The sequence below is a fragment of the Corynebacterium segmentosum genome, from assembly GCF_900637825.1.
GTDB classification, from domain to species: Bacteria; Actinomycetota; Actinomycetes; order Mycobacteriales; family Mycobacteriaceae; genus Corynebacterium; species Corynebacterium accolens.
This window is the reverse complement of record NZ_LR134408.1, coordinates 1,843,818-1,959,160: the sequence shown is the minus strand read 5'-3', so window position 1 is coordinate 1,959,160 and position 115,343 is coordinate 1,843,818. Positions and strand designations below refer to the sequence as shown.

At 59.8% G+C, this 115,343-nt stretch carries 102 protein-coding genes, 12 tRNA genes, 3 rRNA genes and 2 pseudogenes (2 of these 119 cut by a window edge); 81 read left to right on the top strand and 38 right to left on the bottom strand.

From position 1 onward, the window contains the following. Positions 1-526, bottom strand: partial view of a DUF2993 domain-containing protein gene (locus EL217_RS09360; RefSeq protein WP_023017912.1) — the 5' portion only. Its footprint begins 299 nt before the window's first position; only the first 526 of its 825 coding nucleotides appear in the window; the start codon lies at positions 524-526; its stop codon lies beyond the left edge, outside the window. A gap of 33 nt (positions 527-559) precedes the next feature. Here EL217_RS09360 and mshD point away from each other — a divergent pair, with 33 nt between their 5' ends. From mshD to pstB, 5 genes are all read left to right on the top strand, one after another. Next, positions 560-1,462, top strand: coding sequence for a mycothiol synthase (gene mshD, locus EL217_RS09355; protein ID WP_172596726.1), 903 nt, complete (start codon positions 560-562; stop codon positions 1,460-1,462). A 224-nt stretch (positions 1,463-1,686) separates the two neighbouring features. After that, a complete protein-coding gene (gene pstS / locus EL217_RS09350) occupies positions 1,687-2,799 on the top strand; it encodes a phosphate ABC transporter substrate-binding protein PstS (protein ID WP_126319734.1) in 1,113 nt (370 codons plus the stop codon). 133 nt (positions 2,800-2,932) lie between these two features. Beyond that, complete coding sequence (pstC, locus tag EL217_RS09345; RefSeq protein ID WP_023029516.1) at positions 2,933-3,985, top strand: phosphate ABC transporter permease subunit PstC; 1,053 nt, start codon at positions 2,933-2,935, stop codon at positions 3,983-3,985. A gap of 12 nt (positions 3,986-3,997) precedes the next feature. Beyond that, positions 3,998-4,912: a phosphate ABC transporter permease PstA gene (gene pstA, locus EL217_RS09340; RefSeq protein WP_005279624.1), complete on the top strand. Its 915-nt coding sequence runs from the start codon at positions 3,998-4,000 to the stop codon at positions 4,910-4,912. Positions 4,913-4,963: 51 nt separating this feature from the next. Beyond that, positions 4,964-5,737, top strand: a complete 774-nt coding sequence (pstB, locus tag EL217_RS09335) for a phosphate ABC transporter ATP-binding protein PstB (protein WP_005279626.1) — start codon at positions 4,964-4,966, stop codon at positions 5,735-5,737. 83 nt (positions 5,738-5,820) lie between these two features. Here pstB and phoU read toward each other — a convergent pair whose 3' ends face one another. Further along, positions 5,821-6,549 (bottom strand): phosphate signaling complex protein PhoU, encoded by a 729-nt coding sequence (gene phoU, locus EL217_RS09330; RefSeq protein WP_005279628.1) that lies wholly within the window; start codon positions 6,547-6,549, stop codon positions 5,821-5,823. 58 nt (positions 6,550-6,607) lie between these two features. Beyond that, positions 6,608-7,753, bottom strand: a complete 1,146-nt coding sequence (gene dusB, locus EL217_RS09325; RefSeq protein ID WP_126319732.1) for a tRNA dihydrouridine synthase DusB — start codon at positions 7,751-7,753, stop codon at positions 6,608-6,610. 192 nt (positions 7,754-7,945) lie between these two features. Here dusB and EL217_RS09320 point away from each other — a divergent pair, with 192 nt between their 5' ends. Continuing rightward, positions 7,946-9,448 carry an acetyl-CoA hydrolase/transferase family protein gene (locus tag EL217_RS09320; protein WP_005284616.1) on the top strand — a complete coding sequence of 501 codons (1,503 nt, stop codon included), beginning with the start codon at positions 7,946-7,948 and terminating at the stop codon, positions 9,446-9,448. Positions 9,449-9,574: 126 nt separating this feature from the next. Beyond that, positions 9,575-9,647, top strand: a tRNA-Lys gene (locus EL217_RS09315). 31 nt (positions 9,648-9,678) lie between these two features. Here the strand turns inward: EL217_RS09315 and EL217_RS09310 are convergent. Continuing rightward, entirely contained in the window at positions 9,679-10,011 is a 333-nt protein-coding gene (locus tag EL217_RS09310) for a metal-sensitive transcriptional regulator (protein ID WP_005279633.1), read from the bottom strand. Between the two features lie 82 nt (positions 10,012-10,093). Between EL217_RS09310 and EL217_RS09305 the strand changes: the two genes are divergently transcribed. The 5 genes from EL217_RS09305 to EL217_RS09285 all read left to right on the top strand — a co-directional run bounded on the left by EL217_RS09305 (position 10,094) and on the right by EL217_RS09285 (position 10,972). Then, positions 10,094-10,169: transfer RNA gene (locus EL217_RS09305), tRNA-Glu, on the top strand. A 35-nt stretch (positions 10,170-10,204) separates the two neighbouring features. Continuing rightward, a tRNA-Asp gene (locus EL217_RS09300) sits at positions 10,205-10,278 on the top strand. Between the two features lie 190 nt (positions 10,279-10,468). Then, positions 10,469-10,542, top strand: a tRNA-Asp gene (locus EL217_RS09295). Positions 10,543-10,561: 19 nt separating this feature from the next. Next, positions 10,562-10,634 (top strand) — tRNA-Phe (locus EL217_RS09290). Between the two features lie 56 nt (positions 10,635-10,690). Further along, the gene (locus tag EL217_RS09285; RefSeq protein WP_167530828.1) at positions 10,691-10,972 is read left to right on the top strand and encodes a GNAT family N-acetyltransferase; all 282 of its coding nucleotides are present in this window, start codon (positions 10,691-10,693) and stop codon (positions 10,970-10,972) included. Between the two features lie 49 nt (positions 10,973-11,021). On the opposite strand, the gene epsC is transcribed toward EL217_RS09285, so the two are convergent. Both epsC and cysK read right to left on the bottom strand, forming a co-directional pair. Next, complete coding sequence (gene epsC / locus EL217_RS09280) at positions 11,022-11,585, bottom strand: serine O-acetyltransferase EpsC (RefSeq protein ID WP_005279637.1); 564 nt, start codon at positions 11,583-11,585, stop codon at positions 11,022-11,024. Positions 11,586-11,667: 82 nt separating this feature from the next. Then, positions 11,668-12,603 (bottom strand): cysteine synthase A, encoded by a 936-nt coding sequence (cysK, locus tag EL217_RS09275; protein WP_005279639.1) that lies wholly within the window; start codon positions 12,601-12,603, stop codon positions 11,668-11,670. 265 nt (positions 12,604-12,868) lie between these two features. Here cysK and ramA point away from each other — a divergent pair, with 265 nt between their 5' ends. From ramA to EL217_RS09230, 8 genes are all read left to right on the top strand, one after another. Further along, positions 12,869-13,708: an acetate metabolism transcriptional regulator RamA gene (ramA, locus tag EL217_RS09270; RefSeq protein ID WP_126319730.1), complete on the top strand. Its 840-nt coding sequence runs from the start codon at positions 12,869-12,871 to the stop codon at positions 13,706-13,708. A 21-nt stretch (positions 13,709-13,729) separates the two neighbouring features. Next, positions 13,730-14,998 (top strand): UDP-N-acetylglucosamine 1-carboxyvinyltransferase, encoded by a 1,269-nt coding sequence (gene murA, locus EL217_RS09265; RefSeq protein ID WP_005284607.1) that lies wholly within the window; start codon positions 13,730-13,732, stop codon positions 14,996-14,998. Between the two features lie 609 nt (positions 14,999-15,607). Next, positions 15,608-17,125 (top strand): 16S ribosomal RNA (locus EL217_RS09260). Positions 17,126-17,635: 510 nt separating this feature from the next. Further along, positions 17,636-20,715 (top strand): 23S ribosomal RNA (locus tag EL217_RS09255). A 155-nt stretch (positions 20,716-20,870) separates the two neighbouring features. Further along, positions 20,871-20,988, top strand: a 5S ribosomal RNA gene (gene rrf, locus EL217_RS09250). Together the 16S, 23S and 5S rRNA genes form the textbook arrangement of a ribosomal RNA operon. A 272-nt stretch (positions 20,989-21,260) precedes the next feature. Next, entirely contained in the window at positions 21,261-22,601 is a 1,341-nt protein-coding gene (locus EL217_RS09245; RefSeq protein WP_126319728.1) for an HNH endonuclease signature motif containing protein, read from the top strand. Positions 22,602-22,726: 125 nt separating this feature from the next. After that, entirely contained in the window at positions 22,727-23,455 is a 729-nt protein-coding gene (locus EL217_RS09235; RefSeq protein WP_005277682.1) for an ABC transporter ATP-binding protein, read from the top strand. Beyond that, a complete protein-coding gene (locus EL217_RS09230; protein ID WP_126319726.1) occupies positions 23,456-25,999 on the top strand; it encodes an ABC transporter permease in 2,544 nt (847 codons plus the stop codon). A 178-nt stretch (positions 26,000-26,177) separates the two neighbouring features. On the opposite strand, the gene EL217_RS09225 is transcribed toward EL217_RS09230, so the two are convergent. Next, positions 26,178-26,537: a fluoride efflux transporter FluC gene (locus tag EL217_RS09225; protein WP_023016958.1), complete on the bottom strand. Its 360-nt coding sequence runs from the start codon at positions 26,535-26,537 to the stop codon at positions 26,178-26,180. Next, positions 26,534-26,836, bottom strand: coding sequence for a fluoride efflux transporter family protein (locus tag EL217_RS09220; RefSeq protein WP_023029190.1), 303 nt, complete (start codon positions 26,834-26,836; stop codon positions 26,534-26,536). Before EL217_RS09220 ends, EL217_RS09225 begins: the two co-directional genes overlap by 4 nt. A gap of 85 nt (positions 26,837-26,921) precedes the next feature. Between EL217_RS09220 and EL217_RS09215 the strand changes: the two genes are divergently transcribed. The 3 genes from EL217_RS09215 to EL217_RS09205 all read left to right on the top strand — a co-directional run bounded on the left by EL217_RS09215 (position 26,922) and on the right by EL217_RS09205 (position 28,296). Next, positions 26,922-27,368: a MauE/DoxX family redox-associated membrane protein gene (locus EL217_RS09215; protein ID WP_126319724.1), complete on the top strand. Its 447-nt coding sequence runs from the start codon at positions 26,922-26,924 to the stop codon at positions 27,366-27,368. A 53-nt stretch (positions 27,369-27,421) separates the two neighbouring features. After that, positions 27,422-28,147: a DsbA family protein gene (locus EL217_RS09210; protein WP_126319722.1), complete on the top strand. Its 726-nt coding sequence runs from the start codon at positions 27,422-27,424 to the stop codon at positions 28,145-28,147. A 76-nt stretch (positions 28,148-28,223) separates the two neighbouring features. Further along, positions 28,224-28,296 (top strand) — tRNA-Ala (locus tag EL217_RS09205). Between the two features lie 48 nt (positions 28,297-28,344). Here the strand turns inward: EL217_RS09205 and EL217_RS09200 are convergent. Continuing rightward, entirely contained in the window at positions 28,345-29,142 is a 798-nt protein-coding gene (locus EL217_RS09200; RefSeq protein WP_232018258.1) for a GDSL-type esterase/lipase family protein, read from the bottom strand. Between the two features lie 114 nt (positions 29,143-29,256). Between EL217_RS09200 and EL217_RS09195 the strand changes: the two genes are divergently transcribed. Further along, the gene (locus EL217_RS09195; protein WP_126319718.1) at positions 29,257-29,994 is read left to right on the top strand and encodes a fructosamine kinase family protein; all 738 of its coding nucleotides are present in this window, start codon (positions 29,257-29,259) and stop codon (positions 29,992-29,994) included. Here the strand turns inward: EL217_RS09195 and nadE are convergent. After that, positions 29,991-30,812 carry an ammonia-dependent NAD(+) synthetase gene (gene nadE / locus EL217_RS09190; protein WP_126319717.1) on the bottom strand — a complete coding sequence of 274 codons (822 nt, stop codon included), beginning with the start codon at positions 30,810-30,812 and terminating at the stop codon, positions 29,991-29,993. The two genes, EL217_RS09195 and nadE, sit on opposite strands and share 4 nt — an antisense overlap. A 27-nt stretch (positions 30,813-30,839) precedes the next feature. Here nadE and EL217_RS09185 point away from each other — a divergent pair, with 27 nt between their 5' ends. The 5 genes from EL217_RS09185 to nrdE all read left to right on the top strand — a co-directional run bounded on the left by EL217_RS09185 (position 30,840) and on the right by nrdE (position 35,722). Next, entirely contained in the window at positions 30,840-32,189 is a 1,350-nt protein-coding gene (locus EL217_RS09185; protein ID WP_126319715.1) for a sugar porter family MFS transporter, read from the top strand. 127 nt (positions 32,190-32,316) lie between these two features. Next, positions 32,317-32,439, top strand: a complete 123-nt coding sequence (ykgO, locus tag EL217_RS09180) for a type B 50S ribosomal protein L36 (RefSeq protein ID WP_003847162.1) — start codon at positions 32,317-32,319, stop codon at positions 32,437-32,439. A gap of 370 nt (positions 32,440-32,809) precedes the next feature. Next, positions 32,810-33,049 (top strand): glutaredoxin-like protein NrdH, encoded by a 240-nt coding sequence (gene nrdH, locus EL217_RS09175; protein ID WP_005284554.1) that lies wholly within the window; start codon positions 32,810-32,812, stop codon positions 33,047-33,049. A 24-nt stretch (positions 33,050-33,073) separates the two neighbouring features. Beyond that, entirely contained in the window at positions 33,074-33,505 is a 432-nt protein-coding gene (gene nrdI / locus EL217_RS09170) for a class Ib ribonucleoside-diphosphate reductase assembly flavoprotein NrdI (protein WP_005277734.1), read from the top strand. Between the two features lie 54 nt (positions 33,506-33,559). Then, a complete protein-coding gene (gene nrdE, locus EL217_RS09165) occupies positions 33,560-35,722 on the top strand; it encodes a class 1b ribonucleoside-diphosphate reductase subunit alpha (RefSeq protein ID WP_126319713.1) in 2,163 nt (720 codons plus the stop codon). Here the strand turns inward: nrdE and EL217_RS09160 are convergent. Continuing rightward, a complete protein-coding gene (locus tag EL217_RS09160; protein WP_023016967.1) occupies positions 35,719-36,405 on the bottom strand; it encodes a FadR/GntR family transcriptional regulator in 687 nt (228 codons plus the stop codon). The genes nrdE and EL217_RS09160 overlap by 4 nt on opposite strands. Before the next feature lie 130 nt (positions 36,406-36,535). Here EL217_RS09160 and nrdF point away from each other — a divergent pair, with 130 nt between their 5' ends. The 4 genes from nrdF (at position 36,536) to EL217_RS09140 (ending at position 41,445) form a co-directional block, all read left to right on the top strand. After that, a complete protein-coding gene (gene nrdF / locus EL217_RS09155; RefSeq protein ID WP_023016968.1) occupies positions 36,536-37,525 on the top strand; it encodes a class 1b ribonucleoside-diphosphate reductase subunit beta in 990 nt (329 codons plus the stop codon). A gap of 322 nt (positions 37,526-37,847) precedes the next feature. After that, positions 37,848-39,542 (top strand): cytochrome c oxidase subunit I, encoded by a 1,695-nt coding sequence (gene ctaD / locus EL217_RS09150; RefSeq protein ID WP_005277744.1) that lies wholly within the window; start codon positions 37,848-37,850, stop codon positions 39,540-39,542. Between the two features lie 81 nt (positions 39,543-39,623). Next, entirely contained in the window at positions 39,624-40,730 is a 1,107-nt protein-coding gene (serB, locus tag EL217_RS09145; protein ID WP_126319711.1) for a phosphoserine phosphatase SerB, read from the top strand. Then, positions 40,723-41,445, top strand: coding sequence for a peptidyl-tRNA hydrolase (locus EL217_RS09140; protein ID WP_126319710.1), 723 nt, complete (start codon positions 40,723-40,725; stop codon positions 41,443-41,445). The genes serB and EL217_RS09140 overlap by 8 nt, the downstream gene beginning before the upstream one ends. Here the strand turns inward: EL217_RS09140 and EL217_RS09135 are convergent. Both EL217_RS09135 and EL217_RS09130 read right to left on the bottom strand, forming a co-directional pair. Continuing rightward, positions 41,411-43,375, bottom strand: coding sequence for an ATP-dependent DNA helicase (locus EL217_RS09135; protein ID WP_126319708.1), 1,965 nt, complete (start codon positions 43,373-43,375; stop codon positions 41,411-41,413). The two genes, EL217_RS09140 and EL217_RS09135, sit on opposite strands and share 35 nt — an antisense overlap. Positions 43,376-43,393: 18 nt before the next feature. Beyond that, on the bottom strand, positions 43,394-44,722 hold the full coding sequence (locus EL217_RS09130) for a nicotinate phosphoribosyltransferase (protein ID WP_126319705.1): 1,329 nt from the start codon (positions 44,720-44,722) through the stop codon (positions 43,394-43,396). Positions 44,723-44,839: 117 nt separating this feature from the next. Here EL217_RS09130 and clpS point away from each other — a divergent pair, with 117 nt between their 5' ends. The 8 genes from clpS to rdgB are packed head-to-tail and all read left to right on the top strand — an operon-like array spanning position 44,840 to position 50,208. After that, positions 44,840-45,166, top strand: a complete 327-nt coding sequence (gene clpS, locus EL217_RS09125) for an ATP-dependent Clp protease adapter ClpS (protein WP_005277757.1) — start codon at positions 44,840-44,842, stop codon at positions 45,164-45,166. A 4-nt stretch (positions 45,167-45,170) separates the two neighbouring features. Then, on the top strand, positions 45,171-45,707 hold the full coding sequence (locus EL217_RS09120; protein WP_126319703.1) for a DUF2017 domain-containing protein: 537 nt from the start codon (positions 45,171-45,173) through the stop codon (positions 45,705-45,707). Next, complete coding sequence (locus EL217_RS09115) at positions 45,707-46,621, top strand: P1 family peptidase (protein WP_126319701.1); 915 nt, start codon at positions 45,707-45,709, stop codon at positions 46,619-46,621. Before EL217_RS09120 ends, EL217_RS09115 begins: the two co-directional genes overlap by 1 nt. A 13-nt stretch (positions 46,622-46,634) precedes the next feature. Then, positions 46,635-47,267 carry a rhomboid family intramembrane serine protease gene (locus EL217_RS09110; RefSeq protein ID WP_126319699.1) on the top strand — a complete coding sequence of 211 codons (633 nt, stop codon included), beginning with the start codon at positions 46,635-46,637 and terminating at the stop codon, positions 47,265-47,267. Continuing rightward, on the top strand, positions 47,267-48,046 hold the full coding sequence (gene murI / locus EL217_RS09105; RefSeq protein WP_005284527.1) for a glutamate racemase: 780 nt from the start codon (positions 47,267-47,269) through the stop codon (positions 48,044-48,046). Before EL217_RS09110 ends, murI begins: the two co-directional genes overlap by 1 nt. 60 nt (positions 48,047-48,106) lie before the next feature. After that, a complete protein-coding gene (locus tag EL217_RS09100) occupies positions 48,107-48,868 on the top strand; it encodes an MBL fold metallo-hydrolase (RefSeq protein WP_126319697.1) in 762 nt (253 codons plus the stop codon). Positions 48,869-48,883: 15 nt separating this feature from the next. Continuing rightward, the gene (gene rph, locus EL217_RS09095) at positions 48,884-49,612 is read left to right on the top strand and encodes a ribonuclease PH (RefSeq protein WP_126319695.1); all 729 of its coding nucleotides are present in this window, start codon (positions 48,884-48,886) and stop codon (positions 49,610-49,612) included. Next, positions 49,606-50,208: an RdgB/HAM1 family non-canonical purine NTP pyrophosphatase gene (rdgB, locus tag EL217_RS09090; protein ID WP_126319693.1), complete on the top strand. Its 603-nt coding sequence runs from the start codon at positions 49,606-49,608 to the stop codon at positions 50,206-50,208. Before rph ends, rdgB begins: the two co-directional genes overlap by 7 nt. Here the strand turns inward: rdgB and EL217_RS09085 are convergent, their stop codons facing one another. Continuing rightward, a complete protein-coding gene (locus EL217_RS09085; RefSeq protein ID WP_005277777.1) occupies positions 50,209-50,559 on the bottom strand; it encodes a DUF3817 domain-containing protein in 351 nt (116 codons plus the stop codon). Positions 50,560-50,562: 3 nt separating this feature from the next. Further along, a complete protein-coding gene (locus tag EL217_RS09080; RefSeq protein ID WP_126319691.1) occupies positions 50,563-51,081 on the bottom strand; it encodes a hypothetical protein in 519 nt (172 codons plus the stop codon). A 96-nt stretch (positions 51,082-51,177) separates the two neighbouring features. Between EL217_RS09080 and EL217_RS09075 the strand changes: the two genes are divergently transcribed. Continuing rightward, positions 51,178-51,259, top strand: a tRNA-Leu gene (locus EL217_RS09075). A 52-nt stretch (positions 51,260-51,311) separates the two neighbouring features. Here the strand turns inward: EL217_RS09075 and EL217_RS09070 are convergent. Further along, positions 51,312-53,219, bottom strand: coding sequence for a solute carrier family 23 protein (locus tag EL217_RS09070; protein ID WP_126319689.1), 1,908 nt, complete (start codon positions 53,217-53,219; stop codon positions 51,312-51,314). Between the two features lie 311 nt (positions 53,220-53,530). On the opposite strand from EL217_RS09070, the gene pflB reads away from it, so the two are divergent. From pflB to EL217_RS09045, 5 genes are read left to right on the top strand one after another with little or no spacing between them, the layout of a single operon-like run. Beyond that, complete coding sequence (gene pflB / locus EL217_RS09065; RefSeq protein WP_005277782.1) at positions 53,531-55,618, top strand: formate C-acetyltransferase; 2,088 nt, start codon at positions 53,531-53,533, stop codon at positions 55,616-55,618. Between the two features lie 23 nt (positions 55,619-55,641). Beyond that, positions 55,642-55,893: an autonomous glycyl radical cofactor GrcA2 gene (grcA2, locus tag EL217_RS11400; RefSeq protein ID WP_005284503.1), complete on the top strand. Its 252-nt coding sequence runs from the start codon at positions 55,642-55,644 to the stop codon at positions 55,891-55,893. 2 nt (positions 55,894-55,895) lie between these two features. Further along, on the top strand, positions 55,896-56,765 hold the full coding sequence (gene pflA, locus EL217_RS09055; protein ID WP_005277788.1) for a pyruvate formate-lyase-activating protein: 870 nt from the start codon (positions 55,896-55,898) through the stop codon (positions 56,763-56,765). A gap of 11 nt (positions 56,766-56,776) precedes the next feature. Next, complete coding sequence (locus EL217_RS09050; protein ID WP_126319687.1) at positions 56,777-58,015, top strand: alpha/beta fold hydrolase; 1,239 nt, start codon at positions 56,777-56,779, stop codon at positions 58,013-58,015. A 56-nt stretch (positions 58,016-58,071) separates the two neighbouring features. After that, entirely contained in the window at positions 58,072-58,977 is a 906-nt protein-coding gene (locus EL217_RS09045) for an SPFH domain-containing protein (protein ID WP_005277794.1), read from the top strand. 4 nt (positions 58,978-58,981) lie between these two features. Here the strand turns inward: EL217_RS09045 and EL217_RS09040 are convergent. Further along, positions 58,982-60,366: pseudogene (locus EL217_RS09040) on the bottom strand (peptide MFS transporter). Between the two features lie 41 nt (positions 60,367-60,407). Between EL217_RS09040 and EL217_RS09035 the strand changes: the two are divergent. Then, entirely contained in the window at positions 60,408-61,682 is a 1,275-nt protein-coding gene (locus EL217_RS09035; protein ID WP_126320055.1) for an adenosylmethionine--8-amino-7-oxononanoate transaminase, read from the top strand. Continuing rightward, positions 61,679-62,353, top strand: a complete 675-nt coding sequence (gene bioD, locus EL217_RS09030; RefSeq protein WP_126319686.1) for a dethiobiotin synthase — start codon at positions 61,679-61,681, stop codon at positions 62,351-62,353. Before EL217_RS09035 ends, bioD begins: the two co-directional genes overlap by 4 nt. A 21-nt stretch (positions 62,354-62,374) precedes the next feature. On the opposite strand, the gene EL217_RS09025 is transcribed toward bioD, so the two are convergent. From EL217_RS09025 to bcp, 3 genes are all read right to left on the bottom strand, one after another. Beyond that, positions 62,375-63,361, bottom strand: coding sequence for an HNH endonuclease signature motif containing protein (locus EL217_RS09025; RefSeq protein WP_126319684.1), 987 nt, complete (start codon positions 63,359-63,361; stop codon positions 62,375-62,377). A gap of 84 nt (positions 63,362-63,445) precedes the next feature. Then, on the bottom strand, positions 63,446-64,063 hold the full coding sequence (locus EL217_RS09020) for a TetR/AcrR family transcriptional regulator (protein WP_126319682.1): 618 nt from the start codon (positions 64,061-64,063) through the stop codon (positions 63,446-63,448). Between the two features lie 4 nt (positions 64,064-64,067). Continuing rightward, positions 64,068-64,535 (bottom strand): thioredoxin-dependent thiol peroxidase, encoded by a 468-nt coding sequence (gene bcp / locus EL217_RS09015; RefSeq protein WP_126319680.1) that lies wholly within the window; start codon positions 64,533-64,535, stop codon positions 64,068-64,070. A gap of 97 nt (positions 64,536-64,632) precedes the next feature. Here bcp and EL217_RS09010 point away from each other — a divergent pair, with 97 nt between their 5' ends. The 5 genes from EL217_RS09010 (at position 64,633) to EL217_RS08990 (ending at position 69,319) form a co-directional block, all read left to right on the top strand. After that, a complete protein-coding gene (locus EL217_RS09010) occupies positions 64,633-64,911 on the top strand; it encodes a DUF3618 domain-containing protein (RefSeq protein WP_005277817.1) in 279 nt (92 codons plus the stop codon). Between the two features lie 58 nt (positions 64,912-64,969). Further along, positions 64,970-66,247 (top strand): glutaminase, encoded by a 1,278-nt coding sequence (locus EL217_RS09005; protein WP_005284487.1) that lies wholly within the window; start codon positions 64,970-64,972, stop codon positions 66,245-66,247. A gap of 83 nt (positions 66,248-66,330) precedes the next feature. Beyond that, positions 66,331-67,506 carry an ABC transporter substrate-binding protein gene (locus tag EL217_RS09000; protein ID WP_126319678.1) on the top strand — a complete coding sequence of 392 codons (1,176 nt, stop codon included), beginning with the start codon at positions 66,331-66,333 and terminating at the stop codon, positions 67,504-67,506. After that, positions 67,506-68,561 (top strand): FecCD family ABC transporter permease, encoded by a 1,056-nt coding sequence (locus EL217_RS08995; RefSeq protein WP_126319676.1) that lies wholly within the window; start codon positions 67,506-67,508, stop codon positions 68,559-68,561. Before EL217_RS09000 ends, EL217_RS08995 begins: the two co-directional genes overlap by 1 nt. Further along, positions 68,552-69,319 carry an ABC transporter ATP-binding protein gene (locus tag EL217_RS08990; protein WP_005284479.1) on the top strand — a complete coding sequence of 256 codons (768 nt, stop codon included), beginning with the start codon at positions 68,552-68,554 and terminating at the stop codon, positions 69,317-69,319. The genes EL217_RS08995 and EL217_RS08990 overlap by 10 nt, the downstream gene beginning before the upstream one ends. A 91-nt stretch (positions 69,320-69,410) precedes the next feature. On the opposite strand, the gene EL217_RS08985 is transcribed toward EL217_RS08990, so the two are convergent. Beyond that, positions 69,411-69,483: transfer RNA gene (locus tag EL217_RS08985), tRNA-Lys, on the bottom strand. 209 nt (positions 69,484-69,692) lie between these two features. Between EL217_RS08985 and EL217_RS08980 the strand changes: the two genes are divergently transcribed. After that, positions 69,693-70,898, top strand: a complete 1,206-nt coding sequence (locus EL217_RS08980) for a L,D-transpeptidase (protein WP_126319674.1) — start codon at positions 69,693-69,695, stop codon at positions 70,896-70,898. A gap of 20 nt (positions 70,899-70,918) precedes the next feature. Beyond that, positions 70,919-71,863, top strand: coding sequence for an MsnO8 family LLM class oxidoreductase (locus EL217_RS08975; protein ID WP_126319672.1), 945 nt, complete (start codon positions 70,919-70,921; stop codon positions 71,861-71,863). A 28-nt stretch (positions 71,864-71,891) separates the two neighbouring features. On the opposite strand, the gene EL217_RS08970 is transcribed toward EL217_RS08975, so the two are convergent. Then, a tRNA-His gene (locus EL217_RS08970) sits at positions 71,892-71,967 on the bottom strand. Between the two features lie 49 nt (positions 71,968-72,016). Continuing rightward, positions 72,017-72,658 carry an oligoribonuclease gene (orn, locus tag EL217_RS08965; protein WP_126319670.1) on the bottom strand — a complete coding sequence of 214 codons (642 nt, stop codon included), beginning with the start codon at positions 72,656-72,658 and terminating at the stop codon, positions 72,017-72,019. A 161-nt stretch (positions 72,659-72,819) separates the two neighbouring features. On the opposite strand from orn, the gene EL217_RS08960 reads away from it, so the two are divergent. Beyond that, positions 72,820-74,364 carry an alanine/glycine:cation symporter family protein gene (locus tag EL217_RS08960; RefSeq protein WP_126319668.1) on the top strand — a complete coding sequence of 515 codons (1,545 nt, stop codon included), beginning with the start codon at positions 72,820-72,822 and terminating at the stop codon, positions 74,362-74,364. On the opposite strand, the gene cmrA is transcribed toward EL217_RS08960, so the two are convergent. The 4 genes and pseudogenes from cmrA to EL217_RS08935 form a co-directional block, all read right to left on the bottom strand. After that, a complete protein-coding gene (gene cmrA / locus EL217_RS08955) occupies positions 74,361-75,161 on the bottom strand; it encodes a mycolate reductase (RefSeq protein ID WP_126319666.1) in 801 nt (266 codons plus the stop codon). The genes EL217_RS08960 and cmrA overlap by 4 nt on opposite strands. Positions 75,162-75,566: 405 nt before the next feature. Then, a pseudogene (locus EL217_RS08945) lies at positions 75,567-76,760 on the bottom strand (IS3 family transposase). 403 nt (positions 76,761-77,163) lie between these two features. Then, positions 77,164-77,237: transfer RNA gene (locus EL217_RS08940), tRNA-Arg, on the bottom strand. Between the two features lie 40 nt (positions 77,238-77,277). After that, the gene (locus EL217_RS08935; RefSeq protein ID WP_232018254.1) at positions 77,278-78,201 is read right to left on the bottom strand and encodes a LysR family transcriptional regulator; all 924 of its coding nucleotides are present in this window, start codon (positions 78,199-78,201) and stop codon (positions 77,278-77,280) included. 66 nt (positions 78,202-78,267) lie between these two features. Between EL217_RS08935 and EL217_RS08930 the strand changes: the two genes are divergently transcribed. The 6 genes from EL217_RS08930 to ald all read left to right on the top strand — a co-directional run bounded on the left by EL217_RS08930 (position 78,268) and on the right by ald (position 85,345). Further along, positions 78,268-80,319, top strand: coding sequence for a cytochrome c oxidase assembly protein (locus tag EL217_RS08930; protein ID WP_420026251.1), 2,052 nt, complete (start codon positions 78,268-78,270; stop codon positions 80,317-80,319). Positions 80,320-80,511: 192 nt separating this feature from the next. Continuing rightward, positions 80,512-81,108, top strand: coding sequence for a single-stranded DNA-binding protein (locus EL217_RS08925; RefSeq protein WP_023016998.1), 597 nt, complete (start codon positions 80,512-80,514; stop codon positions 81,106-81,108). Between the two features lie 110 nt (positions 81,109-81,218). Beyond that, a complete protein-coding gene (gene ettA, locus EL217_RS08920; protein ID WP_005277855.1) occupies positions 81,219-82,889 on the top strand; it encodes an energy-dependent translational throttle protein EttA in 1,671 nt (556 codons plus the stop codon). Positions 82,890-82,901: 12 nt separating this feature from the next. Next, positions 82,902-83,315, top strand: coding sequence for an acyl-CoA thioesterase (locus EL217_RS08915; protein WP_005277857.1), 414 nt, complete (start codon positions 82,902-82,904; stop codon positions 83,313-83,315). 42 nt (positions 83,316-83,357) lie between these two features. Beyond that, complete coding sequence (locus EL217_RS08910) at positions 83,358-83,996, top strand: hypothetical protein (RefSeq protein WP_126319658.1); 639 nt, start codon at positions 83,358-83,360, stop codon at positions 83,994-83,996. A gap of 257 nt (positions 83,997-84,253) precedes the next feature. Next, on the top strand, positions 84,254-85,345 hold the full coding sequence (gene ald / locus EL217_RS08905) for an alanine dehydrogenase (protein WP_023030326.1): 1,092 nt from the start codon (positions 84,254-84,256) through the stop codon (positions 85,343-85,345). Positions 85,346-85,477: 132 nt separating this feature from the next. On the opposite strand, the gene EL217_RS08900 is transcribed toward ald, so the two are convergent. Both EL217_RS08900 and EL217_RS08895 read right to left on the bottom strand, forming a co-directional pair. After that, positions 85,478-85,861, bottom strand: coding sequence for a globin (locus EL217_RS08900; protein WP_005277863.1), 384 nt, complete (start codon positions 85,859-85,861; stop codon positions 85,478-85,480). After that, positions 85,862-86,866, bottom strand: a complete 1,005-nt coding sequence (locus tag EL217_RS08895) for a mechanosensitive ion channel family protein (protein WP_126319656.1) — start codon at positions 86,864-86,866, stop codon at positions 85,862-85,864. It abuts the gene before it with no gap. 156 nt (positions 86,867-87,022) lie between these two features. On the opposite strand from EL217_RS08895, the gene EL217_RS08890 reads away from it, so the two are divergent. Next, positions 87,023-88,204: a cystathionine gamma-synthase gene (locus EL217_RS08890; protein ID WP_126319654.1), complete on the top strand. Its 1,182-nt coding sequence runs from the start codon at positions 87,023-87,025 to the stop codon at positions 88,202-88,204. On the opposite strand, the gene EL217_RS08885 is transcribed toward EL217_RS08890, so the two are convergent. After that, complete coding sequence (locus EL217_RS08885) at positions 88,201-90,072, bottom strand: FAD/NAD(P)-binding protein (RefSeq protein WP_126319652.1); 1,872 nt, start codon at positions 90,070-90,072, stop codon at positions 88,201-88,203. The two genes, EL217_RS08890 and EL217_RS08885, sit on opposite strands and share 4 nt — an antisense overlap. Positions 90,073-90,151: 79 nt before the next feature. On the opposite strand from EL217_RS08885, the gene EL217_RS08880 reads away from it, so the two are divergent. Beyond that, positions 90,152-90,841 carry an SDR family oxidoreductase gene (locus EL217_RS08880; RefSeq protein WP_126319650.1) on the top strand — a complete coding sequence of 230 codons (690 nt, stop codon included), beginning with the start codon at positions 90,152-90,154 and terminating at the stop codon, positions 90,839-90,841. 4 nt (positions 90,842-90,845) lie between these two features. Here EL217_RS08880 and pepN read toward each other — a convergent pair whose 3' ends face one another. Beyond that, complete coding sequence (pepN, locus tag EL217_RS08875; RefSeq protein ID WP_126319648.1) at positions 90,846-93,362, bottom strand: aminopeptidase N; 2,517 nt, start codon at positions 93,360-93,362, stop codon at positions 90,846-90,848. Between the two features lie 98 nt (positions 93,363-93,460). Here pepN and EL217_RS08870 point away from each other — a divergent pair, with 98 nt between their 5' ends. Beyond that, positions 93,461-94,084 carry a disulfide bond formation protein DsbA gene (locus EL217_RS08870; protein ID WP_126319646.1) on the top strand — a complete coding sequence of 208 codons (624 nt, stop codon included), beginning with the start codon at positions 93,461-93,463 and terminating at the stop codon, positions 94,082-94,084. On the opposite strand, the gene EL217_RS08865 is transcribed toward EL217_RS08870, so the two are convergent. Beyond that, entirely contained in the window at positions 94,085-94,486 is a 402-nt protein-coding gene (locus EL217_RS08865; RefSeq protein ID WP_126319644.1) for a hypothetical protein, read from the bottom strand. A 119-nt stretch (positions 94,487-94,605) separates the two neighbouring features. Here EL217_RS08865 and EL217_RS08860 point away from each other — a divergent pair, with 119 nt between their 5' ends. Beyond that, on the top strand, positions 94,606-95,085 hold the full coding sequence (locus tag EL217_RS08860) for a ribose-5-phosphate isomerase (RefSeq protein WP_023029160.1): 480 nt from the start codon (positions 94,606-94,608) through the stop codon (positions 95,083-95,085). Positions 95,086-95,172: 87 nt separating this feature from the next. On the opposite strand, the gene EL217_RS08855 is transcribed toward EL217_RS08860, so the two are convergent. Both EL217_RS08855 and EL217_RS08850 read right to left on the bottom strand, forming a co-directional pair. Continuing rightward, positions 95,173-96,006: an aldo/keto reductase gene (locus tag EL217_RS08855; protein WP_023017069.1), complete on the bottom strand. Its 834-nt coding sequence runs from the start codon at positions 96,004-96,006 to the stop codon at positions 95,173-95,175. A 134-nt stretch (positions 96,007-96,140) separates the two neighbouring features. Further along, positions 96,141-96,212: transfer RNA gene (locus EL217_RS08850), tRNA-Gly, on the bottom strand. Positions 96,213-96,333: 121 nt separating this feature from the next. Between EL217_RS08850 and EL217_RS08845 the strand changes: the two genes are divergently transcribed. From EL217_RS08845 to EL217_RS08805, 9 genes are all read left to right on the top strand, one after another. Further along, entirely contained in the window at positions 96,334-97,191 is an 858-nt protein-coding gene (locus EL217_RS08845) for a DUF1542 domain-containing protein (RefSeq protein WP_126319642.1), read from the top strand. Between the two features lie 134 nt (positions 97,192-97,325). Next, positions 97,326-97,399, top strand: a tRNA-Pro gene (locus EL217_RS08840). 94 nt (positions 97,400-97,493) lie between these two features. After that, positions 97,494-98,849 carry a trigger factor gene (gene tig, locus EL217_RS08835; RefSeq protein ID WP_126319640.1) on the top strand — a complete coding sequence of 452 codons (1,356 nt, stop codon included), beginning with the start codon at positions 97,494-97,496 and terminating at the stop codon, positions 98,847-98,849. A 191-nt stretch (positions 98,850-99,040) separates the two neighbouring features. After that, positions 99,041-99,652, top strand: a complete 612-nt coding sequence (locus EL217_RS08830; protein ID WP_005277891.1) for an ATP-dependent Clp protease proteolytic subunit — start codon at positions 99,041-99,043, stop codon at positions 99,650-99,652. A gap of 19 nt (positions 99,653-99,671) precedes the next feature. After that, positions 99,672-100,295 (top strand): ATP-dependent Clp protease proteolytic subunit, encoded by a 624-nt coding sequence (locus tag EL217_RS08825; RefSeq protein ID WP_005277894.1) that lies wholly within the window; start codon positions 99,672-99,674, stop codon positions 100,293-100,295. Between the two features lie 271 nt (positions 100,296-100,566). Next, positions 100,567-102,069 (top strand): peptide MFS transporter, encoded by a 1,503-nt coding sequence (locus tag EL217_RS08820; RefSeq protein WP_126319637.1) that lies wholly within the window; start codon positions 100,567-100,569, stop codon positions 102,067-102,069. Positions 102,070-102,392: 323 nt separating this feature from the next. Continuing rightward, entirely contained in the window at positions 102,393-103,697 is a 1,305-nt protein-coding gene (locus tag EL217_RS08815) for an inorganic phosphate transporter (protein WP_005277901.1), read from the top strand. Positions 103,698-103,700: 3 nt separating this feature from the next. Beyond that, positions 103,701-103,991 (top strand): hypothetical protein, encoded by a 291-nt coding sequence (locus EL217_RS08810; RefSeq protein WP_005277904.1) that lies wholly within the window; start codon positions 103,701-103,703, stop codon positions 103,989-103,991. A 164-nt stretch (positions 103,992-104,155) separates the two neighbouring features. Further along, positions 104,156-104,410 (top strand): hypothetical protein, encoded by a 255-nt coding sequence (locus tag EL217_RS08805; protein ID WP_005277906.1) that lies wholly within the window; start codon positions 104,156-104,158, stop codon positions 104,408-104,410. A gap of 83 nt (positions 104,411-104,493) precedes the next feature. On the opposite strand, the gene fabG is transcribed toward EL217_RS08805, so the two are convergent. Further along, positions 104,494-105,258, bottom strand: coding sequence for a 3-oxoacyl-ACP reductase FabG (fabG, locus tag EL217_RS08800; protein WP_126319635.1), 765 nt, complete (start codon positions 105,256-105,258; stop codon positions 104,494-104,496). A gap of 230 nt (positions 105,259-105,488) precedes the next feature. Here fabG and clpX point away from each other — a divergent pair, with 230 nt between their 5' ends. Next, positions 105,489-106,784 carry an ATP-dependent Clp protease ATP-binding subunit ClpX gene (clpX, locus tag EL217_RS08795; protein ID WP_023029150.1) on the top strand — a complete coding sequence of 432 codons (1,296 nt, stop codon included), beginning with the start codon at positions 105,489-105,491 and terminating at the stop codon, positions 106,782-106,784. Between the two features lie 39 nt (positions 106,785-106,823). On the opposite strand, the gene EL217_RS08790 is transcribed toward clpX, so the two are convergent. Beyond that, the gene (locus EL217_RS08790; protein ID WP_023029149.1) at positions 106,824-107,582 is read right to left on the bottom strand and encodes a TetR/AcrR family transcriptional regulator; all 759 of its coding nucleotides are present in this window, start codon (positions 107,580-107,582) and stop codon (positions 106,824-106,826) included. A 408-nt stretch (positions 107,583-107,990) separates the two neighbouring features. On the opposite strand from EL217_RS08790, the gene EL217_RS08785 reads away from it, so the two are divergent. Further along, positions 107,991-108,953 (top strand): malate dehydrogenase, encoded by a 963-nt coding sequence (locus EL217_RS08785; protein ID WP_005277917.1) that lies wholly within the window; start codon positions 107,991-107,993, stop codon positions 108,951-108,953. Here the strand turns inward: EL217_RS08785 and panC are convergent. Beyond that, the gene (gene panC / locus EL217_RS08780) at positions 108,950-109,771 is read right to left on the bottom strand and encodes a pantoate--beta-alanine ligase (RefSeq protein WP_005284412.1); all 822 of its coding nucleotides are present in this window, start codon (positions 109,769-109,771) and stop codon (positions 108,950-108,952) included. The genes EL217_RS08785 and panC overlap by 4 nt on opposite strands. An 11-nt stretch (positions 109,772-109,782) precedes the next feature. Next, a complete protein-coding gene (gene panB / locus EL217_RS08775) occupies positions 109,783-110,604 on the bottom strand; it encodes a 3-methyl-2-oxobutanoate hydroxymethyltransferase (protein WP_023017075.1) in 822 nt (273 codons plus the stop codon). A 57-nt stretch (positions 110,605-110,661) separates the two neighbouring features. On the opposite strand from panB, the gene EL217_RS08770 reads away from it, so the two are divergent. The 3 genes in view from EL217_RS08770 to EL217_RS08760 are tightly spaced (each overlapping or abutting the next) and all read left to right on the top strand, a layout consistent with a single transcriptional unit that may run on beyond the window. Continuing rightward, positions 110,662-113,394: a valine--tRNA ligase gene (locus tag EL217_RS08770; protein WP_126319633.1), complete on the top strand. Its 2,733-nt coding sequence runs from the start codon at positions 110,662-110,664 to the stop codon at positions 113,392-113,394. Beyond that, complete coding sequence (gene folC, locus EL217_RS08765; RefSeq protein ID WP_126319631.1) at positions 113,394-114,965, top strand: bifunctional tetrahydrofolate synthase/dihydrofolate synthase; 1,572 nt, start codon at positions 113,394-113,396, stop codon at positions 114,963-114,965. The genes EL217_RS08770 and folC overlap by 1 nt, the downstream gene beginning before the upstream one ends. Further along, positions 114,962-115,343: the 5' portion of a DUF4233 domain-containing protein gene (locus EL217_RS08760; RefSeq protein WP_126319629.1), read on the top strand. The gene runs 104 nt beyond the window's last position; 382 of the gene's 486 nt are visible here — the first part of the coding sequence; its start codon is at positions 114,962-114,964; the stop codon falls past the right edge of the window. Before folC ends, EL217_RS08760 begins: the two co-directional genes overlap by 4 nt.

Sequence of the window (115,343 nt, the reverse complement as noted above, 5' to 3'; positions counted from 1 at the left end):
GGCGCAGTGTGACCATAGCGGTGGATTTTTCCTTATCGCCGGGCAGGGTGCCGGTAAGCTCCGCCTCGGCAGAAACGCCGCCGGAGGGAGAAATATCATCCGGGTTAGCAATGGAGAGATCGGTAATGCCCAAAAGGCGGCCTAACGCCACGCCGTCGAGGGAAATTCCGCGCGAATACGTGGATACGGGTGCGCCTTCAATATCGCCGCTTACTACCTGCTCAGGGGTGACGGTAATATCGCGCAGCACGGTCGAGGCATTGACCATGCCCAGCTTGGGAACCTCCACATCGAGCGCCTTGACCTGCAGATAAGGAATTTCCTTGGAGCCTGCCGCCAACAGGTACGGGGTGCCGCCGATATACACCTGGGGCGAATTTTCCAGCCTGGAGTTCTCCTTAACCTCCTGGGCAATCTTGTGCTCAGAATGCATGGCCACGCAGGCATCGGCCACCCATGCGGCAATGACCACGCCCACCACGATGAGGACGTGCACAATGCGCCGGTCGACTTTGACTACACTCACGCTTTCAAATTTAGCCTACGTATTATGGGCACCATGAATATCACCGAAGAAAACCTCCCCGCCTCCCCAGAGCTTGCGGGCACCCTGGAAGAACTAGCAGCGCACGCTGAAAAGACCGACGGCATCGCCCCGCTGTCGGAGCAATTCCTCAATGGCCTGCGCGATGAGCGCCTGCATCACAAGCACTTGGTGGCTTGGCTGGATGGCGAGCCCATTGGCGTATCCAGCCGCGAGGATTCCACCGCGGAGCTTTTTATCGCCCCCGATTATCGCGGCAAGGGCTATGGCACCGCGCTTTACGATGCCACCGCTAACGCCACCACCAACCTCGAGACCTGGGCGCATGGCAACGGCAAGCCCGCTCAGGCCTTGGCTAATTCCCGCGACCTGAAGGTCACCCGCACCCTCGTGGTCATGGGCATCGAGGGCAGTGATCTGGATAGCGCAGCCCACGTAGGCGAGCTTCCGCTACAAGCCGCCAATTACAGCGAGGCGGTGGACAAGTGGGGCAAGGACACCGTGGAAAACGAGTGGCTGCGCGTTAATAACGAGGCCTTTAATTGGCACCCAGAACAAGGCGGCTGGGATTTAGAGCGCCTGCACCGCGGCATGGAAGCCGAATGGTTCGATCCTAAGGACGTCTTGTTCTTCTGGGATGAGAAGGAGCAGGGGCACCCGACCCTGGCTGGTTTCCACTGGACCAAGTGGCACGAGGAAGAAGATTCCGGCTTTGGTGAGGTCTACGTGGTGGGCCTTGCAGAGGCGTATCGCGGCCAAAAATTGGGCGGTCCATTGCTACAGATTGGCCTGCGCCGCATGGTAGAAAAGGGAGCTCAGCGGGTTATTTTGTACGTGGAAGCGGATAATGAACCGGCGCTGAAGGCCTACAAGCGGCTGGGCTTTTCCGTTGATGAAGAGCACGTTGTCTGGGGCTAGTGCGATTAAGGTCATGTCAACTTCTTGGCATGTTCATTAAGTGTTTACCTCACGTCACCCTGCTGGTTAATTCCGCCGGTTAGCTTTACTGATTGTGAGAAAGCCGCGCCTGCGCACCTGCACCCCGCTGCCGAAAAGCGGACGTGGGATGTGGGTTCCCCTTTGATGGGGATGCGGTTTCCTCGGACAATCAATCTCTGATCTGCACCGGAAAGGGTTTTCCCGTGATTCGCAACTTCAAGCGCTCTGCCGCTATCTTCGGTCTCGTGGCCGCTACCTCTACCGCTCTCGTAGCGTGCTCTGAGGACACCTCCTCTTCCTCTGATTCCTCGGGATCCTCCGAGGGCAGCGGCATCGCTGGCGAGCTTGTTGGTGAGGGCGCATCCTCCCAGCAGAACGCAATGTCCTACTTCGGCACCGTCTTCGCAGAGGACAACCCAGACGCAAACCTGTCCTACACCGCTTCCGGCTCCGGTAAGGGTGTTGAGGCATTCCTGAACGGCCAGGCAGACTTCGCTGGTTCTGACTCCCCGCTGAAGGAAGACGACGGCCAGATTGAGGCTGCCAAGGAGCGTTGCGACGGCAACGACGCATGGCACCTGCCTTCCACCATCGGCCCAGTTGCCATCGCTTATAACTTGGGCGACCAGGAGATCAACCTCTCCACCGATACCATTGCCAAGATATTCAAGGGCGAGATCAAGAAGTGGAATGACGAGGCCATTGCCGCTGATAACGAGGGCGCAGACCTGCCGGACACCGACATCCACGTCATCTTCCGTTCTGACGAGTCCGGTACCTCCGATAACTTCCAGAAGTTCCTGACCGCTTCCACCGGTAACTGGGACGGCGAAGGCAAGCAGTTCCCTGACTCCGTTGGTGAGGGCGCAAACGGCTCCTCCGGCGTTGCTGACCAGGTTGCAAACATCGAGGGTGCCATCACCTACGTTGAGGCCGGCTTCGCTGACCAGAAGGAAGCTGACGGCGTCAAGAAGGCCAAGATTGACTTTGGCAACGGCCCGGTTGAGCTGAATGACGATACCGTCAACAAGGCGCTGGAGAACCTGGAGTTCAAGGACACCGCTTCCGAGAACGACATGGTCGTTGACTCCAAGGCCCTCTTCGCTTCCGATGCAGAGGGTGCATACCCGCTCATCCTGACCACCTACAACATCGTCTGCTCCGCTGGCTACGATGACGAGACCGCTGAACTGGTCAAGACCTTCTTCAACGACGTTCTGGACCACCAGGATGACCAGTTGGCAGAGCAGGGCTTCATCCCAGTTAAGGGTGACCACCTTGACCGCCTGAAGAGCGCCGTTGACGCACTGCAGTAAGGCGTAAACTGCGCTTTACCTCGCGAAATAACGCTCCGCCCGCCCCCACTGCCGCCCTCGAGACGCGCTTTGGGGGCGCAGGCATGTAACGCATGACCCTTTGTTCCACTTTAAATAAGGATTAGTACGTCTCATGGCAGACAATAATCTCACCAAGGCATCGACCTCGGAGACCCTTCCCGTCTCTGGCGTTGAACAGCCTCATACCCGTGGCGATAACGAGAATGACTTGGCTACCTCCAGCTCCGGTAGCTCCGTCAAGCGCCCCGGTGACCGCATTTTCGAATTCCTCTCCACGGCCTCTGCCACGCTGATTACCGTGATGATCGCGGCGATTGCTGCCTTCCTCATCTGGCGCGCCGTGCCGGCGCTCAGCGTGAACGAGAATGGCCTGCTGGGCTTTTTCACCCACGGTGAGCGGTGGGAGACCACCGATACCTCCGCGATGAAGTTCGGTATCCCGACCATGTTCGGCACCACCGTCCTCATCTCGGTCTTCGCCCTGATCTTGGCCATGCCAGTGGCGCTTGCGATTGCCATCTTCTTGTCCAACTACGCCCCGGCACGCCTGGTTAAGCCGCTGGGTTTCTTGGTGGACATGCTGGCCGCCGTGCCGTCCATCGTCTACGGCCTGTGGGGTTGGCAGGTCCTCGGCCCGGCCCTGTCCAGCTTCTATACCTGGCTGGAATCCTGGGCCGGCGGGTTCTTCCTGTTTACCCATTACGATAATTCGCCCGCTTTTGCTACCGGCCGCAACCTCTTTACCGGTGGCATCGTGCTCGCTGTGATGATTTTGCCCATTATCGCCGCCACCGCCCGCGAGGTCTTCGTGCAAACCCCTCCCGGCCAGATCGAGTCCGCTCTGGCGCTGGGCGCAACGCGCTGGGAAGTCATCCGCATGACCGTCCTGCCCTTCGGCATGTCCGGCTACGTTGCCGGCTCCATGCTGGGCTTGGGCCGCGCTTTGGGTGAGACTATGGCGCTGTACATGGTGGTCTCGCCGCTGGTGGACTTCCGCTTCTCGCTTTTCGATGGCGGCACTACCTTCGCCACGGCCATCGCCCTCGCCGCTGCCGAGTTCGGTAACGAGACGCGCGCCGGTGCGTATATCGCTGCCGGTTTGATGCTGTTCTTGCTGACGTTCGTGGTCAACGCCATTGCCCGCGCCATCGTGAAGAGCAAGTAAGGAAGGACAACAATGACTACTACGACAAATAACAAGCCGGCCTCCGCTGGTGGGGCAACCTTCCTGGAAATCTCCGGTTCCCGCAAGGCGGCCAATAGCATTGCCACCGTCGTTGTATGGGCCGCTATGGCCTTGGCGATGGTCCCTTTGATCTGGGTCCTCTGGGAGCTAATCTCGCGCGGTAGCGGCGTGATTTTCTCCGCTGACTGGTGGACGCTGTCCCAGCGCGGCGTGATGAATAGCGCCGAAGGCGGCGGTGCCGCCCACGCCATCGTCGGTACCTTCGTGCAAACCGCACTGGCCTCCATCCTGTCCATCCCGATCGGCATCTTTACCGCCATCTACCTGGTGGAATACTCCAAGGGTGGCTGGCTCGGCCGCACCACCACCTTCATGGTGGACATCCTGTCGGGCGTGCCCTCCATCGTGGCGGCGCTGTTCATCTTCGCCATGTGGATTACGCTCTTTGGCTTTGGCCGCTCCGGCTTTGCCGTCGCCCTGTCCTTGGTCCTGTTGATGATTCCCATCGTGGTGCGCAATACCGAAGAGATGCTGCGCGTGGTTCCCATGGACCTGCGCGAGGCTTCCTATGCGCTCGGCGTGCCCAAGTGGAAAACCATCGCACGCATCGTGCTGCCAACCGCCCTGTCCGGCATTGTGACCGGCATCATGCTGGCCATTGCCCGCGTGATGGGTGAATCCTCCCCAGTGCTGGTCTTGGTTGGTTCCTCCTCGGTCATCAACTGGGACGCGTTTAAGGGCTCGCAGTCTTCGCTGCCGCTGATGATGCTTGATATGTACAAGGCCGGCGCGCAGCCTGCCGTGCTGGATAAGCTGTGGGGCGCAGCGCTGACGCTGGTTATCCTCATCGCCATCCTCAATATTGCGGCGCGCGTAATTTCCGCGAAGTTCTCGGTCAAGAAATAGCCGCACTCGATTCCGCCACTTATACACCCCTTAAGAGGAGAAACCTCCACAATGTCTAAGCTCGAGCTCAATGACGTCGATATTTTCTACGGCGATTTTCACGCCGTACAGAACGTAAATATGCAGATCCCGGCGCAGGCCGTGACCGCCTTCATCGGCCCCTCCGGCTGCGGTAAGTCCACCGTGTTGCGCACCTTGAACCGCATGCACGAGGTCATCCCTGGCGCATCCGTCAAGGGCGAGATCCTGCTCGATGGCACCAATATCTACGGCCCCAAGGTGGACCCCGTATCCGTGCGCAATACCATCGGCATGGTCTTCCAGAAGGCCAACCCATTTCCCACCATGTCCATCGAGGACAACGTGGTTGCCGGCCTGAAGCTATCCGGTGAAAAGAATAAGAAGAAGCTCAAGGAAGTCGCCGAACAGTCCCTGCGCGGCGCTAACCTTTGGGACGAGGTCAAGGACCGCCTGGATAAGCCAGGCGGCGGCCTTTCTGGTGGTCAGCAGCAGCGCCTGTGTATCGCCCGCGCGATTGCCGTGGAGCCAGAAGTCCTGCTGATGGACGAGCCCTGCTCCGCACTGGACCCAATTTCTACCTTGGCTGTGGAGGATCTTATCCACGAGCTGAAGGAAAACTTCACCATCGTCATCGTGACCCACAACATGCAGCAGGCCGCCCGCGTGTCCGATAAGACCGGCTTCTTCTCCTTGGAAGCTACCGGTAAGCCGGGCCACCTGGTGGAATTCGATGAAACCACCCGCATCTTTGAGAACCCTTCCCAGAAGGAGACCGAAGACTACATTTCCGGCCGCTTCGGCTAATACGTAGCCCCTGATTGTCCGACAAGGGCGGTACCTCCAGCGCAGGGAGGTACCGCCCTTGTGGCAGTTTTAGGTCTATGGTCCTAGCGGCGGAATTGGCGTTCCAGTTCGCTCATGCGGGCCTCGAACTCGGCGTCCTTTTGATCCTCTTGGAGTTTTCTTTCAAACTCTTCCGGCAATAGGCCGGTGGCGAAGTAAATGATGCGCCCAGCCACGGAAACGCAGTGATCGGCGTAGCGCTCGTAGTAGCGGGTAATCTGTGCTGTCTCTACGGCCTGGCGCACCGTTCCTTCCCATTCGCGCTGGGTGAGGATTCGCAGCAGGTGGTGGTTAATATCGTCCACCGCATCATCATCGGAACGCAGGTTGACGGAGAGCTCGGCATCAGGGGTGACCAAAATATCGTGCACCACCGAACCCATTTCCTGGGTCAGGCGGAACATTTCTTCCATGAACCCGAGGTATTCAGCGGGCACGACGGCCTCAGGGTGGCGGCGGCGCGCGGCATCGGCAATGTGCTGGGCCAGCTGGCCCATGCGGAAAAGATCCTCGACGATGTAGATGGAAGAGACTACCTGGCGCAGATCCTGGGCCATGGGATTTTCCAACGCCAGGAGCTTTACCGCGCGTTCGGAGCAGCGCGAGCGGATCTCATCGAGTTCTTCGGTGAGGCTAAGCGCTTCCTCCGCGGGTTCCAGGGCGCGATCGAGCAGCGCCTGGGAGGCCTTATCCATGATGGTGCGGACGGTATCGCACATGACGATGAGGTCGTGCGAGAAGTTGTCCAGATGCTCACGGTAGGCAGTACGCATGCAGGAAATGATAGCTCACAAACCGCGCAAATGCTTGCTGAGTCACACCGGTGTGGGTTTATCCGCCCGAGTTATAAATATCGGCGCCAACCGGAACGAATTCGTCCTCGGGGTCATCAAGCCAGCCATCGGGAAGCGCGACCTTGGAGGGCGAGCCTTGGCGCCCCCGCGCACCATCGGCATCGGCGGCCAAGGCATCAGAATCCGCCCAGGGCGCCAGCAATTCGCGCAGGCTCTCTAAGGAATCCACCTTGGCTAGGCCGGCGCGCACCTGTCCGCCGACGGGGAAGCCGCGCAGGTACCAGCCAATGTGCTTGCGGATGTCCCGGGACGCGTGATCCTCGCCCTCGTGCTGAGCGAGTAGCTCTGCGTGGCGGAGAATGACCTGGGTGACCTCGCCCAAGGTTGGCTCGGCGGGGATGGACTCGCCGCGCAGGGCAGCGCCCAGCTCCGCGAAGAGCCACGGCCGGCCCAGGCAACCGCGGCCGACCTGCACGCCATCGCAGCCCGTGGCCTCCATCATGCGGCGGGCATCATCGGCGCGGAAAATATCGCCGTTGCCCAGCACCGGAACGCCGGTATCCGCCAGGTGCTCTTTGAGCCGGGCGATCTCATCCCACCGGGCATCGCCGGAGTAGCGCTGCGCGGCCGTGCGCCCGTGCAAGGTCACGGCGGCGGCGCCGGAATCCACGGCGATGCGTCCGGCATCGAGGTGCGTGTGGTGCTCGTCGTCGATGCCCACGCGCATCTTCACCGTGACGGGGATATTCGTGCCCTCGGTGGCCTTGACGGCAGCAGAGACGATATTGCCAAACAGGCGGCGCTTATAGGGCAGGGCAGAGCCGCCGCCACGCCTGGTCACCTTGGGGACGGGGCAGCCGAAATTCATGTCGATGTGATCGGCCAAGTTCTCATCCACGATGATCTTGGCGGCCTTATAGGTGTATTCGGGGTCCACCGTATAAATCTGCAGGGAACGCGGATCCTCATCCGCGGCAAAGGTGGTCATGTGCATGGTTTTCTCGTTGCGCTCCACCAGGGCGCGGGCGGTGACCATCTCGCAGACATACAAGCCCGATACCGTCCCGGTGCGGGCCAGCTCCTGCTCCCGGCACAACGTGCGGAAGGCAACGTTGGTTACCCCCGCCATGGGGGCGAGGATGACGGGGGAGGAGAGGTCATAGTTTCCAATGCGCAAATTCACGCCCTAATTGTGCTCGTTAACGGCGGAATTTAGCAACTAACAGCAAGGTGGTGGTTACCGAGGATTCCCATGATTGGGGTGAATATCACACAATGATGGTGGCAAAAACGTTAATTTTCGCTACTGTGGTCTGTGTAACTAAATTGGGTTGGCCGTAACCCCGGTCTACTCGCAGATAAAGGAGGATGACAGTTGTCCGATAGAATCGCATACGCCCCGTTTGAGAAGCTCGTAGTTTCTGCAGAGGAGGCTGCGAAGCACGTCAACAATGGTGACCGCGTAGGCATCTCCGGCTTCACCGGCGCCGGTTACCCTAAGGGTCTGCCTACCGCCATTGCAGATAAGGCGAAGGCGCTGCATGACAAGGGCGAAGAGTTCAAGATTGACCTCTTCTCCGGTGCTTCTACCGCCCCGGACTGCGACGGTGTTTTGGCAGAGGCGGAAGCCATTAACTTCCGCTCCCCGTACAACTCTGACCCACTGCTGCGTAAGCAGTTCAACGATGGCACCGCGCTCTACCAGGACATTCACCTGTCCCACCTGGGCCAGCAGGTAGAAGAGGGCTTCTACGGTGACTTCCAGGTAGCCATCATCGAGGCCGTACGCATTACCGAGGAAGGCCATATCGTGCCCTCCTCCGCAGTGGGCAATAACCTCGAGTTCGTCGAGGCTGCAGACAAGATCATCATCGAGATCAACGAGTGGCAGTCCGAGAACCTCGAGGGCATGCACGACATCTACCGCATCGACAAGCTGCCTAACCGCCAGCCCATCCCGATTAACAAGCCGGGCGACCGCATCGGTACCACCTACATGGAGATCCCAGAGGAGAAGGTCGTTGCAGTTGTTAAGACCAACTCCCCAGACCGCAACGCTCCATTCCGCGAGCCGGACGAGACCTCTGAGAAGATCGCCGCTAACTTCATCGAGTTCCTGGAGGGCGAGGTAGCCGCAGGCCGCCTTGAGTACGACAAGTTCATCATGCAGTCCGGCGTGGGTAACGTGCCGAACGCCGTGATGGCAGGCCTTTTGGACTCCAAGTTCGAAAACATTCAGGCATACACCGAGGTCATCCAGGACGGCATGCTGGACCTTATCGATGCCGGCAAGATGACCGTGGCTTCTGCAACCTCCTTCGCATTGTCGCCGGAGTACGCAGAAAAGATGAACGCGGAGGCAGACCGCTACCGCAACCACATCATCCTGCGCCCGCAGCAGATTTCCAACCACCCTGAGGTCATCCGCCGCGTCGGCCTGATTTCTTCCAACGGCATGATCGAGGGAGACATCTACGGCAACATCAACTCCACCAACGTGTCCGGTTCCCGCATCATGAACGGCACCGGTGGCTCTGGTGACTTCACCCGTAACGCGTACATCTCCACCTTCGTGTCCCCGTCCATCGCGAAGGATGGCGCCATCTCCGCCCTGGTTCCGTTTGTATCCCACACGGACCACACCGAGCACGACACCATGGTCATCATCACCGAATACGGTGTGGCTGACCTGCGTGGCCTGGCTCCAAAGCAGCGCGTAGAGAAGATTATCGCCGTGGCTCACCCGGACTACCGTCCGCTGTTGGAGGAGTACTACGAGCGTGCGAAGGAAAACAAGTTCCAGCACACCCCGCACGACTTGAAGTCCGCCTTCGACTTCCAGGTTAACTTCATGGAAAAGGGTGACATGCGCGGTTAATCTCCACCGCCATGGCAAAGGAGGGCCTCCCGGCTGGGAAGCCCTCCTTTTGCTGTGTGTGGATGCTTTCAGGCGAGGGGTGAATTAGGAGATCTAAAAGTCAACACGCTAATATAGAACGACGTTGGGCCTTTAGCTCAGTTGGTAGAGCTACGGACTTTTAATCCGCAGGTCGTGGGTTCGATCCCCACAGGGCCCACATCAGGAGCCGCCTTCGGGCGGCTCCTTTTCTAGTTTTTTACGAGCTTCTTAATGGCGTGCATAGCCTCTGCTAGCTTCTCCTTAGCCACCTCGCCGTCCTCGGCCGCCGCACCGGCCACGCAGTGCTCTATATGGTCCTCTAAGAGCGCCAGAGAGACGTTCTCTAGTGCGGAGGTCACCGCGGAGATTTGGGTGATGATATCGATGCAGTACTGGTCCTCATCGACCATGCGGTGAATCCCGCGCGCCTGGCCTTCGATGCGCTTTAGGCGCGCCAGATAACGCGCTTTGCTCTTACTATCGGCGTTGTATCCGTGTACATCCGGCTCGTGGCAGGAACAGGTTTTCTGCTGCTCAGACATGGTAAAAACTCCTTCTGGGGGAGCGATTTTGTTTCTTGGTGATGTCTCCAGTATATTTCTAGAAGTCGCCAAGAAGCGACTGGCCCCCATCGTCTAGCGGCCTAGGACACTGCCCTTTCACGGCAGCGGCACGGGTTCGAATCCCGTTGGGGGTACCAACACTTTCGTGTTGGTTCTAAATAATTTCTCATTTGGCCTTGTGGCGCAGTTGGTTAGCGCGCCGCCCTGTCACGGCGGAGGTCGCGGGTTCAAGTCCCGTCAAGGTCGCATTCTGCACAGTACACGCTTCGGCGGGTGCTGTTCTTTTTTGGTTTTAGGCCGCTGTGTGGTGGTGCCACCTTGATGCAGGGGCATCGGCAAGCGCGGGAAAACCGCCTTTGTAGTGCTGATTTGTGTTGTTTCTAGACTGCTGTGTAAAGTAACTACCCGTGCCCAAGAGGCATACAAAACTGAAAATGGCCTTGTGGCGCAGTTGGTTAGCGCGCCGCCCTGTCACGGCGGAGGTCGCGGGTTCAAGTCCCGTCAAGGTCGCGGAAACCTTCGGGTTTCTGGCCAGATAGCTCAGTCGGTAGAGCACACGCCTGAAAAGTGTGGGGTCGCCAGTTCGATCCTGGCTCTGGCCACAACTATGGTCCCTTCTTATTATCAAGGAGGGGCCATTTTTGGTTTAATGGGGGACATGGAAAAAGCAATTTCTCATCAGTCCGATTTGTCCCGTTTCGTGCTCACCGTTGATGGTGTGGAGGCAGGAATCTGCGAGTACGTAGATTCCGGTGATACCCGCGAATTTAATCACACGGTCATCGGGGATGACTTCCGCGGCCAGGGCTTATCCTCCCCGCTGATTAAGGCGGCCCTCGATGAAACCCGGGAGGCCGGCATGAAGGTCATCGCCACCTGTTCCGCAGTGGCGCACTTTATGGACAAGAACTCCGAATACCAGGATCTGCTGCGCGGTTAAGCACAGCAAAAAGCGGCCCACATAAGCCTGTGGGCCGCTTTTAGTCTATTTAGATGTAGTAGTCCGGATCCACGAGTTTGACCCGCTCATGCCTATTTGAAGGCCGGTTTTGGGCGGGGATACCCACGGCGATGTGATCGGCCGGGACGTCCTTCGTCACCACGGCATTGGCGCCGATGGCGGAACCAGCCCCGATGGTGATGGGGCCTAAGACCTTGGCGCCTGCGCCGATGGTGACGTTATCTTCCACCGTGGGGTGGCGCTTGGTCTGGGTGAGCACCTGACCGCCGAGCGTCACGCCGTGGTAGAGCATGACGCCATCGCCAATTTCCGCGGTTTCGCCGATGACAATGCCCATCCCGTGGTCGATAAAGAAGCGGCGACCGATGGTTGCACCAGGGTGGATCTCGATGCCGGTAAAGAAGCGGTTAATTTGGGCCAGGATGCGCGCAGGGCCCCGCAGGCCGCGCTTCCATAGCCAGTGGGAGACGCGGTGAGACCAGATGGCGTGCAGGCCGGAATAGACGATCGCGTTCTCAACGTCGCCGCGGGCAGCTGGGTCATGGTCGCGGGCATTGGCTAAATCTTCGCGGATATATTTAATAATGCTCATGCGGACTATAGTACTGGTCACAAAAAGGCACCCGCCAAGCTTGACGGGTGCCTTTTATTCATGGACTAGGTTGCGGGGCTAATTATGCCTCGCGAATGTCCTCAAAAAGAACGGTGGAAACGTAGCGCTCACCAAAGTCTGGCAGGACAACGACGATGGTCTTGCCCTCGAACTCGGGGCGCTCAGCCAGCTTCAGTGCGGCGGAGAGGTTTGCGCCGGCGGAAATACCAACCAGCAAGCCCTCTTCGGTAGCTAGGGCGCGGGAGAGCTTGATGGACTCCTCGAGGGAGGCGGTCAGTACCTCATCCAGCTGCTCGCGGTTGAGCACGTCCGGCACGAAGTTGGCACCCAGGCCCTGGATCTTGTGCGGGCCTGCCTGGCCTTCAGACAGGACAGGGGAGTCAGCCGGTTCAACGGCGGCGAGGTAGACGTCTGGGTTCTTGGACTTCAGGTAGCGGCCTGCACCGGTGATGGTGCCGCCGGTGCCGACGCCAGCGACGAAGGCATCGACATTGCCCTCGGCGTCTTCCCAGATCTCCGGGCCGGTGGTGGACTCGTGGATCTTGGGGTTGGCCTCGTTAGCGAACTGGGAAGCCAGGATGGCGTTGCCGCGCTCGGCGACGATCTCGTTGGCCTTGTCAACCGCACCCTGCATGCCGGCAGCGCCCGGGGTCAGGATGATTTCTGCACCGTATGCGCGCAGCAGCACCTTGCGCTCGTTGGACATGGTCTCTGGCATGGTGAGGACCACGTCATAGCCCAAGGTCGCACCAGCCAGTGCCAGGGCAATGCCGGTGTTACCGGAGGTAGCTTCAACGATGGTGCCGCCCGGCTTCAGGTCGCCGGACTCTTCTGCGGCCTTGATGATGGCCAGACCGATGCGGTCCTTGACGGAGTTGCCAGGGTTAAAGGACTCTACCTTGGCCAGCACGGTGGCGCCCTTGCCCTCTGCTAGCCGGTTGATGCGGATGAGCGGGGTACCGCCGATGGTCTCCAGGACATTGTTATAAATAGCCATTTATTAAGACTCCTTTGGGAATCAGATTCGCGGTCAAATCAGGTACAAGCGTAAGGATACACTACTTAAGTAGACAGAGTGGTATATTTATTGCAGACAGCCTATTCGGACATGGAATGTGGGATTCACCGCTGGGGAAACAAAGAGGCGATTTCGAATTACCCCCACTTGCTGTCTATAATTCCACGTAGTTACCCGCTGGTCCCCAAGTTTTCGGGGATATCGGGTGCACCTGCTTGGTTACCCCCGACGAGGAAAGAGTCTCATGGAGTCGCATCGCCTCAAAGATGATGAAGAATCCGTACGCGCGGCACTGTCGTCCCTCAAAACCGCCACCGGAATCCCAGTGACGATGTACGCGACATTATTGGCGGATAACCGCCTGCAAATTACCCAGTGGGTGGGCCTGCGTACGCCGGCGCTGCAGAATCTGCTTATCGATGCCGGCGTGGGCGTCGGCGGGCGCGTGATTACCACCCGCCGCGCGGTGGGCGTATCGGACTACACGCGGGCTACCACCATTTCCCACGAGAACGACAGCGTCATTCAAGACGAAGGCCTGCACTCGATCGTGGCCGTGCCCGTTACTGTGCAGCGTGAAATCCGCGGAGTGCTCTACGTTGGCGTGCACTCCCCGGTGCGCTTGGGCGATAAGGTCATCGAGGAAGTAACGATGACGGCCCGGACCCTGGAGCAAGACCTTGCGGTCAATTCCGCGATGCGCCGCGCCGATGGCGGAAAGGGAGGCGCTTCCCGCGGTCACGCCATGAACGGTGCGGAATGGGAACAGGTTCGTTCCACCCACTCCAAGCTGTGCATGCTAGCCAACCGCGTCGAGGACGAGGATTTGCGCAAGGAACTTGAGGCACTGTGCGATCAGATGGTTTCTCCCGTGCGCGTGAAGCAATCGACCAAGCTGTCCGCCCGCGAGCTCGATGTCCTTTCCTGCGTGGCGCTCGGCCACACCAACGTCGAAGCGGCAGAAGAAATGGGAATTGGCGCCGAAACCGTGAAATCCTACTTGCGCTCCGTGATGCGCAAGTTGGGGGCGCATACTCGCTACGAAGCCGTCAATGCTGCCCGCCGGATCGGCGCGTTGCCCTGATAACCGGTAGCGTAGAAACCTGTGAAAGATCAGTTTATTGTTTCCGGCGGTGCCCGCCTTGCAGGCACCGTCAAAGTAGATGGCGCGAAAAACAGCGTCCTTAAGCTCATGGCCGCCGCATTGCTGGCGGAGGGGACGACGACGCTGACCAATTGCCCAGAGATTCTGGACGTACCTTTGATGAAGAAGGTGCTCGAAGGCTTGGGCTGCGAGGTGACAATCGATGGCAGCACCGTCCGCATCACCACCCCCGCCAAGCCGCAATCCAACGCGGACTTTGATGCGGTCCGCCAATTCAGGGCATCGGTATGCGTCCTAGGCCCACTGACCTCGCGCTGCGGGCATGCCAAGGTAGCGCTGCCCGGCGGTGACGCCATTGGCTCCCGCCCGCTCGATATGCACCAGACCGGCTTGGAAAAGCTCGGCGCTACCACGCGCATTGAACACGGCGCCGTGGTGGCTGAGGCCTCCGAGCTTCGCGGCTCCACCATCCGCTTGGACTTTCCTTCCGTTGGTGCGACGGAAAACATCTTGACCGCCGCAGTCTTGGCCGAAGGCACCACCGTTCTCCACAATGCCGCCCGCGAGCCGGAGATCGTGGACCTGTGCGAGATGTTGAAATCCATGGGTGCCAATATCGAGGGCGAGGGCACCTCTGAGGTCACCATCCACGGAGTCGAGCGGCTCAATCCCACGGAGCACGAGGTCATCGGTGACCGCATCGTGGCCGGCACTTGGGCTTATGCCGCCGCCATGACGCAAGGCGATATCACCGTCGGCGGCATTGCCCCACGCCACCTGCACCTTCCCCTGGAGAAGCTGAAGTCCGCCGGTGCGGATATTGAAACCTATGAAAACGGTTTCCGCGTGCGCATGGAAAAGCGCCCCACCGCAGTGGATTACCAGACGTTGCCTTTCCCAGGCTTTCCGACGGACCTCCAACCCATGGCCATCGGCATTTCCGCCATCGCCGAAGGAACCACCGTGATCACGGAAAACGTCTTTGAATCCCGGTTCCGCTTCGTTGACGAGATGCTGCGCCTGGGCGCCGATGCCCAAGTAGACGGCCACCACGTGGTCGTGCGCGGTAAGGACCATCTTTCTTCTACGCACGTGTGGAGCTCCGATATTCGCGCCGGAGCCGGCCTGGTCCTCTCCGCTCTGTGCGCAGACGAAGCCACGACCGTTCACGATGTCTTCCATATTGACCGCGGTTATCCCCACTTTGTGGAGAACCTTTCGCGGCTTGGAGCCACCATCGAAAGGACGCAGGAAGAAGAAATCTTCTAATTAACCTCACCCCAGTACACATTTTCACGGTGTGTGCTGGGGATTTGTGTGTTTTTCGGGGTTGGGTGTAACTTTATCGAAGTCGCCGAGAGGTAGCCGGTTGGTTACTTGTTTGTGACTTTGTGTACTGACTTGGCTCGAGGATTTGACTTGGTTCAGGTTGTTGGGTAAGTTAGTGCGAGCCGCCGCTGAGAGGTTAACGTTTGGTTAATTTTCTTGTGGTGTGTGGATGTTGTTTGAGAACTCAATAGTGTGCCAATGTACTTATTTTTATTTTTGTGTGCATGGTTGTGTGTTGATTGGTCTGTTGGCCGGCGAACCTAATGGTGGTTTGTTGGTTGGTGTGTGCCGGTAAGGTGTTGGAATACGCATCTTTTTGAATACTGTTTAGTGTTTCGGCTGCATTGATGGATTGGTTGGCATGTGATTGTGTTCAACTTTTTTGTCTCCCTTTTTTGTGCCCCGTCGGGTTGGGGGAGGCAGTTTATTTTTTCTTTGTAGTAATTTTTGGACGCCAGCATGGGCCTGCTTTTGTGGGTTTGTGGTGGTTTGTTCTTTTGGTTAGGTTTGGGCTTTTCACGGCCTTTTCAGTGTTGTGCTGAAATTCTTTTTGTGGAGAGTTTGATCCTGGCTCAGGACGAACGCTGGCGGCGTGCTTAACACATGCAAGTCGAACGGAAAGGCCCTGCTTGCAGGGTACTCGAGTGGCGAACGGGTGAGTAACACGTGGGTGATCTGCCCTGCACTTCGGGATAAGCTTGGGAAACTGGGTCTAATACCGGATAGGAGCCATCTTTAGTGTGGTGGTTGGAAAGTTTTTTCGGTGTAGGATGAGCTCGCGGCCTATCAGCTTGTTGGTGGGGTAATGGCCTACCAAGGCGGCGACGGGTAGCCGGCCTGAGAGGGTGTACGGCCACATTGGGACTGAGATACGGCCCAGACTCCTACGGGAGGCAGCAGTGGGGAATATTGCACAATGGGCGCAAGCCTGATGCAGCGACGCCGCGTGGGGGATGAAGGCCTTCGGGTTGTAAACTCCTTTCGCTAGGGACGAAGCTTTTTGTGACGGTACCTAGATAAGAAGCACCGGCTAACTACGTGCCAGCAGCCGCGGTAATACGTAGGGTGCGAGCGTTGTCCGGAATTACTGGGCGTAAAGGGCTCGTAGGTGGTTTGTCGCGTCGTCTGTGAAATTCTGGGGCTTAACTCCGGGCGTGCAGGCGATACGGGCATAACTTGAGTGCTGTAGGGGTAACTGGAATTCCTGGTGTAGCGGTGAAATGCGCAGATATCAGGAGGAACACCGATGGCGAAGGCAGGTTACTGGGCAGTTACTGACGCTGAGGAGCGAAAGCATGGGTAGCGAACAGGATTAGATACCCTGGTAGTCCATGCCGTAAACGGTGGGCGCTAGGTGTGAGGGTCTTTCTACGACTTTCGTGCCGTAGCTAACGCATTAAGCGCCCCGCCTGGGGAGTACGGCCGCAAGGCTAAAACTCAAAGGAATTGACGGGGGCCCGCACAAGCGGCGGAGCATGTGGATTAATTCGATGCAACGCGAAGAACCTTACCTGGGCTTGACATACACCAGATTGGGCTAGAGATAGTTCGTCCCTTTGTGGTTGGTGTACAGGTGGTGCATGGTTGTCGTCAGCTCGTGTCGTGAGATGTTGGGTTAAGTCCCGCAACGAGCGCAACCCTTGTCTTATGTTGCCAGCATTTGGTTGGGGACTCATGAGAGACTGCCGGGGTTAACTCGGAGGAAGGTGGGGATGACGTCAAATCATCATGCCCCTTATGTCCAGGGCTTCACACATGCTACAATGGTCGGTACAACGCGCTGCGACACTGTGAGGTGGAGCGAATCGCTGAAAGCCGGCCTTAGTTCGGATTGGGGTCTGCAACTCGACCCCATGAAGTCGGAGTCGCTAGTAATCGCAGATCAGCAATGCTGCGGTGAATACGTTCCCGGGCCTTGTACACACCGCCCGTCACGTCATGAAAGTTGGTAACACCCGAAGCCGGTGGCCTAAACGTGTTAGGGAGCCGTCGAAGGTGGGATCGGCGATTGGGACGAAGTCGTAACAAGGTACCCGTACCGGAAGGTGCGGGTGGATCACCTCCTTTCTAAGGAGCTTTTACTAGGCTGCAGTTGCAGCCATGACCCACAGTTGTGGGTTGTCCACTGTTGTTTGATGGTGGGTTGGTGGTTGAGTGGGCGAGTGTTCTGCTGCCACCGAATTTGGAAATTCCGGGTAGGACATACACCTTAATCAGCAGGGTCTAAGTGTTGAGACAGTGCTTTGTGACATGCGTAAAAGTGTCCATGCAGGCAAAAATGAGTGTTGATTGTACGTTGGTGCATTGTTGGGTGTCTGGGGCATTATCCCCCTTTTTTGTGTGCCTGACTGGTTGATGGATGCCATTCATTGTGGTGGTGTTTGTTGCTGGTTTGGGGTGTTGTGTGAGAACTGTATAGTGGACGCGAGCATCTCACATGATGCCATCTGCTTGTGTGTGGGTGGTGTTGTGTGTGTGATGTGATTTTTCTTTTTGTTTATTTTGTCAAGTTCACTTGTTGCTGCCACATGCTGGCTGCATGGCTTCGTGTTGTGTGGTTTGTGTGTGGTGGTTGGTGTGTTCGTTATTTAGGGCGCATGGTGGATGCCTTGGCATGCTGAGCCGATGAAGGACGTGTAAGGCTGCGTTAAGCCTCGGGGAGTTGTCAATAAAGCGTTGATCCGAGGATGTCCGAATGGGGAAACCTGGCCCTGGTTATGTGGGGTTACCCTTCAGTGAATTCATAGCTGTTGTGGGGGTTACGCGGGGAAGTGAAACATCTCAGTACCCGTAGGAGGAGAAAATAATAATGATTCTGCTAGTAGTGGCGAACGAACGTGGATGAGGCTAAACCGTGTGCATGTGATACCTGGTAGGGGTTGTGTGTGCGGTGTTGTGGGGCCTGATTTTGTGTCATCTACCAGTGGCACGCCCTTTTTGCATTGTTGTTAGGTGAAGTGGTTTGGAATGGCCTACCGGAGTAGGTGAGAGTCCTGTAGCTGAAGATGATGATGTGGGGGTTGTTGGGTTCCCGAGTAGCAACGGGCTCGTGGAATCTGTTGTGAATCTGCCGGGACCACCCGGTAAGCCTAAATACTCAGTGTGACCGATAGTGGATAGTACCGTGAGGGAATGGTGAAAAGTACCCCGGGAGGGGAGTGAAATAGTTCCTGAAACCATGTGCTTACAATCCGTCAGAGCACTTTTTATAGTGTGATGGCGTGCCTTTTGAAGAATGAGCCTGCGAGTCAGCGGCATGTCGCGAGGTTAACCCGTGTGGGGTAGCCGTAGGGAAACCGAATCCTAATGGGGTGATAAGTGGCATGTCCTGGACCCGAAGCGGGGTGATCTACCCATGGCCAGTGTGAAGCAGCTGTAAGAGGTTGTGGAGGCGCGAACCCACGTAGGTTGAAAACTGCGGGGATGAGCTGTGGGTAGGGGTGAAAGGCCAATCAAACTCCGTGATAGCTGGTTCTCCCCGAAATGCATTTAGGTGCAGCGTCGTATTAGCTTGGTGGAGGTAGAGCGACTGGTTGGTTGAGCGGGACTACAATCTTAGCAATGTCAGCCAAACTCCGAATGCCATCAATTGTGTTGTGCGGCAGTGAGACTGTGGGGGATAAGCTTCATAGTCGAGAGGGAAACAGCCCAGATCGCCGGTTAAGGCCCCTAAGGGTGTACTAAGTGGAAAAGGATGTGGGATCGCGAAGACAGCCAGGAGGTTGGCTTAGAAGCAGCCATCCTTGAAAGAGTGCGTAATAGCTCACTGGTCGAGTGGTTCTGCGCCGACAATGTAGTGGGGCTCAAGTACACCGCCGAAGCCGCGGCAAGCAACATTTTTTTGTTGTTTGGGTAGGGGAGCGTCGTGCATGGGTGGAAGCGTTACCGTGAGGAGGCGTGGACTGTGTGCGAGTGAGAATGCAGGCATGAGTAACGAATTGTAAGGTGAGAATCCTTACCGCCGGATGACTAAGGGTTCCTGGGTCAAGTTCGTCTTCCCAGGGTGAGTCGGGACCTAAGGCGAGGCCGACAGGCGTAGTCGATGGATAACCAGTTGATATTCTGGTACCCGTACATGTGCGCCCATGATAAAGCACGGATACTAACCACTGCGGATACGCTACCTTTTCACTTTTTTGAGTGTTGGTGGTGTTGATGTCGTGGGGCCTGATGTGTGGTTCAAGTGATGGGGTGACGCAGTGAGGTAGCCGCGCCACTTAGTGGATTGGTGGTGTAAGCGTGTAGGCCGTGTGGTAGGTAAATCCGCCACACTTTGTGGTTGAGGCGTGATGCGTAGACCCAAAAGGGTTGATGGTGGTGATCCTGTACTGTCGAGAAAAGCCTCTAGCGAGTGTGTGTATGGCCCGTACCCTAAACCGACACAGGTGGTCAGGTTGAAGATACTAAGGCGTTCGGGTGAACTGTGGTTAAGGAATTCGGCAAAATGCCCCCGTAACTTCGGGAGAAGGGGGGCCCTGTGACGTGAAGACCCTGTGCGGTTGGAGTGTTGTGGGGTCGCAGAGAATAGAGGGAAGCGACTGTTTATCAAAAACACAGGTCCATGCGAAGACGTTAAGTTGATGTATATGGACTGACGCCTGCCCGGTGCTGGAAGGTTAAGAGGACCGGTTAGTTAACGTTTGTTAGCGAAGCTGAGAATTTAAGCCCCAGTAAACGGCGGTGGTAACTATAACCATCCTAAGGTAGCGAAATTCCTTGTCGGGTAAGTTCCGACCTGCACGAATGGCGTAACGACTTCTCTGCTGTCTCGACCACAGGCCCGGTGAAATTGCATTACGAGTAAAGATGCTCGTTACGCGCGGCAGGACGAAAAGACCCCGGGACCTTCACTATAGCTTGGTATTGGTGTTTGGTTCGGTTTGTGTAGGATAGGTGGGAGACGTTGAGGCTATCACGCTAGTGGTGGTGGAGTCGTTGTTGAAATACCACTCTGATCGGATTGAGCATCTAACCTTGGCCCATGATCTGGGTTGGGGACAGTGCCTGGTGGGTAGTTTAACTGGGGCGGTTGCCTCCCAAAATGTAACGGAGGCGCCCAAAGGTTCCCTCAGCCTGGTTGGCAATCAGGTGGTGAGTGTAAGTGCACAAGGGAGCTTGACTGTGAGACAGACATGTCGAGCAGGGACGAAAGTCGGGACTAGTGATCCGGCACCTACTTGTGGATGTGGTGTCGCTCAACGGATAAAAGGTACCCCGGGGATAACAGGCTGATCTTCCCCAAGAGTCCATATCGACGGGATGGTTTGGCACCTCGATGTCGGCTCGTCGCATCCTGGGGCTGGAGTAGGTCCCAAGGGTTGGGCTGTTCGCCCATTAAAGCGGCACGCGAGCTGGGTTCAGAACGTCGTGAGACAGTTCGGTCTCTATCCGCCGCGCGCGTTGAAACTTGAAGAAGGCTGTCCCTAGTACGAGAGGACCGGGACGGACGTACCTCTAGTGTGCCAGTTATCCCGCCAGGGGTATCGCTGGTTGGCTACGTACGGAAGGGATAACCGCTGAAAGCATCTAAGCGGGAAGCCTGTTTTAAGATGAGGTTTCTTTTGAGGTCCCCTAAAGACTATGGGGTAGATAGGCCAGACTTGGAAGCACTGTAAGGTGTGAAGGCTACTGGTACTAATTGACCAAAACAAACACACCACAACAACCCCCGAACACCACGTGTGGGGATGATTGTTGGGTGGACTTGTGAAGCGAGTAAACAAACAAAAATACACATTATCGTGTGTGTCGCGTCCACTATGCAGTATCTGACACAACACCCACACACAGTGGGTAGTGTTCTGATAGGTTTGTCGGTGGTTCATAGCTACAGGGAAACGCCCGGTCCCATTCCGAACCCGGAAGCTAAGCCTGTACGCGCTGATGGTACTGCAACCGGGAGGTTGTGGGAGAGTAAGTCACCGCCGACACCAAACAACAAAACAACAACATAGTGATTTTGGTAGTCCCCGAAAGACCACCACCCCAAATAATTGTGGGTGGTTGGTGTTTCGGGGACTACTTGGTGTTTTACCCCCCGCATGCATTTGCGACGTGTACTCCGTCGAGCTGGGGGAATGCGTGGCGGGTGTCGTGGTTTTACCCCCTAGTGTCAGGTGTGGTGGGTAGGGTGAATCCGTGTTAGACGAAAACACATTCGACACTTTTGAGGGTGTAGTACACCCCGGGGGATACGGTTACGATGACAAGTAGCACACCACCAGCTACCACCAGGCACGAGCTAGTAGGCGACACCACGCCGGGGAATACCCGTAAAGCCGGCGAGCCACTGGACTACGACACCAACACTGATCCTGATACCAACACTGATCCTGATTACGACTCTGATGGTGAGGCTGAGGGGGAGGTACCGGTAGTCTTTTACGCCACCAACACCCCAGACAATCCTATTGCTGCAGCTGGAGCACACGCCCGGAAAAACTCCTGGTTTTTCTACCAATCACTCCTTCCAGACCTCGACGACGATGTGGATTTAACGTTGACCAGCTTGGCTAAAGACCTAGGCCTAACCCACAGCACCCTGTCGGGGATTATCAGGGCACACTTCCGCATGCAAGAACTACCGCTAGTGGCAGCCACGAATTCTGAGCAGTGGATCCTGGATACACCACGCCTGAGGGTTATCGATAGGGAAATAGAACGTATAGGCGACAACCACGACCACATAGGCCTCGTGGATGCCGCCCTGGCAGATTTTCTCACCCCGACAGCACCGTGCCAGCATGTGCCCACGGTGGCGGATATCCGCCGGTTTATCCGCGACTTCATCGACACTCACCACCTGGCAGACGATGACACAGACGAGGTCGAGCCCACCCTGAATCTGTCAGTGCATAACAACCGCGCCACCATGAGCCTGACGTGTGATAAAGCTACGGCTGCTATTATCGCCCGCCACATCGATTCCCAAGCAGAACACAACCAGTGCGGTGCCGGTGAGGCGCTTATCCAACTCATCCTGGATAACACGTATACCAAAGTTGCGATCAATACCTTCACCACCGCAGCCGCCACTAACCCCGACCATAATGACGGTTCCGGAGCCGCCGGGAGTGCAGATACAAAGGTCTACTTCCCGGGCTACGGCTGGTCCCGCATTACCAACCTAGAAAACATCGACACCTTCACCCGACACTTAAAACCAAAAGAAACCGAAAGCTACCAGCCCACCAGCCACATCCGCGCCTACACACAAGGAAGAGACCTCACCTGCCGCTGGCCCGGATGCACCATGCCAGCACACAAATGCCAACTCGACCACCGCATCGAATACCACAACGGCGGACCCACCAGCCCCGACAACCTCGTCACCCTGTGCCAACACCACCACAACATCAAAACCGACAAACGCGTCCACTACATCATGGACCCGGTCACCGACACCATCGCCTGGCTACACACCGACGGCACCTACCACATAGACCACCCGAAAGGACCACTAGCCACCACAAACACACACTGGCACTACACCTGGACACAATTCCTCAACCACAAAAGAAACAAATACAACAACAAAAAATAAAACCCCACCAACCCAAAACCACCACACCAGTGCCCCCAAATCAGCCCATGGGATGATGGGACACTGCGACCAGGCGGGTTACTATGTAGAAAGGTAATTTCCCATTTACAAGGAGAACACGCTTTATGACTGATGCCGCGGCACGCGCCGTTGAATTGTTTAAGCAATACGGAAGCGATGACACGGCCGTTATCGCCCTTGATCACGTTTCCATTGAGTTTGGAAAGAACCAATTCACGGCCATTATGGGCCCTTCGGGCTCGGGCAAGTCCACGTTGATGCACACGATGGCAGGGTTGGACTCTGCTACCTCTGGCTCGGCGTTTATCGGAGATACCGATATGTCCCACCTCAATGACAAGGAAATTACGGCGCTGCGCCGAGACCGTCTGGGATTCATCTTCCAGTCCTTCAACTTGGTTCCCACCTTGACGGCTGCGGAAAACATCACGCTGCCGACCGATATTGCGGGCAAGGACGTCGATAAGCAGTGGTTCGAAGAAGTCACACGTCGCCTGGGGCTGGCGGAGCGCTTGGAGCACCGTCCGGCGGAGCTGTCTGGTGGTCAGCAGCAGCGTGTGGCCTGTGCTCGCGCCTTAGTGTCGCGGCCGGAGATTATTTTTGGCGATGAGCCTACGGGTAACTTGGATTCCAATTCTTCGGCCGAGGTATTGGATATTCTGCGCACTGCGGTGGACCAGGATAACCAGACTGTGGTCATTGTGACGCACGATGCTAAGGCGGCGTCGTACGCCGATCGTGTTGTTTTCCTTGCTGATGGCAAGCTCGTTAATGAACTGCAGGATCCAACGATGGAGGCCATTCACAATGTAATGGCAGAGATTGAGGGTTAAATGGCACGCGGAAACGCAATGCGCAGGGTATCCGTGCGCAATATTTTGGCGCATAAATTGCGCCTTGGCCTGACAATTCTGGCGGTGGTTTTGGGCACCGCCTTTATTGCTGGCTCTTTCATGTTCACTAACTCATTGAAGGCCACTTTTGATTCTGCGGTGGATAACCAATTCCGCGGGGTAGACGCGGTGGTCAGTGAGAACGATGACAGCGACCAGAAGCTGGATGAAGGGCTGCGCAAGCAGCTGCTTGATGATGACGACGTTAAAAACATCAACGTCGCTGACTCGCAGACTGTGGTTGTTGCCGATGAAAACTCGGAGGCCTTCCAAACCCAAAGCGGTACTGCGAGCCTCGTGCCGTACTATTCCGCGGATAAAACCGTCGGTGGCGCGAGCGAACTCACGGAAGGCGATGAGCCAAAGGCCAAAGATGAGGTAACGATCAATTCGTCCGCTGCGGAGAAATACGATATCTCCGTTGGTCAGAAGCTTTTGGTGGTTCATCCGGATAGCCAGGATGAGGTTAAGGTTACGGGCATCGTGGAGCCGCCGGTGGAGCAGGGCGATAGCATCGAACTGCGCATGGACGAGTCGGATTACCTAGAACGCTTTGGTGATCCCTCCCAGCTGAAGGTCTCTGCCGCCGATGGTGTGGATGCGAATGCGCTTGTCGATGACCTCAATGACAAATTCGACATCAAAGCCGAGTCAGGTGAGCGCCTTGCAGAGCAGACCAGTGAGGCAATGACCGAGGCATTGAAGTTCGTGAACTACTTCCTCGTTGCCTTTGGTCTGATCGCCTTGTTGGTGGGCACCTTTATTATTGCCAATACGTTCTCCATGATCGTGGCCCAGCGCATCAAGGAGTTCGCGCTCTTGCGTGCTTTGGGCGCGTCGCGCCGCCAGATCACCAATTCCGTTGTGGTGGAATCCGTCATCGTGGGCGTTCTGGGATCCATCGTCGGTGTCGTTGCCGGCGTGGGATTGGTCGCCGTGATCAAGGCGGTTATGGGCGCCAACGGTATGGACATTGGCGGTGGCCTGGGCCTGAGCGTTTCCGCCGTGGTAGTTCCGATCATTTTGGGCACGATTGTCACTGTGGTCTCCGCATGGGCTCCGGCGCGGCGCGCGGGTGCCGTGGAGCCGGTTGAAGCGATGCGCACGACGGAGTCGGCCTCCGGTTCTTCGCTGAAGGTCCGCACGATTTTCGGTGCGATCCTCATGATTGGCGGCATTATTGCGGCGTTTGCGGGCGTGCTTAGCGATGCCGAAACGAACGTCCGCGCCATCCTCGTCGGCCTCGGCGCCGTCGGGGTGATTATCGGCTTCTTCTTGGCAGGACCGGCGCTCTCTTTGCCGCTGGTGCCAACGCTGGGTAAGGCAATTGGGGCGCCTTTCGGGTCCATCGGCAAACTGGCCGCTACCAACTCGCGGCGTAACCCGCGCCGCACTGCCGCCACGGCCTTTGCCCTGACCTTGGGCGTGGCATTGGTCACGAGCATCGGCATGCTGGGCCAGACAATGAAGGCCTCCATCTCGGATACGGTGGACCAAACTATTACGTCGGACTACATCTTGTCCGGTCCAAGCTCCGGAAGCTTCCCGACGCCGAAGGAAACCGGCGAGCGTGCCGCAGAGGCAGACGGTGTGGATAAGGTCATTACCGTTGGCTCGGCACCGGTTGCCGTGGACGGTCAGGCCTCCTTGGACTTTGGCACTGGCGGTTTGTTTACCGTGACGGTGGATGCTGACCCCACCTCGATGCTGGCGATGAACATGGTAGAAGGCGATGCCAATATTGAAGGCGGCTTTGCCGCCACGGAAGACTTCGCCAAAGAAAATGGCTGGAAGGTAGGGGAGACCTACGAGGTCACCGGCAGCAAGCCGGGCAAGACTGCGGAAGCCAAACTGGTCGGCACCTTTGAGCCCATCGAGACCATTCAAAATATGGTGGTTTCGCAGGACGTGGCAGAAGAAGTCGCCGCTGACGGAGAATTCTCTGTGCAGATGGTGGGCGTATTAGGTAAAGAAGGCTACGACAAGGAAGAGCTACGCCAGAACCTCGAGGATGCCGTCAAGGATCTCGTGGTGGTGCAGGTCAACACCGGTAAGGAATATGCGGGTCAGGCCGCTGGCTTCATCGACCAGATGCTGGCCATTCTCTACGGTCTTCTCGCACTCGCCGTGATCATTGCCGTGCTGGGCATTGTCAATACCTTGACCTTGGGTGTTATCGAGCGCCGCCAGGAGATTGGCATGTTGCGTGCGGTGGGTACGCAGCGCCGCCAAATCCGCCGGATGATCACGCTGGAGTCGGTGCAGATTTCGCTCTTTGGCGCAATCATGGGCATCCTCATCGGCCTCGGCTTGGGCTGGTCCTTCATCGAGATCCTGAATGACCAAGGCCTTGGCGGTGCCGAGGTTCCGTGGGGCATGCTGGTGATCATGCTGCTGGGATCCGCGGTTGTGGGCGTCATCGCAGCGGTATGGCCATCGCAACGCGCGGCAAAGACGCCGCCGCTGGAGGCGATTGCGGATTAAGGCTTAGGCATCTAGGCCTTGACTGATATTAAGAAGTTTCAGCTCGTCGTCGTAGCACAGGAACCATGGGTGCGCTTCGGGCTGGAACTTCTTTGCCGCCGGATCCAAGTACAGGAAGAAGTGCACGCAGAGAAGTCGTAGGGGCACTGTAGCTAGGGGCGAGTTGGGAATTGCGTACCTAAATCCCGTGATAGATAAGCCCGGCCCACATCACCCCGCGCCATGCTAGGACCACTCCGATCCCGATGGTCCAAAATAGGTACTTACACAGCGGCCACCAGTGCCGCTGCTTGACCATTTCCCCTAGCTCTTTCGCCATGGTGGACCAGGTGGATAGGCCACCGGCGAGGCCGAGGGCGAAGAGGGGATGGGCGAAGGGGGCATCGGCAAGCTGCGCAAAGCCCACCGCCAGGCCGAAGACCAAGGAACCCAGGATATTGGATGCGAAGGTGCAATACGGCGAGGGCAGCAGGCGGGTAAAGCCGTAGCGCGCCGCGCCGCCGAAAAAGCCGCCGATAAGGACGAAGAGCAGGTTCATCGCAGCTTATCCCCAGCGAGGTAGGCGGCGGTGCAGCCCACGAGCGTGGCCGCGACATAGGCCAGGGCGATGCTCCAGTGGGAGTCCGCGGTGAAGAAAGCAAAACCGGCGAAACTGGTAAAACCGCCCAAGAATCCGGTGCCCCAGAAGGGCCCTGGGCGGGTATATCCCATCAGCGCGCTGCCGACGATATTAAGGATGAGGAGCGGGAGCATTCCGTCGCCGAGAGCGATGGTTAAGAGATAGCGGGCGCCGGCACCGAGCGCGGCACCGGAACCGATGATGAGGGAGTGCGGCATGGGCTACATCATAGTGGGCGAAGTCTCAGGAAAAGCACAGGGCAATGTATCTGAAAAGGGGAGGTTAAACGCTAAACTAATCGGCGTGAATAAGACGTTTGATGTGGTGAGCTTTATCGCCCGCTTTGGCATGGCCGCGGTGTGGATCATCGCTGGCGTAGAAAAGATGGCGCACCCGCTGGATACCATGCAATCCATCAAGGCCTATGAGATTTTCACGCCGGAATGGTCTGGGTATTTAGCCCAGCTCATTGGCCCGCTGGAGTTGGTCGGGGGAGGGCTGCTCTTGCTGGGGATTTTTCTCCGCGAATCCTCCAAGGTTGCGGCGGTGGTCATGGTGCTTTTCATGGTTGGCATCCTCCAGGCATGGCTGCGTGGGCTGGATATCGATTGCGGGTGCTTTGGCGCCGGTGACGCTACTGCGGAGCCCGGCATGAACTATGGGCTGACGCTGCTTCGCGATGCCGCCTTCCTCGCCCTTACCGCATGGACCATCAAACGTCCGTTCACGAAATTTGCGCTCCACCCGTAGCGGTGGGCACAGTAGGTTGCAAGAGTCCGAAAGTATCAACAGGCAAGGTTTAAATGAGCAAAGTAAGTGACCCGAATGCCAAGTCTGGCAATGGTTTCATCTGGGGCGTCGGCGTCCTCCTCGTCATTATCGCTGTGGTCATTGGCTACATCGTGTGGAATGGTAAGCAGGCCAATGAAATCGAGGTGCAAGACGTCAACATGTCCATGGACTATAAGGACAACGCGATTACCCTGAAGTCCGATGCGGCCGATGACGATACTCCAGAGGTAGACCTGTACGAAGACTTCTCCTGCCCCCACTGCGCGGATCTGGCGGAAAACACCGATGAGGACATGAAGCAGGCGATTGAGGACGGCAAGCTGATTGTCCACGTGCGCACGCTGAACTTCCTAGACGGCGAGGATGTCGAAAACGAGGACGGTTACTCCACCAAGGCCGTCGCAGCCATGTCGGAGCTGGCTAAGTCTGGCGACGTAAAGACCTACTGGAATTTGCGCGACTACATGATGAAGAACCAGCAGAGCATCGCCACTAAGTGGGATATCGAGGACATCGCTGACCAAGCCAAGGAACTCGGTGCCGAGGATGACGTGGTTGATTCCATCAAGAACGTGGATATCAAGCAGGGCAATAAGGTGGCCAAGGCCAACTACGACAAGCTGAACAAGGCAACCGGCTCGGTTTCCTCGCCGCGCATCGTCCAAGACGGCAAGGATATTCCGGACCGCGAATCCGGCCAGTCCTTGAATGACTGGGTAGACATCGCCACCAAGTAGCAGGCGATTTGGTGAGTTAAATACTTGCCATGTATATTCATACGAGTTGCGGCCCACAGGGTTGCACCTCGTATATGGGGCTATGGCGCAGCTGGTAGCGCACCACACTGGCAGTGTGGGGGTCACGGGTTCGAATCCCGTTAGCTCCACAAATTAAGAGTCTCGAGAGGCTAGATAGCTTCTCGAGACTCTTTTTCTTACTTCAGCGAGTGGCCGATGAGCTCGCCCAGCGCGTGGGTGCCGTTGGCGTTGAGGTGCAGCGGCAGGTTACCTGGCGCCGGTGGCAGCGGGTCTACTAGGTTGACCCACCAGCGGTCAGGAGAGCAGTTATCGTGGCCCGTGGATATCGGGTGGGCATCCAAGAAGGAAGCGCCGTTCTGCGCAGCTACCTCGCGCAGGGTGTTTTGCAGGCGCTCTTCGGTAGAAGCCACCCGGCTAGCCGGAATCGGAATGGTGGCAGAGGTCAGGCACGCGGAGTTGTTATTGGATACCCGCGGGTAGCCCACGATGGTTACCTTCGCATTCGGCGCAAAGTGGTGGGCGACATCGATGGCGCTGCGCATGCCGGTGCGCAGGAAGTGCTCGGAAGCTGCGATATTGTCCTTGTGCGGGTAGGTGTCATTTGCGCCGGCATGGATGACCACATTGCGGGTCTCGGGATTCAGATCGCCGTTGCGGGCGGCCGTGCGCAGGGTGTCATCGATGTGCTGGCCGCCGGTGCCGAAGGATGCGCCGGCGCACTGGTATTGATCCACATGCGCACCGGACACCCGCGTCATTTCGTTGGCGATGGAGTTATCGGTAATGCAACCGACTTTGGTGTTTTCTTTTACACCGGCGCGGTTTTGTACGTAGTCAAGGAAATTAGGGTTGGCGACGACGCTATCGCCAGTCAGGACCGTATTGCCAGGCACGGCCGCGGTAGCGACGGTGCTGCCTCCCACGAGTGCGGCAGTGCAAGCGGCAATCGCGGCAAGTTTACTGAAGTTTTTCATGGTGTACCTCAAGGCTTTCGCAGGGACGAAAGCCACACTGATAGGGGATGATTAAGGCCACGATGATCCTAAAGGTTTTCGGGGACAAGCAAAAATGGAGCAGCGAAAATCGTTATGCTGGCGGTCATGCAGACTTTCTCGAAGCGAGTACGCGATGAAGATCAAGCAGGCGCCGAAGCCGCCGGATTGCGGTGGCTGGCGGAAGCCACGGATGCGGTAGTCACCGTCGTGCGCGCGGACGGGAAGGAAATCGTAACCAAGCGCATTGACGAGGTAGCGCCTACCCCAGAGGCCGCGCGAAAATTTGGTGCGGAGCTCGCGCGCGTGCACCGCGCTGGGGCGCAGGCTTTTGGCAGCGCGCCGGAGGGATGGGAAGGCAAAAACTTCATCGGCACCATTGAACAGGAGTGCATGCCCACCGATAACTGGGGTGAATTTTATACCCAGCAGCGCGTGCTGCCCTTTGCGGAGCCGGCCGGAATCAGTACCGCGCAGCGGGACCTGGTCAAGCGGGCCTGCGATGCCATTGCCGCCCGTAGCTGGGACGTGGCGCCCGCGCGCATCCACGGTGACCTGTGGGCGGGCAACCTGCTTTTCGATGCCCAGGGTGGCATCATGATCGATCCCGCAGCCCACGGCGGGCACCCGCACACTGATTTGGGCATGCTGGCGCTATTCGGCGCGCCCTATATAGAAGAAATCTTCCGCGGCTATGGGGCGCCGAAAGATATTGAAACCTGGATTCCCATGCACCAACTGCACCCGCTGGCCGTGCACGCGCTGACCCACGGCTCGGCGTATAACCGGCCGCTGGAGCGCGCGGCGCTGGCCACTCTAGAGGCGCTGGCCTAGGCGGCTGGCCCCTGGGGCATTTGGCGCTTGTGAATGCCGCGTCGCCACAGGGTTTCGATGCGCTCGCGGGCGGCATCGGGAACCGCCTTGCCCTCTAAGTAGTCATCGATGTGGGCGTAGGTGACGCCGAGCGCCTCTTCATCGGGAAGCTGCGGCTTATCGTCTTCCAAATCCGCGGTAGGGACCTTGGACCAGGTGGACTCCGGCGCGCCCAGGTGCTTGAGCAAAGCCGCGCCTTGGCGCTTATTCAGCCCGGCCAGGGGGAGTAGGTCTGCCGCGCCATCGCCCCACTTGGTGTAGAACGCGGTGACGTTTTCGGCGGCGTGGTCCGTGCCCACAACGAGCGCGCCCACCTCGCCGGCGATGGCGTATTGCGCGGTCATGCGCAGGCGCGCCTTGGCATTGCCGCGGTTGAAATCGTTCAAGGAATCTTGGCCTACCGCACGGGCGACCTCGTGGCTTAGCGCCGCGGTGGCCGGTTGAATATCAACGGTGAGCCGGTGATCGGGCTGGATGAAATCGAGGGCGATTTGGGCATCATCCTCATCCGCCTGCGTGCCGTGGGGCAGGCGCACGGCCCAAAATTCGGCGCCTTCTACCCGCTCTACTGCTAGCTGGGTGAGTTTTCCCGCCAAGGTGGAATCCTGGCCGCCGGAAATGCCTAGCACGTAGCCTTTGGCATGGGTCATTTCCAAGTATTCCACGAGGAAATCCACGCGGCGGGCAATTTCCTCTTCTGGATCGATAAAGGGGCGTACATCCAGCTGTTTTATGATGGATTGTTGCAAGTTTTCGGCATCGGGTGACATGACGTTCATCGTAGTCTCCTGACACAATTGCGTGCTGTGAATAAAGAAAGTTATGTCAAGGTAGTTGCAGGAATTGCCGCCCTTGGCGGTTTATTATTTGGATACGACACCGGCGTGATGTCCGGTGCTTTGCTGTATATCACCCCGGAATTTAATATGACCGCCCACCAAGAGGGCTGGGTGACCTCCATGCTGCTGGTGGGTGCCGCGGTGGGCGCGTTGACCGCAGGCCGCATCGCGGACCGTTTTGGCCGCCGCTTTACGCTGATTGCCGGCGGCATCATTTTCGTTTTGGGCTCCATCTGGTGCGCGCTGGCTGGATCGGTGACCATGCTGGCCACGGCCCGTACCTTCTTGGGCTTTGCCGTTGGTGCGGTATCCATTGTCTCGCCCATGTATATCTCGGAGATGGTGCCAGCCAAGATCCGCGGGCGCATGGTTTCCCTGAATACCCTGCTGATCGTGGTGGGTCAGCTGTTGGCCTACCTTGTAAATTCTGCCCTCGCGCCCACGGAAAGCTGGGAATGGATGCTGGGGCTTGCGGCCGTACCGGGCGCGGCCCTCGCAGTGGGCATGATCTTCTTGCCAGAAACACCAGTCTGGTTGGCTACGCATAACAAAATGGGGCGGGCCCGCGAGGTCGCAGGCCGCGCCGGGATGGATCTGGCAGAGCTTACCTCCCAAGAAACGGCGCGCCGTTCCAGCGGCTCCGAGTGGAAGGCACTGAAGGCCAATCGCTGGATGCAGGTGACGGTATTGCTCGCCATGCTGATGGGCCTGACCCAGCAGATTACCGGCGTTAATGCCATCGTCTACTTCGCGCCCACCATGATGAGCCAGGTGGGGATTTCTACCACCAACTCGGTCTATACCTCGATTGTCATTGGTGTGGTCTCCGTCATCGCCTGCTGGGTGGGCCTCAAGGTGGTCGACCGCATCGGTCGCAAACGCCTGCTGCTCATCGGCCTGACCGGCAACGTGATTTCGCTCTTCATCTTGTCCGTGGCGTACTCGCACGCCGCCGATTCCACCACGATGGCGATGGTCTCGCTGGTCTTTATGGCCTCGTTCATTGCCTTCCAGCAAGCAGCGGTCTCGCCGACGACCTGGTTGCTTATCTCTGAGCTCGTACCCCTGCAGGTGCGTGGCCTCGGCATGGGCATCGCTGGGCTCTCGCTGTGGGCCACCAACTGGGCCGTGGCCCAGTACTTCCTGCCGCTGGTGGAGTGGCTCACCGGCCCGGTGGCCTTTGGCGTCTTCGGCGTGCTGGGGCTCATCGCCATCGGCTACACCCGCATTTTGGTACCAGAGACCATGGGACGTAGCCTGGATGAGGTAGGCGAGGAGATGAAAACCCGCTACTCGCGGGAATCCGCACCCCGTTAAGCCCTAGTGTTTTGGTCTTAATGGCCGCGTGGGGTAAAATTATTCCTCGTGTCATGGCTGGGGATTCCCAGTCCGTGCTTTATTTACTCAACCGCATGTAGATTGCGCATAACGAAAGGAGCGCCCGATGAAGGTCCGTAAGTCCCTTCGGTCGCTGAAGAAGAAGCCGGGCGCCCAGGTTATTCGCCGCCACGGTAAGGTCTTCGTGATCAACAAGAAGGATCCCCGTTTCAAGGCTCGTCAGGGCTAATTGAAACTTAAGGAAGTCCGCCTCCTCCGAGCATTCGGAGTGGGGCGGATTTTTTCGTTGCTGGGGTTCGACGCCAGAATGTGAACTTTGCCACATGTTTAGGTGAACAGAAGGTAAACCTGCAGGAATGGCAGGCGTGTAGTTCCACGGTTGGGTGCCGGGGTGGTCAACATGTGGGGTCTCGCCCCTGGCCCTCCTGGGAATATCATGGGTGTAACTACTATATGTTGTGTCAGTTGCGGTCAATTCCCCCAAAGTATAGTGTCGTTGGTGTCGCTCAGAGCGGTGCAGGAAGTGGCCCGAAAAGGGGTCAGAACCTCCGCTTTCTACGAGCAAAAGCTATCTCGCAAAAGGATTTTAGGGAGTTATTATGTCTATCACCGTCTACACCAAGCCCGCTTGCGTTCAGTGCAACGCCACCAAGAAGGCCCTTGATCGCGCGGGTCTGGATTACAACGTGGTAGATGTCACCGTGGACGATGAAGCCCGTGACTACATTATGGCTCTGGGCTACGTCCAGGCACCCGTCGTGGAAGCTAACGGCGAGCACTGGTCCGGCTTCCGCCCTGACCGCATCAAGAACCTTGCAGCACTAGCCGCCTCTGCGTAAGCAGCCGAGGAGGGAGGTGCCGTCATGTTGGTCGTGTATTTTTCCTCTACTACGGAAAATACGCACCGGTTCGTGCAGAAGCTAGGTTTCCCTAGCGCACGAATCCCCTTGCGCCGCACCGATGAGCCGCTAGTGGTTAACGAGCCTTTCGTCTTGGTGTGCCCCACCTACGGCGGGGGAGCCTCCATTAGCCACCAAAACTCCCGGCCCGTACCGGTGCAGGTAATTAGATTCCTTAATAATGAGCACAACCGCAGTTTTATTCGGGCGGTTATCGCCGGAGGAAATAGCAACTTCGGCGCCGATTTTGGCAAGGCTGGTGACGTCATCAGCGCCAAATGTAAGGTGCCCTATGTATATCGTTTCGAATTGCTCGGCAACGATGAAGATATAAAAATTTGTCGCGAAGGCCTGCTGGCTAATGCTTCCCAGCTGGGACTGGATGAGGCCGCCTAGCCGCGGTGCGACACACCTAATAGAATCCTGATTTTAAGAAAGGCCGCGTCAGCTGTGAGTACGCAATTGGGAAAGACCGTAGCAGAGCCAGTATCGCAGGAAGAGCAGCTGGATTACCACGCGCTCAACGCCATGCTGAATCTCTACGACGGAGACGGCAAGATTCAATTTGATAAGGACCGCGAGGCCGCCAATCAGTTCTTCTTGCAGCACGTTAATCAGAACACGGTCTACTTCCACGACCTGGAGGAAAAGATCGATTACCTGGTGCGCAATAAGTACTATGACCCAGCGGTCATTGAGGCTTATGACTTCGAATTCATCAAGTCCCTATTCAAGCGCGCCTACTCTTATAAGTTCCGCTTCAAGTCCTTCCTTGGCGCCTATAAGTACTACACCAGCTACACGCTGAAGACCTTCGACGGCCGCCGGTACTTGGAGCGCTTTGAGGACCGCGTCTCTATGACGGCGCTTTTCCTTGGTGATGGCGATGGTGAGCTGGCAGAGCGCCTCGTCGATGAGATCATGACCGGCCGCTTCCAGCCGGCTACGCCGACCTTCCTGAATGCCGGCAAGCAGCAGCGCGGAGAATTGGTTTCCTGCTTCCTGCTCCGCATCGAAGACAATATGGAATCCATCGGCCGTTCCATCAACTCCGCGCTGCAGCTGTCCAAGCGCGGCGGCGGCGTGGCCCTGCTGCTGTCCAATATCCGCGAATCCGGCGCGCCGATCAAGCACATCGAGAACCAGTCTTCCGGCGTCATCCCAGTGATGAAGATGCTGGAGGATGCATTCTCCTACGCCAACCAGCTCGGTGCGCGCCAGGGCGCGGGCGCGGTGTACCTCAACGCCCACCACCCGGACATCATGAACTTCCTCGACACCAAGCGCGAGAACGCGGATGAAAAGATCCGCATTAAGACCCTGTCCTTGGGCGTAGTGATCCCGGATATCACCTTCGAGCTGGCCAAGAAGAACGACGATATGTACCTGTTCTCGCCGTACGACGTCGAGCGCGTCTACGGTAAGGCCTTCGGCGATATCTCCGTTACCGAGCACTACGAAGAAATGGTCGAGGACCCGCGCATCCGGAAGAAGAAGATCAACGCGCGCCACTTCTTCCAAACCGTGGCGGAGTTGCAGTTCGAGTCCGGCTACCCGTACATCATGTATGAAGATACGGTAAACCGCGCCAACCCGGTCAAGACCTCCCGGATTAATATGTCCAACCTGTGCTCGGAGATCTTGCAGGTCAACTCCGCTTCCGAGCTCAATGCGGATCTTTCTTATGACCAGGTGGGCAACGATATTTCCTGCAACCTGGGTTCGCTGAATATCGCCATGACCATGGACTCGCCGGACTTCTCCCAAACGGTGGAGACCGCGATTCGCGGGCTGACCTCGGTGGCGGATAAGACCTCCATCGATTCCGTTCCATCCGTGCGCAAGGGCAACGATGACTCGCACGCCATCGGCCTGGGCCAGATGAACCTGCACGGCTACTTGGGCCGCGAGCACATCGAGTACGGCTCCGAGGAGGGCTTGGACTTCACCAACGCCTACTTCGCGGCCATCATGTACGCCGCCCTGCGCGCCTCCAATAAGATCGCCCGCGAGCGCGACACGACCTTCACCGAGTTCCCCGAATCTGACTACGCCAGCGGCGAGTTCTTCGACTCCTACGATCCGGCGGAGTTCCAGCCGCGCACGGAAAAGGTCAAGGCTCTTTTCGATGCCTCCTCCATTTACACCCCCACCGCAGAAGACTGGGCGGAGCTGAAGGAGGACGTCGCCAAGTACGGCCTCTACAACCGCAACCTCCAGGCAGTGCCGCCGACGGGCTCGATTTCCTATATCAACAATTCCACCTCGTCCATCCACCCGATTGCCTCCAAGATTGAAATCCGCAAGGAAGGCAAGATCGGCCGCGTGTACTACCCGGCAGCGCATATGGATAACGACAACTTGGAATACTTCAAGGACTCGTACGAGATTGGCTACGAGAAGATCGTTGATACCTACGCTGAGGCCACGAAGTACGTGGACCAAGGGCTATCGCTGACGCTGTTCTTCAAGGACACCGCCACCACCCGCGATGTGAATAAGGCGCAGATTTACGCTTGGCGCAAGGGTATTAAGACCTTGTACTACATCCGCGTGCGCCAGATGGCACTGGAAGGCACCGAGATCGAGGGCTGCGTTTCCTGCATGCTCTAAGCGCGGGCGCGGTCCAGGATAGCGCGGGAGGTGCGCTCGGCGGCTTCGGCCTCGCCGGCGTCAATCTCCCGCGCTAAATCCATATGTAGCTGCGTCGTGCCGCGAATCGGATCCCGCTTGCGGGAACCAAAGACGGACTTACCCTTCAAGATGGCCAGCAAGGCTGGCGCCAGCGCGGCAATCATCTCGTTGCCGGAGGCCTCCAGGATGAGGGTATGGAATTGCAGGTCGGTTTCGAGTTCTTCGCCCACCCGTGGGGAAGGGGTGGTCTCGAGCTCGCTGAGCCTTCCTGCTAGCCGCAGCAATTCGCGGCGCTGCTGTGGGCTGGCATTGCGCGCGGCAAGCTGCGCCGCCACCGGTTCGATGCCAAGGCGCAGCTCGTTGAGGCGCGCGACCTGTTCCACGCGCGTTCTATCGTGGCCCAGCCGCCACGAAATAACGGCGGGATCATAGACCGCCCAGCTACCGCGCGGCAGCACCTTGAGGCCCACCCGGCGCCCAGAGGAAACCATCCCTAGATGCTCGAGGGTGCGCATGGCCTCGCGCGCCACGGTGCGGGAGATGCCAAAGCGCTTTTCGATGTCCCCAAGGCGAAACCGCGTGCCTTCCGCCATGTCCCCGCTGACTATATCCGTGCCCAGTTGGTCTACTACAGGGCCTAAAAGGGGAGTGGTTTCTGCCATGGTGAGGGCGTCCTTTCCTGGCTGTGCACTGCGCTTTTAATATAGGCGCGGTGCGGCGGGCTGAGGCGGGGCGGCATTGGGTATGCTGGGACTCGAAATTCTACACAGTGAAGCATTGGAGTGACATCGCGTGTCGCACGAATACGATGACTACGTTGCTAGTCATGACAGCCCGGTAAAAGCTATCAACTGGAATACCATCCCCGATGACAAAGACCTCGAGGTATGGGAGCGGTTGACCGGTAATTTCTGGCTCCCGGAAAAGGTCCCAGTCTCTAATGACCTCCCCAGCTGGAAGACGCTGACGGAAAAAGAAAAAGAAACCACCATGCGGGTCTTCACCGGCCTGACGCTGCTGGATACCATCCAGGGCACGGTGGGCGCGATCTCCCTGCTGCCGGATTCGCAGACCCTGCACGAGGAAGCGGTATATACCAATATTGCCTTCATGGAGTCGGTGCACGCCAAGTCCTATTCCAATATCTTTATGACCTTGGCCTCCACGCCGATGATCAATGACGCCTTCCGCTGGTCCGAGGAGAACGAGAACCTGCAGAAGAAGGCGAAGATCATCTTGTCCTACTACAACGGCGATGATCCGTTGAAGAAGAAGGTGGCCTCCACGCTGCTGGAGTCCTTCTTGTTCTACTCCGGCTTCTATCTGCCGATGTACTTCTCTTCCCGCGCGAAGCTGACCAATACCGCCGATATCATCCGGCTGATCATCCGCGATGAGGCCGTGCACGGCTACTACATTGGCTATAAATTCCAGCAGGAATACAAGAAGCTGGATGAAAAGCGCCAGGAAGAATTGAAGGACTACACCTTCGACCTGGCCTTCGAGCTCTATGACAACGAGATCGACTACACCGAGGATCTCTACGACGAGCTGGGCTGGACCGAAGACGTCAAGCGCTTCCTGCGCTACAACGCCAATAAGGCCCTGAATAACTTGGGCTTTGAGGGCCTCTTCCCGGCCGATGAGACCCGCGTCTCGCCGGCCATCTTGTCTTCTCTTTCGCCCAATGCCGATGAGAACCATGACTTCTTCTCCGGTTCGGGTTCGTCCTATGTCATCGGCAAGGCCGAGGACACCACGGATGACGACTGGGACTTCTAACCTTTCCCGCGCACCCTCGCTTTAACCTCAACCGAAAGGTTGATAACGAGCGGGGGTGCGTTTTTCGGTTTTTGACCTGCGTATCTGGCGCACGCTGTGACATGCGACACCACAACCTGGGTGAGAGAACGTAGGCCTTAAATGATGCCCGCCCCACGTGCAGGGGCTATGTGACGGTTGTGGTTATTGAGGGAATACCCCCAAGCTGGCAGACCTTTAAGGGAAGCTGGCAAGAACAGGGGAAAATGTCCTAATATAATCGAGGTAAACCTAGGTGTAGGTGGACCCAGTCCGCTGACACTTTGTTATTCAGGAGGATTCTATGACCGCTGTGGCGCCACGGGTCGACGATTACGTCGCTCCCACACGTCCAGAGCCAACCGGTAGGGAAAAGACCGGTTCAAAGGCTTGGGTATTTTTAACCACCACCGACCACAAGCAGCTGGGCATCATGTACTTGATCATGGCCTTCAGCTTCTTCTTCCTCGGTGGCTTTATGGCATTGCTGATCCGTGCGGAGCTTTTCACCCCGGGTCTGCAGTTCCTGTCCAATGAGCAGTTCAACCAGCTGTTCACCATGCACGGCACTGTGATGCTGCTGCTGTTTGCTACGCCAGTTGTCTGGGGCTTTGGTAACTACATCCTGCCTCTCCAGATCGGCGCGCCGGACGTGGCCTTCCCGCGTCTGAACGCCTTTGGTTTCTGGGTTACCCTGCTCGGCGGTGTCGTCATGCTGCTGGGCTTTATCACCCCTGGTGGTGCGGCTGACTTCGGCTGGACCATGTACATGCCGCTTGCCGATGGCGTCCATACCCCCGGTATCGGCGCCGATATGTGGATCGTCGGTGTGGGTGCTACCGGTGTCGGTACCATTGCCTCCGCCATCAACATGATCACCACCATCCTGACCCTGCGCGCACCGGGCATGACCATGTTCCGCATGCCGGTCTTCTGCTGGGGTATCTTCACCGCCTCCGCCATCGTGCTGATGATCTTCCCGCTGCTGACCGCAGCCGCTCTGGGCGTGCTGTATGACCGCAAGCTAGGCGGCCACATCTACGATTCCGCTAACGGCGGTGCCATCCTGTGGCAGCACCTATTCTGGTTCTTCGGCCACCCTGAGGTCTACGTCCTCGCGCTGCCGTTCTTCGGCGTTGTCTCCGAGATCGTCCCGGTCTTCTCCCGCAAGCCGGTCTTCGGCTACATCGGCTTGGTCTTCGCCATCCTGGCCATCGGCTCGCTGTCCATGGCCGTGTGGGCACACCACCTGTTCGTCACCGGCGCCATCCTGCTGCCGTTCTTCTCGTTCATGACGTTCCTGATTGCGGTGCCTACCGGTGTGAAGTTCTTCAACTGGGTTGGCACCATGTGGAAGGGCCACATCACCTGGGATACCCCGATGATTTGGGCCATGGGCTTCATGGCTACCTTCCTCTTCGGCGGTATGACCGGTGTTATGCTCGCCGCTCCGGCGCTGGACTTCCACTTGGCTGAGTCCTACTTCCTGATTGCGCACTTCCACTACACCCTGTTCGGTACGGTTGTGTTCTCCGCATTCGGTGGCCTGTACTTCTGGTTCCCGAAGATGACCGGCCGCATGCTGGACGAGCGCTTGGGCAAGATTCACTTCTGGCTGACCTTCATCGGCTTCCACGGTACCTTCCTGATTCAGCACTGGGTCGGCAACATGGGTATGCCGCGTCGCTACGCCGACTACCTCGAGTCCGATGGCTTCACGGTCTTCAACCAGATTTCCACCATCTTCTCCTTCGTCCTCGGCGCTTCCGTTATCCCGCTGGTCTGGAACGTCTTCAAGTCCTGGCGCTACGGAGAGGTCGTTACCGTGGATGACCCATGGGGCTACGGCAACTCCTTGGAGTGGGCAACCTCCTGCCCGCCTCCGGGCCACAACTTCACCTCCTTGCCACGCATCCGCTCCGAGCGTCCGGCATTCGAGCTGCACTACCCGCACATGGTTGAGCGCATGCGCGAGGAAGCTCACGTGGGCAAGCACTAAGCCCGCACTTTAACTCCTGACTACAGCCGCCTTCCCCAGCCTCTCAGAGGTAGGGAGGGCGGCTTTGGCGTCTGTGGGATAATGGCCGGTGTGAATACTCAAGCTGAAACCACGACCATTACTAGCTTCGGACCGGACGAGCCTGGGGCGGCCGCCGCTTTCTTTACCGCGTTGGCTGATTTCTCTGCCCCGCTTGCCGATGTCCACCTCGCCACCCCCTCCAATCACCTCGCCCTCACCGCGCAGTGCGGTAACGCTGCCCTAGAAGAACGAGCGCGGGAGGCCATGGCGCCCTTCGGGCACGAGGTGTCCGTTGCGCCAAGCTATGCCGTCGCACTCATCGGCGCGGAGATTACCGCCGAGGATATTAGCGCGGTGCAGGAGACCGTGAAAGGGGAGACGTTTCGCATGCGCCGGATAGCATTGGATTCCCTTTCCGCGGTGGAGCTTACGATGACATTAGAAGACGCAGACTCGGCGCGGCGGGCGCTGCGGGAGGTTGCCGAGGACCGCGGCATTGATATCTCCCTCGAGAGCTTGGGCAATCGGGGCAAGCGCTTGGTGTGCTTCGACTGCGATTCGACGCTGATTGAAGGCGAGGTTATCGAGATGCTCGCCGCCCACGCGGGCAAGGAAGCAGAGGTGGCCGCGGTGACCGAGCGCGCCATGCGTGGCGAATTGGACTTCGAGGAGTCCCTGCGCGAGCGCGTCGCGGTGCTGGAGGGCCTAGATGCCTCCATCATCGAAGAGGTCGCCCGCGATATCGAGCTCACGCCCGGTGCGAAGGAAGCGATAGGTACCCTCCACCGTTTGGGCCACCGCACCGCGGTGGTCTCGGGTGGCTTCATTCAGGTACTCGAGGGCTTGGCCACAGACCTCCAGCTCGACTACGTGCGGGCCAATACTCTGGAAATCCGCGATGAGAAGCTGACCGGCAAAGTTATTGGGAAGGTGGTCGACCGCCAGGCCAAGGAAGACTTTCTGCGCGAATTCGCCGCGGATTCCGGAATCGGGATGGAGTCCACAGTCGCGGTGGGCGATGGCGCCAATGACATCGCCATGGTCACCGCTGCCGGGTTGGGTGTTGCCTTTGATGCGAAGCCGGCGCTGCGCGAGGCCGCCGATGCCTGCATCACACCGCGCCGCCTCGACGCCGTCCTGCCGATGTTGGGAATTGCCAATGTCTAAGTTCGAGATAGCGCACCAACGCCTCGTTGCCGCCTGTACCACCCGGGATTCTCACGAGGACCCCGCGGATCCGTCCACCGTGCAAGCGATGCAGATCGCGCTCCACCTGCCCAAGCAGGATCCGCCGGAGCGCAGCGAGGTGCTCGCCGCGGCCGCTCGCGCCGTGGTGGCCACCTGTCTGGATGACCGCGCCGGTGAGGACGGTGCCTTCGCCGCGGCGCTCGCGCAGTGGTACGGCCACCGCATCCGTAAGATCGCCCGCCGCGCGCGCAATAAGGCGTGGCGTGATGTGCAGCTGCTGCCCGGTGTGACCGTTGACGACCGCGCGCGTGCCTTTGCACCCTCGGCCGTGGGGGAGGTGGACCCGTTGATCCGCAAGCTGCAGATCGGTCATACGGATCTCGCGATGGACGAGCCAGGGCCTCCGCTTGCCGATGCCCCCATTATCTACGTCGACCGCAGCCTCGCTATGACCGCGGGCAAGGCCGCCGCCCAAGTGGGCCATGGCTCGATGATGCTCGCCGCCGCCATGAGCCAAGAGGAAGCCGCCGCCTGGGCAGCAGAGGGTTTCCCGCTCTCTGTTCGCGAGGTGGACGCGGAAGTATTTCGCACCGCCTGCGCGCAGGAGGACGCGGTGGTCATCATCGACGCCGGGTTTACCGAGATCGCCCCGGACTCGGCTACCGTGTGTGCGCTGCGGCGACCAATCGCTTAAGCGCCCCGCGCACCGTCTCCGGGTTCGTGGTTTGCCAGAACCGCGGCATGGACGCCTTGAGGAATGAGCCGTAGCGCTTGTATTCTAGCCGGTTATCCAGCACAGCGACGACCCCGCGGTCCGTCACGTGGCGCAAGAGCCGCCCGGATCCCTGCGCCATGAGGAGTGCCGCGTGATTGGCGGAGACCTCCATGAACCCGGAGCGGCCGGCGGCATCGGCTGCCTGGGATCGGGCCTGCAGCAGCGGGTTATCGGGCCGCGGAAAGGGGATGCGGTCAATGAGGACCAGCGAACACGATGGCCCCGGCACATCCACGCCTTGCCAAAGCGTCAAGGTGCCAAACAAGCAGGAGTTTTCCTTCGTGGAGAACTTGTCCACCAGCGTGCCGATGGCATCTTCGCCCTGCACATACAAATCAAACGGCAATCGCGGCGCCAAGGCCTCCGCGGCTTCTTCTGCCGCCCTACGCGAGGAGAATAACCCCAGCGTGCGCCCGCCGGCGGCCATGATGAGCTCGTATATTTCCTCCAAGGTTTCGGCGGACAGGCCGTCGCGCCCCGGTGACGGAAGGTGTTTGGCGGTATATAAGATGCCGGATTTTGCCGGGTCAAAGGGCGTTCCTGCATCGATCGTGTCATACGTGCCCGACGGCAGGCCCCATTGTGCCGCCATGGCGTCGAATCGCCCGCCCAGCGCCAGCGTGGCCGAGGTAAGAACCACCGTTTGCTCCCCAAATAGGTTCTCGCGCAGCATATGCGCGATAGACAGCGGCGCGACGGCGAGGGTATCGGTGCCTTCCAACCACACCACATCGTCTTGCGCAGCGGGATCATCGGTGGCGAAGACCTCCAGGATTCGCCCGATCGCCTCGGCCAAGTCCGTGAGGTGATTGCTTAAGTTTTGGCGCTCGGCGTTCTTTTCTGGGTCATCGTTGGCCTCGCCTTCTGGGGCGCGGGAGATGAGGGATTTAACGCGCAGGAACTCGTCGGCAAGCGCGCGCAAATGTGCCTGCGACGTCTCATCTAAATCCGTCCACCGGCCGGGCTCCTGCACGCGCAGCAGATCATCGAATTCATCCGCCAACTCCGCCAGGTTTCCGGCATTGCCCAATGACTTAGCCCGGTTCGCCGCCATCTTAATGGCGCGGGAGGTAATCTCCGCGGTGGACACGGAGGTAATGCGTCCATCGAGCTCGTGGGCCTCGTCGATGATCGCCACATCGTGTTCGGGCAGGATATTGGCCTCAGAGATGGCATCGATCGCGAGCATGGCGTGGTTGGTGACGATGATATCGACATCGGCAGCCGCCCTGCGGGCCTCTTCGGCGAAGCAATCCGCACCGTGCGGGCAGCGCCCAGCCCCCAAGCACTCATTCGAGGTCACCGATACCGCCCGCCACACCAAATCCGGCACGCCGAAGTCTAAATCATCCCGGTCACCGGTTTCGGTCTCCTGCGCCCAGTCGTGGATGCGGCGCACGGCCTTGCCGCGGTAGGAGATATCGGACTCATCGATAAGAGCCTCCGGGTCATCCGGTGTGGCCGCGATCTTATTCAGGCATACGTAATTATTGCGGCCCTTCATGATGGCGAAGGTGGGGGTGCGCTCCATGACATCGGCTAGCGCCTCCGTCAGCCGCGGGAGGTCGCGCTCCACCAACTGGCGCTGCAGGGCCAGCGTGGCCGTGGAGACGACGACGGTGGAACCCGAGTTCATCGCATGCCGGATGGCCGGAACCAGGTAGGCCAAGGATTTACCCGTACCCGTGCCCGCCTGAACGGCGAGGTGTCGCTCGGATTCCAAGGCCTTGGATACCGCGTTGGCCATGCGAACCTGGCCTTCGCGGCGGGAGCCGCCGAGCGCATCCACCGCCGCGCCTAGCAGCGTTTCCGTGTCGTGGTTTAGGGGCTCATCTGCGGGGTCACTCACCCCACACAGTCTAGCGACCTAGTCCTTAAAGCCCACCATTCGCGTGGGCACGGCGGCATCGTCGCGCGAAAGCGCCAGGCCCTCCCACGGCAGGGTCTTGCGGGCCTCGTCCAAGTAGGTGCGAGAGGCCTCAAGATCGGGCAGGTCCTCTACGATGTGCCCATCGCGCATCAAGGGAATGGTCAATTCGCGGGTGGTGAGCTGGCCCGTATCCGGCGCCTCCGCGGCAAAGGGGTAGACGACCTCTTCTACCGCCACGCCGGAAGACCGGTAGGTGCGCAGCGCGCGCTTTGCCCCGCCCACCGATTGCTTGGACGACGAGCGCTTGGCCACCGGCACGCCGTCAACCTCGACGACCTTGTAGACCATGCCCGCGGTTGGGGCACCAGAGCCGGTGACCACGGAGGTACCCACGCCGTAGACATCGACGGGATCGCCGCGCAGACCCGCAATGGCGAACTCGTCCAAATCGGAGGAAACAACGATATTGGTATTGTGATTGCCCAGCTCATCGAGCTGCTTGCGCACGCGCCGGGTCACCGCACCTAAGTCACCGGAATCGATGCGCACCCCGCCAAGCTCCGGGCCACCGACCTTGACGGCGGTGTCGACGCCCTTGGTGATGTCATAGGTATCCACCAGCAGGGTGGTATCGATGCCCAGGGTATCGATTTGCGCGCGGAAGGCCGCCTCCTCATTGCTCGTGCCATCCGGGTTCGTGTGCGCCAAGGTCCAGGCGTGGGCGGCGGTGCCAGATACCGGGATGCCGTAGCGGAAGCCGGCCTCCAGATTGGAGGTGGCGGTAAACCCGGCGAGGTAGGCAGCGCGGGCGGCGGTTACGGCCGCGTACTCGTGGGTGCGGCGGCTGCCCATCTCCAAAATGGGGCGGCCATCGGCGGCGGTGACCATGCGGGATGCGGCAGAGGCGACGGCGGAATCGGCGTTGAGGATAGAAAGCACGATGGTTTCGAGCACCACGCACTCGCCAAAGGTGCCGCGCACGGTCAAGATGGGTGAGTTGGGAAAATACAGCTCGCCCTCGCGGTAGCCGTCGATCTGCCCGGAAAAGCGCCAGTCGCGCAGGTACTGTCGGGTATCTTCATCCAGGAAATCCATCTGTTCCAGCTGCTCGGGGGAGAAGCGGAAGTCCTCTACCGCGCGCAACACGCGGTCGGTGCCGGCGACGACGCCGTAGCGACGCTCATTGGGCAGGCGGCGGGAAAAGACCTCGCAGGTCACGTTGCGGTGGGCGGTGCCATCGCGAAGCGCAGCCTGCAGCATGGTGAGCTCGTATTTATCCGTGAGTAAAGCGGTGGAGCGATCGATAGAGCGTGCTATGTCATTCATGAGCCTGATACTACTCACAGGTTAAGAAGCTTTCAGCACACCCGGGCCACCACCCTGGTGAGCTGCGGGGAGACCCAATGCCCAAAATGCCAGCGAAAAATGATTAGGCTATAAGGCATGAAGCCGCAACACCCCGAAGTCCGTATGAGCTCTCCCATGGCCACGCCCGACTTGGATGAAGGAATCGAAGTTGATGTGGCCGCGAGCGAGAATCTGCCGTGGATGTGCATCGTCTGGGACGATCCCGTCAATTTGATGAGCTACGTGTCCTACGTATTCCAAACCGTTTTGGGCTACGACAAAAAGCGGGCCAACGAGCTGATGATGCAGGTCCACACGGAAGGCAAGGCCGCCGTGTCCAGCGGCGAAAAGGACAAGGTTGAGGCGGACGTGAAAAAGCTCCAGATCGCGGGTCTGTGGGCGACGATGCAACAGGCAGGGTAGATAGATGCAACCGTGGAAAAAGAAGAAATCGCTGATGCGTGGGCCCAAAATCACGGCGGTATTCGAGCCCATGGAGCGCGAGGTCATTGGCAACCTCACCGCCACCGTCTCTGAGGCGATCATCGGCCGCGCCCAGTCCGCGCCGAAGGACGAGCTCGCGGAAATGTTGGACATGCCCGCCGGCCACACCGAGGCCCCCGAGGATCCCTCCCTGGCGCGGCTGTTCCCGGATTTCCAAAAGCCCGGCGATGAGGAATACGACGGCGATGCATCCCTTTTGCGCTCGCTGCACGAAAATGACATCGCACGGGCGAAGCTGCAGAACCTGCAGGTCATCGGCAATGCGCTCGGCCCCACCGGCGGGGTAGAAGTCTCCATTTCGGAGCAGGAAGCCCAAGCCTTCGTGGCCGGCCTCAATGATCTGCGCTTATACGTCGCGGCCGGGGACGCGACCGACGAAAACCTCATGACGGACCGCGATACCTTGGTGGAATGGCTGGCCTATTGCCAGGATTCCCTGCTGGAAGTGTTGATGGATTAATGATTGACGGCATTAGCATTGGCCATTTTTCCGGCGAGGACACTGGCGCCACCGTGCTCTACTGCGGCCCGAAGGGCGCGTTAGCCAGCGTGGATGTGCGTGGCGGCGGGCCCGGCACGCGCGAGACCGACCTCTTGCAGCCGCATAATACGGTGGAGCGCGTCCACGCCATCGTGCTCGCGGGCGGGTCCGCCTTCGGCTTGGCCGCCGCGGATGGCGTCATGCGCGAATTGGAAGCGCACGGGGTGGGTTTCCCCGTCTTTGGCGAGGACAAGCCCGGCCCGCGCGTGCCCATCGTGCCGGCGGCGGTGATTTTCGATCTGCTGGCGGGCCCCTCCCGCCCGGGACCGGAGGATGGCGCGGCGGCGCTGCGAGCGGCGATGGCCGGACACGACGAGACGGTCGGCACGGTCGGCACGGGCGTCGGCGCCACGGCGGGCAAGCTGCGCGGCGGCTTCGGCCTGGCCACCCGCAAGGTCGGAAACTACGAGGTCAGCGCCGCGATGGTGGCCAATCCCGTGGGCGAGGTCATCGACCCGCACACAGGTCGCCTTTACGGCGCGCCGGGCCGCACGCCGGTCAACGCGGACGCCTACCGCGACCTGCCGCACCCCGCGGCGAAGCTGAATACGACGATTGGCGCCGTGCTTACCGATGCCCCCGTCACCACCGCCCAAGCCCAACGCCTCGCCATGACGGCCCACGACGGGATTGCGCGTGCCGTTCGCCCCGCGCATTCGCCGCTGGACGGAGATACCATTTTCGCCTTGTCGACGGCGCAGGAACCCGCCGAGGTGGATATGGTCCAGCTGTGCGCCGCGGCGGCCGACGTGGTGGAGGAGGCCATCGTCACCGCGGTCACCGCCGCACGCCCTGGCCTGGGGCTTCGCGCGTATCGCGACTTGCTCGGCTAAGATATTGCCCATTATGACTATGGGTGGAACTTCACGTAATCAGCCGGCGCCGACCAGCACGAACAACCGCGGCCGTGGCCGCATCAGCACCGGCCTATCTTTGGCCCTGGGGTTCCTTGCGGTGGAGTGGTCGGTCCACTTGATTAACGCCGTCGTCTTCGGCGGCGGGCTGTCCAATTACGGCATCCGCCCGCTCGATGTAGACGGCCTGTGGGGCATCATCACGGCGCCGCTCTTGCACGGCAGCCTGGAGCACTTGATGTCCAACTCGCTGCCGGGTGCCCTGTTTTGCTTCCTCATCGGCTTGTCCGGGCGCCGGGTGTGGTGGGAGGTCACCTTGATCACCACCGTGGTGGCGGGCCTTGGCACGTGGTTTTTGGGCGGAGCCGGAACCTCGCATATCGGCGCGTCCGGGCTGGTCTATGGCTGGCTGGCCTACCTCGTGGTGCGCGGCGTCTTCAATCGCTCCCTGCTGCAGATCATTTTGGGCATTATCCTGGGCTTTTCCTATTCCGGGCTGATTTGGGGCGTATTGCCCGTCGCCGAGGGCATTAGCTGGCAAGGCCACCTCTTCGGCGCCCTGGGCGGTGTAGCGGCCGGCATGTTCATCACTTCCGATAACCCCGCAAAGGCAGGGAGGAAATAATGCCCAACGCGTCGTCTCCCATCGGCATCTTTGACTCGGGCGTCGGCGGGCTGACCGTGGCCCGCGCGGTGATGGAGCAGCTGCCGCAAGAATCCGTTATCTATAAGGGTGATACCGCCCACGGCCCCTACGGGCCGCGGCCCATCTCGCAGGTGCGGGCCTTTTCCCAGGATATTGCCGATGAGCTGGTGGAGCGCGGCTGCAAGATGCTGGTCATCGCCTGCAATACCGCCACCGCGGCCTTCCTGCACGATGCCCGCGAGCGCTATGATATCCCCATCCTGGAGGTCATCCGCCCGGCCGTGCGCCGCGCCATGTCCACCACGCGCAATGGCAAGATCGGCGTCATCGGCACTGAGGGCACCATCAAATCCGGCGCGTACCAGGACCTGTTCGCGGTCAACCCCAATGTTGAGGCGGTAGCCGCGGCCTGCCCGGACTTCGTTCCCTTTGTCGAGCGCGGGATTACCGCGGGCCGCCAGATCCTCGGCGTCGCCGAGGGCTACCTTGCGCCCCTGCAGGCCCAGGGCGTGGACACCTTGGTCCTGGGATGCACGCACTACCCGCTGCTTACCGGCATCATCCAGCTCGCCATGGGCGAAAACGTGTCCCTGGTGACCTCCTCAGAGGAAACCACCAAGGACGTCATGCGCCTGCTCACGGAAACGGACATGCTCGCCCCCGAGGGCAACCAGCCGGTCCATTCCTTCGAATCCACCGGTGATCCAGAGGTCTTCGCCCAGCTGGCCACGCGCTTTTTGGGCCCGCAGATCGGCTAATCCTCCCCCTTTTGCGCGCGGTACCAGCATTTGGGCCGGATTCATGGAACTATTGGTTCCATGAAGCTGACCATCCTAGGCTGCTCCGGTAGCGTACCCACCGCAGACAATCCTGCCTCCGGCTATGTCGTGTCCTTCGACAATGCACCGTCCATCATCCTGGATATGGGCTCGGGCACGCTGGGCCAGCTAGCTCAACTGCAGGATCCGTGCGATGCTCACGTGGCCTTTAGCCACCTGCACGCGGATCACTGCGCGGATTTTCCCTCCCTCATGGTGTGGCGCCGCTTCCATCCCACCGCCCCGGCGGCCTCGCGTAACTTCTGCTTCGGCCCCTCCGCCACGCCGACGCACCTAGGCCGCCTGTCCTCTGACGAGGTAAATGGGATCGACGATATGTCCGATACCTTGGCGTTTAGCCCGTGGGTGGCGGGGGAGCGCCAGCTTGTCGATGACGTCTTTATCACCCCCTTCCCCGTCAATCACCCGGTTGAGGCCTATGCGCTGCGCATCGAGCACGCCAAGACCGGCAAGACCATTACCTATTCCGGCGACACGTCCTATACGCCCGCGCTTGTCGATGCCGCCCGGGGCGCCGATCTCTTCCTCTGCGAGGCCACCTGGGGTGCTTCCTCCGAGGGCATGGCACCCGGCATGCACATGTCGGGCGCGGAAGCGGGGCGCGCGGCGCGGGAAGCGGGCGTTCGCACGCTGGTGTTAATCCACATCCAGCCCTGGGGCGATGCTGAGGCCACCGTGGCGGCGGCGCGGGAGGAATTCGACGGCGAGATCGTGCTGGGTACTGCGGGCATGCAGTTCTAAGTTACGCTGGAGGGCATGACTGAATTTACTCGTGCCGATGGGCGCGCGCTCGACCAAATGCGCAGCGTCCGCATTACCCGCAATTTCACCACCAACCCGGCTGGATCCGTCTTGGTGGAATTTGGCAATACCCGCGTGATGTGCACCGCCTCCGTCGAACTTGGGGTGCCGCGTTTTAAGCGCGATTCCGGCGAGGGCTGGCTGACCGCCGAGTACGCCATGCTGCCGTCCGCCACCCACGACCGCATGCCGCGCGAGTCCATGCGCGGCAAGGTCAAGGGCCGCACCCACGAGATTTCCCGCCTGGTCGGCCGCTCCCTGCGCGCCGCTGTGGACTTGGAGGAGCTGGGCGAAAACACCATCCAGCTCGACTGCGACGTGCTGCAGGCCGATGGCGGCACCCGCACCGCCTCCATCACCGGCGCCTATGTCGCGCTTGCCGATGCCATCACCCACCTCAAGGCCGAGGGCGTTGTCCCCGGCGAGCCACTGCTCGATCCCATCGCCGCGGTCTCCGTGGGCATCATCGACGGCGAAATCTGCTTGGATTTGCCCTATGAGGAAGATTCCCGCGCCGAGGTGGACCTTAACGTGGTGATGCAAGAATCCGGCGACTTCGTAGAAATCCAGGGCACCGGCGAGCACGGGCTCTTCGGCCGCGAGCAGCTCAACGGCATGCTGGATGTGGCCCAGAAGGGCTGCAGCGAGCTCATCGCGGCGCAGAAAGCGGCGCTGGGATGGTAATCCTTGTCGCCTCCGGCAATCCGAAGAAGCTGGCCGAGCTCGATCGCATCTTGTCCGAGGCGGGCATCGAGGGCGTGGAGCTGCGCCTGCTTTCCGAGGTCGAACCCTACCCAGAGCCCGTCGAAAATGGCCGCACCTTTGCCGATAACGCGCTCATTAAGGCCCGCGCTGGGGCCGCCGCCACGGGCCTGGTGACCATCGCGGATGATTCCGGGCTGGCCATCGAGGAGCTCAACGGCATGCCCGGGGTGCTCTCTGCCCGCTGGTCCGGCGAACATGGCAACGACCAGGCCAATAATGACCTAGTCTTGGCGCAGATGGCGGATGTGCCGGATGACCGGCGCGCCGCCGCCTTCGTCTCCGTGTGTGCCCTCGTGACCCCCGAGGGCACAGAGCGCGTGGCCGAGGGGCGTTGGGAAGGCCTCCTATTGCGCGAGCCGCGCGGCGCCAATGGTTTTGGATACGACCCGCTCTTCCAGCCAGAGGGCGAGTCGCGTTCTGCGGCGGAAATGTCGCCCGCAGAAAAGAACGCGGTCTCGCACCGCGGCCGCGCCCTTTCCCAGCTGGTCCCGCTTATCGCGGAGCTGGCCAGCTAATTAAGCGTTGAGCTGGAATTGCTCCTCGATTTCCTTGCGGCGCTTGTGCTCCATCCAGAAGGACAGGAAGGGCACCACGCCGGCGAGCGCGGTGGTAATCAGCTTGCCGGCGGGCCACAGCGCACGCGGGCCCAGAATCAGGATGGACAGCAGATAGGTCATGTACGCGATGCCGTGCACGATGGCGATATAGGTCGCCCATTCCGGGATTTCTGCGCCCATGACGTACTGGAAGAACATGCGGATGACCAGGATGATCAGGAAAATACCGGTTACCGTGGCCGCGATGGAAAAGAACTTCAGCGGGCCGCGGATGCGCGCCTTGCGGTCTGGGTGTACCTGGTTTGTCATGATTTATTTTCTCCTTTTATCTGTCGGACCTTCGTCGCGCCCCTCTGCGGGGGAGCCGCGGCGGCGCCGAGGCTGATTCAACGCATTAAACTCTTCCACATTCAGCTGCGGGCGCTGCGGCAAGAAATCCTCATCGATGGCGGTTTTCTCCGCCGACCCGCGGCCCATCGAGCTACCGGCCTCCGAACCAGCTGCCGAATCTCCGCCTATCGAACCAGATTCTGAGCCGACATTTTCAGAGGCGTTTTTTGAGGCCTGCAGCGAATCCATCTCGCGGGCTTCGTTTTCCGCGGCGAGGCGCTCATTTTCATAGCGCAGGGTGGTGCGATAAGCATAGACCACGAATACCGCAAAAAGCGGCCACTGAAAGGCATAGCCCAAGTTTTGGAAGGTGCCTGAGCCGGAGCGGAAGCGCGTCCACTGCCAATAGGCGAGGAAGAGGAAAAGCACCACGAAAAATATGACGAGGGCGATGTGCCACCACCGCACCTTCACGCGCCGTTTCTTCTGATCCTCGTGCATACTCACCTCACCCAGCCTACCTATCTGCCGCCGCAATACGGAATGTCCCTAGTTTCTTGTTTATCAGCCCGCCGTGTACACTATTCAACGTTGCTCGCGCCCGTGGCGGAATTGGCAGACGCGCTAGATTTAGGTTCTAGTGTCTTATGACGTGTGAGTTCAAGTCTCACCGGGCGCACAAGAAAAGCACCGCAGTACTTGCTTGAAGAACTGCGGTGCTTTTGCGGATCCTAATCTACCTCGGTGAACTTGCGGTCCCAGGAGGAGCGGACGGGGTTGGCATCGGCAAGCAGGATATCGAAGCGGTCATTGGCGATCTCGACGATTTCGCTGAGAGCAATGCGATATTCCTGCGCATCGGAATTGGCCAGGCGCCGCACGCCGGCATCGATGACGCGCTCCACCGTGTCATTGGTATCGAGGTACGCGACAAAGGGCATGCCAAAGCGCTCGCGGTAGGCGGCAGATAGCTCGGTAATGCGCTCGGTTTGCACGTCGTCAAGCTCGCTGAGTCCCAGCGAGCCGCGGTCGGCGGAAATATTCGCCGCCTCATCGGCAGAGGCCAAAAGCAGCTCGTCCATCGCGGGGTAGTCGTGGATGAGCGCATCGCGGCGTTCAGCATCCGCGGTCAGCACGGCAACCTGGATGGCGGCGCGCAGCTCGTTGACATCGCTAAACGGCCGGGACTGCCAGGCCAGATCCAGCGGCCAGGTCTCATTATTAAAGAGCGGGCGCAGCGCGGCGGTAAACTCCTCGCGCGAGGCCTCGTTCAGCTCGTTGAGGCTCACGCCCTTGCCATCGGCGCGCGAGACCTGTGCGCTCGCGCTGCCGGTGTGGAAGAACAACAAGTTGAGCAGGATGGCGGTAATCGCGCCGATGGACATGCCAGAAGAAACGAAGGTCTGCGCCCACTCAGGGAAGGCAGTGGCAACCTCCGGCTTGAAGGTCACCAGCATGGCCAGGCCCAGCGCGGAGGTGACGATGACGGAGTTGCGGCCATCGCTGAGATCCGACTTTGCAATGGTCTGCAGGCCCACCCACGCCACGTTGGCAAAAAGCGCGAGCGATGCGCCGCCGAGCACCGGCGACGGAATCGCGGCAACCACCGCGCCGGCCTTCGGCAACAGGCCCAGCACGATCATGAACCCCGCGGCGGCCACGGCCACCCAGCGAGATTTCACATTGGTCAGGCGCACCAAGCCGACGTTCTGCGCGAAGCAGGTATAAGGGAAGGAATTCATCACGCCGCCTACCAGGGTGGAGACACCATCGGCGCGGATGGCGCGCACCACGTCATCGCGGCGGATGCGCTTTTTGACGATTTCACCGGTGGCAAACACATCGCCGGTCGTTTCCACCATCGTGATGATCATGACGATAATCAGCGAGAAGATCGCCACGAGGTCAAATTGCGGCATGCCGAAATAAAACGGCGTCGTAATGCCGAGGGCGGGGGAGGAGGAGACTTCGCTAAAGGAGGCATCGCCAAGCGCGAGCGCCACGCCCGTGCCCAGGACCAAGCCGATGAGCACCGCCAACGTGCCCACGAAGCCGGAGGAAAAACGCTGCACCATAATGATGACCGCCAGCGTGCCAAAGCCATAGAGCAAATCGCGCGTGGCCGGCACGCCCTCGGCATAATTGACAAAGTCATTGGCCGATACCGCCAGCAGCGAGGTGCCCATCACCAGCAGCACCGAACCGGTAACCACCGGCGGGAAGAAGCGCAGCACCTTGCCAAAGACTGGCGCGGCGAAGAAGGTAAAAAGGCCCGCGACGATGATGGCGCCGTAAATCGTGGGCAGCGATGCCACCCCGCCCTCGCCGTCGGTGGCTCCCAGGCCAATCGCGATGATGGGCGATACCGCCGTCGTGGTCACGCCCTGCACGATGGGCAGGCGCACGCCAATATGCTTGCCGATGCCCACCGACTGAATGATCGTCGCAATGCCGCAGGTTAAAAGGTCGGCATTGATGAGGTGGATGGTAGTTTCCGCGTCCAGGTTCAACGAGCTGGCGATGAGCAGCGGGACGATGACCGCCCCGGCATAAAACGCGAGGACGTGCTGCAGCCCAAGGGCGGCGAGTTTCGGCGCGGGGGGAACGATGTCTACGGGGTGCTTGGGCTGGGACGCCACGAAGTCCTCCTTGTTACGGAAGCGAAGCTGACCGCCTTAACAGTAGAGGTACACGCAGGTCGGCGCCAAAGTGTACGTGAGCAAAGCCACGATCGGGGCTAGATTGCCCCCGAACAAAAACGTACGGGAGGTTTATATAAATCGGGCTACCAGCAAAGTATGATGACCGGTTTATAACTGGTGCTCACGGCGATGTTTATGGTTGTTAATTTCGCGAATCGGGCCGACAATGGAGAGGTGACGGGGCTTGATGCTGCGGGAAGAAAAAGGCGGCATGTGCCCCGGGAAATTTGACCCAGAAGAAGGGAATTATGACTACCGCAACTAAGCCCCAGCAGTATCAAGGGTGGGAAGGTTTTGCGCCCGGCCCTTGGACCGAGGGCATCAACGTCCGCGATTTCATCCAGCGCAACTACACGCCTTATGACGGCGATTCCAGCTTCCTCGCTGGCCCCACCGATAAGACGCTGCGCGTGTGGGACACCCTGGAAAAGGACTACCTGTCAGTCGAGCGCGAAAAGCGCATTTACGATGTCGATACGCACACCCCGACCGATATCGATGCCTTCCCGGCCGGCTACATCTCAGAAGACGATGACGTCATCGTCGGCCTACAAACCGATACGCCGCTCAAGCGCGCCATGATGCCGTTCGGCGGCTGGCGCATGGTGAAGCAGGCCATCGGCGAGGCAGGTAAAGAGGTAGACCCCGAGGTGGAGAAGATCTTCACCCGCTACCGCAAGACCCACAACGATGCGGTCTTCGATATCTACACCCCGCGCATCCGCGCCGCCCGTTCATCACACATCATCACCGGCCTGCCCGATGCCTATGGCCGCGGCCGCATCATCGGCGATTACCGCCGCGTGGCGCTGTACGGCGTGGACTTCCTCATCCAAGAAAAGATTGAGGCCCGCGATGCCATTGCCGATGCCGGCTTTTCCGAGCACTGGGCCCGCTACCGCGAGGAGCACTCCGAGCAGATCAAGGCCCTGAAGAAGCTCAAGGCGATGGCCGAGTCCTACGGTTTTGACATCTCCGAGCCGGCGCGCACCGCACACGAGGCCGTGCAGTGGACCTACTTTGGCTACCTCGCCTCCATCAAGTCCCAGGATGGTGCCGCCATGTCCATCGGCCGCCTGTCTGCGTTCTTCGACTGCTACTTCGAGCGCGACCTAGCCGCTGGCATCATCACCGAGGAGCAGGCACAGGAAATCATCGACGCGCTCGTGCTGAAGCTGCGCATCGTCCGCTTCCTGCGCACCATCGACTATGACCAGATTTTCTCCGGCGACCCGTACTGGGCCACCTGGTCCGATGCTGGCTTCGGCAGCGATGGCCGCCACATGGTCACCAAGACCTCCTTCCGCCTCCTGCAGACCCTGATCAACCTGGGGCCATCACCGGAGCCGAATATCACCATTTTCTGGGATCCGGAGCTTCCCGCAGGCTACAAGGAATTCTGCGCGCACATCTCCATCGAAACCTCCTCCATCCAATACGAGTCTGACCGCCAGATTCGCGACGAGTGGGGCGATGACGCCGCGATTGCCTGCTGCGTGTCCCCGATGGAAGTGGGCAAGCAGATGCAGTTCTTCGGCGCCCGCGTCAATGCCGCCAAGGCCCTGCTCTATGCCATGAACGGCGGCCGGGACGAGGTCTCCGGCAAGCAAATCGTCGAAGGCTACGAGCCGATTCAAGGCGATGGCCCGTTGGACTTCGACGAGGTCTGGCAAAAGTACGAGGAGATGCTGGACTGGGTGGTTGGCACCTACGTCGAGGCGCTAAACATCATCCACTACTCGCACGATAAGTACGCCTACGAGGCCGTGGAAATGGCGCTGCATGATTCCAATATCATCCGCTCCATGGGCTGCGGCATCGCGGGACTTTCCATCGTCGCCGATTCGCTTTCTGCCATCAAGTACGCCAAGGTCACCCCGGTCCGGGATGAGACCGGCCTGATTACGGATTACATCACCGAAGGCGAATTCCCGTTCTACGGCAACGACGATGACCGCGCCGATGATATCGCCGCCACCATCGTGCACACCGTGATGGAAAAGATTAAGGCCATCCCGATGTACCGCAACGCCATCCCCACCCAGTCCGTGCTGACCATTACCTCCAACGTGGTTTACGGCAAGGCAACAGGTTCCTTCCCGTCGGGCCACAAGGCCGGCACCCCCTTCTCCCCGGGTGCTAACCCAGAAAACGGCGCGGATAACCACGGCATGGTCGCCTCCATGCTGTCGGTGGGCAAGTTGGATTACAAGGATGCCCTGGACGGCATCTCGCTGACCAATACCATCACCCCGTCCGGATTGGGCCGCACCCCAGAAGAGCGCATCACCAACCTGGTGGGCGTGCTGGATGCCGGCTTCATCATGGAACAATAAGAATCACGACAAGGAGAACCATCATGGCAACCCCAACCTATGCAGAACGCCTTTCAGACATGAAGGCCAGCCGCGACGAGCACAAGATGAACTCTGGCCTGTACCACGCCAACATCAACGTGCTGGACAAGTCCACGCTGGAAGATGCCGTCGAGCACCCAGAGAAGTACCCGAACCTCACCGTTCGCGTCTCTGGCTACGCGGTCAACTTTGTCAAGCTCACAAAGGAGCAGCAGCTTGACGTCATTTCCCGCACCTTCCACCAGGGTTCATAATCATGGCTGATGGCATTACTGGTGTGGTCACCCTGTCGCCGGAATCCGGCGAGCGCGTTCGCGGTGTTGCCGCGGGCCTGGGAACCGACCACGAACTCGATGAGATTACCCGCCCCGAGCTCATGGAGGCGCGCCGCACCGGCGATATCGCCCTCGTGCACTCTTGGGAGCTGGTAACCGCCGTCGACGGCCCGGGCACCCGCATGACCATGTTCATGTCCGGCTGCCCCCTGCGCTGCCAGTACTGCCATAACCCGGACACCATGGAGATGAAGACCGGCACCTTGGAGCGGGTAGACGATGTGGTCAAGCGCATCAAGCGCTACAAGCCCATCTTCCAGGCTTCCGGTGGCGGCCTGACCATCTCCGGTGGTGAGCCCCTCTTCCAGATTGCGTTTACCCGCCGCGTGCTTAAGGAGGTCCACGACGCCGGCATCCACACCACCATCGATACCTCAGGCTTCTTAGGCTCGCGCCTGCGCGATGAGGACCTGGACAATATCGATCTCGTGCTGCTGGACGTGAAGTCGGGCGACGAGGAAACCTATCAGCGCGTAACGAGGCGCCAGCTGCAGCCCACGCTCGATTTTGGTGACCGCCTCAACGCGATAGGCAAGCCGGTGTGGATTCGCTTCGTCGTCGTGCCGGGCCTGACGGATTCGGCCGAGAACGTCGAAAACGTCGCCTCCATTGTGGCGCGGTGGAAGTCCAATGTGGAGCGCGTCGAGGTCTTGCCCTTCCACAATATGGGCAAGGACAAGTGGGAGGGGCTCGATATGACCTACCACTTGGCAGATACCAAGCCGCCGAAACCGGAGGACGTGGAAAAAGTCCGCGACGTTTTCCGCGCAAAGGGCCTGGAGGTCTACTAACCTGGGTGGGCATGACTCACTACCGCCGCTTCGGCCACGATATTATTGAACACACCCTGGAAGTCCCGTGGGATTATGACAATCCGCGCGGGACTTTTGATCTCTATGCCCGTGAAATCATCCCGCCAGGAGGCGAGGACCTGCCGGCGCTGCTGTACCTGCAGGGAGGCCCGGGATTTCCGGCGCCGCGGCCGGTCAAGCCGACGGGGCTTATCGGCAAGGCGCTCGAGCGCTACCGCGTCATCCTCCTCGATCAGCGCGGCACGGGGCGTTCGCACCGCATCGATAGGCTGAGCCCCGCAGAAGAGCGCAGCGCCGAACACCTGGCCTTGCTGCGCCAAGACAATATCGTGCGCGATGCCGAGCGCCTGCGCGAGCACCTGGGGCTGGAGACTTGGTCCCTGTTCGGCCAGTCCTTCGGCGGCTTTTGCATCACCGCGTACCTGTCCCAAGCACCAGAGTCGGTCAAGCACGCGTTTTTCACCGGCGGTATCCCCACGCTGCAGGGCGCGGATCACCTCTACCGCGCGACTTTTAGCAAGCTCAAGGCCCGCCAGGAGCGCTTCTACCGCGAATTCCCCTGGGTGCAGCGCCGCATCGAGGAAATCATCGACCACCTCGATAATTCCGACGAGCGCCTGCACACCGGCGAGCGGCTGTCCTCGCTGCGCTTTCGCACCATCGGCACCGATTTGGGGCGGGGCACCGGCTTCGACGGCCTGGCCTACCTCCTGGAAGAGCCCTTCCGCACCGTGCGGGGAGAGAAGGTGCTGCGGGATGATTTCCTGTGGGGTATCGGCGAGCGCGTGAGCTTTGCGGAGGCCCCGCTTTATGCGGCGATCCACGAGTCCATTTATGCCGGCAGCGGCGGGCAGGCGGCGACGCAGTGGTCGGCACACCGCGTGCGCGAGGAGTTCCCGGAGTTTGCCGAGTCCGGTACCTGGCTGACCGGCGAGCATATTTTCCCGTGGCAGTTCGACGAGGACCCGGCGCTGCAAGCATTCAAGGAGGGTGCGCACGGCTTGGCGGAGCGGGAATTTACTGCGCCTTATGCGCTTGCCGATGCCCCCACCACCGCCGCCGCCATCTACCTCGACGATATCTTCGTTCCCCTGGAAGAATCCCTGGCCACCGCCGCGCACTTGGGCGATCTGCGGCCGTGGGTGACGAATGAGTACCAGCACAATGGCATCGGCGAGAACGGTGCGGAGGTGATGGGCAAGCTCTTTGCACTTATCGATGACCACTAGCGCTCCCTTTCTGCCTGTGCGAAAATTAATTTCACACACGTAGTTAGGGAGAGGAAATGTTGAGCTTAATCATCATCGGCGTCATCATCTTGCTGATTCTCGGCACCGTATTCGATGGGTACTACATCGTGCGTACCCGCGAGGCGGCCATCTTGGAACGGTTGGGTAAATTCCAGACGGTCGCCCACGCGGGCTTGCACTTCAAGATGCCCTGGATCGACCGCGTGCGCGATAAGATTTCGCTGCAGGTACGCCAGCTGGACGTGATGGTAGAAACCAAGACGAAGGATAATGTCTTCGTCCAAATTCCGGTCGCGGTGCAGTACGAGGTCGTAGAGGGCCGCGAGCGCGAGGCCTTTTATATGCTGTCCAACCACGAGCAGCAGATCGTGGCCTATGTGCAAGATAATGTGCGCTCGTCGGTGGCGAATATGGGCTTGGATGAGTCCTTTTCCTCCAAGGACACCATCGCGCAGAACGTGGCGGCCTCGCTGCGGGATAATATGGCCGAATACGGCTGGAACTTCGTCAATACGCTGGTAACCGATATCCGCCCGGATTCCCGCGTGCGTGAATCCATGAACTCCATTAACGCGGCGCAGCGCGAGCGCGAGGCGGCCATCGCCCAGGCGGAGGCGGAAAAGATTCGCGTGGTCAAAGAAGCCGAGGGCGCCGCGGAGGCAAAGAAGCTGCAGGGTAGGGGCGTTGCTGAGCAGCGCAAGGAGATTGTAGAGGGCATCGCCCAGCAATACGAGCTACTGCGCGATGCCGGGGTCCAGGAATCCCCCGAGGTCCTCATGCTGGTATCGCAGTACCTCGATGCGATGGTCGATGTCTCGAATAACGGCCAAGCCTCCGTGCTTTACATGCCCTCCAACCCGCAGGGCATGGGCGACCTATTCAGCGGCATGCGCGACGTGCTGATGGCGGACCGCGCGCTCGACGAGTCTGCCGGGCGATAGAGGCCTACCTGCGCCGCAGGAGGAGCACCAGCCCCAGGATGACGGGGACGCCGCCCATGATAAGAAGGTAGGTCGTTTCGGCAGATGCCGAGGTGGGATCGTACAGCTGCGACATCGAACCGGCCAGCGAGGCGCCGATGGCCATCGTGAGGAAGTACAGCGCGGAAAAGCGGGTGGCATAGGCCCGCGGCGCGTGGGCGGCGGATGCGGCCATGCCCACTGGGCCGATGAAGAGCTCGCCGAGAGACATCAAAAAGATGGTGCCCGCTAGCACGAGGAACGGCGTGGAATTTTCCCCGCCGCCGACAAAGGGCAGCAGGAGGAACATGCCTGCACCGGCGAAGATGATGCCGCAGCCCATGAGCGCGCGCCGCGAGTTGGCCCAGCGCGTCATGCCCGCCGCCAACGGCAGCGAGAGCAGCAGGATAAATAGCGGGTTGAGTGATTGCGTCCACGCCGGCGGGATTTCGAATCCGCCGATGGTTCGGTTGAGGCGCTGATCCGAATAGACCGCGAGCACGCCGTATATTTGCGGCTGCAGAGTCCAGTAGGCCGTCGAACAAGCGAAGAGCGGAATGAAGTCCAGGATGCGGCGCCGCTCATCCGCGGTGACCTGCGGGGATCGTAGCATGCTGGCAAAAAGCCCCGCTGCGGCCGCTACCGTGGCGATAAGAAGCAGCACCGTCAGCGTCTCCGGGGAGACGGTGATGACGAGCAGCACGCCGGCTACAAGCGCCGCCAGCGCGATCAGCCCCGCCTTACCCGGGGCCTGGGTGGGGTGTGGTGGGCGCGACGGAACGTTTATCTTTTTCCGCAGTGCGCCGTAGGTGGCGCAGCCGCAGCACATGAGCACCGCTGCGGCGAAGAATCCGGCGTGGTAGCCGTATTCCTCCGCCAGCCAGCCCGTGAGCATGGGGCCAAAAAGCGCGCCGATATTGATGCCGAGGTAGAAAATCTGAAAGACCCCGTCGCGCGCGCCGGCCTCGGCGGGGAAAGCGGCGCCCAGAATCGTTATCGCGGCGGTCTTGAGCAGCCCCGAGCCAAGCGCGAGCGGCAAGAGCCCGATGATGAGCCCAGCGGTGCCGGGGATAAGTGAAAGAGCAAAGTGCCCGCACACCAACAATCCGGCGCCGGTAAGCAGGGTGCGCTCGGCGCCCAAGAGGCGGTCGCTGACCCAGCCGCCCACAAACGTGAAAAGATAGAGCAGGCTGCCGTACGCGCCGACGAGCGCGGTGGCCTGCGTTTGCTCCATGCCAAGCCCGCCGGAGGTTAGTACGCGAGGATGGCTTGCATGCCATAAAAGCTGAAGCGCTCCCACATCTCGATGCCCGCAACCGCCGGCAAAACCACGGGTACGCGGCGAATTGAACGCCGTTCAAGAACTTTCATAAAAAGGACTATAGCGGCCGAGAGTGTGTGCTAGATCTAATTTGGTGGATATTTCTACTAACGACATAGCGACAATCGATGCCCACCACATCTGGCACCCCTACGCCGAGCCCGGCGCGCCCACGCGCGTCGTGGAGTCGGCCGCGGGCGTCCACCTCACGCTTGCCGATGGCACCCAGCTCATCGACGCCATGTCCTCCTGGTGGGCCGCCGCCCACGGGCACAGCCACCCGCGGCTTACCGCGGCCGCCAAGGAGCAGATCGATCGCATGAGCCACGTGATGTTCGGCGGGCTCACGCACGAGCCGGCGGCGCGGCTGACGGCCAATCTTATGGAGCTTACGCGCCACGACTTCGCGCAGGTCTTTTATGCGGACTCGGGATCGGTTTCGGTGGAGGTAGCAATCAAGATGGCCCTGCAATATCAGCAGGGGATTGGCCACCCGGAGCGCACCAAGATGCTGACCTGGCGCTCGGGTTATCACGGCGATACTTTCGCCGCGATGAGCGTGTGTGATCCCGATGGCGGCATGCACTCGATGTGGACCGGTACCCTGGCGCAGCAGATTTTCGCCCCGGCACCGCCCACGCGCGGGGCGAGCGAGAAGGCGCGCGAGGACTACCTGCGCGAATTGGAGGGCTGCATTACCGACGAGGTCGCGGCCCTGATTATCGAGCCCGTCGTCCAAGGCGCCGGCGGCATGCGCTTCCACGATCACGAGTTGGTGCGCGGGGCGCGCGAAATCTGCGACCGCCATGGAATCGTGCTGATCGCGGATGAAATCGCCACGGGGTTTGGGCGCACCGGGGACCTCTTTACCACCCAGGCGGCGGGAGTGGTGCCAGATATCATGTGCGTGGGCAAGGCGATGACCGGTGGTTTCATGACGATGGCCGCCACGCTTGCCACCGCCCGGGTAGCCGAGGGTATGCACCCCCGCGCGCTTATGCACGGACCGACCTTTATGGCTAACCCGTTGGCTTGCGCGGTATCTGCCGAGGCGACCTCCATGATCCTGGAGGGAACGTGGCGGGGGCAGGTTGCGGGCATCGAGAAGCAGCTGCGCGCCGGGCTTTCCGGGTTGGAGGGCGAGCCGGGCGTGGCAGACGTGCGGGTGCTGGGGGCTATCGGCGTGGTGGAGATGGAGCGCGACGTCGACATGGCAGGCGCCACGGATGCAGCGGTGGACCAGGGCGTGTGGCTGCGCCCGTTCGGCCGCCTCATCTACACCATGCCACCGTTTATCAGCACCGAGGACGAGGTCGCGCAGATTTGCCGCGGGGTGCGCGCTGCAGTAGCAGGAGGAAAGCGATGATTATCTTTGTCACCGGCACCAATACCGACGTGGGAAAAACGGTGGCCACGGCGGCGCTCGCCAGTGCCTTTGCCCAGAGCGGGTGCGAGGTTGTCTATGCCAAGCCCCTGCAGACCGGCGAGCCGGACAAGAGCGGCGACGCGGCGACGGTGCGGGACCTGGCCGGGGTCGAGGTCACGGAGATGGCGCGCTTTCCCGAACCGCTAGCACCGAACCTCTCGGCGCGCCGGGCGGGCATGACGCCGCCGAGCAAAGAGGAACTCCGGGACTGGATCGCAGGGTTGGACGCACCAGGCCGTGTGGTGCTGGTGGAAGGCGCCGGCGGTCTGCTGGTGCGTTTGGCAGACGACTACACGCTTGCCGATGTCGCCACCAACCTCCTCATCGTCACCTCCCTCGGCCTCGGCAGCCTCAACGCCGCTGAACTTACCGTTCGCGAGGCGCAGCGGCGCGGGATTAACGTGATGGGGCTCATCGGTGGCAGCTTGCCCGCGGAGCCGGACTTGGCGGCGAAGCTAAACGTGGACGAGCTTCCGGTGGTCACGGGCTACCGGTTGTGGGGCAGCGTGCCAGAGGGCGCGGGTGCGCTGGGCAGGGAGGACTTCGACCGGATGTCCCGGACGCACTTTCCCGCTGTTGTGTGCGCAGAGCTGCTTAGGCACGCCGAGTAGCGCTACCTCGATGAGGCAGCGCTAGCGGACCCAGCGGACCTTGCCGTTTACCCGGGCAAGGCGGCCGCGCAAGGGCGGGGCGTTCGGATCGTCTTGGTTCACCCCGTTGTGGTACGGGCAGCACACGGTGAGGTTCTCCGCGTTGGTCATCCCGCCATGCTTCCACGCCTGCATATGGTGGATCTGAGACTTATCCGCCGGGTGATTGCACGGCGGCCACGGGCAGGTGGGGTTTTCAGCGGCGGCCATCAGCCGCTGCTTTTCCGAGGCAAACCGCGAGGTCCGATACAGGTTGACCGGGCCCTTTACCGGGTGGATTAGCGTGGCTAGCCCGTGCTCACTGAAGGTGCGCTCGACGAGCTGCGCGCCGGTGATGGTCGAGCCGTTGGTCAGCCGAAGCGTGACCTCGTCGCCATCGCCTTCCAGTATTTGATCCAGCGCGTTGAGCGGGATAATCACGTTCGTCGTGGTCTGCACCGTGGCAGCGCCCTCGCCGCGGATGAGTTCGCGGAAGGATGCGAGCGGGTTATCGGGGTCGAGGGCGGAATCGAGATCCGCGAGGAAGGACGAGGGCGCGGTAATGCGCATCGTCCACGGTCCTTCTGGGCGGCGCAGGAGTTGTACGCCCTCGCGCGGTGGCCGGCGGCGCGGGCGCCATTCGCGCAGGCGCTTTTTAGCAAGCCGGGCAATCTCGGAGGCTGGTCCGTGTTGCCGGCACAGCTCTACGCGCAGGTTCCACGCGGCGCGCTTGGTGGCCGCGCGGGTGGCGTACTTCTCGATGAGCTTGAGCGTCACCAAATCGTGGTGGCGCGCGCCCGCGGCGGCAAGGCGCTGCTTGCGGCTAAAGGAAGTGGTGCCGAAATAAACCTCCGCCAGGCAGAGCAGCTCGCGGGCCTCGACATCCGGCAGGCCGAGCTCGATGAGGTCGCTTTCAGGCATGCCGTGGGCCTCGGCGAGGATATCCATCGCCGAGGAAATCTGGGTGGCATAGGCCTGCAGTGCGTTCATGCCTGCAAATCTAGGCGCGCGCTACCGCGGCGCCAATCGCGCCCAGCGCCGGCCTGTGGATAACTTGTATAAACGTCTACAAACTTATCCCGCGGCAACCGCGAAGAGATACGAAATCAGCATGCGCTTTAGCTCCATGACCACGGAATCGAACTTGTCTGGATCGCCCGAAATGGCGTAATTGAGCAGCGAAACTACGGTGTGGATAAGGAAGCTCGCCAGCTCAATGCGTTGCGCATCGCTGTGCTCGGTGGCCAGCGGGCGAAGGATCTCGGCGAGCGGCTCCAAGAGCTGCAGCTCGGTATCGGCGGCCGTGGCCCGCGTCGCTGGGGTGGACTGGATGGCGTGCCAAACGGCGCGCCGGGAAGGATCCTCGCGCCACATCCGCGCCAAGTGGTCGATGAATTCATCCAAAACATCCGGCCACTGCGGGGCCGGCACGAGGCGCGAAAAGCACTCGATTTCGGCCAGGCTGGTGGCGGTATCTTGCCGGTCGAGCTCGCAGATGAGCACGTATTTATTGGCAAAGAACTGATACAGCGTGCCGATGGGAACCTCGGCGCGGTGGGCGACTTCATCGAAGGTGAAGGATTCGAAGCCGACATCGACAAGCACGGCGCGCGCCGCCTGCACAATGCGAGAAAAGCGCTCCCGGCTGCGCGCCTGCGCTGGCCGACGCCGCGGGACGAGGATCTCCTCCACCGGCTTACTCGAGGCCCTTCATCACGCGCGCGACGTGCCCAGTGGCCTTCACGTTGTAGTGGGTCTGGCCGATGGTGCCATCCGGCTCCACGAGGAAAGTGGAACGGATAACGCCCTGGACCACCTTGCCGTAGTTCTTCTTCTCCCCGAAGGCGCCATACGCGGTCATGACGGACTTATCGGGATCAGAAAGCAACGGGAAGTTGAGGTCGTGATCATCGCGGAACTTCGCCAGCGCTTCGGGCTTATCGGGGGAGATGCCTACCACCGCGATATTAAGCTCATTGAGCTCCTCGAGGGAATCGCGAAAATCACAGGCTTCCTTGGTGCATCCTGGGGTATTGGCGCGCGGGTAGAAGTACACCAGTACGCGCTGGCCTGCGTAATCGGAGAGGGAAATGGTGTTGCCGGTGGCATCGGCAAGCGAAAAAGCGGGGGCGGTATCTCCTACGTTCAAACGAGTTTCAGTCATGGGACCTACTTTACGTGCTCCCCGGCCTGCGCGGGGGAGGCCCTGCACGGTAAGATAAGCTCGTTAAGAGCGAAACTTAAGCTAAGAGGAGAATTCCGTGGCACGCAATATTGAAGATATTCAACGCGATATCGAACGCACCCGGCGCCAGCTGGCTAGCACCCTGGATGAAATTGCGGATCGCAGCAAGCCGCAAAACCTCGTCGATGACGCCAAGAACGCCGCCACCGAAAAGTTGCAGGACCGCAACGTGCAGTTGGTGCTCGGTGGCGTCGGCGCGGCCGTTGCTGGGCTGATTGCCTATTCCGTGTTCCGCTCGCGCCGCCGCAAGAGCGACCTGAAGGAATTGCAGCGCTTGCTGTCTGAGCGCCACTAATTTTCCCCGCCTTACCCCCACGCGCGCCGTGGGGGCTTTTTTCGTATGCTAAGTTGCGATGAAAACTCCAATTCCTTTTTATTTGCAGGAAATTTTGACCCAGGTGCGAGGAAATCGCAGCGGCGCGGTGGCGGACTATATTCCCGAGCTCGCCAAGGCGGAACCGGACTACCTCGGCGTGGCCATCTGCACCACGACGGGGCACGTATATTCCGCTGGCGATGCAGAGGTGGAATTTACCTTGCAGTCCGTGTCGAAGCCCTTTGCGTATGCTCTAGCGCTGCAGGAGCTCGGCTTGGATGCGGTGCGTGAGATCGTTGGTATGGAGCCGTCTGGCGAGGCCTTCAACGAACTTTCGCTGAACCGCTATGACCACCGGCCGGTGAACCCGATGATCAATGCGGGCGCGATCGCGGTAACGCAGCTGATTAACGGCGTGGATTCGGATCCGGCCGAGCGCGTGGAACAGCTGCGCAGCTACTTTTCGCGGCTGGCGGGCCGCGAGTTGAAGATTGATGAAAAGGTGCGCGATTCCGAGCTGCAGGTCTCCGATAGGAACCTGTCTTTGGCGCATATGCTGCGCAATTACGACATCATCCAGGACGAGGCCCACGATGCTGTGTCGACCTACGTGGAGCAGTGCTCGATTAAGGTCACGGTGCGCGACCTCGCCGTGATGTCTGCCACCCTGGCCAATGGTGGCACGCAGCCGGTGACGGGGGAGAAGATCCTCGATGCCGATGTCTGCCGCCTGACGCTTTCTGTCATGAGCTCTGCGGGCATGTACGACGGCGCTGGGCGCTGGATGGCCGAGGTCGGAATCCCAGCGAAGTCCGGCGTTTCGGGCGGCCTGCTGGGTACCCTGCCCGGCCAATTGGGGGTGGCGACCTTCTCGCCGCGGCTCAATAAGGAGGGCAACTCCGTCCGCGGCGTGGATGCCTTGACCTTGCTATCGAAGGACATGGGACTGCACTTGATGTCCACCGATGAGCGCTACGGCGTGCACCCGGTGCGCAGGATGGAAACCGAGGACGACCTCACGGTGATCTTCCTGCAGGGGCTTATCAATTTCAACGCAGCGGAGACCATCTTGCATCAGCTCACCGAATGCGAATTCGGCGAGGGCACGGTGGTGCTGGAGCTATCTCATATCACCGGATCCAACCGGATGGGCCGGCGCATGCTGAAGGAAGGCCTCCGGCGCATCCGCGAGGCCGGCTTCGATATCGCCATCGTGGATCCGGATGGCGAATTGGAAGATCGCACCATGGCGGACGGCACCGAGGTGCCCAAGGGCGAGCCGGAAGATTATGCCCTCAGCGAGGAAGCCGTTTAGGTTTGAGCCACCTTACTTGGTTAGGTTAGGATAAGTTCGCCCTTATCCTCGTATCGAGGATTCCGATCGACCAAGGACTCAAAATGGCATATAGATTCCCCAAGGTATTGGCCGTGGTAGCGGCCTCCGCCACCGCACTGGCAGGCTGCAGCGCCGCCGAAGAAACCAACAACACCAACAACAGCAGCGGCAGCGACGATGCCGCCCTGTCCTTCACCGACCTCGCGGGCCGCGACGTAGAACTCGACAAGGCCCCCGAGCGCGTGCTATTGGGCGAGGGCCGCTCCATCTTCGCCACCGGCATTCTCAACACTGAAGACCCGCTGGATAAAGTCGTGGGCATCGGATCCGATCTGAAGAAAAACGTGCCGGACTACTACAACGTCTTGGAAGAAAAGCTGCCCAAGGTCACTGAACTGCCGGAAGTTGGTGCTATCTCCAAGGGCGATGTCACCGTGGAAAACCTGGTGAGCCTGGACCCGGACCTCATCGTGCTGTCCAAGGACCAGTATGACGCCTCGCAAGAGGCGGGCCTGACCGAAAAGATGGACCAGGCGGGCCTTAAGTACGCCGTGACCGATTTCCGCGCCAAGCCGCTGGAAAACACCACCAAGTCCATGGAAATCTTCGGCGAGATCTTCGGCAAAGAAGAGCGCGCCGAGGAATTCAACAAAGAGTGGCAAAAGACCGTGGACCTGGTCAAGGAGCGCGCGGACAAGGTAAAGGACAAGCCCAAGACCTTCGTCTGGCGCGCGGCCGGAGTCATGGACTGCTGTGGCTCGTGGAATAACTCCAATATCGCGCAGCTGGTCAACGAGGCCGGCGGTGAAAACGTTGCCGATGGCATCATCCCGGGCGAGGTCGGTGCCGTGACCCCAGAAAAGGTCCTCGAGGCGGACCCAGACATGGTGATTGCGACCGGCGGCGACTGGTCCGAGAAGAAGGACGATGAGGGCAACCCCGTCGGCTACGCCGCGGTGGGCTATGGCATCGGCGAAGATGAGGCAGAGGCGAGCATCGCCAAGCTGCCGAGCAACCAGCCAGGATTCGAGAACCTGCGTGCGGTCAAGGAGCACAAGCTGCATGGCATGTGGCACCAGTTCTACAACTCGCCGTTCAACTACCTAGCGCTGCTGCAGATCGCGAAGTGGATCAACCCGGAGGCGTATGAGGATATGGACGTCGACAAGGAGTGGATGCAAGCGCAAGAAAAGTACTCGCCGGTTGCTGGCGAGGGAACCTTCTTTAGCACGAATTAATGGTAAGCGCGGAGGTAGCTGCCCTTACGCAGCAACACAAAAAGCTCACCTGGCAGCGCATTAGCATCGTCGCGGGCCTGTGTCTTATCGCGGCGGTGGCGTTTGTGGTCAGCAACTTCGTCGGCGCCATCGACATCAGCCCCGGCGAGGTCATCAGGGGCATCGTGAAGCCCTCGAGCCTGGATGACCAGACGCATACGGTGCTGTGGAAGCTGCGCTTGCCGATGGCCGTCATGGCCCTGCTCATCGGCGTCAGCCTCTCGCTGGCCGGCGCGGAGATGCAGACCATCTTGAATAACCCGCTGGCGGAGCCGTTTACGCTCGGCATTTCCGCCGCAGCGGCTTTCGGTGGCGCAAGTTCCATCGTGCTGAAGTGGCAGCTGCTGACCCAGCCGCAGTTCAACCTGGCGTTGGTGGCGTGGCTGTCGGCGGCGGTGGCGACGGCGATCATCGTCGTGGCGGCCATTATACGCGGCGCGAAGGCGGAGACGATGGTGCTGCTCGGCATTGGTTTGGTCTTCTTCTTCCAGGCCATGCTCGCGCTTATCCAATACCAGTCTTCGGCCGAGGCGCTGCAGCAGATCGTCTTTTGGTCCATGGGTTCGCTCACGCGCGCCAACTGGGTCGCCAACGGCGTGCTCGCGGGCGTCCTGCTGGTTGCCCTGCCCATTTTGTGGGCGCTGTCGTGGCGGCTTACGGCCTTGCGGCTTGGCGATGCCCGCGCCGCCGCCATGGGCATTAATACCGCCCGGCTGCGCGTGGTGGTGCTCATCGTGGTCTCCCTCGTGGCGGCAACGACGGTGGCCTTCGCCGGCATCATCGGCTTCATCGGTCTGGTAGGTCCGCACATCGCCCGCATGCTGGTGGGCGAGGACCAGCGTTATTTCGTGCCCGCCTCCATGGCCGCAGGTGCGGCCGTGATGTGCGCGGCTCACGCGGCGAGCCTGATGATTAAGCCTGGTCTGGCCATCCCGATCGGCATTGTGACCTCGCTTTTGGGCGTGCCGTTCTTTATCGCCATCGTGATGACTCGAAGGAGGGCGCTGTGGACGTAGAACTTACCCTGCGCGGTATAAGCGCGGCCTACGGCAAGCACACCGTGCTCGAAGCGGTCGACGTGGATACGCTGGAAGGCGGCCAGTTGGTTGGCCTCTTAGGTCCCAACGCGTCCGGCAAGACCACGCTGATCAAGTCCCTTGCCGGCGTGCACCGCGGGTACAAGGGCGAGGTGGATTTTCTGGTGGATGGCGAAAGCCCGCGGGGCAAGCGCCGCCGCCAACTCATCGGCTACGTCCCGCAGGACCTGCCCAGCACCGCGGCGCTGCGGGCGTTTGAGACGGTGCTTATCGCGGCGCGTCGGGAAGCATGCGAGGATCCCATCACCCGCAGCGCCGAGGTGCTGCACGCGATGGGGCTGGATGCCATTGCCTCGCGCTACCTCAACGAGCTATCTGGCGGCCAGCGCCAGCTCGTGGCCGTGGCGCAGATGCTGGTGGGCAACCCGGGCCTGATGCTCTTGGACGAGCCGACGTCCGCGCTCGACCTGCATCGCCAGTTCTTCGTCCTCGAGGAGGTGCGCGAGAAGGCTAGGCGGGAAGGCAGCCTGGGGCTGGTGGCCATTCACGACATCAACCTGGCCGCGCGCATGTGTGACCAGCTGGTGGTGCTGAAATCGGGCCATATTCGCGCCCAGGGCGCGCCTGGAGACGTGCTCACGTGCGAGCTGGTAGAAAGCGTCTATGGGGTAGAGGCAGACATCGTGGAGCACCGCGGTGTTCCCGTCGTCGCGCCCCAGCGCGTGAATAAGCAGTAAAACAAGCAAAGGCCGAGCGAGATGCTCGGCCTTTTTGCTAGCTTTGAAAGCGAAAAAATCGCGAGGCATATACCTCGCGATTTCGCTGTTGTGCGCCATCAGGGAATCGAACCCCGAACCCACTGATTAAGAGTCAGTTGCTCTGCCAATTGAGCTAATGGCGCAGTGTTGACGTCCTGCCGTGCGGCTCTCTGTGCAACGAGTAGAAACTTTAGCACCCCGGTTGAAAAACTGTAAAATCGCCTGGTCATAGCGTGTTTTCGGGGGAGTATAACAGTTTGGACAATGGTGCGCTTGTTTCTGGTATTTGGGGTGGCAAGGCGATAATCTGGATTGGTCTTGAAAGAACTACTGTGTTTCTAAGGTCTACTTAGTGATTAACTCCCTCTCTAATTCCCGCCGCATTGCTGCTGCGAGCATTGCGTGCATTTCCCTGGTAGTAGCCTCGTGCTCCGTTGATTCCGCCGCCGAAAACCGCCCGGAGGAGCAGGAAACTACCTCGAGCTCAGCAGAGAAATCTGAGCAGAAAGAAAAGTCGAAGCTTTCGGCTTCCGTGAAGGATGGGGCAGAAGACGTCGATCCATCCAAGCCTGTCACCGTGGAATCTACCACCGAGCTCAAGAGTGTGACCATGACCAATGAGCTGGGCGTGGAAGTAGAAGAAAAGCTCTCTGAGGACGGTAAGAAGTGGACTACGGCCGAGGATCTTGGCTATAACCACACCTATTCCATCGTCGCCTCCGACAAGGACGGCAATAAGAAGAACCTGAGCTTTTCCACCTCGCAGGCCGCGGGCGTCGCCCAGGTGGCGATGACGCCTATCCCGGGCTCCGAGGTGGGCGTGGGCCAGGTCATCGGCGTCAATTTCGGTACCTATATCACCGACCGCAAGGCGGCAGAGGACACGATTACGGTCAAGACCAACCCAGAGGTGGAAGGCGCGTTCTACTGGGTGAATAACCAAGAGGTGCGCTGGCGACCCAAGGAGTATTGGGAGCCGGGCACCAAGGTTGAGGTCAAGGTCGATCAGTACGGCAAGGACCTCGGTGGCGGAATCTACGGCGGGGAAAATACGGGGACGGATTTCACCATTGGGGATCGCACCGTCGCGCTGGTGGATAACGCCACCAAGACCATGAAGGTCTACAAGAATAAGGAGCTCCTGCGCACCATTCCGGTATCGCTGGGCCGCGATTACCAATACGACACCCCGAACGGGCGCTATGTCATTGGCGATCAACACCAGTCGCTCTTGATGGATTCTGAGACCTTCGGGTTGCCGCACGATGCGGGGGGCTACAGCACCGAGGTGGACTGGGCTACTCAGATGTCTTATTCCGGCATCTACGTGCACTCTGCGCCGTGGTCCGTGTGGGCGCAGGGTAACTCCAATACCTCCCACGGCTGCATCAACGTCACGCCAGAGGCCGCGCAGTGGTTCCAGAACACAGTCAAGCGCGGCGATATCGTCCGCGTATTCAATACCTACGGCGAGACGCTCAATCCCATGGACGGCTTGGGCGACTGGAATATGTCCTGGGAGGAATGGTCCAAGGGCAACGCGGACGCTAATCAATAATCCGCACAACCTTTAGGCGCATGGCTACAGTGGTGGCCATGCGCTTTTCTATTTTGGACCGCGGGGCGGCGGGCAGACTCGATGGGGTAGCCGAGCATGCGCAGCATGTGGAGCGGCTGGGGTTTCATAGGTTTTTCCTCGCTGAGCACCACGGCGTGCCGGGCATCCCAGCGGGCCAGCCGGGCATGTTGGCCGCGCACGTAGCGGCGCGCACGCAGCGCATTCGCGTGGGCACCGCAGGCATCATGGTGCTCAACCACCCGCCGTTTCTTGTCGCGGAACAAATCAACCTTCTGGAGGCGTTGTATCCGGGCAGGATCGATATTGGGTTGGGGTCCTCGGTGGGCTTTACGGCACCGGTGCGTAAGGCCCTGCGCCAGGGCGATCCGCTGGAGCTCAAGCCGCAGTTCGAGAACGAGGTCGAGACCCTGCTGCGCTACCTGCGCAGCGAGGAGGCGGTCACGGTGCGGCCCGAGTACGCGGGCACGCCCCTCTATATCCTCGCCGGCTTCCGGTCGGTTACGGTGGCCGCGCGGCTGGGATTGGGCGTCATCCTGGGCGGGCCCGTAGAGATGCAGGAAAAGGCGGCGCGGCTTTACCGCGAGCACGCGCTTGCCGATGCCCCACCTATCATCTCCTCCCTCAATATCGCCGTCGCCGATACCGCGGACCAAGCGCGCGACCTTTTGCTGCCGGAGTCCTATGCAAAGGTCATGGCCCAGTCCACCGGGGAATTCGCGCCGCTTCGCCCGGCCCGCGAATTGGACCTGGAGGGGCTAACGAACCAGCAACAGCGCCGCATCGACGAGTCCCTGGGCCACGACGTCTGGGGGACGGTGGGGGAAGTGGGGGAGGAACTAAGGGGCATCGGCAAGCGGCTGGGCGTCGAGGAATTCCTGATTACCGGAGACATGCCGGATCTCGCGGGGAGGGCCCGCTCGGAGGAAATGGTGGTGGAGATATAAAAAATCCCGAGCGCGGGGCTCGGGAGTTTGGGGTGGCTGACGGGACTCGAACCCGCGACAACCAGGATCACAACCTGGTGCTCTACCAGCTGAACTACAGCCACCATCGTTGCGCGAAAGCAACGAGATATAGGTTAACTCACGCCGCGTAAATTACAAAAACGCCTGGTAATCGGCGGTGGTTTCGGCCTTGAGGGTCTCGGCTTCGGTAGAAGTTGGGCCCTCATCGGTGCGAAAGACGCTGCGGCGATAGAAATCGAGCTCGCGAATGGACTCGATGATGTCCTGCAGCGCGCGGTGGGCCATGCCCTTATCGGGCTGGTTGTAGTAGGCCCGCGGGTGCCAGCGCCGGGCGAGCTCCTTGATGGTGGAGACGTCGATCATGCGGTAGTGCAGCGCCTCATCCAGCCGCGGCATGTAGGCGCGGATGAAGGTGCGGTCGGTGGCGATGGAATTGCCGGCCAGGGGAGCCGGGTGCTCGCAGTGCTCGTTGATGAGCGCCAGCACCGCGTCCTCGGCCTCGCGGATGGTGGTGGTGGACTGGCGGATTTCTTTATCGAGGCCGGAGTTTGCGTGCATCTCGGTGACGAAGGAATCCATCTGTGATAGTTCCTCTTCGGTGGCGTGGACGACGAGATCGATGCCCTTGCCAAGGATGTTGAGATTGCCGTCCGTGATGACTGCGGCCACCTCGACGATGACGTGGCGCTCTGGGTCGAGGCCGGTCATTTCCAGGTCGATCCACACGAGGCGATCGTATTTTGCGGCGATTTCGGGAGAAGACATGCGTTCCATTCTAACCCCGGCCGGCCGGGCCCTCCGCGCGCCCCGATCCGCACCCCGCAAAGCAAAAAGAAAAATTTACCTATCGTTTTACCGACACTGGGAAGTGATTTACGGCATACTTTCTATATCGTGCTTCACAAGGGAGGTGCGAATGACTAAGGAGTTTCTCGATGGCAAACTTTCTCGATGCCCTCAATTCCATAATTTGGTCGCCCGCCCTCGTGTTTTTGTGCTTGGGTGCGGGTGTTTATTTCACCGTGGTAACGCGGGGCCTGCAGGTCCGCTGCCTGCCGGATATGCTGCGGCAAATTTCCAAGGGCGAAAAATCCGATGACGGTGTTTCTTCCTTCCAATCGCTGATGGTCTCGCTATCCGGCCGCGTGGGTGTGGGTAATATCGCCGGCGTGTCCACGGCAATTGCCTTCGGTGGCCCTGGTGCGGTGTTCTGGATGTGGGCTGTGGCGCTTTTGGGCTCGTCCACCTCCTTCATCGAGTGCACCCTGGCGCAGATTTATAAAGAAAAGGACCAGGACACCGGCGAGTACCGCGGTGGCCCGGCTTACTACATCGAAAAGGCGTATAAGCACACCAAGGCTGCGCCGTTCATGATGGTCTATGGCATCCTCTTTGCCATCGCCATGATTTTGGCCACCAGCTACTTCCTGCCCGGCATTCAGGCCAATGCTGTGGCCGCAGCGGCCGATACCGCGTGGGGTGTTAACTCCACCTGGGCCGCGGTGGTCCTGGCCGGCATTTTGGCCATCATCATTATCGGTGGCGTCAAGCGCATCGCTAACTTCGCCACCCTGGTCGTGCCGTTTATGGCCGTGATTTACATCGGCATCTCCATCGTCGTGATGCTCATCAACTACTCGCAGATTCCAGAGGTCTTTGGTCTTATCTTTAAGTCTGCCTTCAACCTCGAGGCCGGGTTCTCCGGCATGCTGGGTGTGGCCATCATGTGGGGTGTCAAGCGCGGTATTTACTCCAACGAGGCTGGCCAGGGTACCGGCCCGCAGTCCGCTGCCGCCGCGGAGGTCTCCCACCCGGCTAAGCAGGGCTTCGTGCAGTCCTTCGCCGTGTACATCGACACCCTCTTCGTCTGCTCCGCAACGGCGTTCATGATCATCTCCACGGATATGTACACCGTATTCCGCGGCGAATCCGAGGATGGCGAGGTTGTCTACCAGGGCTCGCTTCCCGATGACGTCGCGGTCGGCCCCGGCTTCGTCCAATCCGGCCTCGATAGCGTCTTTGCCGGCTGGGGCCCGACGTTTATCGCCGTGTCCATTGCTTTCTTCGCCTTTACCACCGTGCTTGCGTACTACTACATGTCCGAGGTCAACCTGACCTACTTCAACCGTTGGGTCAAGTCTCGCCCGATTCGCCGCGGCCTGGTGTGGGCGCTGCGCATCCTGATTATCGTCTCGGTCATCGTGGGTGCTACCACGACTCCGGGCTCGGCCTGGGCGCTGGGCGATATCGGCGTGGGCACCACCGCATGGCTAAATATCATCGCCATCCTCTTCCTGCAGGTGCCGGCGCTCAAGGTCCTGAAGGACTACGAGAAGCAAAAGAAGGCGGGCAAGGATCCGGAATTCGACCCAGAGGCGGTGGGTATCAAGAATGCCGACTTCTGGGTGGACCGCAAAAACGCCCGCGCGGCGGCACAAGCCGCCAGCAAGCAAGCCGCCGACGAGAATGCGGAAAGCTAGCCCATCTGGGAATAAAACCGCCCAATGAGCGGCGCGATGACTGGGGTCGGCAGCACCTTGCTGACCACGTTCATCGCCTTTGACAAGGGGCCAGGGACCACGCGTCGCTGGCCTTTTTGCATGGCCGCGATGGTCTCTTTGGAGCAGGACTCGTAGGTGGTCCACAGCGCATCGGGCACGACCTTATCCACGATGGTCTGGTCCTCTTCGGCGATGGTCGCCTCGCGCACCGGCCCAGGAGCTAGCAGGGTACAGTTGATGCCAGAGCCCTTGAGCTCATAGTGCAGCGCCTCCGTAAACGCATTCACCCCGGCCTTGGTAAAGACGTAGGTCGCATTATTGGGGATGGGGATATTGCCGGCCGTTGAGCCCACATTGCAGATGGCACCCGCACGCCGCGGGAGCATATGTTCCAGCGCGGCGCGGGTCAGGCGGTGCACGGCGGTGCCATTTAAGGCGAATTGGGAGGACTCGTAGCCCCAGTCCTGGTCCATGAAGGGCCCGAAGCTGGCGATGCCGGCGGAATTGACCAGGATAGAGACTTCCTTGGAGGAGATGGCATCAATGACTACCTCGACCCCTTCATCGGTGGCCAAATCCGCGGGCAGGGCACTGGCCTCAATATGGTGGCGGCGCTCAAGTTCTGCGGCTATGTCTTCCAAGATTTCGCCGCGCCGGGCAACGAGGATGACGTTATAGCCCATCGCCGCAAAATCGTGGGCCATCGCCTTGCCGATGCCCTGACTAGCGCCCGTAACCAGGGCATAGGAGGTACGAGATGGTGCCGGAAGTGACATTGTCGAGCCTTTCGAAGGAGCCGTTTGCTAAAGACCCCAGCGTAGACAAAAAGCCGGCATGCTGCGAAAAAGTCTCGAGGCTTCACAGGTATAAAGAAGTTCGAGGGGCCTCCTAATAGGCCATCAGGCGGCCATTCAGCTCCCCGTGACTGCTACGCTCCGGAGAAATATCGGGAGTGTGACTGGCGGAGGTTTTCCTCACTCGCGCTAGCAACCGCCACAATTTCCATATCCGGGTCATTATTGGATCGGTCTAAACGCAATTGTTCACGCGTAGCTGCGGAGAGTGAATCGAACTTTTCACATCGGACAGTGCCCTTTTTGCGATGGTATTCAATCAAGAATGCTGGCATGGAGCTTGTCACTTGGGCCCGACCCCCGGAAAGTGGACACATCGGGGGCTAGCTATGCTGCTTTGGTCAGTATAGCCGAAGTCTCGGTTTCAAAGACATCAGGCGCTACAAGATTGCACCAGGAGTGCCGCCGGCGCGTGTTGTAGCGCATGCACCACCGGAAGACTTCCTGACGACAGGAGATCGGACTGTCAAAAACTTTCCTATCGCGCAAGACTTCCCGCTTTAAGGTGGCGTTAAACGATTCTGCTAGGGCTTCTATCAGCACTCGTTCCTACCGCTCCCATGGACTGGCGTACACCTAACGACGAGCAGTAATTTCTAAAAGCTTGTGAGGTGTACACACTGCCGTGATCGGAATGGAAAATAGCCCCGTCCAGACTGCCACGCACATCATGTGCGTGGGCTAGAGCATCGATGACTAGTGAGACTCGCATGTGGTCTGCGAGTGCATAACCTGCAAGTTTACGCGAATAAGTATCAATGACTGTGGCCAAATACATGTTTTTCCCTCCCTTACACGGCAGGTAAGTAATGTTACCGACATACACACGGTTCGGCTCGTCAGCTGTGAATATACGGCCTAGTAAATCCGGCATGACGCGGTGGTCAGGCTTACGCCTGGTAGTGATGCATCGACGCCGTTTGCTAAAGCCTTGAAGTCCCATGGCTTTCATGATTCGTGCGACTTTCTTGTGATTGACCGGGGTATACGCCGTGTCTTCCTTGAGGCTTGCGGCGATGCGTTTAGCACCATAAAGCCCGTGCTCATCATCAAAGACGGTTGTGATCCTTGCACCAATAACGGCATCAGAATACATCTTTAACCTGCGTTTTTCGCGGGTTTTGACCCATTTGTAGAACGAGGAGCGATTGAGCTTTAACACGTGGCACATCCGCTTGACCGAGTATTCGGTTCGGTGGTCATCGACAAACTGGAAGCGGATCACCAGTGAGTCTCTTCGGCAAAATATTTCGCAGCCTTACGCAGGATGTCACGTTCTTCGCGCAGTTTTGCGTTTTCTTTCTCTAGCTGGCGGATTCGCGCAGAATCATTCAGCTCTTGGGCTTTATCATGTACCGCTTTAATGCGGGCACGTTTGCCGGTGCCGTACTTCTTGACCCAAGAGTGTAGCGAGGCACGGTTGATACCGAGCTCGGCTGATGCTGAGTTCAGCGAGAGGTCCTCGTTGTTCTCATAGAGGGCTACGGCATCGCGTTTGAACTGTTCGGAGTACCTGGACATGGTGGTAGATTACCTTTCTTCCCAGCTCGACTGGGCTGGATATCAGGTGTCCACCAAATGGGGGTCAGGTCCCTTTCCTTTCTGTGCGATGTCTGACCGTACTTTAACTAATTCCGAAAGTCTATCTTCGAGTATGCCAAAAGCACGGCTCCTCAGCTGACGAATTTGCCGAGGTCAAGCCCGGGGTCAAGTCCGGTGGGCAAATCCTAGAGTGCTTCAGATGATATTTGGACACTCGAGCGTAACCATTACGAAGGACAGATACGGTCATCTTTATCCGGAAGATTTAAGCGCGTTCACTTCCGGTTGCGATACGTTATTTTCAAAGGATTGTGCCCATTGTGTGCCCAAAGGCCACTTTCTTCGCGGTGTTAATCCGTCAGAAAGTGGCCTTGAGCTGCGGTGCCCCCAGCAGGACTCGAACCCGCGACACATGGGGTAGAAACCCACTGCTCTAATCCGCTGAGCTATGGGGGCTGGACAGCACACTCATATTAGCTCACAGCCACGGCGATTCCTAAGCCAGGGGCCGGGCGGAATCGTGCGAGCGCAAAATGTCGACCAATTCTTGGGCGGCCGGGGTAAGTTCGCGGTCGGAGCGATATGCCAAGATGGCATGGAAGCGCGGAAGATCCTCTTTGACCGTTAGTTTAGCGATGCCCTGCGGATGCAGCGCGGGGGCGCACCGGGGCATGAAGCTGATGCCAAAGCCACTGGAAATCATCGGGATGGCGGCATGCAGCGATGCGACGTCTTGAATGTGATCCGGCTTGTAGGAGGGGTGGTTCTCCCACAGGTCATCGTAAAGCTCCGCCATGCCTGGAAGCTCGCGGCAGTGGGGAGGCACCAGCCAGGTTTCCTCGCGCAAGTCCTGCAAGGAGACAGGGGAAGGAAGGTCTGCCATGGCCTCTGGCACCGCGAGGGAGTAGTCGAATTCGGCGACGTCGTGGATGGTGAGCTCGGGAGAGTAGCGGCGGATGAAGGCTTTGGGGTCGGACGTCGGCAAGAGCGCGAGGTCCACCTGGCCTTCCAAGAGCCGCTTGATGGCAGTGGCGGCGGTGGAATCATCCAGGCTGATGCGGGCTGAGGGGTGGAATTCGGTGAGCTCGGAGAGGACGGAAGGGGTAAATTCCCAGTTTAAGATGGGGCACGACGTCAGGGACACGGTATTGGCGTTATCGCCGGTGATTTCGCTGATGTGGCGTTGGGCATCGGCAAGCAGGGCATCGACCTTGAGGGCGGTGTCATAGACATAATCACCCGCCTCCGTGGTGGTTACGCCCGAGCGCCCGCGGGAGAGCAACTGGGTATTGAGCTCCTTTTCCAATTTGCGGATGGAAAGGCTCAGGGAGGGCTGGGTCATTTCAAGGGCTGCGGCGGCATGGGTGAAGGACCCATTGTCTACAACGGCACGGAAATAAAGAAGTTGACGGGTGTCCATAGGCTCTATCATGGCACATTCAGGGGCAAAATATGCGTTCGCTTTGCATTAGGGTGGCCCTATAGAATGCGAGCTATGGTCAATACGCTGGTCAAAGGCACGCAGTCTGGAACGCAAAAACCCCGTCCTTCCTGGGGAATTTTTATTGCAGCAATGCTTTTTGCTGGCTTGGTCGCGGGGTTCATTTCCCTATTCTTATTGGCTGATTCCTTGGCTGCCCTAGGTATTCCGGACCCCGGGCGGATTACCACCTTTGGCCTGCCGCTTTTCCGTGGGCTGGCGTGGCTGTTGATGGCGCTGTCCGTGGGCTCCTTTCTGGCCTCGTCGTTTCTCATCGCCCCGCGCGGGGACAACGATTCCCTCATCGAGGCGCCTTTATCGGTCGACGGCCATATCGCCGCCCGCACTGGCACGTGGTCGGCCTTCGGCGTTGCGGCCGTGGGGCTGGTAGAAATCCCGATGATCATGTCGGACCTGACCGGCACGCCATTTTTTAAGGTCTTCAACCTGACCATTTTGAAAATGGCCTTTACGGAGATTTCCTCCACCATCGTGTGGGGAATCGCGGTGCTTATCGCCCTTACCGTGGGAATTATTGGCAGCTTCAGCCGCACCTGGGCCATGCAGCCGGTCCTGCTTTTGCTGTCCATCCTGCAGGTGGTTCCCATCGGACTTGAGGGCCACTCCGCGACCGGCGGCGACCACGACTACGGCACGAACTCGCTGCTGTGGCACCTGGTATTTGTGATGCTGTGGGTGGGCGGCCTCATGGCGCTCATCGCGCACGGACGGCGCCTGGGCCCGAACCTCGCCTTCGCCGTCAAGCGCTATTCCGCCATCGCATTCATGGCCATCGTCGTGCTGGCCGTGTCTGGCCTGGTCAATACGCTCATCCGGATGGATATTTCGGACCTGCCGCAATCGCCCTACGGCATCATCCTGATCACCAAATTCGTGCTCACCATCCTGCTGGGCATTATGGGGCTTATCCACCGTGAACTCACCATTCCGCAGTTAGATAAAAACCCGCGGCTCTTTATCCGCATCGCCATCGTGGAGCTCGCGGTCATGGCGGGCACGATTGGCGTAGCCATCACCTTGGGGCGCACCGTGCCGCCGCCACCGCGGGATCCGAACTTGAGCTCCATGCAGATCCTCATGGGCTATAACCTGCATGAGGCGCCCACGGTATTCAATATCTGGACGATGTTCCGCTTTGACATCATGTTTGGCACGATTGGCCTGCTCTTGGCCGCGGCATATGGCTACTGCGTTTACCGCGTGCACAAGCGCGGATTGAGCTGGGACAAGGGGCGCACCGCGTGGTTTATGGTCGGTTCGCTGGGCCTTACGCTCGTCATGTCCACTGGCCTAGGCCTGTACATGCCAGCAATGTATTCCATCCACATGCTGGTGCACATGATTTTGTCCATGACCATTCCGCTGCTCATGGTGCTAGGCGCGCCCGTCACCTTGGTCATGGAGGCCTACGAACCGGGTCCGAAGGGCCAACCCAGCCCGCACGATTATGCCTTGGCGCTGACCCAATCTAAGTTCGTGCGGGTCATTACCAATCCCTTCGTGAACTTGGCGCAGTACCTCTTTTTCCTCTACGTGCTCTACCTTTTCCCGAGCCTGTACGAATTCGCCATTTCGGAGCACGCCGGCCACCTCATCATGAACTACGTGTTCCTCATTTCCGGCTACTTCTACTTCTGGGAGGTCATTGGCCCAGATCCCTTGCCTAAGCGCCATTCCACGCCTTTCCGGCTTGGCATGCTTTTCTTGTCGATGCCCTTCCACCTCTTCGCCGGCGTGTACCTGATGCAGCTGCAGACGGTGCTTGGCCTCGACTTCTATCAGTACCTCGAGCTGCCTTGGGATCAAGACTTGCTGCAGGACCAGCGCGTGGGCGGGGGCATCGCCTGGGGCTTTGGCCAATTCCCCTTGGTCATTGTCTTTGGCAAGCTCTTTTTGGATTGGCTGCGCGATGACCGCGCGACGGCGCGGCGCCACGATGTGCAGGCGGAGGCGGACGATGACGCTGAGCTCGCCCGCTATAACGCGATGCTGGAGGATATGAGCCACGGCGATGAAAGCGGATTCCGCGGGCACTAATTTATTGCCCACCTGTGGATAACCCACCCGAAAGTGACCATCCTGGCGCCACTTTGTTGAAGAAAACAACAAGTTATCCACAGCGTTGATGGTCATAGCATGGTGCGGGTTGCGCTGCGGCAGCAGGATGTGAAGGCGAGCGAGGGACATACCACTCGCGAACCCACAACCTAGTAAAGGAATTTCAGCACCATGTCTCAATATCCAGTGATGTTAACCGGCCGCCTTACCCAAGATCCCATCTTGACCAAGACCTCGACCGGCGCATATAAAACCAAGCTGCGCATCGCATCCTCGCGGCGCGTGCCTGATCGCCCCGCCGATACCGGCACCGACGCCGATAACCAACGCGGCCAGCAGCAGTGGCGCGATGTAGACCACCTCTTTATTGACGTGGAGATGTGGAACCAATTTGCCATCAACGTCAAGAAATCCCTGGCCAAGGGCATGCCGCTACTGGTCTGCGGCTCGATCGTCTCCGACCAGTGGCGCGATGATGAAGGCAAGGACCACTACCGCACCTTTATCAAGGCGCAGTATGTGGGCCTGGACCTAAACCGCCACGTCATCGGCGCAAAGCGCTTGGCGCCGCAATACAACCAGGAAAACATCGCCATCCCAGAGCTTGGCGAAAACGAAGTTGTGCCCGACGTAGATAACTCCGCGCCGGGCGATACCGCCGCTGATACCGCTGCAGACCGCATCCAAGCGGGAAATAGTGCGGCAGCCCAAGACGGCGAGGAAGTAGCAACGCAAGAGGAGGAGGCCGCCGAAACCGTGCATGCATAGCGCCAGCCATTCGCCTCGGGTTCGCCCGACCCGAGGCACCTAGGCGCGCATTCTGATGTAGTGTTTGTGTAGATAAATACGTCTCCCAAATTTTTGCAAAGGGGTAAAAAGTGGGCGAATTCATCTACACGATGAAAAACGTGCGCAAGGCAATTGGCGATAAGGTCATCCTTGATGATGTCACGATGGCGTTCTACCCGGGCGCCAAGATTGGTGTGGTCGGCCCCAACGGTGCCGGTAAGTCCTCCATTCTGAAGATCATGGCCGGCTTGGATCAGCCTTCCAATGGTGAGGCATTCCTTGATCCGGGCGCTACCGTGGGCATCCTGCAGCAGGAGCCGCCGCTGAATGAAGAAAAGACCGTGCGCGGCAACGTCGAGGAGGGCCTCGGCGATATCTTTGAAAAGAAGCAGCGCTTTGAGGAAATCGCCGAAGAAATGGCGACCAACTACAGCGATGAGCTCATGGCGGAAATGGGAAAGCTGCAAGAGGACTTGGACGCCGCCGATGCATGGGAGGTTGATTCCAAGATCGAGCAGGCGATGGAGGCATTGCGCTGCCCGCCTTCCGATGCCCCAGTGACCAACCTCTCCGGTGGTGAGCGCCGCCGCGTGGCTCTGGCTAAGCTCCTGTTGACGGAGCCAGACCTGCTGCTTTTGGACGAGCCCACCAACCACTTGGACGCCGAGTCCGTGGAGTGGCTGGAAAAGCACTTGGCGGATTACCCAGGTGCCGTCCTAGCCGTCACCCACGACCGCTACTTCCTGGACCACGTCGCGGGTTGGATCTGCGAGGTGGACCGCGGCAAGCTGTACCCGTACGAGGGCAACTACTCCACCTACCTGGATAAGAAGCAAGAGCGCCTCCAGGTCGCCGGTAAGAAGGACGCCAAGCTGCGCAAGCGCTTGAAGGACGAGCTGGAATGGGTTCGTTCCGGTGCCAAGGCTCGCCAGGCTAAGAACAAGGCTCGTTTGGAGCGCTACGAAGAGATGGCTGCAGAGGCGGAGAAGTACAAGAAGCTGGACTTCGAGGAAATCCAGATTCCTACGCCGCCGCGCTTGGGCAATAAGGTCGTCGAGGCAAAGAACCTGGTCAAGGGCTTCGATGATCGCACCTTGATTAAGGACTTGTCCTTCACCCTGCCGCGCAACGGCATCGTCGGTGTTATCGGCCCGAACGGTGTGGGTAAGACCACGCTGTTTAAGACCATCGTTGGTTTGGAAGAGCCGGATGATGGCTCGGTTGAGGTCGGCGAGACCGTCAAGCTGTCCTACGTGGACCAGAACCGCGAGAACATCGACCCAGAGGCTACGGTGTGGGAGGTCGTCTCCGGCGGACTGGATTATATTCACGTTGGCCAAAATGAGATGCCATCGCGCGCATACCTTTCCGCCTTCGGTTTCAAGGGCCCGGATCAGCAAAAGCCGTCGAAGGTGCTCTCCGGTGGTGAGCGCAACCGCTTGAACTTGGCGCTGACCTTGAAAGAGGGCGGCAACCTTATCCTTCTTGACGAGCCAACCAACGACTTGGACGTCGAAACCCTGGGTTCGCTAGAAAATGCCTTGGAGAAATTCCCTGGATGTGCCGTAGTTATTTCCCACGACCGCTGGTTCTTGGACCGCACCTGTACCCACATTCTGGCGTGGGAAGGCAACGTTGCCGAGGGGCAATGGTTCTGGTTTGAGGGTAACTTTGGTGACTATGAGAAGAACAAGGTAGAGCGTCTGGGAGAAGACGCCGCCCGTCCTTCTCGCGTCACTCACCGCAAGCTCACCCGATAATCCCTGAGGAGAATGATGGCGACCGATAACGCGCATACCCACCAAGTGCCCACCCGCTGGGGCGATTTCGATATGTACGGCCACATGATGAACGCCAACTATATTGAGGTTGCCCAGGAAGCACGCTTGGCTTTTGCCAAGGAGAATATCTATGCCAAGGGCATCGATTTCATGGCCTTGGTGCGCCATCTCGACGTGGACTATATGCGCCCCATTCCCTTTGAGGGCAATGCCCACGTCATCGTGGAAACCACCGTTTCCCACATCGGCTCGTCGTCCTTTACCACTTCCCAGCAGGTCAAGACCGCTGCAGGGGAGGTAGCGGCCACGGTGAATTGTGTGCAGGTAGTCATTGACAAGAAGAAGCACACCCCGCGCCCGCTGACGGATGAGGAAAAGGATATTCTGCAGATGAGCGCCTCCTAAACGGCGCACTGTGCACACATAGAAAGGTAGGGCCCGCAAGCCATGGTCACCGAGTCGCTTGAAGTTCGCAGCGGAGGACCTGGCTTGCGGGCCCTTCTTGCGCGCGCAGTTGGGGTAGACGCGACTGCGTCGGTGCGCCTGCGCCAGCTTGCCGATGACGTCGTTGACGCCTTCGTCACCACCCCCTTCGAGGTCGTAGCCTCCCGGCGGGTGCAGGGGAAAGTTTCCCGCGATGGAGCAGTGGTGTCCGCGTCGACGCTGGAGCAACAGCTCGCGGAACACGATGGCACCGGCATTATGGAACTCGGCCCGTCCCGCGATGCGTCGTGGCCGGGCGCATTGCCCCCGGCGACCGGCTTTAGCGTGGTAGATACCCTGCCGGTGACGGTAGTTCGCGAGCTCTCGGACCAGGGGCAGAAGCTGACTCGGGAGTTTTCTGGACCCATGGGCCCGCCGCCCAGCCTGCTTAATCAGACCGTGGTCACGGTTGAGGGCAATGGGCAGACGGTGGAAATCCCGATGCGGATGATTTTCGCCTGCACCAACCTGGGCCTAATCCCGGGGTTCTCTGCCTCTATGGATATACCCCGGCACCTGCGCGTATCGAGCCTTGGCCGGTGGGTGCGCCTTGATGCGCCGTTTGGCAGCATCTACCGTTCCACGCGGCTATCCGTGCTGTAAAACTCCCCGAATCTGGTATTCCGCCGCCCAAAACGGAAAGTGATTAATACCTATAACCCACTAGTCGGGGGTGGTGGGCCTTCCCGGTGCTCGCCTTTTTAACCCTATACACTGCAGTATCGTGGAAATCATGATTATTGTAGTCACCCCCGTTCGTGAAATACGCACAAACTTATATTCTCCTTCTCATTCTGCGTTAACCTGACAGCGAGAAGTAAATTTTCGCCTCTGTAACCAACACATGAAGGAGAACCTCCGTGCGCATTTCTGTACCCAAAGAAATCATGAATAATGAAAGCCGCGTCGCCCTCACCCCAACCGAGGTGCGGACCTTGGTTACTGATGGGCACGAGCTATTCATCGAATCGGGCGCGGGCGTAGGCGCGTCCTTTCCCGATGAGGAATACGTAGAGGCTGGCGCTACCATCGTTGATTCTGCGGACGAGACGTGGGCCAAGGCCGAGCTTCTGCTGAAGGTAAAGGAGCCGCTCGAGTCCGAGTACCAGTACCTGCGCTCTGATCTCACCGTCTTTACCTACCTCCACTTGGCGGCGGATCGCCCGTTGACGGAGGCGCTGACGGAAGCGAAGACAACCTCCATTGCCTATGAAACCGTGACGGACCGCCGCGGCACCCTGCCGCTTTTGACCCCCATGTCCCAGGTCGCCGGGCGCTTGGCTGTCATCGAGGGCTCGCACCACCTGCTGTCCACTCAGGGCGGCCGTGGCCTCCTGGTTTCTGGCATCCCGGGCACCCAGCCTGCGCGCGTGGTGGTCATCGGCGGCGGCCAGGTAGGCGCGTCCGCGGTGGCGATGGCGCACGGTCTCCGTGCAGAGGTCACGGTCTTGGACGTGGATCCGCATGTCCTGCAGCGCTTTGATGACCAGTACGCCGGCGGCGTGCGCACCCTGATCTCTGATCCGTCTACGCTGGATAAGGAGCTGGAGGAGGCCGATCTCGTCATTGGCGCCGTCCTAATTCCAGGCGCTGCGGCACCGAAGCTGGTGCGCGAGGAGACCGTGAAGAAGATGAAGGAGGGCGCGGTGCTTGTCGATGTCGCCATCGACCAAGGCGGCTGCTTCGAGAACTCGCGCAAGACCTCCCACGACGAGCCGACCTTCAAGGTGCACGACACCCTCTTCTACTGCGTGGCCAATATGCCCGGTGCGGTGGCCAATACCTCGGCCCGCGCCTTGGCCTCGGCGACGCTGCCGTATATCCGCGCGGTGGCCAACGACAACCTGGATGCCGCGATCGAGCGCTTCCCAGGCTTGCGCTCCGGCGTGATGACCCGCGGCGGCAAGCTGATATCTGAGCCGGTACGCCAGGCTTTCGACTGGAAAGACTAAGCATCCGGCAGCGCTAACTTGGCGCTAGCGCACAGTAAAAGAGGCCCGCGCACTTACCTAATGTAGAAGTGCGCGGGCCTCTTTGTACAGCCTGTAACGCCTTGCACAGGCAGCGCTACAAGCAGGTGAAACTTAAGGCGCTCTATTGATGAGCATGGCGGCGACGCGCTGCATGTGGTCCCAAATCATGGTGCGATACGCCGGCGGGATGGTGTCTTCCTCGATACTATCGAGGGATTTTCCCATCAGCTCGAGCCAGCGGTCGTGAGCTTCCATATCAATGGGAAAGGTTGCATGCCGCATGCGCAGGCGCGGGTGGCCGCGGTTTTCGGAGAAGTGTTGGGGACCGCCCCAGTACTGAATCAGGAACCAGGTAAGGCGCTGTTCCGCGCCTTCCCAATCCTGATCCGGGTACATGGGGCCAATCACGTCATCTTCTTTGACCTGGTCATAAAAGCCATGCACGAGGCGCTCAAAGGTAGGGGTCCCACCGATGGCTTCATAGACGGAATTCATTTAGGCATCGTCTCCCTTATGCGGATTGGCAATGCCGATGCCGTGTGGGTAAGGGGTGCTGATGCCCTCTGCGTGCATGACGTTGAGGACGCGGGACTGGACAAAGCGCTGGACATCCCACTGGCGGCCCGGCAGCGTCTTGGTGGACACGCGGAAGGAGACGTAGTCCGGCTCGAACTTGGACATGCCGTCGATGCGCGGGGTGCTGAGCACCATCTTGCGGATCTTTTCGTCCTTGACGGCATCTTTGACGGCCTTGTCGATGACCTCGCCGGCAACCTCTGGGTCATTGGAGAGCCCGACAGGGATTTGGATGCGGGCAACGGAGTACTCATCGGAGTGGTTAGCCACCTGCAAGATTTCGCCATTGCGGACGTACCACAGGGCACCGTCGATATCGCGGACGGTGGTAATGCGCAGGGAAATGGACTCGACGTCACCGAAGACGCCGTTGCCTAAGTCAATGACATCGCCAATGCCGTATTGATCCTCAATGAGCATGAAGATACCGGAGAGGAAGTCTCGGACCAGTTCTTGTGCACCGAAGCCGAGGGCAACACCGATAACACCGGCAGAAGCGATCAGCGGGGCAACGTTGACTTCCAATTCATCCAGGATGGCAATGCCAGCCGAAACCCAGACCACGATGGCAACCGCCGATCGCCCCACGCCGGCGAGGGTCTTGATGCGCGAGGCGCGGCGCGCCTCCCTGGTTTCTCGCAGGGTGTCATCTGGCTGGCTATCCTCCCCAGACCTGCTGCGGGTGCGGCTGGGCTTTTTGAGGGTGGAGGCCTTAATGCTGTTTTTCGCCAGCCGGTTGATGAGGTGGCGCAGCGCCCAGTGCGCAATGAAGGCCAAAATGATAATGAGGCCGATGCGGATGGGCCGCTCGATAAGCCAAAGTTGAACGTTCTCGTCGTTCCAGAAGCTGGATACGGACTCTACTGCATCGTCTTTTTTCTCTGCAGCGCCCTGAGCCATGGTAAATAGGTTCGTACTCATCATTCTTTCTTGATCGTGGACACAAACTAACCGCACCCATTCTAGAGGAGAATCCTGAAATCTCACTGACGGCGCCGAATCGGCAATGCGTGGAGAGGGCAGAATATAAATTGCCGAATGGCCGGTGTGGATGAACCGCTTAGTCTACGATTGGGAGGCATGACTGAACACAGCGCGCATAACTTGGCAAAAGGATTTTCATCCCGTTCCATTCACGCTGGATATCACCCGGATCCGCACATGGGATCCATCAACGTGCCGATCTACGCCTCGACTACGTTCGCCCAGGATGGCCTCGCGCAACTGCGCGGCGGCTTTGAATACGGGCGCGTGGCCAACCCGACGGTTCGCTCGCTTGAAAAGACCTTGGCCGCGCTGGAGGGCGCGGATTACGCCCGCGTCTTTGCCACCGGCATGGCAGCCGCCGATACGATGGTGCGCATCTTGGTGCGCCCCGGTGACCACGTCATCTTGGGCAATGACTCCTACGGCGGTTCCTACCGCCTGCTTAATGATTTCACGGAGTGGGGCGTGGAGATGTCCATCGTTAATACCTGCGATGTGGATGCCGTCGCCGCCGCGGTGAAGGACAATACCAAGCTCATCTGGCTGGAAACCCCGACCAACCCGGCGCTGAATATCACCGATATTGCGGCGGTGGCCAAGGTCAAGGGCAATGCGCAGGTGTTGGTGGATAATACCTTCGCCACGCCGTACCTGCAGAACCCGCTCGCGCTCGGCGCAGACCACGTCCTGCACTCCACCACGAAGTACTTAGGCGGGCATTCCGATGTCCTCGGTGGCGCCGTAGTTACCAATGACCCCGAGGTGGATGAGCAGCTGCTGTACTTCCAGGGCAACGTGGGCGCGGTCGCCTCTCCCTTCGATGCCTACCTGACTGCGCGTGGCATTAAGACCCTCGGCGTGCGCATGGATCGCCACTGCGCCAATGCGCAAAAGGTGGCGGAATTCTTACAGGCCCGCCCAGAGGTCAAACAGGTGCGCTACCCGGGATTGGCAGAGCACCCGGGCCACGAGCTGGCGGCGCAGCAGATGCGCGGGTTCGGCGGCATGATGTCCGTGCGCTTCCACGACCCAGAGCACGCCAAGCAGATTTGTTTGAATACGCGCCTTATTTGCCTGGCGGAATCGCTGGGCGGGGTGGAATCGCTTATCGAGCACCCGCAAAACATGACCCACGTTTCGGCCGAAGGATCGGAACTGGTGCCGCCGGAAGACATGGTGCGCATCTCCATCGGCATCGAGGACATCGATGACCTGCTGGCGGATCTACAGCAGGCGCTCGACGCCTTTAAAACGCGCTCTAAAACGCGTACTTAGTGGCCGCCGGCAACCTTGAGCAGGGAGCCAGCGGTCTTATCGGTTTCCTGCAGCATGAGCGGATCCGTTCCCGGCATGGGGGAAATCGTTGTATCCGGCCACTGCGCATAGGTGGGAATGCCCACGATATGCAGGCGTTCATCCAGGCTGCCATCTGGGTGGACGGTGCGCCGCGTGGCACCATCGGTTTCGGGGGAACCGGTGTCCTGCCTGTGATCGGCAAACGGGCGCACCCGTCCACCCTCGATCAATCCGCGGGTGAGCGGGTCGCCGGCGACGCGGATATCGGGCTTGTGCATAAAGGCATCGACAAGCGTGGGCGCCGATGCCGAGCGCGGGCCAGAAGTCAGGGTGTAATGGTCTGACTCGATCGCGAGGGTGGGGTGATCGCCGAGGAAGTGGACCAGGTGGGCATCGACAAGCGCGAGCAATTGGCGCACGCGGAAAAGCGGAGGTCCCGAGCCCACCATCTGCCCAAAGGACATGAATTGCGCGTAGCGGCCTGTGCGGGACTCGCGGGTATAGCGGCCTTCTGCGCCGAGGATGGAGGCGGGCTTGCGCGACTGGGACAGCGACCACAGCGCGGCCTTCATGGGCGAATCGTGGCCGGCTGCAGCCTCCTGGATATCGCCCTCCAGGGAATCCGCAATGTGGGCGGTGAGCGCCGAAATATCGCCGGTAAAGCCAGCAACTTGATACATCAGCTCGGTCATATCCCACGGCTGGGTGACCAGGGGAGCGAGGGCGGCGCCGAGATCATCCGGCGCGGTGGAATCGATGACCGCGAGGATCTCTTCGCGCGGGCGGAGCAGCGCCGCCGGATTCACCCGTTCCAGCGTGGTGATATACGCCTCGTAGCTATCGCGCGCGATGGCGGGCCAAACCTGGGCGTCAAAGTCGATATCCTCGGCGCCCTGCAGCTTATCGATGACCCCATGCAACCGCCGCCGCGGCATCGTGGGCGGCAGTTCGTTGTACTCGGACTTGGGGTGGAAGGGATAACCGCGGCCGGAGGCGACGATGAAACGCGGCTCCTTCCCGCTCGCCTCGTAGCGCAGGCCAGAGCGAGTGGTCGCATCCTCGACGAACCTGCCGCCGCGCTCGATGGTGGTCAGCGCCATGATGTCATAAAAGCCCATGCCAAGACCGCGCACCAACACGTCTTCGCCGGCAGGAATGTCGGCATAGTCTTGTTCCACGGGGTTGCCCGGTGCGATCCAGCGCAGCCTAGATTCCGCCAAGCGCTGCTCCTCGTCATTAAAGTGCGGCGCCATCCAGCCATAGGCTAGGACCGTGGCATCGGCGCGCACCTGCGAGCCATCGTCCAAGTGCAGGATATCGGCCGCGCCGTCCGCGGTGATGGTCTCCACGCGGTGGTGGTGGCTGACTGTGGAAATGCTCTCGGGCAAGCGCGCCAGCACCACGTCATAGACCCAGCGCAGGTACTCGCCGTATAACGCGCGGGTGGGGTTGGATTCCGGGCGGGTGGCGGCCAGCTCCGCGCGGTACTCGGTGGCAATGTGTGGGGCGGGAGGGTGCTGTGCATAAAGCTCGCGCTTGGCAGGAGTTACCTTATCGCCCTCGCCGCGCAGCAGCTGGATCCACTCGTATTGCGTCGGCCCCTCGAGCACTGGGGCGTTCACCGTCGCGCCGGGCTCGGTAAAAAGCGTGACGGCGCCCGCGCGCGTATTCATGCACAGGGTCTTGGTTTGGTCAGTTTCCCAGACGCGGCCGGCGCCGTGCTGGGCCTCGTCGATGAGGCGAACGGTGACGGGGGAGCTGGAATCATTCATGCGGGCGGACAAGCGTTCCAAGATGGAGATGCCACGCGGGCCCATGCCGACGATCGCGATTGCAGGAGTAGCCATAACCCCTATCGTTCCACATCGCGGAACGGGGTCGGACGCCGCGCACCGCTAGCATCCATTTTCCCTATGATGGGGTGGCATGACTGATACCACGAATGTGCCAGAGAAAATCGCCGTCGTTACCGGTGCCACCGGTGGCATGGGGCGCGAGATTATCAAGGATCTCGCCCGCGACTACCACGTTTATGCGCTGGGCCGCAGCGCCGATGAGCTGCCAGAGGCCGCGAATATCACGCCGGTTGCCAGCGACTTGGTCGCCGGTTTGGACGAGGGCATGCAGCTGCCCGAGCTAGAGCGGGTCGATGTGCTCGTGCACGGCGCGGCGCGCGCCACGAAGTTTTCGGTGGAAGAGGCCACCCCGCACGATTGGCGCGCCCACATGGACCTCAACGTCCACGCGCCGGCGGAGGTCACCCGCGCGCTCTTGCCGCAGCTGCGCAAGGCAGAGGGCACCGTCGTCTTCATCAACTCTGGGGCGGGGCGCAAAAGTTACGGCGATAACGTGGTCTATGCAGCAACGAAGCACGCGCTGTATGCGCTTGCCGATGCCCTGCGTATCTCCGAGCCCGGTATCCGCGTCTCCACCGTGGCGCCAGGCCCCACCGATACCCCGATGCTGGAGGGCCTGCAGGACTATAACCCGAACGAGGTTATTGCGCCCGTTGAGGTGGCGCGCGCCATCCGCACCGTTGTGGAGGCAGGGCCTACTACCCAGCTCACGGAGATCCAGGTGCGCCCGCGCATCGAGCTGAACCTCCGCAAGAAATAGTCACCTAGTTGGCGTCGACCTCTCGGTTGCGCAGGGCGCGGGCTACGCGGTCGCGCTGCTCGGTGATCGCGCGGCGCAGGCCGCCTGCCAGATCCTTCTGCAGGAAGGCATCGGCGCGATCGAGGCCGTCTTGGGTGATATCCCAGGACGGGAATAGCCCGGTGACGGTGGTCAGGCCCACCTCGGAGGACTGGGAATCCCAGATCTTTTCGGCCACCTCGAAGAATTCCGCGGTGGGCAAGAGATCATCGGAGTGCGGGTAATTTAAGCCCTCCAGCTTGGAGGTGAGCTCGCGGTTGGTGAGATCCCCGGCGACGATCTCTTCCCATACCGCGCGCTTATTATCCGCGGTGGCAATCGCGGCGCGGGCGCGCAGGGAAGAGTAGTGGCCGGTAGCGGAATTATCGCGCTTGAGCTGGGCGGCGATGGCGGCCTCGGCATCGGCAAGCGCACCCGCGGCAGCAAGCGCTGCGACGGCGAACCAGCGCAGCCCGGCATCATCGGAATCCGCGAGGAGATCGTGCAGGTAGTCGCGGGCCGGCTGATGCAGCCGAATCCTAGACAGCGCCTGCGTGCAGATGATGGAACGCTGCGCATCGGTGCTCCGGGCGCCATCGACAAGCGCCTGCGCCAAAACCGTGCTGTCTTTCGCCCACGCCGGATCCGCGTAGTTTTTCAGCGCGGTAGACGCCTGCGAGACGATGCGCTCGAGGACGGCGAGCTCGGTTTCCGCCTTCATGCCGCGGGCCACCAAGCGGATGAAGTCGCGGGCGCGCATGGTGCCGGCGCGGGTCATCTCCCAGGCGGTGGACCAACAGAGGGTGCGCGCCATGGGGTCGTCGAATTTCTCGATATTATCCAGCAGGAATTGCAGGGATCCTGCATCCAAATCGATGAGGCAGTAGGTCAGATCGTCATCGTTGGGCAGGATGAAATCGATGTCATTGAGGTTGCGCCCGACCAACTCTGGGATCTCGGTGGCCTCGCCCTCCACGTCCATCTCGAGGCGCTCGGTGCGCACGACCTTGCCGTCCTGCGTACCATACAGGCCCACTGCAACGCGGTGGGTGCGCAGGGTATCGCCGCGTTGGGTAAGGTGCGCCTGGGTGATGGTGCCGTCATCGTCGGCCGCCGTTGCAACCGCCAGGGTATTAATACCAGTGGTCTTCAGCCATTGCTGTGCCCAGAAGGAGAGATCGCGCCCGGATGCCTCCTCGAGGTGGCGGAGTAGATCGTCGAAGGTGGCATTGCCCCACGCATGGGCGGCGAAGTGGCGGCGCACGCCAGCGAGGAAGTTCTCGCGGCCAACGTAGGCCTGCAGCTGCTTGAGCACCGAGGCGCCCTTGGCGTAGGTGATGCCGTCGAAGTTTTGCTCTACGGTTTCGATATCGCTGGCATCGGTGGAAATGGGGTGGGTGGTAGGTAGCTGATCCTGCTGGTAGGCCCAGGACTTTTCCACGTTGGCGAAGGTGACCCAGGCGGTATCGTATTCGGTTTCTTCCGCCTGCGAAATGGCAGCGGACCAGGTGGCAAAGGACTCGTTGAGCCACAGGTCATTCCACCACTGCATGGTCACGAGGTCACCGAACCACATGTGGGCGAGCTCGTGGAGGACCGTATCGGCGCGGCGCTCGTACTTGTAGTGCGTGGCCTGCGAGCTAAAGACATATTCATCGCGGAGGGTCACGCAACCGGCGTTTTCCATCGCGCCGGCGTTGAACTCGGGGACGAAAATCTGGTCGTACTTGCCAAAGGGGTAGGGGAAGCCGAAGTTGCGGTGGTAGAAGTCGAAGCCCTGCTTGGTCTCAGTAAAGAGGCGCTCGGCATCGAGGGAATCTGCCAGCGAAGCGCGGCAATAGATACCGAGTGGAACCTCGAGCTGTTGCGCCGGCTTGCCCTCGGGGTGCTCGGTCAGCTCGCCGCGCCAGGTATCGGTGACCTCGTGGTAGGGGCCTGCGCACAGGGCAACCAGGTAGGTCGATAGCGGGTAGTCGATCTTAGAATGGGAGGTATCTCCCTCGCAGGTGACCGGGCCATTGGTGATAATGGTCCACTCCTCTGGGGCCTTAAAGTGCAGGGAGTAGGTGGCCTTCAGATCCGGCTGGTCGAAGCAGGCAAAGACGCGCTTGGCATCGGCAGTTTCAAACTGGGTGTAGAGGTAGACCTCGTTATCGGCGGGATCCACGAAGCGGTGCAGACCCTCGCCGGTACGGGAGAAGGGGATTTCCGCGGTGACCTCGAGCGTGTAGTCCGCTACCTGCAGTCCGGAGAGGGGAATGCCGTAGGTGGGGTCATAGGACTGCGTGGGCAGCGGGTTTCCATTCAGGCGCACCTCGTGCAGCTTGTCCGCGCGCAGATCGATGAAGGTAGAACCGGCCTCCTGGGTGTTAAAGCGCACCGTGGTGGTGGACAGGAAGTGGGTATCGGAATGCTTAAGGTCTAAAGTGACATCGTAGTGGTCAACCTTGAGCATCTGGGAGCGATTTTTTGCTTCCTCCCACGTGAGGTTTACAGAGGTCATTGCCTAGATTCTCCTTTGCTAACGAAAATAGTGATGCATCAAGGTTAGCAGCGCGTTTACAGTGGTGGGGCAAACTGCACTTATTTCAAGGAGGAATAATGACTACCCCAGTTAAGTTTTGGTTCGATGCTTCTTGCCCCTTCGCATGGGCAACGTCCCGCTGGATCAAAGAGGTAGAAAAGGTCCGCGATATTGCCGTGGAATTCGAGCCGATGTCCCTGTCGGTGCTTAATGATGGCCGCGATCTTGATCCCGAATACATGGAAATGATGGAGGCCAACTGGGGCCCTGCCCGCGTATTTGCCAAGGTTAAGACCGAGCAGCCGGAAAAGGTAGATGAGCTCTATACCGCCATGGGCACCCTGATTCATGCCAAGGGCAACGGCGGTAAGAAGGGCGATGGCGGCTATGACGAGTTCATCGCCCAGGCATTAGAGCAGGTTGGCCTCCCCGCAGACTTTGCGGAGGTGGCCCACACCGAGGAATACGATGAGAAGCTGCGCGAATACCACCACAACGGCATTTCTTCCGTGGGCGATGAGGTAGGCACCCCGGTTATTAAGCTGGGCGATACCGCCTTCTTTGGCCCGGTTATTACCCGCGTTCCCAAGGGTGAGGAAGCTGGTGAGCTTTTCGATGCCTCCGTGCGCCTAGCCCAGTTCCCTTACTTCTTCGAGCTCAAGCGCTCCCGCACGGAGATGCCGCAGGTAGAAGAGGACTAGTTATAAGCGCTGCTGGTCTTGCTTGCGGCGCACCGCGGCGGCTAGGCAGCACACCGCGATGACCGGCGTGAGTAAAAACGCCGGTACCCCGGCGATATTGATGATGGGCAGGGCCGTTTGCGCTTGGAATTCTGACCAAGCGGCGGCCACCCACGTAGCCCATGAGGCCGCGGTGAGCAGGGATAAAATCCCAATCACCGCGGCCAAACCGCCGAGGCGATTTTTCTTTATTACCCGCTGATTCAGCCACCACAGCCCCAGAACAAGGTGGGCGACAGTAAACAGTACGGTATGAATAAGCGGCACAAGGTAGTTCTTATTAGTTAAGAAAATATTCGCCGCAAATAACAGCACCGCAATAGCAAGGATGCTGCCGTAGAGTGCGAGGACGCGAGGGCTCATGTTTTAGCCTTTCTGTGCAGCACGTAATCTGCGCTTTAGCTTAACAGCGCCGGGCTATGAGCGAAATAGGATGTGCAAAGTGGTGCCTAGGAGGCAGTGGTGCCGGTATTGTGGGGGTTATGCGCGTATATCTTGGAGCTGACCACGCAGGTTTTGAGACCAAAAACCTGATTTCTGAACACCTCACCAAACAAGGCCATGACGTTATCGACTGCGGCGCTCATACCTATGACGCCGAGGATGACTACCCCGCATTCTGCATTGAGGCGGCCCTATGTACCGTCAACGATCCAGGTTCCCTGGGAATCGTGCTGGGCGGATCCGGAAATGGCGAGCAGATTGCTGCCAATAAGGTCAAGGGCGCGCGCTGCGCGCTGGCGTGGTCGCCGGAGACCGCGCGCCTGGCCCGCGAGCACAATAATGCGCAGCTCATCGGCATCGGTGGGCGCATGCATTCGCAAGAAGAGGCCCTAGAAATTGTGGATGCCTTCTTGGATCAAGAATGGTCCCGCGCCGACCGTCACCAGCGCCGCATCGATATCCTCGCAGAATACGAGCGCACCAATATCCCACCCGAGCTGCCCAAGGACCCGCGCTAAAGCCGCCAGGTTCCTTGAATAAACATAAATGAACGCCGCGGGCCTTTGGGCCACGCGGCGTTTTATATGGTGGTTACACCAAACGCATTAGGCGTCGTTCATGTCATTGGGGTGATGTCCACCGCGGCCGTCTTCGCCTTCCTCCAAAGAGGTAATGGCGGCCATCTCTGCTTCCGTGAGCTCGAAGCCGAAGACATCGAAGTTTTCTGCAATGCGCGATGGCGTCGAGGACTTAGGGAAGAGGATGACCCCATTTTGCAGGTGCCAGCGGATAATGGCCTGGGCTGGGGAAACACCGTGCGCCTCGGCGGCTTCAGTAACCTCTGGTGCCTCCAAGATATCGCTCTTGCCCTGACCCAGCGGGCCCCATGCCTCGATGGCGATGCCGTGGGCGCGGCCAGCGTCCAGTTCGCGCCAGCGCTGCAGGTAAGGGTGCAGCTCCACCTGGTTAATCGCGGGGACGACGTCCGTGTGCACTTCCAGCTGATCTAAGTGCTCCGGCTCAAAGTTGGACACGCCAATGGACTTCGCCTTGCCCTCTTTGCGCAGTTCAATGAGCTGCTTCCAAGCCTCCACGTACGTGCCCTTGGCCGGGGTAGGCCAGTGAATGAGGTACAGATCAACGTAATCAAGGCCCAGCTTCTGCAGGGATTCATCCAGTGCGGCAGCGGCATCGGTGTGGCGGTCATTCCACAGCTTGGTGGTAATGAAAAGCTCCTCGCGCGGGATGCCGGAGTTGGCGATGGCCTTGCCCACGCCTTCTTCATTGCCGTAGATGGCTGCGGTATCGATGTGGCGGTAGCCCACGCGCAGCGCTTCGGCTACGTATTCCTCGGTCTTTTCCGGGTCCATCTGGAAGACGCCAAAGCCCAGCTGGGGGATTGTATTGCCATCGTTCAAAGTAATATTAGGTACGGTCATGGACACCAGATTACGCTTTTCTGGCCACCGCCCCAATGTGATGTATTTATAGCCGCGCTTGGCGGGAGATGGGCATCGGCAAGCAGGAGCCTAGCTGCAGATATGGAAAACCCACCATACGGTGGGTTAAAGCGAGGGAATGACGGGAATCGAACCCGCGTCTTCAGCTTGGAAGGCTGAGGTATTAGCCACTATACGACATTCCCACAGCGTTACCTTGAACGCTGTCGGCTACTTTAGCGCATGAGCGCCCCAAAACGAAAATAGGGAACACGCGCAGTGGGTAGGCCGTTAAAATAGGTAGGACCAATTCCAGTAAAGAAAGCGATGATTGTTGTGGAACTCCTACTTCTTGTAGTCGTACTCGGTGGCGGCGCGTGGTATCTATCCTCGCGCAGCTCAAAAAAGAGCCGGGAGGAGCGAGAGGCGCAGCAGTTAGCGGATGCCCAGGCGGATGCGCGTCGGTGGATTGAGCGCCTGGGCGGGCAGGTCATGCAGATTTCCGGTACGGATACCGCCTCGCAGCAGGCAATGGCGGACGCATCGGAGCGCTTTACCGCAGCCAACTCCGCTATTTCGCGGGCCACTACGGTCAAGCAGGCCAACTTGGCCCGCGAATCGGCGCTTGAGGGCATGCATTACGTCAATGCTGCCCGCGAGATTATGGATATGAATCCGGGGCCGGAATTGCCACCGCTAGAAGGCCAGCGCGCCGCGGGCAAGGTCACCGAGAAGCGCACGGTGGATGCGAATGGCGAGCAGCTGACTGCGTCCCCATACGCCTCTGAGGAAACCCCGAACTATTACCCAGGCGGAACCGTGGCTGGGCGCCCCGTTCCGGCCGGTTGGTACTCCCGCCCGTGGTGGGCAGATGCCCTGCAAACGGGCGTATGGATGATGGGTTATTCCATGATGTTTAACGCCATGTTTGCCGGCATGTCCGGCGTGGGCTATTCCGCAGCCGCCGCAGAAAACGGCGACTGGGGCGGCGCCGAGGGCAGCGAAGGCATGGACGGCGCCGACGGCGGCGGAGACGCAGGAGATGCCGGAGACGCCGGGGATGCCGGCGATATGGGCGGCGATGCCGGAGGGGGAGACGCAGGTGACGGTGGCGGCTTCTTCGATGGATTATCTGACGGCGATGGCGGCGGCTTCTTTGATGGCATGTTTGATTTCGATTTCTAAGTCAAGCTGCCGGAAATTATGCCGCTAACCTGCGGCTACGCCCTTAACAGGGGGTTGATTTAGGAGATTTAAATCCAACACGCTAAACTGTCTCAGGTATGCAACGCAGCCAAGGCAACTTGGTGGCCTACATACGGGGCGTGGCGCAGTTTGGTAGCGCACCTGCTTTGGGAGCAGGGGGTCGCAGGTTCAAATCCTGTCGCCCCGACGTATGGGGGTCTGAAAATGCCCTAATAAGGTTTTTCAGACCCCCTTTAATTTTTATGTACGTAGAAAAACAATGAAGCCAGGGAGATTCACTCGTGAAGACCACCGTAGACAAGCTGAGCGATACCCGCGTTAAGCTCACCGTCAACGTTCCGTTTGCGGAGCTGGACCAGGAAATCGATCAAGCTTACGCGGCAATCGCGCAGCAGGTTTCTATTCCAGGTTTCCGTAAGGGCAAGGCCCCGCGCCAGCTGATCGACGCTCGCTTCGGCCGCGGCCCGATTCTGGAGCAGGTCGTCAATGACATGCTGCCTTCCCGCTACGAGCAGGCTGTTCAGTCGGAAGACCTGAAGGTCATCGGCCAGCCGGACGTAGACATTTCCAAGATCGAGGACAAGGACTTCGTCGAGTTCACCGCCGAGGTTGACGTTCGCCCTGAGTTCGAGGTTCCGGACTTCTCCGAAATCTCCATCACCGTCCCGGCCATCAAGGCCGGCGAGGAAGACGTGGACAAGGCCCTCGAGGATCTTGCAGAGCGCTTCGGTGAGCTGAAGGACACCAAGCGCAAGATGAAGACCGGTGACTACGCCATCATCGACATCACCGCAGAGGTTGACGGTGAGAAGATCGAAGAGGCTTCCACCGAGGGTCTGTCTTACTCCATTGGTGATGACAACCTCATCAAGGGTCTGGACACCGCACTGCGCGGCATGAAGACCGGCGAGGATAACGAGTTCACCTCCACCATCCAGTCTGGCGAGCACAAGGACGAAGAGGCTACCTTCAAGGTCCACGTGCAGCAGACCAAGGAGCGCAAGCTGCCGGACATGGACGATGAGTTCGCCCAGTTGGCCTCCGAGTACGACACCATCGAGGAGCTGCGCGAAGCCACCAAGACCGAGGTCGAGAAGTCCAAGAAGGCTGAGCAGGCCGGCCAGATCCGCGATGAGGTTCTGAAGGCTGCGCTTGCTGATGTCGACTTCGAACTGCCCCAGTCCGTCGTCGACGAGCAGGCCCACGCCCAGCTGCACCAGATCCTGGGCCAGCTGGCACACGATGAGAAGGCGCTGGCACAGCTGCTCGAGGCACAGGGCACCTCCCGCGAAGAGTTTGATCAGCAGACCCGCGAGCAGGCCGAAGAGTCCGTACGCACGCAGATTTTCTTGGATGCCGTGGCAGAAAAGGAAGAGCCGGAAGTTTCCCAGCAGGAGCTCTCGGATCACATCCTGTTCACCGCGCAGTCCTACGGCATGGACCCGAACCAGTTCATCCAGCAGCTGCAGTCCAACGGTCAGATCGCCAACCTGTTCTCTGACGTACGCCGCGGCAAGGCACTGGCTGCCGCCATTTGCCGGACCACCGTCAAGGACGAAGAAGGCAACGACGTTGACGTTGAGCAGTACTTCGGTGAGGTAGAAGAAGACGAGAACGAAGCTACCGACGCGGAGTAAATCTTCTGCTTAAAAGCCCAGCTTGGCCCCTCGCACCGGCGAGGAAGTCTGGCTGGGCTTTTCTCATCGCCGGGTCGAAAAAGCAGACAAAGATCGGTGCAAACGCTGATAGCGAACAGACCCCACAATTATCGCCACATTAAGTAGTGTGGTGGCATTAGAGATTAACCGTCCTCAAGGAGACTTTTCGAATGTCTAAGAAATCTGACCAGCTTCAGATGACCACCCCAGCAGGCTCCGGCCTGAACTTGGGTGACAGCGTCTACGAGCGCCTGTTGCACGAGCGCATTATCTTTTTGGGCACCCAGGTAGACGATGAAATTGCCAATAAGCTGTGCGCACAGATCCTGTTGCTTTCCGCAGAGGATCCCACGCGCGATATTTCGCTCTACATCAACTCCCCGGGTGGCTCGGTGACCGCGGGTATGGCCATTTATGACACGATGAAGTACTCGCCGTGCGATATCTCCACCTACGGCATGGGCTTGGCCGCTTCCATGGGCCAGTTCCTGCTCTCCGGTGGCACGAAGGGCAAGCGCTATGCGCTGCCCCACGCTCGCATCATGATGCACCAGCCTTCCGCTGGCGTGGGCGGTACCGCTGCCGATATCGCCATCCAGGCGGAGCAATTCGCCCAGACCAAGCGCGAGATGGCCGAGCTTATTGCAGAGCACACCGGCCAAACCTTCGAGCAGATCACCAAGGACTCTGACCGCGATCGCTGGATGACGGCGCAGCAAGCCAAGGAATACGGCATTGTTGACCACGTTATCGAGTCCGTGAACGGCCCACTGAGCAACTAGGGAATAAGGAGAAAACACTATGAACAAGTCGCAGATGCCAAGTTCCCGTTACGTACTGCCTTCCTTTATTGAGCAGTCCGCTCAGGGGACGAAGGAAACCAACCCGTACTCCAAGCTTTTTGAAGAGCGCATCATCTTCTTGGGCACCCAGGTTGATGACACCTCTGCCAATGACATCATGGCCCAGCTGCTGGTTCTTGAAAGCCAGGATCCGGACCGTGACATCACCATGTACATCAATTCGCCCGGTGGGTCCTTTACTGCCCTGATGGCAATTTATGACACCATGCGCTACGTGCGCCCTGACGTGCAGACCGTGTGCCTGGGCCAGGCGGCATCCGCCGCCGCAGTGCTGTTGGCTGCTGGTGCTCCGGGCAAGCGCGCGGCGCTGCCGAACTCCCGCGTATTGATCCACCAGCCTGCAACCCAGGGCACGCAGGGCCAAGTCTCGGACTTGGAAATCCAGGCCGCAGAGATCGAGCGTATGCGCACCTTGATGGAAAACACCCTGGCGGAGCACACCGGCCGTACTGCCGAGCAAATCCGCATCGACACCGACCGCGATAAGATCCTCACCGCGGAAGACGCCGTGGAATACGGAATCATCGATACCGTCTTTGAGTACCGCAAACTCAATTCTTAATACGGTGCTGGTGGGCTAACTCCATCAGCTAACACCCTGCGAGGCCGCTTCGAGAGGAGCCCTCGCAGGGTTTTTATTATGTGCATATGAGTGCGCTCGATATATGCCTATGAGGGGCGTAGCAGGGGAGTGGTAGTGCGCGAGCGGCTACCCCAAATGGGGTGAATCTTTCAGAGAAATATCTGCAGGTCGTTAGGCAGATTTTTCAGTGCGATGTTTCACGTATAATGCCCGATTTGTGAATTAGACCTCTGAGTGGTTGTATTATGCTATGACAAATAAGGATCCAGAGGCGGAGGAGCAGACCTCCGCACCCGCTTCTTCGAGCGGGGAGCGCACATTCTTCGGCCACCCGTGGGGGCTGGCTAACCTGTTCGGCGTGGAGATGTGGGAGCGATTCAGCTTCTACGGCATGCAGTCCATCGTGCTGCTGTACATGTACTACGCCACGACCGATGGCGGCCTCGGCCTGGACCGCGGCGATGCAACATCGATCGTCGGCGCGTACGGCGGCTTGGTCTACATGGCCTGCCTGTTGGCATCCTTGGTAGCAGACCGCATCCTCGGTGCGGAGCGCACCCTGTTCTACTCCGCGATCATGGTGATGGCCGGACACCTCGTCTTGGCTTTCATCCCCGCCGTAACCGGCCTGGCTATCGGCCTTATCCTCATCGCCGTTGGTTCCGGTGGCGTGAAGACCACCGCGTCGGTGGTGCTGGGCTCGCTGTATAGCCGCGACGATCCTCGCCGTGACGGCGGCTTCTCCATCTTCTACATGGGCGTTAATATCGGTGCCCTTTTTGGTCCGCTTCTTACCACCGCAATGTGGGGCTGGAAGGGCTTCCACTGGGGCTTCGGTATCGCTGCCGTCGGTATGGCCTTGGGCCTTATCCAGTACACCATCATGCGTAAGACCACCATTAAGGATGCCGGCCACGAAATCCCGAACCCGGCGGACTCCAAGCAGCGCATGATGGGCCTTGGTGCGATCGTCGTCGTCATCCTCGTCATGGTCATTGGCCTGGGTACTGGAATCATCAAGGTAGAGTGGCTGTCCAATATCGTTACCGCCGTTGCCCTTATCGCCGCCGTGTACTTCTGGATTCAGATGTACACCTCTGATTTGGTGACCCGGAAAGAAAAGAACCGCCTCTTGGGCTTTATTCCGATGTTCATCTCCGGTGTGCTGTTCTTCGGTATCTTCCAGCAGCAATTTACCGTGATGACCATTTACGCCGATGTGCGCTTGGACCGCCACATCTTCGGCCTCGAGATCCCGCCGTCACTGGTGCAGTCCATTAACCCGATCTTCATCGTTATCTTCTCCGCAATCTTCGCAGCGATGTGGACGAAGCTCGGTGACCGTCAGTGGTCCACTCCGGTGAAGTTCGGCGTGGCCAATATCATCATCGGTGTCTCGCTCTTCTTCTTCCTGCCGTTCTCCGGTTCGGGCGCAAACTCCACGCCAATGTATGTCATTATCTGGATCCTCTTCCTGTTCACCATGGGTGAGCTCATGCTGTCCCCGGTGGGCAACTCCCTAGCCACCAAGGTGGCTCCAGAGGCATTCCCATCGCGCATGATGGCCGTGTGGATGATGGCCGTAGCTATGGGTACCGCGCTTGCCGGCTCGCTGGCTAGCTTCTACAACCCAGAGGATGCGGCTGCGGAAAACACCTTCTTTATTTCCTTGGGTGTCGCCTCCATCGCGCTGGGCATCGTCTTGCTCGTGCTGAGCCGCTGGGTGGTCAAGAAGTTCGCTACCTTCCGTTAAAACGGGAAGTAAACACCCTATATTTTGAGAGGTGCGTTGGCGTTAAGCCGGCGCACCTCTCTTAGTGTTTTATACCACGGTATTAAAGGCTGAAAATAGATTAGAATTTTGAAAAAATGCTGGTAGAACGCGGATTTCTGGTATGGGGCTGGCACTAAGCCGCGCGCTGAAGGTTAACACTAGGCAAAGTGCAGTTTACTTCTTAGAAACGCTATTGGCTCGCCTTATTATTGCGGGGTACGCTGCTCTTGGTGCGCGACGAATAACGGCGTCGCAAATGCACTTTCTCGTCATTTGTTGATTGCTTACAAGGGGCCAATGCTGTGACAGCGACTTTGATTATCTTGGGCATTGTGGTGGTTACCGCCCTAGCCTTCGACTTCACCAATGGTTTTCACGACACCGCCAATGCGATGGCAACCTCCATTGCCACCGGCGCGCTGAAGCCATTTACCGCGGTAGCGATTTCTGCCGCGCTCAACCTCGTCGGCGCATTCCTGTCCGTGAATGTCGCGGCAACGGTGGCTAAGGGCATCGTCAACCTCGATTCTTATGACCTGTCGGGCGCAGCCGCTGATTCCGATGGTCAGGCCCTTTTGATGGTGGTTTTTACCGGCCTTATCGGCGGTATTCTCTGGAACCTGTTCACCTGGTTGCTCGGACTGCCGTCCAGCTCTTCCCACGCCCTTTTCGGTGGCCTTATCGGCGCTGGTTTCGCCGCCATGGGCACTGGGGGAGTGGAGTGGACCTCCATTATGGCCAAGATCATCATTCCGGCTGTGGCGTCCCCGATTATCGCTGCCTTGGTATCTGCCTGCGCCACCTTCCTCGTGTATTGGGTAACCAACACCATTCCTAATAAGGAAAAGAACGAGCACTTCCGCCACGGTCAGATTGTGACCGCTTGCTTGGTATCGCTGGCACACGGTGCCGGCGACGCTCAGAAGACCATGGGCGTTATCTTCCTAGCCCTCGTGGCCTCGGGCCATGCGGTTGCCGATGCCCGCATTCCCACCTGGGTCATTGTTGCCTGTGCGATTGCTATTGCGGCCGGTACTCTGTCCGGCGGTTGGCGCGTCATCCGCACCTTGGGCAAGGGTCTGGTGGAGATCGAATCCCCGCAAGGTATGGCGGCCGAGGCAACGTCTGCGGCCATCATCTTGACCTCCGCCACCGGCGGCATGGCACTGTCTACGACCCACGTATCCACCGGTTCCATCCTGGGTACCGGCTTGGGCCGCCGCGGCGCGGAAGTTCGCTGGGGCGTGGCGATGCGCATGGTGGCTGCCTGGCTCATTACGCTGCCCTGTGCCGCCTTCGTTGGCTTCGCATCGTGGTGGCTGGCGCACGGCGTTTCCTCTGTCACGACGGTAGCTACCGGTGCCATCGTGGACTTCGTCCTGCTCCTGGCCATGACCGCGCTCATCGTTATCCGCTCCCGCATGAACCCGGTCGATGCCTCCAACGTCAATAATGACTGGGATGACAACGCTGAGTCCGTGGATTCCTCTTTGGAGCCACGCGTTGGCGCGAAAGAGTCCGTCGCAGCCGCAGGGGGTATGACCCCGGTAGCGGCGGTCGACGGGAGCACGAACCCCACCTCATCTACTCCGAACGAGGAGCGCTAGAACATGACTGCTGCAGAAATCTTCGAATCTATTCTCCGCGTCGCCGGACTGGCCCTCGTCTTCGGCGCCGGCATTCCCCTGCTCTTCGCCCTGGGCATGCGTTCCATGACGGGCGATCCCATTCGCGATGATAACGGCGTGGTGGTAGGAGATACTCCCGCGAGCCGGCAAATGAAGGTGCTGGGTTGGACCGTTTATGCCGTACTAGGTGCCATCATTGTGGTGGCAATCGCGTGGATTGCGCGCGATACCCTGAACCATTACTTCGGCTTCGCCCCGTTCGGCGACCTTTAAGAGTCACCCGCGGGCCGAGGGAACGAGCCCGTGACCATGTAATACGCCTCACAGCCACTTAAAGTTAACAAAAGGTTAACTTTAAGTGGCTTAGGGGTTGCTTAGTGGGTAAGTACCAAGTATATTCAACCCTATCAACAGTGCAACATTGAGAGGTGAGAGAGATGAACACGATGCGGACCTTCTTTGGTGGCATTAGCGATATGTTCAAGGACTCCACCACGGGTACGGGTTTGGATACGGTGTCGCAGACGCCGGTTTCTGCCCGCGTAGCGGAAAATCTCGTTGACGCGGGGCTGACCCCCGCGACGACCAAGGACGTCGCTGAGTCCTTCGCATTCGTTGCCGGCCACGCGCCAGATGAGTTGGAAATGCTCGATGTCGAGGCATTCTTGCTCGAATTCGGCTGGCTGCAATAAAAGCCGCACTAGATAACCCCGCCAGGCACCATCCTCGGTGTCGGCGGGGTTATCTGCGTTATAGGGCTGGGCATCGGCAAGCGCTAGCGCGGCGGCAGGATGGCCTCCGGGGTTTCGGGCAGGAGCTGGCCGCCATCAATAATGAGCGTTTGGCCGGTGATATATCCGGCCTCGGTGGAGGCGAGGAAGGCCGCGGCATTGCCAATATCGCGGGGGCTGCCAAGCCGGTGCAGCGGGATGGAGCGCGTCATTTCATCGAGGTAGTCCTGGCCCTGCGCTTCGAGGCCTTCGGTGAGGATATTTCCGGGCAAAACGCCATTGATGGTGATGCCATCGCGGGCGATTTCTAGGGCAGCGGAGCGGATAAAGCCCTGTTGGGCCGCCTTGGAGGCGCCGTAATGTGCCCAACCGGGAAAGCCGGTGTGCGAGCCGGTAATGGAGGTGGTGATAACGATGCGCCCGTAGCCGCGCTCCTTCATATACGGCAGGGCTTCTTGCACGACCTTGAACGTGCCGTGGGTGTTGATTTCAAACATTGTCTCCCACTGTTTATCGGTCATCTCTTCCAGCGGGCAGTTGGGAAAGATCCCGGCATTGGAACAGACGATGTCGATCGCCCCGTGTGCGGCGTGGACCTTGGCAAACATTTCTTTGATGGAGGCCCTATCGGTGACATCGACGGGGTAGGCGGTCGCACCGAGCTCCGCGGCGGTGGCTTCGGCCTTATCGGTATCAATATCGGCAATGACGACGCTGGCGCCGGCTTCGCGCAAGGAGGCAACGATGCCCTTGCCGATGCCCGCAGCCCCGCCCGTGACAATCGCGGTACGGTTGGTGAGGTCAAACATGAAATGGCTCCTTCGGCGGTGGTGGAGGAAGTAGAGGATCCAATCTCAAGTTTAGTGATGTGGGCGGATAAAGATCTGCGAATTTCGCCACGCGGAGGGAATGAATAGGAGCCGTGTCGGGTTGATTTACTAAGGTAGATTTTTGAACAACCAACCGCGGGGACGGAAGTGAGCGAGCCTTCCTACCCACCTTTAAAAGCGGTAAACAAGAGCGAGTGTGAAAGTACTGAATGGCACGTATGCAAGAAAGCGCTGATCTCCTGAAGTGTTCCTTCTGCGGAAAGAGCCAAAAGCAGGTGAAAAAGCTTATCGCCGGTGGCGGGGTCTACATCTGCGATGAGTGCATCGAGCTCTGCAATGAGATTATTGAAGAAGAGCTCGGCCACGAGCAGGCCGAGGAGTCTTCCGAGGCGGAGGTGCGCCTGCCCAAGCCTTCGCAGATTTCTTCCTTTTTGGATAAGTACGTCATTGGCCAGGACAAGGCCAAGCGCGTGCTGTCGGTAGCGGTGTATAACCACTACAAGCGCATTAAGGCCGAAGAATCCGCCGCGCTAGATGCGCGCCGGAAGAAGGCCGAAGGCGAAGAGGTAGAGATCTCTAAGTCCAATATTTTGATGCTGGGGCCTACCGGTTCCGGTAAGACCTACCTGGCGCAGACCTTGGCGCGCCTGCTGGATGTGCCTTTCGCCATCGCGGATGCCACCAGCCTGACGGAGGCCGGTTATGTGGGTGAGGACGTCGAAAATATCCTCTTGAAGCTGCTGCAGGCAGCGGACTTTGACGTGGAGCGCGCCCAGCGCGGCATCATCTACGTCGACGAGGTGGATAAGATTTCCCGCAAATCCGAAAACCCCTCCATTACCCGCGATGTCTCCGGCGAGGGCGTGCAGCAGGCGCTGCTGAAGATCCTGGAGGGAACCGTGGCCGCCATCCCGCCGCAGGGCGGGCGCAAGCACCCCAACCAGGAATTTATCCAGCTAGATACCTCCAATATCCTCTTCATCGTCGCCGGCGCGTTTGCAGGCCTCGACCAGGTGATCGCGGATCGCGTGGGCAAGAAGGGCGTTGGCTTTGGCGCGAAGCTGGGCACCGAAGACGAGCGGGAAAAGGTGGACCTGTTTTCCCAGGTGCGCCCGGAAGACCTCGTGAAGTTCGGCTTGATCCCAGAATTTATCGGCCGCCTGCCCGTGGTGGCGACGGTGGATAACTTGGACCGCGAGGCCCTGGTCAAGGTGCTCACTGAGCCCAAGAACTCGCTGCTCAAGCAGTACAGCCGCCTATTTGAGATGGATGACTGCGAGCTGCACATGGATGACGGGGCGCTGGATGCTATCGCTGAGCTCGCCCTCGAGCGCAAAACCGGCGCGCGCGGCCTGCGCGCGATCCTGGAAGAGCTGCTTGTTCCAGTGATGTTTGAGCTGCCAGACAGAGAAGATATTTCCGCCGTGCACATCACCGCAGACTGCGTCACCCAGGGCGCAGAGCCCGAATTCACCTACAAGGATGAGGCGAAGGAATCGGCTTAGTGAGAAGGGGGCACCGGCAAGCAGCCGGTGCCCCTACTTTTATGCCTCGCCGTAGATATCTTGCGGGGAGGCTTCATCGCCCTCGTCGGCATCAGAAGGCACCAAATAAGACTCGTGGCCGGAATCGGGGATATTGGCGGTGAGGAATGCCAGCACGGCATCGACGGTAAGCCGGTGCATGCCGTCGGTATTTGCCTGGCTGGACATATCCACGCCCAACAGGTTGTCCATCATCGCCCGGTTGGTCACGCGGTACGAGGTGAGCGAGGCGATGATGGTGAAAATATCGTTGGTGGAAATGCCCGGGCGGAAGGCGCCGGCGTCCTGGCCCAGCATGAGCAGGCGATCGAGGTGAAGGGCGACGCCGCTAAAATCCGCCACGGGATTGGTGGAAGAGCCCACGATGGACTGGGCGGTTTCCCAGGTCATCATGCGGATGGCCTCGGGGTGGTTGACGTACTGCCAAAAGATCCAGTCCACCAGCTTGCGCACGCCTTCGACCGGAACCGCGGAATCGAGTTCTAGGTCTTCTTCGTCAGGGCGCAGGCGCTCGGCGGCGGTGCTTAGAGCGCTTAAATACAGGCCCTGCTTATCGCCAAAGTGGTAGTGAATCATGCGCTTGGACATGCCGGATTCCGCGGCGATGGTATCCAGCTTGGTTTCAGAAAAACCCCACGCGGAAAACTGGGAAATGGCGATATCCACCACGGCATCGGTGCTGATGGAATCCGCAGCGTGAGCGTCGGAGTCCTCCGCCTGCTCCGCAGCGTGCAGCGGTTCGGTGTGCTCAGTGCTCATAGCATGTGTCCTATCTCTGCTTCGCGGCGCCGATGTGGCGATGGTGGGTAGTGTCTCGGGAACTGCACGGCCGGCCTCATGCTGGTTCGATGCGGCAGTGGTTGGCCACCGTGCAGCCGCCCACAGGCAGTGAATGCATCCCTGCAAGCGCGCTCCCCAGTGGGGTCTGTGCCGCTTCCATCATGCCCGATTAGCCCCACCCCGCGGGAGGTATGTGCCCATTGGGGGCGTTAATTTGGAGGTAAACGGGGGTAATATCCGGAAATTTGGCGGCGTTTTCCCTCCGAAAGAGGGGGATTTATTTCACAACACGCTACCTCCGTATAGCGCTAAGCTCGGGGGTGGATACATCCCGTGGAGGGTGGCGTGCATGAGGGACGCTTACAACTCCACGACATATGAGGAGGAATGAGCATGACCCAGCCAGTAAAAGTAACCGTTACCGGCGCCGCCGGAAATATCGCCTACTCCCTGCTGTGGCGGATTGCCGCAGGCGACGTATTTGGCAAGGACACCCCGGTAGACCTTGCCCTCTTGGAAATCCCCGCGGTAGTAGAAAAGGCCGAGGGCGTGGCCATGGAGCTGCGCGATTCCGCCCTGCCGCTGGTGAATTCGATTGCGGTGACCGATGACCTCAAGGTGGCCTTTGAGGATGCCTCCGCCGCATTCCTCGTCGGCTCCCGCCCACGCAGCAAGGGCATGGAGCGCGCTGACCTGCTCGAGGCCAACGGTGCCATCTTTACTGAGCAGGGCAAGGCCATCAATGACTACGCGGCTCGCGATGTCCGCGTGCTGGTGGTGGGCAACCCAGCCAATACCAACGCGCTGATTGCCGCGCATAGCGCGCCGGATCTGGATAACTCCCAGTTCAACGCGCTCATGCGCCTGGACCATAACCGCACCTTGGGCCAGCTGGCGGCCAAGACGGGCAAGGCCACCAAGGACTTTTCCAAGATTGCGGTCTGGGGCAACCACTCCGCCACCCAGTTCCCGGATATCGCTTTCTCCAACGCGGAGGTAGATGAGCAGTGGTACCGCGAGGAGATGATCCCCAAGGTGGCCAAGCGCGGCGCGGAGATCATCGAGGTGCGCGGCAGCTCGTCCGCGGCGTCGGCTGCATCTGCGGCCGTGGACCACATGCACGATTGGGTCCACGGCACCGAGGATTGGCGCACCGCCGCCGTGCCTTCGGATGGCTCCTACGGTGTCGATGAGGGCCTCATCTGCGGCTTTCCCACCATCTGCCGCGACGGCAAGTGGGAAATCGTCCAAGGCCTGGAGCTCAGCGATTTCCAGAAGGAGCGCATCGAGGCCTCCGTGCAGGAGCTGCGTGAGGAGCGCGAGGCCGTAGCCCACCTGCTGAAAGGTTAAGCCTCCAGCACCAAGTTATCGATGAGCCGCACCGGCCCCACATGCGCTGCTACCAGCGCCAAGGCGGGCCGGTGTTGTGCATCTACGGGCTCGAGCGTGGCCGGGTCCACCACGGTGAGGTAATCCACCGTCACGCCGGGGGAGGAAGCGAGCTGGGCCTCAGCTTCTTCACGTGAGGCGCCATCCTGCAGCGCGAAGAGTGCCTGGGATAAGGCGACCGCCTGCTCACGCTCGGCGGCACTGAGGCGCGCATTGCGGCTGGACTCGGCCACGCCGTCCGTTGCGCGCACGATGGGCACGCTGATGATGTCCAGCGGCAGGTCGAGGTCCGCCACCAGGCGGCGGATGATCGCTACTTGCTGCGCATCCTTTTGCCCAAAATAAGCGCGGTCTGGTGTGACAAGGTGAAACAGCTTGCTCACCACGGTGGCCACGCCGTCAAAGTGGCCGGGGCGCGAGGCACCTTCCAAGACCGAGCCCATCTCACCCGTGCGCACCCACACCCGCGGGGTGCCACCCGGGTACATTTCCTCCACGCTGGGGGCGAAGACCGCATCGACTCCCAACGAGTCCAGCAGTGCGGCATCCGCGTCGAGGGTGCGCGGGTAGGCGCGGTAGTCTTCGCAGTCGCCCAGGTCCGTGAACTGGAGGGGATTGACAAAGACCGAGCACACCACGGTGTCGTTGTCTTCGCGGGCGCGGCGAATGAGGGAAGCGTGGCCGTCGTGAAGCGCGCCCATCGTGGGCACCAAACCCACGGAACCGGACGCTGCCGCGCGGAAGGCACGGAGTTCGGATTTAGTTGTGAGGATCTGCATGGCTTAAGACCTTAGTCCTCGAAAGACTCCTCGGCGTTGGGGAAGGAACGTTCACCCACATCTGCGACATAGTCCTTCGCTCCTTCCAGCAGCGCGCCGCGCAGATTCGCGTAGCGGCGCACAAAACGCGGCGCCTTGGGACCTCCCAGGCCGAAGGCATCGGTCCACACCAGAATCTGACCGTCGGTCTGCGCGCCGGCGCCGATGCCGATGGTGGGGATGGGCAGCTCCTTGGTCACCTGCTCAGCAAGGGCTGCCGGGACCATCTCCAGAACCACGGCGAAGGCGCCGGCCTCGGCGAGGGCGCGGGCGTCGTCGTGAAGCTTCTCCGCACCGGCACCCCGGCCTTGGACCACGAAGCCGCCCAAGGCGTGGACCTGCTGGGGTGTAAAGCCAATGTGGGCGCAGACCGGGATGCCGGCGGCGACAAGCGCGGCAACAATGGGAGCGCGCTCCGCACCGCCCTCCAGCTTCACGGCCTGCGCGCCGGTTTCCTTCATGACGCGCACCGCGGTCTCCAGCGCCTGGGAGGGGCCGTCCTCATAGGAGCCGAAGGGAAGGTCCACCACCACGAAGGCGCGGGAGGTCGAAGCAACCACCGCGGTGGCCAGCGGGATCATCTCATCGAGGGTGAGCGAGAGCGTGGTTTCGCGGCCCAGCACCACGTTGGCCAGGGAATCGCCGACGAGCAGGAGATCGACCCCGGCTTCATCGAAGATTTCGGCGGTCAAGCAGTCGTAGCTCGTCAGGCACGCGAAGGCCTGAGAGTTGTCTTTGGCTTGGGTGAAGTAACGGGTGCGGAGGCGGGCGCGGTGGCCAGGGTTGTGAGACATGCCCTTACTCTAGACAGGCCGGTGGTGCCAGTTGACGCACAGGGTAGAGTTGGCCAGGTGACTGATCAGAATAAAGAGCAACTCGTTGGCACCAACCGCGCGGACCAGCTTCCCAAGTCCTGGGAGCCGCAGGCAGTAGAAAAAGACCTCTACGAAGGCTGGGTAAGCGCCGGTTACTTCACCCCGGATGCATCCTCGGAGGCGGAGCCCTATTCCATCGTGCTGCCGCCGCCGAACGTCACCGGCCAGCTGCACATGGGCCACGCCTTGGACCACACTCTGATCGACTCCATCATTCGCCGCAAGCGCATGCAGGGCTATGCCACCCTGTGGCTGCCGGGCGCTGACCACGCAGGCATCGCCACCCAGACCAAGGTGGAGGCCCGTCTGCGTGAGCAGGAGGGAAAGAAGCGCTGGGACTATGAGCGCGAGGAATTCATCAACAAGGTCTGGGAATGGAAGGAAGAATTCGGTGGCACCATCCAGAACCAGATGCGCGCCATCGGTGACTCCGTGGACTGGACCCGCGAGCGCTTTACCCTGGATGAGGGCCTGTCGCGTGCGGTACAGACCATCTTTAAGAACCTCTACGATGAGGGCATGATTTACCGGGCCAACCGCCTGGTCAACTGGTCACCGGTGCTAGAGACCGCCGTTTCTGATATCGAGGTCGTCTACAAGGACGTCGAGGGCGAGCTGGTCTCCATCCGTTATGGCTCGCTCAATGACGATGAGCCGCACCTCATTGTTGCCACCACGCGTGTGGAAACCATGCTTGGCGATGTCGCCATTGCCGTCCACCCCGACGATGAGCGCTACGCCCACCTCGTGGGCCAAGAATTGGATCACCCCTTCCGCGATGACTTGAAGCTGAAGATCATCGCCGATGATTATGTGGACATGGAGTTTGGTACCGGTGCGGTAAAGATCACCCCAGCTCACGATCCCAATGACTACGCCATGGGCACCCGCCATAACTTGGATATGCCGACGGTCATGGATACCACCGGCCACATCGCGCATACCGGCACCCGCTTTGATGGCATGACGCGCGAAGAAGCGCGCGTGGAAATCCGGGAGGCGCTGCGGGAGCAGGGGCGCATCGTCAAAGAAATCCGCCCCTATGTCCACTCCGTGGGCCACTCGGAGCGCTCCGGCGAGCCCATCGAGCCGCGCCTATCGCTGCAGTGGTTCGTCGATGTCGCGCAGATGGCGAAGGCCTCTGGCGATGCCGTGCGCGAGGGCGATACCGTCTTGCACCCGCAGTCGCTGGAGCCGCGCTATTTCGAGTGGGTCGATGACATGCACGATTGGTGCATTTCCCGCCAGCTGTGGTGGGGCCACCGCATCCCCATTTGGTACGGCCCGGAGCGCACGAACGAGTCCGGCGAGGTCGAACGCGACATCGTGTGCGTCGGCCCCGATGAGGAGCCGCCGGCAGGCTACGAGCAGGATCCGGATGTCCTTGATACCTGGTTCTCTTCGGCGCTGTGGCCATTTTCCACCCTGGGCTGGCCCGATAAGACCCCGGATCTGGAGAAGTTCTATCCCACCAACGTGCTCGTTACGGCCTATGACATCTTGTTCTTCTGGGTCGCGCGCATGATGATGTTCGGCACCTTCGCCGGCACCAAGACCCCAGAGCTTTTGGGTGAGGGCACCGATGGCCGCCCGCAGATTCCTTTCAAGGACCTCTACCTGCACGGCCTTGTGCGCGATGAGCAGGGCCGCAAGATGTCCAAGTCCCTGGGCAATGGCATTGACCCGATGGACTGGGTGCGCGATTACGGCGCCGATGCGCTGCGCTTTACCCTTGCCCGCGGCGCCAACCCGGGCGTGGATTTGCCGCTGGGCTCTGATGCCGCCGCGGCATCGCGTAACTTTGCCACCAAGCTCTTTAATGCCACCAAGTTCGCGCTGATGAACGGCGCCGGCGTGGCACCGCTGCCAAAACGCACGGAGCTTTCCGATGCCGACCGCTGGATCCTCGACCGCGCCGAAGAGGTGCGCACTCAGGTCGATGCCTACTTGGACGATTATCAATTTGCCAAGGCCAACGAGCTGCTTTACCACTTCACCTGGGATGAGCTCTGTGACTGGTACCTGGAGATTGCCAAGACGCAGATCCCGCGTGATGGCGAAACGGTAGAAGGCCGCAATACCCAGATCGTTTTGGGCCGCGTCATCGACGTCGTGCTGCGCCTATTGCACCCCACCATGCCGTATGTGACCGAGGTGCTGTGGAAGGCATTGACCGGCGGGGAATCCATCGTCATCGCCCCATGGCCCACGGTGGCCGATACCAACGGCGGCGCCACCAAGGACGCGGTGGCCGCCCGCCGCATTGACGATGCCGATAAGCTCATCACCGAGCTGCGCCGCTTCCGCTCCGATCAGGGCGTCAAGCCATCGCAGAAGGTACCGGGACGCCTCGACTTCGCCGCGGCAGACCTGCAGGGCCAAGAGGAATTGGTCCGCAACCTGGCCAATACCACCGCGCCGGACGAGGACTTTAACCCCTCGGCCTCCATTGAGGTGCGCCTGTCCCAGGCCACCGTGGAGGTCACGCTGGATACCCACGGCGCGGTCGACGTTGAAGCCGAGCGCAAGCGCCTGGAAAAGGATCTGGCCAAGGCCAATAAGGAACTGGAACAGACCGGCAAGAAGCTGGGCAATGAAAACTTCCTGGCCAAGGCGCCGGAAGAGGTGGTCACTAAGATTCGGGCGCGCCAAGACATCGCGCGCGAGGAAGTCGAGCGCATTACCAGCCGTTTGGAGGGCCTTAAGTAGTGACAGATCAGCGCTTCAATCACGACGCCAACGGCAATGGCGAGGCCACCGGGGGAGAGGACGATTTTGAGATCGTCGATGCCCTCAAGGAAGGCACCGATGGCACCCCGGTGGAGATCACGGAATCGGGCCTGACCCTCAACCTGGGCATGGGCGAGGACGAAGAATATAACGACGCCGCGCCCCAAGAGGTATCCCCGGAGGAGCTGCAGGCGCTCGGTGAGGTGGAAGACGAGCTCAATCAGCGCTGGCCGGAGACCAAGATTGAGCCCACCCTGGAGCGCATCGAGATGCTCATGGATTTGCTGGGACATCCCGAGCAGTCCTTTGATGTCATCCACATCGCGGGCACCAACGGCAAGTCTTCTACCGCGCGCATGGTCGATTCGCTGCTGCGTTCCTTCCACCGCCGCGTGGGCCTGGTCACCAGCCCGCACCTGCAGCGGGTCACCGAGCGCATCGGCATCGATGGCCGGCCCATCCACCCGCGCGACTACGTGCGCCTGTGGCACGAAATCAAGCCATACGTGGAGATGGTGGATGCGCGTTCCGATGTCCCCATGTCCAAGTTCGAGGTCCTGGTAGGTCTGTCCTATGCAGCGTTTGCCGATGCCCCCGTTGACGTCGTCGTCGTCGAGGTCGGCCTCGGCGGGCTGTGGGATGCCACGAACGTGGTCAATGCAGACGTCTCCGTGATTACCCCGGTGGGCCTTGACCACACGGATTACCTGGGCAGCGATATTCGGGAGATCGCGGGGGAGAAAGCGGGCATCATCAAGCGCCGCGCCGATGCCGAAGACCCGCTGACCCCGAACGAAAACATCGCCATCATCGCCGAGCAAGACCCTGAGGCCATGCAGGTCATCCTGCAGCGCGCGGTGGATATGGATGCGGGCGTGGCCCGCTCCGGCGCGGAGTTCGCGGCCCTAGAATCCCGCATCGCGGTCGGTGGCCAGCAGGTCAATATCCAGGGCCTCGGCGGCATGTATGAGGATATTTTCTTGCCGCTGCACGGCGAGCACCAGGCCAAGAACGCGGCCGTTGCCCTTGCGGCGGTGGAAGCCTTCTTCGGTGCCGCTTCCGGGCATCCTCTGGATATTGCCTCTGTGCGCAATGGTTTTGCCAAGACGATTTCGCCCGGCCGCCTCGAGCGCGTGCGCACCTCGCCCACGACGTTTATCGATGCCGCCCACAATCCCCACGGCGCCAAGGCGCTCGGCGCGGCGCTCGACCGCGACTTCGATTTCGCCCGGCTTATCGGCGTGGTCTCCATCTTTGGCGATAAGGACGCCCAGGGCATCCTCGCCGCGCTGGAGCCGTACTTGAGCGAGGTGGTCATCACCCAAAACTCCTCGCCGCGCGCGATCGATGCCTATGAGCTAGCGGAAACGGCCCGCGATATTTATGGCGAAGAGCGCGTCTATGTGGCCGATGATCTGCCCGGTGCCTACGCGCAAGCCGTGGAGCTGGCCGAGGAATCCGAGGTGCAATCCGGCTCCGGTATCGTGATTACCGGTTCGGTGGTCACCGCCGGCGAAGCCCGCGCGATGTTTGGAAAGGAGCCCGCATGACCAGCCCTGATCCTCGGTCTCGTCCGCCTCGTCCGCCGCGCCGTGGCGACGACATCGCGGAGAATGAAATCGGCCCATTGGGCTTGGGGCAGGACCCCGTCAAGGATCCGCTCAAGAGCTTTAACGGCATGGTCATCGCCAGCTCGCTCATCATGGAGTCGATCACGCTCGTTTTAGCCCTGCCGCTGTTGTACAAGCTGTATGACGGCACGCTGTGGACGCCGTTTAACTACGGTGTGGTCGTAGGTGCCCTGATATTCCACCTGGGCATGATCGCGTTTATGAATAAGAAGTGGGCGCTGACCGTCATCGTCTGGGCGCAGCTATTGGGGCTTATCCTGGGGTTTATGGCGCACTGGTCCATCGCCGCGATCTTCA

Excerpts from the sequence above, each read along its gene's own strand:
- mshD (WP_172596726.1), top strand. The coding sequence starts at position 560 with ATGAATATCACCGAAGAAAACCTCCCCGCCTCCCCAGAGCTTGCGGGC.
- pstC (WP_023029516.1), top strand. The coding sequence starts at position 2,933 with ATGGCAGACAATAATCTCACCAAGGCATCGACCTCGGAGACCCTTCCC.
- pstA (WP_005279624.1), top strand. The coding sequence starts at position 3,998 with ATGACTACTACGACAAATAACAAGCCGGCCTCCGCTGGTGGGGCAACC.
- pstB (WP_005279626.1), top strand. The coding sequence starts at position 4,964 with ATGTCTAAGCTCGAGCTCAATGACGTCGATATTTTCTACGGCGATTTT.
- phoU (WP_005279628.1), bottom strand. The coding sequence starts at position 6,549 with ATGCGTACTGCCTACCGTGAGCATCTGGACAACTTCTCGCACGACCTC.
- EL217_RS09310 (WP_005279633.1), bottom strand. The coding sequence starts at position 10,011 with ATGTCTGAGCAGCAGAAAACCTGTTCCTGCCACGAGCCGGATGTACAC.
- EL217_RS09285 (WP_167530828.1), top strand. The coding sequence starts at position 10,691 with ATGGAAAAAGCAATTTCTCATCAGTCCGATTTGTCCCGTTTCGTGCTC.
- epsC (WP_005279637.1), bottom strand. The coding sequence starts at position 11,585 with ATGAGCATTATTAAATATATCCGCGAAGATTTAGCCAATGCCCGCGAC.
- cysK (WP_005279639.1), bottom strand. The coding sequence starts at position 12,603 with ATGGCTATTTATAACAATGTCCTGGAGACCATCGGCGGTACCCCGCTC.
- ramA (WP_126319730.1), top strand. The coding sequence starts at position 12,869 with ATGGAGTCGCATCGCCTCAAAGATGATGAAGAATCCGTACGCGCGGCA.
- EL217_RS09245 (WP_126319728.1), top strand. The coding sequence starts at position 21,261 with ATGACAAGTAGCACACCACCAGCTACCACCAGGCACGAGCTAGTAGGC.
- EL217_RS09235 (WP_005277682.1), top strand. The coding sequence starts at position 22,727 with ATGACTGATGCCGCGGCACGCGCCGTTGAATTGTTTAAGCAATACGGA.
- EL217_RS09230 (WP_126319726.1), top strand. The coding sequence starts at position 23,456 with ATGGCACGCGGAAACGCAATGCGCAGGGTATCCGTGCGCAATATTTTG.
- EL217_RS09225 (WP_023016958.1), bottom strand. The coding sequence starts at position 26,537 with ATGAACCTGCTCTTCGTCCTTATCGGCGGCTTTTTCGGCGGCGCGGCG.
- EL217_RS09220 (WP_023029190.1), bottom strand. The coding sequence starts at position 26,836 with ATGCCGCACTCCCTCATCATCGGTTCCGGTGCCGCGCTCGGTGCCGGC.
- EL217_RS09210 (WP_126319722.1), top strand. The coding sequence starts at position 27,422 with ATGAGCAAAGTAAGTGACCCGAATGCCAAGTCTGGCAATGGTTTCATC.
- EL217_RS09200 (WP_232018258.1), bottom strand. The coding sequence starts at position 29,142 with ATGAAAAACTTCAGTAAACTTGCCGCGATTGCCGCTTGCACTGCCGCA.
- EL217_RS09195 (WP_126319718.1), top strand. The coding sequence starts at position 29,257 with ATGCTGGCGGTCATGCAGACTTTCTCGAAGCGAGTACGCGATGAAGAT.
- nadE (WP_126319717.1), bottom strand. The coding sequence starts at position 30,812 with ATGAACGTCATGTCACCCGATGCCGAAAACTTGCAACAATCCATCATA.
- ykgO (WP_003847162.1), top strand. The coding sequence starts at position 32,317 with ATGAAGGTCCGTAAGTCCCTTCGGTCGCTGAAGAAGAAGCCGGGCGCC.
- nrdH (WP_005284554.1), top strand. The coding sequence starts at position 32,810 with ATGTCTATCACCGTCTACACCAAGCCCGCTTGCGTTCAGTGCAACGCC.
- nrdI (WP_005277734.1), top strand. The coding sequence starts at position 33,074 with ATGTTGGTCGTGTATTTTTCCTCTACTACGGAAAATACGCACCGGTTC.
- EL217_RS09160 (WP_023016967.1), bottom strand. The coding sequence starts at position 36,405 with ATGGCAGAAACCACTCCCCTTTTAGGCCCTGTAGTAGACCAACTGGGC.
- ctaD (WP_005277744.1), top strand. The coding sequence starts at position 37,848 with ATGACCGCTGTGGCGCCACGGGTCGACGATTACGTCGCTCCCACACGT.
- serB (WP_126319711.1), top strand. The coding sequence starts at position 39,624 with ATGGCCGGTGTGAATACTCAAGCTGAAACCACGACCATTACTAGCTTC.
- EL217_RS09140 (WP_126319710.1), top strand. The coding sequence starts at position 40,723 with ATGTCTAAGTTCGAGATAGCGCACCAACGCCTCGTTGCCGCCTGTACC.
- EL217_RS09130 (WP_126319705.1), bottom strand. The coding sequence starts at position 44,722 with ATGAATGACATAGCACGCTCTATCGATCGCTCCACCGCTTTACTCACG.
- clpS (WP_005277757.1), top strand. The coding sequence starts at position 44,840 with ATGAAGCCGCAACACCCCGAAGTCCGTATGAGCTCTCCCATGGCCACG.
- EL217_RS09120 (WP_126319703.1), top strand. The coding sequence starts at position 45,171 with ATGCAACCGTGGAAAAAGAAGAAATCGCTGATGCGTGGGCCCAAAATC.
- EL217_RS09115 (WP_126319701.1), top strand. The coding sequence starts at position 45,707 with ATGATTGACGGCATTAGCATTGGCCATTTTTCCGGCGAGGACACTGGC.
- EL217_RS09110 (WP_126319699.1), top strand. The coding sequence starts at position 46,635 with ATGACTATGGGTGGAACTTCACGTAATCAGCCGGCGCCGACCAGCACG.
- murI (WP_005284527.1), top strand. The coding sequence starts at position 47,267 with ATGCCCAACGCGTCGTCTCCCATCGGCATCTTTGACTCGGGCGTCGGC.
- EL217_RS09100 (WP_126319697.1), top strand. The coding sequence starts at position 48,107 with ATGAAGCTGACCATCCTAGGCTGCTCCGGTAGCGTACCCACCGCAGAC.
- rph (WP_126319695.1), top strand. The coding sequence starts at position 48,884 with ATGACTGAATTTACTCGTGCCGATGGGCGCGCGCTCGACCAAATGCGC.
- rdgB (WP_126319693.1), top strand. The coding sequence starts at position 49,606 with ATGGTAATCCTTGTCGCCTCCGGCAATCCGAAGAAGCTGGCCGAGCTC.
- EL217_RS09085 (WP_005277777.1), bottom strand. The coding sequence starts at position 50,559 with ATGACAAACCAGGTACACCCAGACCGCAAGGCGCGCATCCGCGGCCCG.
- EL217_RS09080 (WP_126319691.1), bottom strand. The coding sequence starts at position 51,081 with ATGCACGAGGATCAGAAGAAACGGCGCGTGAAGGTGCGGTGGTGGCAC.
- pflB (WP_005277782.1), top strand. The coding sequence starts at position 53,531 with ATGACTACCGCAACTAAGCCCCAGCAGTATCAAGGGTGGGAAGGTTTT.
- grcA2 (WP_005284503.1), top strand. The coding sequence starts at position 55,642 with ATGGCAACCCCAACCTATGCAGAACGCCTTTCAGACATGAAGGCCAGC.
- pflA (WP_005277788.1), top strand. The coding sequence starts at position 55,896 with ATGGCTGATGGCATTACTGGTGTGGTCACCCTGTCGCCGGAATCCGGC.
- EL217_RS09050 (WP_126319687.1), top strand. The coding sequence starts at position 56,777 with ATGACTCACTACCGCCGCTTCGGCCACGATATTATTGAACACACCCTG.
- EL217_RS09045 (WP_005277794.1), top strand. The coding sequence starts at position 58,072 with ATGTTGAGCTTAATCATCATCGGCGTCATCATCTTGCTGATTCTCGGC.
- bioD (WP_126319686.1), top strand. The coding sequence starts at position 61,679 with ATGATTATCTTTGTCACCGGCACCAATACCGACGTGGGAAAAACGGTG.
- EL217_RS09025 (WP_126319684.1), bottom strand. The coding sequence starts at position 63,361 with ATGAACGCACTGCAGGCCTATGCCACCCAGATTTCCTCGGCGATGGAT.
- bcp (WP_126319680.1), bottom strand. The coding sequence starts at position 64,535 with ATGACTGAAACTCGTTTGAACGTAGGAGATACCGCCCCCGCTTTTTCG.
- EL217_RS09005 (WP_005284487.1), top strand. The coding sequence starts at position 64,970 with ATGAAAACTCCAATTCCTTTTTATTTGCAGGAAATTTTGACCCAGGTG.
- EL217_RS09000 (WP_126319678.1), top strand. The coding sequence starts at position 66,331 with ATGGCATATAGATTCCCCAAGGTATTGGCCGTGGTAGCGGCCTCCGCC.
- EL217_RS08995 (WP_126319676.1), top strand. The coding sequence starts at position 67,506 with ATGGTAAGCGCGGAGGTAGCTGCCCTTACGCAGCAACACAAAAAGCTC.
- EL217_RS08975 (WP_126319672.1), top strand. The coding sequence starts at position 70,919 with ATGGCTACAGTGGTGGCCATGCGCTTTTCTATTTTGGACCGCGGGGCG.
- orn (WP_126319670.1), bottom strand. The coding sequence starts at position 72,658 with ATGGAACGCATGTCTTCTCCCGAAATCGCCGCAAAATACGATCGCCTC.
- EL217_RS08960 (WP_126319668.1), top strand. The coding sequence starts at position 72,820 with ATGGCAAACTTTCTCGATGCCCTCAATTCCATAATTTGGTCGCCCGCC.
- cmrA (WP_126319666.1), bottom strand. The coding sequence starts at position 75,161 with ATGTCACTTCCGGCACCATCTCGTACCTCCTATGCCCTGGTTACGGGC.
- EL217_RS08935 (WP_232018254.1), bottom strand. The coding sequence starts at position 78,201 with ATGGACACCCGTCAACTTCTTTATTTCCGTGCCGTTGTAGACAATGGG.
- EL217_RS08930 (WP_420026251.1), top strand. The coding sequence starts at position 78,268 with ATGCGAGCTATGGTCAATACGCTGGTCAAAGGCACGCAGTCTGGAACG.
- EL217_RS08925 (WP_023016998.1), top strand. The coding sequence starts at position 80,512 with ATGTCTCAATATCCAGTGATGTTAACCGGCCGCCTTACCCAAGATCCC.
- EL217_RS08915 (WP_005277857.1), top strand. The coding sequence starts at position 82,902 with ATGATGGCGACCGATAACGCGCATACCCACCAAGTGCCCACCCGCTGG.
- EL217_RS08910 (WP_126319658.1), top strand. The coding sequence starts at position 83,358 with ATGGTCACCGAGTCGCTTGAAGTTCGCAGCGGAGGACCTGGCTTGCGG.
- EL217_RS08900 (WP_005277863.1), bottom strand. The coding sequence starts at position 85,861 with ATGAATTCCGTCTATGAAGCCATCGGTGGGACCCCTACCTTTGAGCGC.
- EL217_RS08895 (WP_126319656.1), bottom strand. The coding sequence starts at position 86,866 with ATGATGAGTACGAACCTATTTACCATGGCTCAGGGCGCTGCAGAGAAA.
- EL217_RS08890 (WP_126319654.1), top strand. The coding sequence starts at position 87,023 with ATGACTGAACACAGCGCGCATAACTTGGCAAAAGGATTTTCATCCCGT.
- EL217_RS08885 (WP_126319652.1), bottom strand. The coding sequence starts at position 90,072 with ATGGCTACTCCTGCAATCGCGATCGTCGGCATGGGCCCGCGTGGCATC.
- EL217_RS08880 (WP_126319650.1), top strand. The coding sequence starts at position 90,152 with ATGACTGATACCACGAATGTGCCAGAGAAAATCGCCGTCGTTACCGGT.
- pepN (WP_126319648.1), bottom strand. The coding sequence starts at position 93,362 with ATGACCTCTGTAAACCTCACGTGGGAGGAAGCAAAAAATCGCTCCCAG.
- EL217_RS08870 (WP_126319646.1), top strand. The coding sequence starts at position 93,461 with ATGACTACCCCAGTTAAGTTTTGGTTCGATGCTTCTTGCCCCTTCGCA.
- EL217_RS08865 (WP_126319644.1), bottom strand. The coding sequence starts at position 94,486 with ATGAGCCCTCGCGTCCTCGCACTCTACGGCAGCATCCTTGCTATTGCG.
- EL217_RS08860 (WP_023029160.1), top strand. The coding sequence starts at position 94,606 with ATGCGCGTATATCTTGGAGCTGACCACGCAGGTTTTGAGACCAAAAAC.
- EL217_RS08855 (WP_023017069.1), bottom strand. The coding sequence starts at position 96,006 with ATGACCGTACCTAATATTACTTTGAACGATGGCAATACAATCCCCCAG.
- EL217_RS08845 (WP_126319642.1), top strand. The coding sequence starts at position 96,334 with ATGATTGTTGTGGAACTCCTACTTCTTGTAGTCGTACTCGGTGGCGGC.
- EL217_RS08830 (WP_005277891.1), top strand. The coding sequence starts at position 99,041 with ATGTCTAAGAAATCTGACCAGCTTCAGATGACCACCCCAGCAGGCTCC.
- EL217_RS08825 (WP_005277894.1), top strand. The coding sequence starts at position 99,672 with ATGAACAAGTCGCAGATGCCAAGTTCCCGTTACGTACTGCCTTCCTTT.
- EL217_RS08820 (WP_126319637.1), top strand. The coding sequence starts at position 100,567 with ATGACAAATAAGGATCCAGAGGCGGAGGAGCAGACCTCCGCACCCGCT.
- EL217_RS08810 (WP_005277904.1), top strand. The coding sequence starts at position 103,701 with ATGACTGCTGCAGAAATCTTCGAATCTATTCTCCGCGTCGCCGGACTG.
- EL217_RS08805 (WP_005277906.1), top strand. The coding sequence starts at position 104,156 with ATGAACACGATGCGGACCTTCTTTGGTGGCATTAGCGATATGTTCAAG.
- fabG (WP_126319635.1), bottom strand. The coding sequence starts at position 105,258 with ATGTTTGACCTCACCAACCGTACCGCGATTGTCACGGGCGGGGCTGCG.
- clpX (WP_023029150.1), top strand. The coding sequence starts at position 105,489 with ATGGCACGTATGCAAGAAAGCGCTGATCTCCTGAAGTGTTCCTTCTGC.
- EL217_RS08790 (WP_023029149.1), bottom strand. The coding sequence starts at position 107,582 with ATGAGCACTGAGCACACCGAACCGCTGCACGCTGCGGAGCAGGCGGAG.
- EL217_RS08785 (WP_005277917.1), top strand. The coding sequence starts at position 107,991 with ATGAGCATGACCCAGCCAGTAAAAGTAACCGTTACCGGCGCCGCCGGA.
- panC (WP_005284412.1), bottom strand. The coding sequence starts at position 109,771 with ATGCAGATCCTCACAACTAAATCCGAACTCCGTGCCTTCCGCGCGGCA.
- panB (WP_023017075.1), bottom strand. The coding sequence starts at position 110,604 with ATGTCTCACAACCCTGGCCACCGCGCCCGCCTCCGCACCCGTTACTTC.